This is a genomic window from Paraburkholderia sp. BR10936 (assembly GCF_040965735.1).
In the GTDB taxonomy this organism is placed as follows: domain Bacteria; phylum Pseudomonadota; class Gammaproteobacteria; order Burkholderiales; family Burkholderiaceae; genus Paraburkholderia; species Paraburkholderia nodosa_A.
On record NZ_JBFRCM010000021.1, the window covers coordinates 1 to 112,045 of the forward strand.

Annotated in this window: 105 protein-coding genes and 2 pseudogenes (1 of these 107 cut by a window edge); 38 read left to right on the forward strand and 69 right to left on the reverse strand. The window is 63.6% G+C overall.

Features of this window, described 5'->3' with window-relative positions; translation table 11 throughout:
- Positions 1–223: 223 nt before the first annotated feature.
- Positions 224–1,003, reverse strand: a complete 780-nt coding sequence (locus tag AB4Y36_RS33140) for an alpha/beta hydrolase (RefSeq protein ID WP_133179753.1) — start codon at positions 1,001–1,003, stop codon at positions 224–226.
- A gap of 344 nt (positions 1,004–1,347) precedes the next feature.
- On the opposite strand from AB4Y36_RS33140, the gene AB4Y36_RS33145 reads away from it, so the two are divergent.
- Complete coding sequence (locus AB4Y36_RS33145) at positions 1,348–1,701, forward strand: DUF4148 domain-containing protein (RefSeq protein ID WP_069269327.1); 354 nt, start codon at positions 1,348–1,350, stop codon at positions 1,699–1,701.
- Between the two features lie 30 nt (positions 1,702–1,731).
- On the opposite strand, the gene AB4Y36_RS33150 is transcribed toward AB4Y36_RS33145, so the two are convergent.
- From AB4Y36_RS33150 to AB4Y36_RS33175, 6 genes are all read right to left on the reverse strand, one after another.
- Entirely contained in the window at positions 1,732–3,315 is a 1,584-nt protein-coding gene (locus AB4Y36_RS33150) for a TolC family protein (protein ID WP_368685251.1), read from the reverse strand.
- The gene (locus tag AB4Y36_RS33155; RefSeq protein ID WP_368685252.1) at positions 3,302–5,338 is read right to left on the reverse strand and encodes an FUSC family protein; all 2,037 of its coding nucleotides are present in this window, start codon (positions 5,336–5,338) and stop codon (positions 3,302–3,304) included. The genes AB4Y36_RS33150 and AB4Y36_RS33155 overlap by 14 nt, the downstream gene beginning before the upstream one ends.
- Positions 5,319–6,371 carry a multidrug transporter subunit MdtN gene (mdtN, locus tag AB4Y36_RS33160; RefSeq protein ID WP_342947523.1) on the reverse strand — a complete coding sequence of 351 codons (1,053 nt, stop codon included), beginning with the start codon at positions 6,369–6,371 and terminating at the stop codon, positions 5,319–5,321. The genes AB4Y36_RS33155 and mdtN overlap by 20 nt, the downstream gene beginning before the upstream one ends.
- A 1-nt stretch (position 6,372) precedes the next feature.
- The gene (locus tag AB4Y36_RS33165; protein ID WP_069269323.1) at positions 6,373–6,660 is read right to left on the reverse strand and encodes a hypothetical protein; all 288 of its coding nucleotides are present in this window, start codon (positions 6,658–6,660) and stop codon (positions 6,373–6,375) included.
- Positions 6,661–6,821: 161 nt separating this feature from the next.
- Positions 6,822–8,228, reverse strand: coding sequence for a heavy metal sensor histidine kinase (locus tag AB4Y36_RS33170; RefSeq protein WP_368685253.1), 1,407 nt, complete (start codon positions 8,226–8,228; stop codon positions 6,822–6,824).
- Positions 8,225–8,902, reverse strand: coding sequence for a heavy metal response regulator transcription factor (locus tag AB4Y36_RS33175; protein ID WP_368605285.1), 678 nt, complete (start codon positions 8,900–8,902; stop codon positions 8,225–8,227). The genes AB4Y36_RS33170 and AB4Y36_RS33175 overlap by 4 nt, the downstream gene beginning before the upstream one ends.
- 357 nt (positions 8,903–9,259) lie before the next feature.
- Between AB4Y36_RS33175 and AB4Y36_RS33180 the strand changes: the two genes are divergently transcribed.
- Positions 9,260–10,936 (forward strand): alpha-keto acid decarboxylase family protein, encoded by a 1,677-nt coding sequence (locus tag AB4Y36_RS33180; RefSeq protein WP_368685254.1) that lies wholly within the window; start codon positions 9,260–9,262, stop codon positions 10,934–10,936.
- Positions 10,937–11,016: 80 nt separating this feature from the next.
- Here AB4Y36_RS33180 and denD read toward each other — a convergent pair whose 3' ends face one another.
- From denD to AB4Y36_RS33225, 9 genes are all read right to left on the reverse strand, one after another.
- On the reverse strand, positions 11,017–12,006 hold the full coding sequence (denD, locus tag AB4Y36_RS33185) for a D-erythronate dehydrogenase (RefSeq protein WP_368685255.1): 990 nt from the start codon (positions 12,004–12,006) through the stop codon (positions 11,017–11,019).
- 50 nt (positions 12,007–12,056) lie between these two features.
- Complete coding sequence (gene otnI, locus AB4Y36_RS33190; protein WP_368685256.1) at positions 12,057–12,845, reverse strand: 2-oxo-tetronate isomerase; 789 nt, start codon at positions 12,843–12,845, stop codon at positions 12,057–12,059.
- Positions 12,846–12,872: 27 nt separating this feature from the next.
- Positions 12,873–13,529 (reverse strand): aldolase, encoded by a 657-nt coding sequence (locus AB4Y36_RS33195; RefSeq protein WP_069269318.1) that lies wholly within the window; start codon positions 13,527–13,529, stop codon positions 12,873–12,875.
- Positions 13,526–14,839 (reverse strand): 3-oxo-tetronate kinase, encoded by a 1,314-nt coding sequence (gene otnK, locus AB4Y36_RS33200; protein WP_368685257.1) that lies wholly within the window; start codon positions 14,837–14,839, stop codon positions 13,526–13,528. Before otnK ends, AB4Y36_RS33195 begins: the two co-directional genes overlap by 4 nt.
- A gap of 28 nt (positions 14,840–14,867) precedes the next feature.
- On the reverse strand, positions 14,868–15,758 hold the full coding sequence (ltnD, locus tag AB4Y36_RS33205) for an L-threonate dehydrogenase (RefSeq protein WP_368605280.1): 891 nt from the start codon (positions 15,756–15,758) through the stop codon (positions 14,868–14,870).
- Between the two features lie 69 nt (positions 15,759–15,827).
- Positions 15,828–16,532: a FadR/GntR family transcriptional regulator gene (locus tag AB4Y36_RS33210; RefSeq protein ID WP_368605279.1), complete on the reverse strand. Its 705-nt coding sequence runs from the start codon at positions 16,530–16,532 to the stop codon at positions 15,828–15,830.
- Between the two features lie 127 nt (positions 16,533–16,659).
- Positions 16,660–16,974, reverse strand: a complete 315-nt coding sequence (locus AB4Y36_RS33215; protein ID WP_368685258.1) for a hypothetical protein — start codon at positions 16,972–16,974, stop codon at positions 16,660–16,662.
- Positions 16,961–18,334 (reverse strand): acyclic terpene utilization AtuA family protein, encoded by a 1,374-nt coding sequence (locus AB4Y36_RS33220; protein ID WP_368685259.1) that lies wholly within the window; start codon positions 18,332–18,334, stop codon positions 16,961–16,963. Before AB4Y36_RS33220 ends, AB4Y36_RS33215 begins: the two co-directional genes overlap by 14 nt.
- An 18-nt stretch (positions 18,335–18,352) precedes the next feature.
- Positions 18,353–19,657, reverse strand: a complete 1,305-nt coding sequence (locus AB4Y36_RS33225; RefSeq protein WP_368685260.1) for a CitMHS family transporter — start codon at positions 19,655–19,657, stop codon at positions 18,353–18,355.
- Between the two features lie 98 nt (positions 19,658–19,755).
- Here AB4Y36_RS33225 and AB4Y36_RS33230 point away from each other — a divergent pair, with 98 nt between their 5' ends.
- Positions 19,756–20,652, forward strand: a complete 897-nt coding sequence (locus AB4Y36_RS33230; protein ID WP_069269311.1) for a LysR family transcriptional regulator — start codon at positions 19,756–19,758, stop codon at positions 20,650–20,652.
- A 104-nt stretch (positions 20,653–20,756) separates the two neighbouring features.
- Here AB4Y36_RS33230 and AB4Y36_RS33235 read toward each other — a convergent pair whose 3' ends face one another.
- Positions 20,757–21,140, reverse strand: coding sequence for a BON domain-containing protein (locus AB4Y36_RS33235; RefSeq protein ID WP_368615719.1), 384 nt, complete (start codon positions 21,138–21,140; stop codon positions 20,757–20,759).
- 468 nt (positions 21,141–21,608) lie between these two features.
- Between AB4Y36_RS33235 and AB4Y36_RS33240 the strand changes: the two genes are divergently transcribed.
- Both AB4Y36_RS33240 and AB4Y36_RS33245 read left to right on the forward strand, forming a co-directional pair.
- Entirely contained in the window at positions 21,609–22,157 is a 549-nt protein-coding gene (locus tag AB4Y36_RS33240) for a carboxymuconolactone decarboxylase family protein (protein ID WP_069269221.1), read from the forward strand.
- A gap of 684 nt (positions 22,158–22,841) precedes the next feature.
- The gene (locus AB4Y36_RS33245) at positions 22,842–23,021 is read left to right on the forward strand and encodes a hypothetical protein (RefSeq protein WP_342947535.1); all 180 of its coding nucleotides are present in this window, start codon (positions 22,842–22,844) and stop codon (positions 23,019–23,021) included.
- Positions 23,022–23,187: 166 nt separating this feature from the next.
- Here AB4Y36_RS33245 and AB4Y36_RS33250 read toward each other — a convergent pair whose 3' ends face one another.
- Entirely contained in the window at positions 23,188–24,282 is a 1,095-nt protein-coding gene (locus AB4Y36_RS33250; protein WP_368685261.1) for a branched-chain amino acid aminotransferase, read from the reverse strand.
- 133 nt (positions 24,283–24,415) lie between these two features.
- Positions 24,416–25,554, reverse strand: a pseudogene (locus tag AB4Y36_RS33255) (2-isopropylmalate synthase); the annotation flags it as partial.
- Positions 25,555–26,071: 517 nt separating this feature from the next.
- Here AB4Y36_RS33255 and AB4Y36_RS33260 point away from each other — a divergent pair.
- Positions 26,072–26,320 carry a hypothetical protein gene (locus AB4Y36_RS33260; RefSeq protein ID WP_342920052.1) on the forward strand — a complete coding sequence of 83 codons (249 nt, stop codon included), beginning with the start codon at positions 26,072–26,074 and terminating at the stop codon, positions 26,318–26,320.
- A gap of 23 nt (positions 26,321–26,343) precedes the next feature.
- On the opposite strand, the gene AB4Y36_RS33265 is transcribed toward AB4Y36_RS33260, so the two are convergent.
- The 4 genes from AB4Y36_RS33265 to AB4Y36_RS33280 all read right to left on the reverse strand — a co-directional run bounded on the left by AB4Y36_RS33265 (position 26,344) and on the right by AB4Y36_RS33280 (position 29,839).
- On the reverse strand, positions 26,344–26,796 hold the full coding sequence (locus tag AB4Y36_RS33265; RefSeq protein WP_368605274.1) for a PA2169 family four-helix-bundle protein: 453 nt from the start codon (positions 26,794–26,796) through the stop codon (positions 26,344–26,346).
- Positions 26,797–26,945: 149 nt separating this feature from the next.
- Positions 26,946–27,950 (reverse strand): substrate-binding domain-containing protein, encoded by a 1,005-nt coding sequence (locus tag AB4Y36_RS33270; protein WP_069263872.1) that lies wholly within the window; start codon positions 27,948–27,950, stop codon positions 26,946–26,948.
- Positions 27,951–27,983: 33 nt separating this feature from the next.
- On the reverse strand, positions 27,984–29,021 hold the full coding sequence (locus tag AB4Y36_RS33275) for an ABC transporter permease (RefSeq protein WP_256094633.1): 1,038 nt from the start codon (positions 29,019–29,021) through the stop codon (positions 27,984–27,986).
- Positions 29,018–29,839, reverse strand: coding sequence for an ATP-binding cassette domain-containing protein (locus AB4Y36_RS33280; RefSeq protein WP_069263870.1), 822 nt, complete (start codon positions 29,837–29,839; stop codon positions 29,018–29,020). Before AB4Y36_RS33280 ends, AB4Y36_RS33275 begins: the two co-directional genes overlap by 4 nt.
- 387 nt (positions 29,840–30,226) lie before the next feature.
- On the opposite strand from AB4Y36_RS33280, the gene AB4Y36_RS33285 reads away from it, so the two are divergent.
- A complete protein-coding gene (locus AB4Y36_RS33285; protein WP_368685262.1) occupies positions 30,227–30,664 on the forward strand; it encodes a GNAT family N-acetyltransferase in 438 nt (145 codons plus the stop codon).
- Between the two features lie 8 nt (positions 30,665–30,672).
- Here AB4Y36_RS33285 and AB4Y36_RS33290 read toward each other — a convergent pair whose 3' ends face one another.
- The 4 genes from AB4Y36_RS33290 to AB4Y36_RS33305 form a co-directional block, all read right to left on the reverse strand.
- Positions 30,673–30,975 (reverse strand): hypothetical protein, encoded by a 303-nt coding sequence (locus AB4Y36_RS33290; protein ID WP_342947540.1) that lies wholly within the window; start codon positions 30,973–30,975, stop codon positions 30,673–30,675.
- A gap of 56 nt (positions 30,976–31,031) precedes the next feature.
- The gene (locus AB4Y36_RS33295) at positions 31,032–31,907 is read right to left on the reverse strand and encodes a phosphate/phosphite/phosphonate ABC transporter substrate-binding protein (protein ID WP_368685263.1); all 876 of its coding nucleotides are present in this window, start codon (positions 31,905–31,907) and stop codon (positions 31,032–31,034) included.
- A 16-nt stretch (positions 31,908–31,923) separates the two neighbouring features.
- Positions 31,924–33,042, reverse strand: coding sequence for an acyl-CoA dehydrogenase family protein (locus tag AB4Y36_RS33300; protein WP_069263862.1), 1,119 nt, complete (start codon positions 33,040–33,042; stop codon positions 31,924–31,926).
- 278 nt (positions 33,043–33,320) lie between these two features.
- Complete coding sequence (locus tag AB4Y36_RS33305) at positions 33,321–35,648, reverse strand: beta-glucosidase (protein WP_368685264.1); 2,328 nt, start codon at positions 35,646–35,648, stop codon at positions 33,321–33,323.
- A 273-nt stretch (positions 35,649–35,921) separates the two neighbouring features.
- Between AB4Y36_RS33305 and AB4Y36_RS33310 the strand changes: the two genes are divergently transcribed.
- Complete coding sequence (locus AB4Y36_RS33310; RefSeq protein WP_368685265.1) at positions 35,922–37,076, forward strand: helix-turn-helix domain-containing protein; 1,155 nt, start codon at positions 35,922–35,924, stop codon at positions 37,074–37,076.
- 180 nt (positions 37,077–37,256) lie between these two features.
- Here the strand turns inward: AB4Y36_RS33310 and AB4Y36_RS33315 are convergent, their stop codons facing one another.
- From AB4Y36_RS33315 to AB4Y36_RS33335, 5 genes are all read right to left on the reverse strand, one after another.
- Positions 37,257–37,469, reverse strand: a complete 213-nt coding sequence (locus AB4Y36_RS33315) for a hypothetical protein (RefSeq protein WP_368685266.1) — start codon at positions 37,467–37,469, stop codon at positions 37,257–37,259.
- 30 nt (positions 37,470–37,499) lie between these two features.
- Positions 37,500–37,718 carry a hypothetical protein gene (locus AB4Y36_RS33320; RefSeq protein WP_141710642.1) on the reverse strand — a complete coding sequence of 73 codons (219 nt, stop codon included), beginning with the start codon at positions 37,716–37,718 and terminating at the stop codon, positions 37,500–37,502.
- 168 nt (positions 37,719–37,886) lie between these two features.
- Positions 37,887–38,519: a response regulator gene (locus tag AB4Y36_RS33325; protein WP_368685267.1), complete on the reverse strand. Its 633-nt coding sequence runs from the start codon at positions 38,517–38,519 to the stop codon at positions 37,887–37,889.
- Positions 38,494–40,005, reverse strand: a complete 1,512-nt coding sequence (locus AB4Y36_RS33330; protein ID WP_368605294.1) for a histidine kinase — start codon at positions 40,003–40,005, stop codon at positions 38,494–38,496. Before AB4Y36_RS33330 ends, AB4Y36_RS33325 begins: the two co-directional genes overlap by 26 nt.
- A 144-nt stretch (positions 40,006–40,149) precedes the next feature.
- Positions 40,150–40,458: a hypothetical protein gene (locus AB4Y36_RS33335; protein ID WP_368685268.1), complete on the reverse strand. Its 309-nt coding sequence runs from the start codon at positions 40,456–40,458 to the stop codon at positions 40,150–40,152.
- Positions 40,459–40,747: 289 nt separating this feature from the next.
- Between AB4Y36_RS33335 and AB4Y36_RS33340 the strand changes: the two genes are divergently transcribed.
- Together AB4Y36_RS33340 and AB4Y36_RS33345 are read left to right on the forward strand one after the other, a co-directional pair.
- Positions 40,748–41,869 (forward strand): ABC transporter substrate-binding protein, encoded by a 1,122-nt coding sequence (locus tag AB4Y36_RS33340; RefSeq protein WP_368685269.1) that lies wholly within the window; start codon positions 40,748–40,750, stop codon positions 41,867–41,869.
- Positions 41,869–43,731, forward strand: coding sequence for a PAS domain S-box protein (locus AB4Y36_RS33345; protein WP_368685270.1), 1,863 nt, complete (start codon positions 41,869–41,871; stop codon positions 43,729–43,731). Before AB4Y36_RS33340 ends, AB4Y36_RS33345 begins: the two co-directional genes overlap by 1 nt.
- 76 nt (positions 43,732–43,807) lie before the next feature.
- Here the strand turns inward: AB4Y36_RS33345 and AB4Y36_RS33350 are convergent, their stop codons facing one another.
- Positions 43,808–44,431, reverse strand: a complete 624-nt coding sequence (locus tag AB4Y36_RS33350) for a hypothetical protein (RefSeq protein ID WP_368685271.1) — start codon at positions 44,429–44,431, stop codon at positions 43,808–43,810.
- Positions 44,432–44,675: 244 nt separating this feature from the next.
- On the opposite strand from AB4Y36_RS33350, the gene frmR reads away from it, so the two are divergent.
- From frmR to AB4Y36_RS33375, 5 genes are all read left to right on the forward strand, one after another.
- Positions 44,676–44,948: a formaldehyde-responsive transcriptional repressor FrmR gene (gene frmR / locus AB4Y36_RS33355; RefSeq protein WP_028203886.1), complete on the forward strand. Its 273-nt coding sequence runs from the start codon at positions 44,676–44,678 to the stop codon at positions 44,946–44,948.
- Positions 44,949–45,007: 59 nt separating this feature from the next.
- Positions 45,008–46,117 carry an S-(hydroxymethyl)glutathione dehydrogenase/class III alcohol dehydrogenase gene (locus AB4Y36_RS33360; protein WP_368685272.1) on the forward strand — a complete coding sequence of 370 codons (1,110 nt, stop codon included), beginning with the start codon at positions 45,008–45,010 and terminating at the stop codon, positions 46,115–46,117.
- A 22-nt stretch (positions 46,118–46,139) separates the two neighbouring features.
- The gene (locus tag AB4Y36_RS33365; protein WP_342947550.1) at positions 46,140–46,430 is read left to right on the forward strand and encodes a hypothetical protein; all 291 of its coding nucleotides are present in this window, start codon (positions 46,140–46,142) and stop codon (positions 46,428–46,430) included.
- A 7-nt stretch (positions 46,431–46,437) separates the two neighbouring features.
- The gene (fghA, locus tag AB4Y36_RS33370) at positions 46,438–47,268 is read left to right on the forward strand and encodes an S-formylglutathione hydrolase (protein WP_368685273.1); all 831 of its coding nucleotides are present in this window, start codon (positions 46,438–46,440) and stop codon (positions 47,266–47,268) included.
- Between the two features lie 197 nt (positions 47,269–47,465).
- Positions 47,466–48,698, forward strand: a complete 1,233-nt coding sequence (locus tag AB4Y36_RS33375) for a M24 family metallopeptidase (RefSeq protein ID WP_368685321.1) — start codon at positions 47,466–47,468, stop codon at positions 48,696–48,698.
- A gap of 83 nt (positions 48,699–48,781) precedes the next feature.
- Here AB4Y36_RS33375 and AB4Y36_RS33380 read toward each other — a convergent pair whose 3' ends face one another.
- The 12 genes from AB4Y36_RS33380 to AB4Y36_RS33435 form a co-directional block, all read right to left on the reverse strand.
- Positions 48,782–49,933 carry a porin gene (locus AB4Y36_RS33380; protein WP_368685274.1) on the reverse strand — a complete coding sequence of 384 codons (1,152 nt, stop codon included), beginning with the start codon at positions 49,931–49,933 and terminating at the stop codon, positions 48,782–48,784.
- 236 nt (positions 49,934–50,169) lie between these two features.
- A complete protein-coding gene (locus tag AB4Y36_RS33385; RefSeq protein WP_083245201.1) occupies positions 50,170–51,285 on the reverse strand; it encodes a GlxA family transcriptional regulator in 1,116 nt (371 codons plus the stop codon).
- Between the two features lie 76 nt (positions 51,286–51,361).
- Positions 51,362–52,363: a LysR substrate-binding domain-containing protein gene (locus AB4Y36_RS33390; RefSeq protein WP_368685275.1), complete on the reverse strand. Its 1,002-nt coding sequence runs from the start codon at positions 52,361–52,363 to the stop codon at positions 51,362–51,364.
- A 389-nt stretch (positions 52,364–52,752) separates the two neighbouring features.
- A complete protein-coding gene (locus AB4Y36_RS33395) occupies positions 52,753–54,246 on the reverse strand; it encodes an aldehyde dehydrogenase (protein WP_368685276.1) in 1,494 nt (497 codons plus the stop codon).
- A 17-nt stretch (positions 54,247–54,263) separates the two neighbouring features.
- The gene (locus AB4Y36_RS33400) at positions 54,264–55,595 is read right to left on the reverse strand and encodes an NAD(P)/FAD-dependent oxidoreductase (protein WP_368685277.1); all 1,332 of its coding nucleotides are present in this window, start codon (positions 55,593–55,595) and stop codon (positions 54,264–54,266) included.
- Between the two features lie 9 nt (positions 55,596–55,604).
- Entirely contained in the window at positions 55,605–56,492 is an 888-nt protein-coding gene (locus AB4Y36_RS33405) for a dihydrodipicolinate synthase family protein (RefSeq protein ID WP_069263831.1), read from the reverse strand.
- Positions 56,493–56,566: 74 nt separating this feature from the next.
- Positions 56,567–57,862 carry a serine hydroxymethyltransferase gene (glyA, locus tag AB4Y36_RS33410; protein ID WP_069263829.1) on the reverse strand — a complete coding sequence of 432 codons (1,296 nt, stop codon included), beginning with the start codon at positions 57,860–57,862 and terminating at the stop codon, positions 56,567–56,569.
- Positions 57,863–57,963: 101 nt separating this feature from the next.
- On the reverse strand, positions 57,964–58,845 hold the full coding sequence (locus tag AB4Y36_RS33415; protein ID WP_368685278.1) for a glycine betaine ABC transporter substrate-binding protein: 882 nt from the start codon (positions 58,843–58,845) through the stop codon (positions 57,964–57,966).
- Positions 58,846–58,925: 80 nt separating this feature from the next.
- Positions 58,926–59,807, reverse strand: a complete 882-nt coding sequence (locus AB4Y36_RS33420; protein WP_069263825.1) for a proline/glycine betaine ABC transporter permease — start codon at positions 59,805–59,807, stop codon at positions 58,926–58,928.
- The gene (locus AB4Y36_RS33425; protein ID WP_368685279.1) at positions 59,804–61,093 is read right to left on the reverse strand and encodes a glycine betaine/L-proline ABC transporter ATP-binding protein; all 1,290 of its coding nucleotides are present in this window, start codon (positions 61,091–61,093) and stop codon (positions 59,804–59,806) included. The genes AB4Y36_RS33420 and AB4Y36_RS33425 overlap by 4 nt, the downstream gene beginning before the upstream one ends.
- Positions 61,094–61,682: 589 nt before the next feature.
- A complete protein-coding gene (locus AB4Y36_RS33430; RefSeq protein WP_368685280.1) occupies positions 61,683–62,828 on the reverse strand; it encodes a 2Fe-2S iron-sulfur cluster-binding protein in 1,146 nt (381 codons plus the stop codon).
- A gap of 7 nt (positions 62,829–62,835) precedes the next feature.
- The gene (locus tag AB4Y36_RS33435) at positions 62,836–64,095 is read right to left on the reverse strand and encodes an SRPBCC family protein (RefSeq protein ID WP_069263819.1); all 1,260 of its coding nucleotides are present in this window, start codon (positions 64,093–64,095) and stop codon (positions 62,836–62,838) included.
- Between the two features lie 269 nt (positions 64,096–64,364).
- Here AB4Y36_RS33435 and AB4Y36_RS33440 point away from each other — a divergent pair, with 269 nt between their 5' ends.
- The gene (locus AB4Y36_RS33440; protein WP_368685281.1) at positions 64,365–65,291 is read left to right on the forward strand and encodes a LysR substrate-binding domain-containing protein; all 927 of its coding nucleotides are present in this window, start codon (positions 64,365–64,367) and stop codon (positions 65,289–65,291) included.
- A 37-nt stretch (positions 65,292–65,328) separates the two neighbouring features.
- Positions 65,329–65,919, forward strand: a complete 591-nt coding sequence (locus tag AB4Y36_RS33445; protein WP_069263815.1) for a dimethylsulfoniopropionate lyase — start codon at positions 65,329–65,331, stop codon at positions 65,917–65,919.
- Positions 65,920–65,947: 28 nt separating this feature from the next.
- On the opposite strand, the gene arcD is transcribed toward AB4Y36_RS33445, so the two are convergent.
- Positions 65,948–67,411, reverse strand: a complete 1,464-nt coding sequence (gene arcD / locus AB4Y36_RS33450) for an arginine-ornithine antiporter (protein ID WP_069263813.1) — start codon at positions 67,409–67,411, stop codon at positions 65,948–65,950.
- A gap of 197 nt (positions 67,412–67,608) precedes the next feature.
- On the opposite strand from arcD, the gene AB4Y36_RS33455 reads away from it, so the two are divergent.
- The 7 genes from AB4Y36_RS33455 to AB4Y36_RS33485 all read left to right on the forward strand — a co-directional run bounded on the left by AB4Y36_RS33455 (position 67,609) and on the right by AB4Y36_RS33485 (position 75,589).
- Complete coding sequence (locus AB4Y36_RS33455) at positions 67,609–68,076, forward strand: YaiI/YqxD family protein (RefSeq protein ID WP_069264168.1); 468 nt, start codon at positions 67,609–67,611, stop codon at positions 68,074–68,076.
- Positions 68,077–68,549: 473 nt separating this feature from the next.
- Positions 68,550–69,905 carry a lysine N(6)-hydroxylase/L-ornithine N(5)-oxygenase family protein gene (locus AB4Y36_RS33460; RefSeq protein ID WP_368685282.1) on the forward strand — a complete coding sequence of 452 codons (1,356 nt, stop codon included), beginning with the start codon at positions 68,550–68,552 and terminating at the stop codon, positions 69,903–69,905.
- Complete coding sequence (locus AB4Y36_RS33465) at positions 69,902–71,125, forward strand: MFS transporter (protein WP_368685283.1); 1,224 nt, start codon at positions 69,902–69,904, stop codon at positions 71,123–71,125. The genes AB4Y36_RS33460 and AB4Y36_RS33465 overlap by 4 nt, the downstream gene beginning before the upstream one ends.
- Positions 71,115–71,714: a GNAT family N-acetyltransferase gene (locus AB4Y36_RS33470; protein WP_368685284.1), complete on the forward strand. Its 600-nt coding sequence runs from the start codon at positions 71,115–71,117 to the stop codon at positions 71,712–71,714. The genes AB4Y36_RS33465 and AB4Y36_RS33470 overlap by 11 nt, the downstream gene beginning before the upstream one ends.
- A gap of 48 nt (positions 71,715–71,762) precedes the next feature.
- The gene (locus tag AB4Y36_RS33475) at positions 71,763–73,628 is read left to right on the forward strand and encodes an IucA/IucC family siderophore biosynthesis protein (RefSeq protein WP_368685322.1); all 1,866 of its coding nucleotides are present in this window, start codon (positions 71,763–71,765) and stop codon (positions 73,626–73,628) included.
- A gap of 2 nt (positions 73,629–73,630) precedes the next feature.
- Complete coding sequence (locus AB4Y36_RS33480) at positions 73,631–74,404, forward strand: siderophore ferric iron reductase (protein ID WP_368685285.1); 774 nt, start codon at positions 73,631–73,633, stop codon at positions 74,402–74,404.
- A 9-nt stretch (positions 74,405–74,413) separates the two neighbouring features.
- Positions 74,414–75,589 carry an aromatic ring-hydroxylating dioxygenase subunit alpha gene (locus AB4Y36_RS33485; protein ID WP_368685286.1) on the forward strand — a complete coding sequence of 392 codons (1,176 nt, stop codon included), beginning with the start codon at positions 74,414–74,416 and terminating at the stop codon, positions 75,587–75,589.
- 79 nt (positions 75,590–75,668) lie between these two features.
- On the opposite strand, the gene AB4Y36_RS33490 is transcribed toward AB4Y36_RS33485, so the two are convergent.
- On the reverse strand, positions 75,669–76,742 hold the full coding sequence (locus AB4Y36_RS33490; protein ID WP_368685287.1) for an alkene reductase: 1,074 nt from the start codon (positions 76,740–76,742) through the stop codon (positions 75,669–75,671).
- 103 nt (positions 76,743–76,845) lie between these two features.
- On the opposite strand from AB4Y36_RS33490, the gene AB4Y36_RS33495 reads away from it, so the two are divergent.
- Positions 76,846–77,718, forward strand: a complete 873-nt coding sequence (locus AB4Y36_RS33495) for a LysR family transcriptional regulator (protein WP_368685288.1) — start codon at positions 76,846–76,848, stop codon at positions 77,716–77,718.
- A gap of 83 nt (positions 77,719–77,801) precedes the next feature.
- Here the strand turns inward: AB4Y36_RS33495 and AB4Y36_RS33500 are convergent, their stop codons facing one another.
- The 3 genes from AB4Y36_RS33500 to AB4Y36_RS33510 all read right to left on the reverse strand — a co-directional run bounded on the left by AB4Y36_RS33500 (position 77,802) and on the right by AB4Y36_RS33510 (position 81,441).
- Positions 77,802–79,076 (reverse strand): DUF3443 family protein, encoded by a 1,275-nt coding sequence (locus AB4Y36_RS33500; protein WP_368605254.1) that lies wholly within the window; start codon positions 79,074–79,076, stop codon positions 77,802–77,804.
- On the reverse strand, positions 79,073–79,468 hold the full coding sequence (locus tag AB4Y36_RS33505; protein ID WP_368624635.1) for a DUF2844 domain-containing protein: 396 nt from the start codon (positions 79,466–79,468) through the stop codon (positions 79,073–79,075). Before AB4Y36_RS33505 ends, AB4Y36_RS33500 begins: the two co-directional genes overlap by 4 nt.
- A 1,073-nt stretch (positions 79,469–80,541) precedes the next feature.
- Complete coding sequence (locus AB4Y36_RS33510; RefSeq protein ID WP_368685289.1) at positions 80,542–81,441, reverse strand: DMT family transporter; 900 nt, start codon at positions 81,439–81,441, stop codon at positions 80,542–80,544.
- Positions 81,442–81,636: 195 nt separating this feature from the next.
- Here AB4Y36_RS33510 and AB4Y36_RS33515 point away from each other — a divergent pair, with 195 nt between their 5' ends.
- The 5 genes from AB4Y36_RS33515 (at position 81,637) to AB4Y36_RS33535 (ending at position 86,545) form a co-directional block, all read left to right on the forward strand.
- A complete protein-coding gene (locus AB4Y36_RS33515) occupies positions 81,637–82,554 on the forward strand; it encodes a helix-turn-helix domain-containing protein (protein ID WP_368685323.1) in 918 nt (305 codons plus the stop codon).
- 124 nt (positions 82,555–82,678) lie between these two features.
- Entirely contained in the window at positions 82,679–82,939 is a 261-nt protein-coding gene (locus tag AB4Y36_RS33520) for a hypothetical protein (RefSeq protein WP_368619883.1), read from the forward strand.
- A 106-nt stretch (positions 82,940–83,045) separates the two neighbouring features.
- Positions 83,046–83,522, forward strand: a complete 477-nt coding sequence (locus AB4Y36_RS33525) for a VOC family protein (protein WP_069263777.1) — start codon at positions 83,046–83,048, stop codon at positions 83,520–83,522.
- Between the two features lie 240 nt (positions 83,523–83,762).
- Positions 83,763–84,878: an OpgC domain-containing protein gene (locus AB4Y36_RS33530; protein WP_069263775.1), complete on the forward strand. Its 1,116-nt coding sequence runs from the start codon at positions 83,763–83,765 to the stop codon at positions 84,876–84,878.
- Positions 84,875–86,545, forward strand: a complete 1,671-nt coding sequence (locus AB4Y36_RS33535; RefSeq protein WP_368685290.1) for a tannase/feruloyl esterase family alpha/beta hydrolase — start codon at positions 84,875–84,877, stop codon at positions 86,543–86,545. The genes AB4Y36_RS33530 and AB4Y36_RS33535 overlap by 4 nt, the downstream gene beginning before the upstream one ends.
- 10 nt (positions 86,546–86,555) lie before the next feature.
- Here AB4Y36_RS33535 and AB4Y36_RS33540 read toward each other — a convergent pair whose 3' ends face one another.
- Positions 86,556–87,344 (reverse strand): hypothetical protein, encoded by a 789-nt coding sequence (locus tag AB4Y36_RS33540; protein WP_368685291.1) that lies wholly within the window; start codon positions 87,342–87,344, stop codon positions 86,556–86,558.
- 269 nt (positions 87,345–87,613) lie between these two features.
- Between AB4Y36_RS33540 and AB4Y36_RS33545 the strand changes: the two genes are divergently transcribed.
- Entirely contained in the window at positions 87,614–87,901 is a 288-nt protein-coding gene (locus tag AB4Y36_RS33545; RefSeq protein WP_368685292.1) for a hypothetical protein, read from the forward strand.
- A gap of 72 nt (positions 87,902–87,973) precedes the next feature.
- Here the strand turns inward: AB4Y36_RS33545 and AB4Y36_RS33550 are convergent, their stop codons facing one another.
- Entirely contained in the window at positions 87,974–88,234 is a 261-nt protein-coding gene (locus AB4Y36_RS33550) for a DUF2934 domain-containing protein (protein WP_069264161.1), read from the reverse strand.
- 156 nt (positions 88,235–88,390) lie between these two features.
- Between AB4Y36_RS33550 and AB4Y36_RS33555 the strand changes: the two genes are divergently transcribed.
- Positions 88,391–88,768: a VOC family protein gene (locus AB4Y36_RS33555; RefSeq protein WP_368685293.1), complete on the forward strand. Its 378-nt coding sequence runs from the start codon at positions 88,391–88,393 to the stop codon at positions 88,766–88,768.
- Positions 88,769–88,840: 72 nt separating this feature from the next.
- Here AB4Y36_RS33555 and AB4Y36_RS33560 read toward each other — a convergent pair whose 3' ends face one another.
- Positions 88,841–90,073, reverse strand: coding sequence for a phospholipase A (locus AB4Y36_RS33560; protein WP_368685324.1), 1,233 nt, complete (start codon positions 90,071–90,073; stop codon positions 88,841–88,843).
- A gap of 290 nt (positions 90,074–90,363) precedes the next feature.
- Here AB4Y36_RS33560 and AB4Y36_RS33565 point away from each other — a divergent pair, with 290 nt between their 5' ends.
- Together AB4Y36_RS33565 and AB4Y36_RS33570 are read left to right on the forward strand one after the other, a co-directional pair.
- A complete protein-coding gene (locus AB4Y36_RS33565) occupies positions 90,364–90,864 on the forward strand; it encodes a Spy/CpxP family protein refolding chaperone (RefSeq protein WP_256094627.1) in 501 nt (166 codons plus the stop codon).
- Between the two features lie 46 nt (positions 90,865–90,910).
- Positions 90,911–91,204, forward strand: a complete 294-nt coding sequence (locus AB4Y36_RS33570) for a hypothetical protein (protein ID WP_035512844.1) — start codon at positions 90,911–90,913, stop codon at positions 91,202–91,204.
- A gap of 80 nt (positions 91,205–91,284) precedes the next feature.
- On the opposite strand, the gene AB4Y36_RS33575 is transcribed toward AB4Y36_RS33570, so the two are convergent.
- The 7 genes from AB4Y36_RS33575 to AB4Y36_RS33605 all read right to left on the reverse strand — a co-directional run bounded on the left by AB4Y36_RS33575 (position 91,285) and on the right by AB4Y36_RS33605 (position 97,751).
- A complete protein-coding gene (locus AB4Y36_RS33575) occupies positions 91,285–93,399 on the reverse strand; it encodes a phosphocholine-specific phospholipase C (RefSeq protein WP_368685294.1) in 2,115 nt (704 codons plus the stop codon).
- An 89-nt stretch (positions 93,400–93,488) separates the two neighbouring features.
- Complete coding sequence (locus AB4Y36_RS33580) at positions 93,489–93,932, reverse strand: hypothetical protein (RefSeq protein WP_368618593.1); 444 nt, start codon at positions 93,930–93,932, stop codon at positions 93,489–93,491.
- A 163-nt stretch (positions 93,933–94,095) separates the two neighbouring features.
- Positions 94,096–94,497 carry a PPC domain-containing DNA-binding protein gene (locus tag AB4Y36_RS33585; RefSeq protein ID WP_342947570.1) on the reverse strand — a complete coding sequence of 134 codons (402 nt, stop codon included), beginning with the start codon at positions 94,495–94,497 and terminating at the stop codon, positions 94,096–94,098.
- A gap of 123 nt (positions 94,498–94,620) precedes the next feature.
- On the reverse strand, positions 94,621–94,941 hold the full coding sequence (locus AB4Y36_RS33590; protein WP_069263760.1) for a DUF4148 domain-containing protein: 321 nt from the start codon (positions 94,939–94,941) through the stop codon (positions 94,621–94,623).
- A 397-nt stretch (positions 94,942–95,338) separates the two neighbouring features.
- Positions 95,339–96,457, reverse strand: a complete 1,119-nt coding sequence (locus tag AB4Y36_RS33595) for an exo-alpha-sialidase (RefSeq protein ID WP_368685295.1) — start codon at positions 96,455–96,457, stop codon at positions 95,339–95,341.
- A 58-nt stretch (positions 96,458–96,515) separates the two neighbouring features.
- Complete coding sequence (locus tag AB4Y36_RS33600) at positions 96,516–96,785, reverse strand: MoaD/ThiS family protein (RefSeq protein WP_069263757.1); 270 nt, start codon at positions 96,783–96,785, stop codon at positions 96,516–96,518.
- 162 nt (positions 96,786–96,947) lie between these two features.
- Positions 96,948–97,751 carry a hypothetical protein gene (locus tag AB4Y36_RS33605; protein WP_368618595.1) on the reverse strand — a complete coding sequence of 268 codons (804 nt, stop codon included), beginning with the start codon at positions 97,749–97,751 and terminating at the stop codon, positions 96,948–96,950.
- A 178-nt stretch (positions 97,752–97,929) separates the two neighbouring features.
- On the opposite strand from AB4Y36_RS33605, the gene gcvA reads away from it, so the two are divergent.
- Positions 97,930–98,838: a transcriptional regulator GcvA gene (gene gcvA, locus AB4Y36_RS33610; RefSeq protein ID WP_069263753.1), complete on the forward strand. Its 909-nt coding sequence runs from the start codon at positions 97,930–97,932 to the stop codon at positions 98,836–98,838.
- A gap of 21 nt (positions 98,839–98,859) precedes the next feature.
- On the opposite strand, the gene AB4Y36_RS33615 is transcribed toward gcvA, so the two are convergent.
- Both AB4Y36_RS33615 and AB4Y36_RS33620 read right to left on the reverse strand, forming a co-directional pair.
- A complete protein-coding gene (locus AB4Y36_RS33615) occupies positions 98,860–99,666 on the reverse strand; it encodes a sulfite exporter TauE/SafE family protein (protein WP_368685296.1) in 807 nt (268 codons plus the stop codon).
- Between the two features lie 70 nt (positions 99,667–99,736).
- A pseudogene (locus tag AB4Y36_RS33620) lies at positions 99,737–100,870 on the reverse strand (cysteine desulfurase family protein); the annotation flags it as partial.
- Between the two features lie 316 nt (positions 100,871–101,186).
- On the opposite strand from AB4Y36_RS33620, the gene AB4Y36_RS33625 reads away from it, so the two are divergent.
- A complete protein-coding gene (locus tag AB4Y36_RS33625; protein WP_368685297.1) occupies positions 101,187–102,302 on the forward strand; it encodes a Kelch repeat-containing protein in 1,116 nt (371 codons plus the stop codon).
- Positions 102,303–102,338: 36 nt separating this feature from the next.
- On the opposite strand, the gene AB4Y36_RS33630 is transcribed toward AB4Y36_RS33625, so the two are convergent.
- Positions 102,339–102,602: a DUF6723 family protein gene (locus AB4Y36_RS33630; RefSeq protein ID WP_342947578.1), complete on the reverse strand. Its 264-nt coding sequence runs from the start codon at positions 102,600–102,602 to the stop codon at positions 102,339–102,341.
- 215 nt (positions 102,603–102,817) lie between these two features.
- On the opposite strand from AB4Y36_RS33630, the gene AB4Y36_RS33635 reads away from it, so the two are divergent.
- A complete protein-coding gene (locus AB4Y36_RS33635; protein ID WP_368685298.1) occupies positions 102,818–104,086 on the forward strand; it encodes a multidrug effflux MFS transporter in 1,269 nt (422 codons plus the stop codon).
- Between the two features lie 23 nt (positions 104,087–104,109).
- Here the strand turns inward: AB4Y36_RS33635 and AB4Y36_RS33640 are convergent, their stop codons facing one another.
- The 6 genes from AB4Y36_RS33640 to AB4Y36_RS33665 form a co-directional block, all read right to left on the reverse strand.
- Complete coding sequence (locus AB4Y36_RS33640) at positions 104,110–105,738, reverse strand: FGGY-family carbohydrate kinase (RefSeq protein ID WP_368685299.1); 1,629 nt, start codon at positions 105,736–105,738, stop codon at positions 104,110–104,112.
- Between the two features lie 45 nt (positions 105,739–105,783).
- On the reverse strand, positions 105,784–106,512 hold the full coding sequence (locus AB4Y36_RS33645; RefSeq protein ID WP_368685300.1) for an SDR family oxidoreductase: 729 nt from the start codon (positions 106,510–106,512) through the stop codon (positions 105,784–105,786).
- A gap of 34 nt (positions 106,513–106,546) precedes the next feature.
- Positions 106,547–107,842 (reverse strand): sugar ABC transporter permease, encoded by a 1,296-nt coding sequence (locus AB4Y36_RS33650; protein ID WP_368685301.1) that lies wholly within the window; start codon positions 107,840–107,842, stop codon positions 106,547–106,549.
- Positions 107,843–107,853: 11 nt separating this feature from the next.
- A complete protein-coding gene (locus AB4Y36_RS33655; RefSeq protein WP_368685302.1) occupies positions 107,854–108,699 on the reverse strand; it encodes an ATP-binding cassette domain-containing protein in 846 nt (281 codons plus the stop codon).
- A gap of 60 nt (positions 108,700–108,759) precedes the next feature.
- A complete protein-coding gene (locus AB4Y36_RS33660; RefSeq protein ID WP_368685303.1) occupies positions 108,760–109,818 on the reverse strand; it encodes a sugar ABC transporter substrate-binding protein in 1,059 nt (352 codons plus the stop codon).
- A 135-nt stretch (positions 109,819–109,953) separates the two neighbouring features.
- Complete coding sequence (locus AB4Y36_RS33665; RefSeq protein WP_342947584.1) at positions 109,954–110,922, reverse strand: AraC family transcriptional regulator; 969 nt, start codon at positions 110,920–110,922, stop codon at positions 109,954–109,956.
- A 469-nt stretch (positions 110,923–111,391) separates the two neighbouring features.
- On the opposite strand from AB4Y36_RS33665, the gene AB4Y36_RS33670 reads away from it, so the two are divergent.
- Positions 111,392–112,045: the start of an MFS transporter gene (locus AB4Y36_RS33670; RefSeq protein WP_368618599.1), read on the forward strand. It continues 753 nt past the right edge of the window; only the first 654 of its 1,407 coding nucleotides appear in the window; its start codon is at positions 111,392–111,394; its stop codon lies off the right edge, out of view.

A 112,045-nucleotide genomic window follows, 5' to 3' on the forward strand; every position in this document is an offset into this window, starting at 1 on the left:
CGGGAGGCTCGGTGCTAAAAACCCCCTCCAGATAGATATAAAGGACTGCAAAACAACCGCAGAACCAACCTCAGCCCCGACATCTGTATTTAGCCGGGACCCCGACATCTGAAAATGGCTTTGACATTTGATGTCACAGCTTTTTTGTAATGTCTGATTCTGGCTCATTAGATGGAATGGTCGCCTCCCGCCTTAACGGGCCGTCCGGCGCGCGCACGCCGACTCACTGCCCCTGTTGTTGAGCCGCCTGTTCGATCAACGCGGCCACTTCCTTCGGATGCGACTCATAAACCGAATGGCTGGCGCCATCGATTTCCACCGTCTGCGCATGAGCGCGCTTCGCGTACATGCGTTCGAGGTCCGGGTTGATGATCTTGTCCGCCTTCGCAACCAGATAGAACGTAGGCTTGATCTTCCATGCCGGATCCGGGATTTCCGACGCGAATACACCTGCCGCGGTCGGCATTTGCTCATGCGCCTCGAATTCAGCCTGCGCAATCGGAAGATCGGCTGCGAAATCGCGCGGATAGTCGGCGGGATTCAGGTACAGATAGTCGTCGGCTGTCTTCACGATGTCCTCATGGGGCGTCGCATTCGGATAACGCTTGCCATTCGAGACTTCAGTCTCGCCGACATCGAGCGCATGCGCGGCAATGTAGACGAGCGACTTCACATGTTCGTCGTTGCCCGCCTCCGTGATGATCGCGCCGCCGTAGCTATGGCCGACGAGCACGCACGGTCCATCCAGGCTATCGATGACGCGCTTCGTCGCCGTCACGTCGTCCTTGAATGACGTCAGCGGCTCTTGCACGAGCGTCACGTTGTAGCCGTCCTTCGTGAGAATGTCGTACACCGGACGCCATCCGGCGCCACCCACAAACGCGCCATGCACGAGGACGACGTTCTTGATGGGCGCGGCCTGCGCTGTCGTCGCGGCACCGGCAACCAGGCAAAGCGCCGCTGCAGCATGAGCAACGGCAGAACGGAAGGAAGGGAAAGACATGGCAGCTCCTTGGAATGACGCGGTGTGAACGAATCGATTGACAACACGGCCAGTCTAAAAAGCTGCCTCGAACGAGAGGGTTACCCGGTCATTACGAAATAATGACGTGCCCGCCCCGGGCCATCCAATCAAAGGGACGGATGATTCGTTATTTTCTTGTAATCACCGGGTAACCTTGGCGACCGAAGCGCCTACCTACACTGCAACCACGCAGTAACGCCTTGCCCCGCTTAGCCATGTTTCAAGTCGCTCGGTCCTAAGCCTGTCTTCGCGTCTATGCACAGTCGATGCTGCGGCTTTCCTTCCCGACTCATCCGCTCTGCGGATATATAGGAGTATTGATCATGTCCAGGCTTCTTCTCAGCATTCTCGTCGCGGCTTCTGCGGTCGCCGTCCCGGCATATAGCTTCGCGCAGTCCACTCAACCGCTGACCCGCGCTGAAGTGCGTGCGGATCTCGTACGTGTCGAGCAGGCCGGATACAGCCCGGGCCGCGGCGACGACATCGACTATCCGGCTGACATTCAGGCAGCCGAGGCCAAGGTCGCAGCGGCACAATACGCGCAAGCTTCGGTGCAACGCGACATGGGTGGCGTATCGATGGCGGGCAGTTCGGCCGCGGGTTCTCGTACGCATACGCCCGCACCGACCACCTGTGTGGGCCCGGCCAGCTTTTGCATGACGTATTTCGGCAGCTGAACCCCGGCGCAGCGTATTTAGTGGCTCTACCTACTGAGACGGCTCGCCTACCATGGACGGCGAGCCGATCTCGCCCGTTGCCAGCGCGAGTGTCGCCGCGGCAGAAAGCACGGCGCTGTAGCTGTCGGCATACGCGTTCTGCGCGGCGAGCAGCTGATTCTGCGTGAGGAGCGCGTCGGTGATGGTGCCGACGCCGTGCCGGTACGCGGTGAACGCCGCATCGTAGGTCGTCTGCGCGGCCTCGACCAGTGCCTTCGCGGCGTCGTTCGACGCGAGGCTCGTCGAAAGCCCGTTCTGCGCGGCAACGATCTGCCGGACGGCTTCTTGCCTCGTATGGGTCAACTGCGCGGACGCAGTGTCTGCATCGTTGCGCGCCTGCATCAGCACGGCGGAGCGCAAGCCGCCGTCGTATAGCGGAATCGTCACGCCGAGGAATATGCTGCCGCTGCGGCGGCTGCCGTTCAGGTTCACCGTCGCCGCCTGATCGCCGACCGGGGGAATCGCCGTGATCGACGTCGTGCCGGTGCCGTACGCGGCCGCGGCGGAGAGAAATATCCTCGGCATGAAGGCGGATTCGGCCGCGCGGATCTTCGCCTGGTTGGCCTGTTCCAGCGCATAGGCGCCCTGCACGTCCGGCCGCCGCGCAATCGCATCGGTCACGATTTCATCGACGCTCTGGTGCAGCGCCGGCGTGAGCATACGCGCCGGCAATGGGGCGATCAGCGGTTTCGACAACGGCGAGATGCCGAGCGCCGAGACGAGGCTCAGATAGCTGTCGCTCAACGCGCCGTCCGCCTGCACCTTCAGGAGATTGGCCTGGGCGCGGTTCTGCGTGGCCTGTGCAACCTCGACGACTGTGCCCACGCCCTGCTTTCGCCGTGCGCGCGCGGCGCTGAGAATGCCGTCCGCGTTGTCGAGCGCCTGCTGCGCGGTATGCTCCCGCGCGCTCGCGGCTGCGTACGCGTAGTACGCGATGCTCACGTCGTGGATCACGTGCTGGTGAACGGACGTGAAGGCGACGTTCGCCGCCACGGAAAGCTGTTTGGCCGCATCGACGCGCGCACGACGGCCGCCGAAGTCGAATAGTAGCCATTGCAGCGAGAGTACCGAAACCGTGCCGTGAATATTCGAGTTGGTCGATGTGGTGCCGAGCAGCGGCGTCGATGCGGCGCCGCTCGCCGCCTCGTATCCGCCCATGGCGGTCGCGGTGAGCTGCGGCAAGTAGGTGGTCTTCGCGATGCCCGCCGCGAGCGCCGCATTGCGCGCGTCGTTCCAGGCGATGCGCGTGAGCGGGTTCGTCGACTCCGCTAGATCGATCAGCTCGGGCAGCGTGTACGCGTGGTTCGCATCGAGCGCCGCCGCGGGTTCGATCGAAGCGAGCGCGGCGCTGCGCGGCAACGTGTAGCCCGCCTGCGTCGCCTCGCTGGCGCTGCGCGGCGCCCCGGGCACGATGTTGCCGCCGGCGTCCGTCTGCGGCTGCCAGGGGCGGTCCGGTGCAGCAGGCGCGAGATCGATCGACGACGTCGCACAGCCCTCGAGTCCCGAGATAGCCAATGCGGCAGCCAGCGTGGCGGCCAGTACCATGAGCCGGGGCGTCGGTTCAGGGGCGCGCATCGGTCGTCGTCTCCGTAGCCGAAGCTGGGCGCGTGATCTCGGCGATCTGTCCGAACCGCCTGGCGATGACGCTTTGGAGCGCATCGAGCGCGGGGTCGGCCGTGCGGTCCTCAACGGCCTCGGCACCTTGCGTCTGCATGTCGGCGGCATGCTGTGCAGCTTGCCCGTGCGTGTCGTCGCCGGCAGCGAGGCGCTCGGCGATCTCACCCAGCCGCGACGCGCCCGCGCGCCCTGCCGCCAGGACCAGCGGCGCCTCCAGCGCCTCGATTTCCGCAAGCGCACGCCGCCGGCTCGCCACCCACTCCGGCTCGGGACGCACCCACGAAGGCTCGTAATGGATCAGCCCGATATCCTGGCGCAGTCCGCCGTACTGGGCGAGCGCGCCTGCTGCGAGCGCGCTGCGCGTGCGGGCGTCCGCCGCACGCGCGATGCGGCTCCATTGCGCCACGAGCGCCTTGAACGTCGCGTCGATCCGGCTGGCGATGCTCACCGGCCAGACGCGCGTGAAGACCAGATAGATCACGACGTTGCCGATCAGGATGCCGATCACGCGGTCGCGCGCGAGCGTCAGGTCGAACGCGGGCGCCGCGCCCTGGATCACGCACAGGAAGAAGGCGAACGCGATCTGCATGCCCGCGTAGGCGATCCGGGCGGAACCCATCGCCACCCACGCGGCCAGCCAGGCGCCCGCGAACACCAGCGCCATCAGTTCGCCCACCGAGGTCAAACGCGGCGTGACGAACACGATCGCCGCCGTGCCGAGCAACGCGCCGACGAGACAGCCCGCAATGCGCAAGGTCAGCTTCTCGACGGTTTCGGCCGTGGTGCTGAGCGACACCATATAGCAGGTGATGAAGCACGTATGAATGCCCTGCCAGTCGAGTTGCTGGTACAGCACGTAGCAGAACATCGCCGCCGCGGTAGTCTTCAGCGCGTAACGGACGTGATCGGGGTTCGAGAAGGCATCGGCGTCGAAAAAGCCGCTGCGTGCAGGAGGCTCGGCGGTTTTTTCGGAAGCCGGAACAGGCGCGGCGGCGCCTTCCGCAGGCGGCACCGCGAAGCCCTCCAGCGCAGCGCGCAGGTCGGCAAGCACGAGCGCCGGTAGCGCGGCTCCCTCGGGCAGGTGCGGCATATCGAGCTTGACATCCACGGGATAGCCGCCCGCCTCCAGCATCGCGGCCATCTGCGTCATCGTTGCGGCAAGCTGTGCCGCACACGCGTCGGGCAGGCGCGCGCCGGACTCGCTCGCCGCAAAATCCGTCGCGACCAGGATCGCCGTGGTGGACGCCGCCGCCTGGCGCAGCGCCGCGCCGTCGGCCGGCGTCAACGTGCCTTCGAGCGTCGAGAGCTTCAGCCACGTGAGGATCTGGTGATCGCCCTCGCGCATGCACGCTTCGAACGCGGCGCGCTCCTCGTCGCTCGCCGTGCCCGTGAGGCGGTGCGCAGCGAGCCTCAGGCGCCGCGCAAGCTGCGCGGTAGCCAGCCGGCGCGGCGACGGTGCGATCACGAGGTTCACGACGATCGCCACGCCGATCGGAATCGCAACCATCAGCCATGCGTACATCAGGCCACGCGTCGCCGCTTCGCCAAGCGGCGCGAGGCCGAGTTCGTCGAGCCCGAAGCCGACGATCATCGCCAGGATCGCGCCGATCGGACGAAGCTTGCTTGCCGACGTGGCGAATAGCAGTCCGAACGACAGGAGCGCCATGCTCGCCACGCGCAGCGGCGGCTGGTCGATCGTGAAGATCGCGAAGATCATTACGATCCCGATGATCACGGTCACGAGCAGCATCAAGGCGAACGACATGACCACGCTCGTCATGCGGTCGGGCCGGTTCAGGAAGAACACGATATAGACGGCAGTTGCGGCACCGGGCGTGCCGTAGCCGACCGTCACGAGCGCCGTGAGCGCGCAGATCAGCGCAATGCGTGTAACGATCGCGGCGCGGCCGGGAAACGGCGCGAGCAGCCTGGCGATTTCCCGCGGACCGGGCCGCCTGATGTCACCGGCAAGACTGGCCATGCCGGACCTCGACGATCGCACTGGCGCCGATGCGCACCAGTCTGTTGACCGGCGCGTCGATGCGCACGCGAACCGGGAAGCGTTGCGCCACGCGCACCCAGTTCACCGACTGCTGCACGTAAGGCAGGCTGCGCGGCAAGTTCACGCGGTCCGTGTCCATGATGCCCGCGCCGATGCCGATCACCTTGCCGCTCATTGGCTGTCTGCGGTCGATCATCGAGTACACGGTGGCGCAGTCGCCCACCTCGATGGCGCCGAGCGCAGTCTCGCGGAAGTTCGCCACGGCAAACCATTCGCCCGAGTGAACCAGCGTGAAGATGGACTGGTTCGGCGCGACGGTCTCGCCCGCGAGGATCGTCAGTCCCGTCACGTAGCCGTCGAACGGCGCGCGTACGACCGTATCGTCGAGGCCGCGCTGCGCGATCGCCAGCGCGGCTTCGCGCGCATGCAGCGCCGCGATCGCGTCGGTGTCGTCGCCTATCGTCTGCGCAGAGGAACGCTGCTGCACCTTCGCCTGCGCGAGCGAGACGCTCGCGTCGCGCTGCGCCACGACCGCCTGGTCGAGTTGCTGCGCGGACACATAGCCTTGCGCCTCGAGCGGCCGCAGGCGCTCGACGCTGCGCGTCGCGAGGTCGTAGTTGTGCGTCGCACGACGAGTCTGGTCGGCCGCGATCGTCGCGTTCGACGTTTCGCCGATCAGCGTGCGGCGGCGCGTGGCGAGCGAGGCGCGCGCCAGCTCGACTTCGGCCTGCGCCTGCGCGACCGCGAGCCGGTACGGCACCGGATCGATTTCGAACAGCACGTCGCCTTTGGCGACATGCTGGTTCTCCTCCACGGGAACACGTATGATGCGGCCGCCCACCGGGGACGCGACGTGGACGACGTCAGCGTCGATGGACGCGTCGTCGGTGGACGGATAGCGCGACGAGCGGTCGTACGCGTACCAAAGCGCCGCGGCGCCGAGCAGCACGATCACGACGGCGATCGCGCGGCCCTTCCATGCATGTCGAGGATTCTGGCCGGCCATTTTCATGTCAGAGCTGCCCCGTTCCCCACAGCCAGACGAGCACCCCGGCGACGATGCCGATCGCGGTACAGACGGAAAGCTGGTACGGCACCACGCGAATCCAGCCAGTCGAGATGAACACGCGATGCGCGACGAGCGCACCCACGATGCCGATCATGGCGCTCACGAGCCAGTACGGAAAGTACGCACCGAAGAGCGACCAGGACGGCGCACCGCGGGCCACGCAACCCGCAAGCGGCATGAAAGCCACGAATGAACAAACGAGAGCGAGTCTGGGCCATGTACGTTGTTTCATCGTTTCTTCTACGCTTCATGACTGGGCTTCATGACTGGAATAGATGCTGAATTCCACTCGTACCGGCAACCCACGCGCGCATCGATGGGTTGCGTCCCGCATTCCCCAATTCACGGCAGCCCATCATAGCGCGGTTTGTCGCACCGCCGCCCCTGGGGCGCCTACTGGCTGCGCCGCTCGCGCTGCCGCGGGAACACGAGCGTAAAGCGCGTCACGCCGTTGCTGCTGGATGCTTGCCACGTGCCGCCGTGCAGCAACATGATGCTGCGCACGATCGAAAGCCCTAGCCCGCTGGACTCCGACGAGCGGTGCCGTGACGGATCGGCCCGATAGAAGCGGTCGAAGATCCGTTCGAGATGATGCGGCTCGATCGTCGGTCCGCGGTTTTCGACATGGAGCGTCGTGGTTTCCGGGCCTTGCTGCGCCACGGTCGAGATGGCCGTACCCGGCTCCGCATACCGCAAGGCATTCGCAAGCAGATTGCCCAGCGCACGGCGCAGCAGATCCGGATCCGCGCATACGTGGCCTTCGCCGCGCCATTCGAGGCTCACGTTGCGGTCCTCCGCGAGACCTTCGAAGTACTCCTGCATGCGCTCGAATTCCACCGCGAGCGGCACGTCCTTGCGCTCGATGGCGTTATCGGCCTGCTCGGTGCGCGCGAGGAACAGCATGTTGTCGATCATCTTCGACAGGCGTTGCAGCTCCTCGTAATTCGAACCGAGTAGCCGTTGGTAATACGCGATGTCGCGCGTCTGGCTCAAGCCGACTTCGGTCTGCCCGAGCAGATTGCCAATGGGCGTACGCAGGTCGTGCGCCATGTCGGCCGATACCTGTTTCAACTGGGTGAACCCGCGCTCGAGCCGGTCGAGCATGCCGTTGAATGCGGCGATCAGTGCGTCGAGTTCGGGCGGCGTGGCGCGCTGCTCGATGCGCGTCGAAAGCGTGCTGACGCCGATCGCCCCGGTTTGCGCCGCGAGAACACGCAACGGCTGCATGTTGCGGCGCGCGAGGACGAACGCGAGCAACGCGACGATAGTTGCGCCAGCGGAGGCAAATAGCAGTATCTGGTTGCGATATGCCCGCAGCAATTGCGTACGCTCGGTCAGCAAGCGGCCGGAGATGATCTGCAGGTCCTGTTTCCCGGCTACGTCGTGCGCCGCAGCGGCGACGTAGATGAACGGCGTCCCATCGGCCGCAACCGTATGCTGCACGGCGCCGAGTGTGAGCGGCATGTCGACCGGCACCGGCTTCATGTCCGGCACCGCCCTGTGACCGGGATTCACCGTAATGAGCGGCGCTTCACCCGGAAAACCCACGATCAGCAGCGATTCCGTATTGCCGAGCATGTTCGCGAAAAGATGGGGCTTGTCACGTATCAGCTCGCGCACGTCGACATCGTTCATCAGCGTGCGAAGCTGGTCCACACGCGTCACCAGCGCCGCGTCGTCGCGCACGATCAATTGCCGCTCCAACCCGCGATACAGCAAGGTGCCGAGCAACGCCATCGCGGTAAAAACGATGAGCGCGTATAACACCGCAAGGCGCGTGGTGAGCGAAAGCCGCTTCATGCTTCGTACTCGAAACGGTATCCCACGCCGTGAATCGTATGAATCAGACGAATCGGGAACGGGTCGTCGATCTTCTGCCGCAGCCGGCGCACCGCCACATCGACCACGTTGCTGTCGCTGTCGAAGTTCATGTCCCAGACGCGCGAAGCGATCAGGGCGCGCGACAGTACCTGACCTTGATGCTCCAGAAAGAACGCCAGCAGGTTGAATTCCTTGTTGGTGAGCGTGAGGCGCGCGCCGCCCCGGTCGACTCGCCGCTTCGGCACATCGACCCGCAGATCCCCGACTTCGAAGACCTGCTCCTCCTGCTTTTGTGGCTGGCCGCGCCGCAGTATGATGCGGATGCGCGCCAGCAACTCGGCAAACGAGAAAGGCTTGACGAGATAGTCGTCGGCGCCGAGATCGAGGCCCTTGAGCCGGTCTTCCAGCGTGCCCCGTGCGCTCAGGAACAACACTGGCGTCTTGATGCGGGCACCGAGCTTCTTCATGACGGTCCAGCCGTCCATCTCCGGCATCATCACGTCGAGCAGGATCAGGTCGTAAGCCATCTCCTGTGCGAGGTGCAGCCCGTCGATGCCGTTCGTGGCCACGTCCACCACGTAGCCGGCTTCCGTCAAGCCGTTCTGGATGTACTCGCTGGTCTTGGCTTCGTCTTCGATGACGAGGATTTTCATGGCGTCGATCCCTGCACTCTCATGCGCGTGTCACTGATTCTGTGCTCGTTTGCGCCCCTATACCAGCCGGGCGTGATAGCAGTCTAGGCAGTGCGTTCCAACAGGGCCGTTACTCAATCATTACAGAGAAATGACGAAGTGCAGCGTGTTCTCTCCCTGATATTTTTTTGTAATGACTCAGTCACGCTGCTGTTTTTGCCGCACGCCTAGACTGCGAATCCGTTGTACCGCAGACCGACTTGCGCAGCGCCGTTTCCGCGGAGTGCGATGGATCACCGGTACTGCACATTCCTCCAATGACCCACTAAGGAGTCCTCCATGGAAGCCAAGCAGAACACGGCAAAACTCACCCAACGCATGACGATTGGCGACTTCCTGTTGCGCCGCGTCGAGGAAGCCGGCATTCGTCATTTGTTTGGCGTCCCTGGCGACTACAATCTCGCGCTGTTGCAGCAACTCCACGATACCGGTGCGCTGGAATGGGTCGGCACCACGGGCGAGTTGACCTCCTCTTATGCCGCGGACGGTTATGCGCGGCTCAACGGCCTGGGCGCGCTGCTCGTCACGAACGGGGTCGGCGCGTTGAGCGCACTGAACGGCGTGGCCGGCGCCTACGCCGAGCACGTCCCCGTCATCTGCATCAGCGGTTCGATCCCGCTGCGCTCCATCGATCGCGGCCTCGGCATGCATCACACCATGGCCGACGGCAACTTCGACCACTTCCTGCGCGCCTATGCGCCGGTGACGGTCGCCCAGGCGAGGATCACGCCGCGCAACGCCGTCGTCGAGATCGACCGGCTGATCCTCACCGCCTGGCGGGAAAAGCTCCCGGTCTATATGGAGCTGCCTTCCGACATCGCCTACCTCGAGATCGAGGTGCCGGCCGCGCCGCTCGTTCTTGCCCACGTTCCGAGCGATCCGGAACGGTTGCAAACTTGCATCGCCGCGCTCGCCCAACAGTTTTCCGCAGCAACGGCACCGGCGATCCTCGTGGATACGGACGCCGACCGGTTCGGCGTCGCCCCCGAACTCGTGGCGCTCGCGGAAAAGCTGCAGGCCCCGGTCGCGGTGATCAACGCCGCCAAGGGCGTGATCGACGAATCGCACCCGCAGTATGTCGGCATCTACGCCGGCAACGGCAGCGAGCCTGGGGTACAAGAGACGATCGAGAGCAGCGACTGCCTGCTCGCCGTGGGCTACCGGCCGATCGAAGTGACGACGGGCGATTTCTCGGCAACGCTTCCGGCCCGCACGATCCACGCGCGTGCGCACGCCGTTGACATCGGCGAAGACAACTATCAGGCGGTGACGCTCAAGGAGGTGCTACGGGGCGTAATCGATGCCATCCCGCAGGTTGCGACGCGCGTGCAAGGCCCGGTCGACGCGCCGGCCGCCCGCATGCACGTCGAGGCTGCCACGAAGCTGACGCAAGCCGCCTACTGGCAGGCTGTCCAGGATTATCTGCGGCCCGGAGACGTCCTGTATGTCGACAACGGTACGTCGTTTTCCCTGCTCGGCCTGAAGTTGCCGCCGGGCTGCACATTCATCGGATCGATCAACTGGGGATCGATTGGCTACTCGGTCGGCGCCCTGCTCGGCGCGCTGACTGCGGCGCCCGAACGCCGCCACGTGTTGCTCATCGGCGATGGTTCGTTCCAGGTCACGGCGCAGGAGTTGTCGACCATTCTGCACCACGACCACAAGCCGGCAATCCTGCTGATCAACAATGGCGGCTACACCATCGAACGCGGCTACCTCGGCAAGACCGAGCCCTACAACGACATCGCGAACTGGGCCTACGCGGAGCTGCCGAAAGTGCTCCATCCGGGCGCCGCCGTGCAGTCGTTCGTGGCCAGGACTTGCGGGGATCTGCGAAACGCCCTCGCCGCGCCGAACGACAAACTGGTTTTCGTCGAATCGATCATGGACGCCTGCGATGCACCCGCGCCGATCACGCGCAGCAGCAATCTGGGCGCCGAACTCGACTACGGTCCGCGCGGCCCGCAGCACCGCGAAGGTCTCCAGCTGCGGTAAAACGAGAACGCCGCCTCGCAAAGACTCAGGTCTGCGATGGCGGCGCGTGTTGTTTCTCGCGCAAGAAGCCGGGCACGCAATCAATGCTGCGCAAGCTTCCCGCCGAGTTCATCGTCGACGAACGCGCGCACGATATCCTTGAACGACGCGTCGCCATGCAGGCCAAGCTGGGTCGCGCGTGCAATGTCCCACTGCGCGGGCCAGCTGCCGACGATCTTCTCCACACGCTCATCCGCCTTCCATTCGATCCGTGCCGCGACGGCATCGCCCGCCACGTCGCGCAGCGCGACGATCATCTCGTCGACCGTCACCGAGACGCCCGGCAGATTCACCGTGCGCCGGTTGCCGAGCGCGGCGCCGTCGACTTCGCATCCGGCAACGAGGCATTCGATGGCCTTGCGCGGCGAGAGCAGCCACAGCCGCGTCGAACCGCTCACCGGGCACACCGTCGGCTCACCGTTGAGCGGCTCGCGAATGATGCCGCTGGCAAACGAGGACGCCGCCGCGTTCGGCTTGCCTGGCCGCACGCTGATAGTCGGCAGCCGCAGCACGCGGCCATCGACGAAACCGCGCCGCGAGAAGTCATTGAGCAGCAACTCGGCGACGGCCTTTTGCGCGCCGTACGACGACTGCGGATTCAAGGCGGTGTCGTCGTGGACGACCTCGGGCAGATCGCCGCCATAGACGGCAACCGAACTCGTGAACACGACGCGCGGCCGATGCCCGCGCTCGCGGCACACGTCGAGCAGCAGCCTCGAGGCGTCGAGATTGATCCGCATGCCGAGATCGAAGTCCGCTTCCGCCTGGCCGCTGACGATCGCCGCGAGATGAAAAATCGCCGCCGTCTTCTCGTCGATGACGCGTTCAAGCACGCTGCGCTCGGCAATGTCGCCGACTTCCACACGCACGCGCTCGTCAGCCGGTCCCGGCGCCGCGACGACGTCGAGCAGCACCAGTTCGGTGATCGGCTCGCGCTGCCCGTCCGCGCCCTTCAGTTCGCCGCGTGCGAGCAGCTCGCGCGCGAGACGCTGGCCCAGAAATCCCGCACCGCCCGTGATCAGTACTTTCATGTCGCTGTGGTTCCTCAGTGTGTCCGTCGAATGCGCTCAGGTCTGTGCGCTCAGCTGCGCGCCTTCAGGTACGGCCTGATCCATCCAAGCCCTTCCGATGTGCCGGCGCGCGGCCGATATTCGCAACCGATCCAGCCGTCGTAGCCAAGTGCGTCGATCAGCGAGAACAGATACGGGTAGTTCACTTCGCCAAGATCCGGCTCGTGCCGCTCGGGCACGCCCGCAATCTGGATATGCCCGATGCCCTTGACGTCACGCTTGAGCTTGACGGCGAGATCGCCTTCGACAATCTGGCAGTGGTAGAGATCGAACTGCACTTTCAGGTTCGGCGCACCGACTTCCGCGCAGATCGCCTGCGCGTCGTCTTGCCGGTTCAGAAAGAAGCCGGGAATATCGCGTGTGTTGATCGGCTCGATGACGACGGTAATGCCGTCCGCCTGGGCGGCCTGCGCCGCATAGGCAAGGTTCTTCAGATACACCTCGCGATGCGCGGCGCGCGATTGCTCCGGTTTGATCAACCCGGCCATCACGTGCAGCTTGTCGTTGCCGAGTACACGCGCGTATTCGAGTGCGGTCTCGATACTGCGGCGAAACTCGTCCTCGCGGCCCGGCAGCGACGCGGTCCCGCGCTCGCCCGCCGCCCAGTCACCCGGCGGCGCATTGAACAGCGCTTGAGTGAGGCCGTTGTCGTCAAGACGCTGCTTGATGTCGGCGGCCGGAAACTCATAAGGGAACAGAAACTCCACAGCCTCGAAACCGTCGCGCGCGGCAGCAGCGAAGCGGTCGAGAAACGCGTGTTCGTTGTACATCATCGAAAGATTGGCGGCGAAGCGTGGCATCGAAGCGACTCCTTGAATACGGAAGCGTTACCAGCGCGCGCCGAACACCGTGCGCAACTCCTCGAGCGCGGTGTCGTCGAGCGGCGCGGGGCGCGGGTTCGTCATCAGCCACAAACGCGCCGTCTCTTCCAGTTCTTCGATTACGTACGAAGCCTGCGAAACGGAACGCTCCCACACGACCGGCCCGAGCCGCTCGAGCAGCACGCCGCGCACGCCATCGGCGAGCGAGGCGATCTGTTGCGCGACTTGCGGATCGCCAGGACGCCGGTAGCGGATCAGCGGAACGTGCCCGACCTTCATGACGTAGTACGGCGTGATGGGCGGCAACACGTCGGCGTCGCTCCAGACGCCTGCGAGCGTCAGCGCGACAAGGTGTGTCGAATGCGTGTGCACGATGCCGCGCGCTTCACGGTTGCGCTCGTAGACGCCGCGATGCAGCGCCAGCGTTTTCGACGGCTTGCCGCCCGAAACCGCATTGCCGTCGAGGTCGACCTTCGCGATCTCCGCGGGATCGAGCCGACCCAGGCAGGCATCCGTCGGCGTGATGAGCCAGCCGTCGTCGAGCCGCGCGCTGATGTTGCCCGCGCTGCCGACGGTGTAGCCGCGCTCGTAGAGGCTCGCGCCCGTCACGCAGATTTCTTCGCGGACTTTCGCTTCGCTGCTCGTGTGAATGGCCGCCGTCATTTCGCACCTCCGTCGAGCATATGCAGCGCCTTCGCGAAGAAGTCGACTGCGCCGAAGTTGCCGGACTTGAGCGCAAGCGCAAGCGGTTCGGCCGCGATCGTGGCGGTGGCGGGCACGCCTGGATCGATCTGCTTGCCGATGCGCAGCATGTCGACGCCCAGCGCCTGCACCACCGCGCCCGAGGTCTCGCCGCCCGCGACAACGAACTTGCGTACGCCGACATCGCGCAGCCCGCGCGCAATCGACGCGAGCGTGCGCTCGACCAGTTCGCCGGCTTGCGCCACACCGAGTTCGCGCTGTGTCGCCTTCACCTCGTCGGGCGATGCCGTCGCGTAGATCAGCACGGGTTGCTGTGCCGCGCGCATGTGCTCGCGCGCGAAGGCCAACGCTTGCTCGACGACGGGCTCGCCGCGCGCCGCCGCAAGCGGGTCGATGCGGAACGCGGGACGCGTTTCGCGCCATGCGGCCACCTGGGCATTCGTCGCCTTCGATGCACTGCCCGCCAGCACCGCCGACGCGCCGTCGATACACGGCAATTCGCCTGCATCGGCGGCATCGGCGAGCAAACCGGCGCGGCGGAAATTCGCGGGCAACCCGAGTGCGACGCCCGAGCCGCCCGTGATCAGCGGCAGGTCCGCGCACGCCTCGCCGAGCGTGTAGAGATCGGCATCCGAGACGGCATCGGCGATTGCCATGCGCACGCCGTCGGCCCGCAGCGCGCCGATCGAGGCGCGCACGGCTTGCGCGCCTCGCGCCACGGCGTCGTATCTCACGAGACCGACTTTCGAGCGCGTCTGACGTTGCAGCACGCGCACGAGGTTCGCGTCCGTCATCGGCGTGAGCGGATGATGCTCCATGCCCGACTCGTTCAGCAGCACGTCACCAACGAACAGATGCCCGCGATAAATCGTGCGGCCGTTTTCCGGAAACGCGGGACAGGCGATGGTGAACGGCACGTCGCCTTCGATGGTCGACAGCGCGTCGAGCAGCGCGTCGGCCACGGGCCCGATGTTGCCTTGATCGGTCGAATCGAAGGTCGAGCAGTACTTGAAGAAGAACTGGCGGCAACCTTGCGCGCGCAGCCATTCGAGTGCGGCAAGCGACTGCGCCACGGCGTCGGCAGCAGCGATCGTGCGCGACTTCAGCGCGACCACGAGCGCGTCGGCTTCGATGCGCGTGTCGGCGCCGGGCACGCCGATCGTCTGCACGGTGCGCATCCCGCCGCGCACCAGCATGTTCGCGAGATCGGTCGCGCCCGTGAAATCGTCGGCGATGCAGCCGAGCAGTGGCTTGCCCGCAGAGGCGTTCATGTTCGTCATGTCGTTGCACCCTTCCCGCTCAGCGCTTCGCGGGCACATCGATGCCCGGGAAAATCTTGATCACGGCCGAATCGTCTTCGCCGCCGTGACCTGCCGTCGAGGCCATCATGAACATCTGATGCGCAGCCGCCGACAACGGCAGCGGAAACTTCGAGCGTCGCGCGGTATCGAGCACGAGGCCGAGATCCTTGACGAAGATGTCGACGGCCGACAGCGGCGTGTAGTCGCCGTTGAGAATGTGCGGCACGCGGTTTTCGAACATCCACGAGTTGCCGGCGCTGTGCGTAATCACGTCGTAGAGCGCATCGGGATCGACGCCTTCGCGAAGACCGAGCGCCATCGCCTCGGCGGCGGCGGCGATGTGCACGCCCGCGAGCAACTGGTTGATGATCTTCACCTTCGAGCCCGCGCCATGCTGCTCGCCCAGCCGGTACACCTTGCCCGCCATCGCGGCGAGCACGTCCTCGCACGCGGCATACGCGGCGGCGGGCCCGGACGTCATCATCGTCATTTCGCCCGATGCCGCGCGCGCCGCGCCGCCCGATACGGGTGCATCGAGCAGTTGCAGGCCGGCCGCTTCCACACGGCGGCCGAGGTCGATCGCGAAGTCGGGCGCAACCGTCGCGCACGCAATCACGACGCCGCCCGGCTTCATCGAATGCACCGCACCTTTCTCGCCGAACAGCACCGTTTCCGTTTGCGCGGCATTGACGACGAGCGTGACGACCACGTCGCACCGCGCGCCAAGCTCGGCGGGACTCGCGCAGGCCGTGCCGCCGGCGGCCACGAACTGGTCGAGCACTTCGCGGCGCACGTCGCATGCATGGACGTTGAAACCGCCGCGCAGCAGCGAACGCGCGACACCCATGCCCATCGCGCCCAGACCGATCACTCCGACATTTCTCGACATACCTTTTCCTCTACGAACAGGGCCGCAGACAGTGCGCCGCGGATTGCGCGAGCGAATGCATCTGCGAACTCAGCCGATACCGGCTTCGGCCAGACGGCGCGCCGCGTTGTACATGTGGGTTTGCGCGGCATTGCGCGCGGCCATCGGGTCGCCTGCGCGGATCGCGGCGGCGATCGCGGCGTGTTCGTCGCGCACCTGCCGCGAGAAGTCCTCGCGCAGCGCCTCGTTGCGGCGCGTGATGACCGTGCCCGCTTCGAGGTATTGATTGAGAAACGTCAGCGTCTTCAGAAAGTACGGATTGCCCGTCACGCTGGCGATCGCGCGGTGAAACGCGACGTCTTCGGCAACGCCGTCGCGGCCCTCGGCGACGGCCTCATCGATCTTCTTGAGTGCGGCGTCGATCGCCATCATGTCGGCGTCGGTGCGGCGCATGGCGGCTTCCGCCGCGACTTCGGCTTCGATCGCGCGGCGCACCGCGAGGATCTGCAGCACCGATCCGCCTTCCATCGCTTCGGCGTAGTCAATGCGCAGCGGCCGGATCGCGCCATGCGCGGCCACGTACACGCCGCTGCCCTGACGCGGCTCGACCACGCCTTCGTTCTTCAGACGCGAAATGGCCTCGCGGATCACCGTGCGGCTGACGCCGAACTCCAGGGCGAGCACGGCTTCCGTCGGCAGCTTGCCGCCGCGCGCGAACGTGCCCTTGTCGATCTGTGCGAGCAGCTGTTGCGCGACCGTGTCGCTCAGCGCCCGGTTGGGAATCTTCTCGAACATATCAGCAGATTTGCCATGTCATAGGGTCATCATACAAATTTTAGGACATGGGTCTGCACTGGGGAGAACCCTTAAAGCTAACCCCGGGTGTCACACGGCGCATTTCGGAAAGCGCGCCGCCATGCGCTCATTCAGGAAGGTCGTCAATTTCGAGATCGAGGAGCGCCATGCTCATCGACTTGCCGTGCGCATCCAGCGCCAGCGAACGCGTCACGCCCCCACCCAGCGCGTTGCCGAGGACGAAATTGAACGCACCGAGAAGCGGCAGTTCGTAGCGCACGACCTCGCCTTTGACGACATCGGCGAGATGCGCCTTGACGCGCTCCGGCGTCAAGACGTTGCGCAGATGGGCGTAGTGCTTCGCGTCGTGGCAAATCACCGAAATATTCAGCGTATTGCCTTTGTCGCCAGTGCGGCCATGGGCCAGTTCACGCAGTTTCATCGCTTGCCTCGACAACCTGGAATACCGGATTTACCTGTTCGCGTGGCAGCAAGACAGACTGCACGGCGAGCACCTCCCGAGTCGATTTCGTGACGCCCCCGCCGCCCGCGGGTCCGTTGGTGTAGAGCGTTTCGACCTCGTTGCCGATGCGCGCCGCTTCCTTTGCGTTCGCCGCGCGCCCTGCCACGCGAACGCGCACTTCGTACGGCGCGTCGTGACGTGCCGCGAGGGCGTCGCCATAGAGCGCATTCACGCCGATCAGGTCAAAACGCAGTTCGCTCGTGTCGACGCCCGTGGTCGCGAGGCGCTCCCGGACGATGTCGAGCGCTAGTCGCGCACGTTCAACCGCGCCCGGTCCGCCGTAGGAAATCTGCCCCTCTCCGATATAGCCGTCGACATACGCGACCGATACCTTCAGTGTCCCCGTGCGTGTACTGCCGCGTCCGCCCGTCACGCGCACGCGGTCTTGCGCCTCTTCCACGACACGCACCCCGCTGAAGTCAGCGACGACATCGGGCTGAAAGTAGCGTTGCGGATCGTGAATCTCGTAGAGCAATTGTTCCTTGCATGTCGCCTCGGTCACGCGGCCGCCCGCATGCGACACCTTCGTCACGACGACGCTGCCATCGGCGCCGACTTCGCCGATCGGAAAGCCTAGCCGCGCGAGATCCGCTACGTCCTTGTAACCGGGATCGGCGAAATACCCGCCTGTCACCTGTCCCGCGCATTCGAGCAAATGACCGACGACGGTCGCCTGCCCGAGCGTATTCCAGTCGTCCATGCGCCAGCCGAACTCGTGAATGAGCGGCGCGGCGAACAACGACGGGTCCGCGACGCGACCCGTGAGCACGATATCCGCGCCCGCCGCGAGCGCCTCCACAATCGGCGCTGCGCCGAGATACGCATTTGCCGAAACGATGCGGTCCGTGTAGGCGCCGACATCGTCGCCGGACTCTTCGAAGCGCAGTTGGGAACGCAGGACGACATCGAGCACATCGTCACCGGTAACTGCGGCAATCTTCAGTCCGCTGAGTCCAAGTTCCTGCGCAATCCGCGCCGTCTTGATCGCCGCCGCGCGTGCATTGGCCGCGCCCATGTTCGAAATGATCCGTACGCGGTTGCGCACGGCGACCGGCAGTACGGCGCGCATGCGGGCTTCGAGCAGCGGATCGTAGCCGAGAGCGGCATCGTGACGGCGCGTTTGTTGGGCGATCGCGACCGTGCGTTCCGCGAGGCATTCGAATACGAGGTAGTCCAGCGCGCCATGCTCGGCGAGTTCGACAGCGGGTTCGATGCGGTCGCCCGAGTAGCCTGCACCCGCGCCTATCCGTACGCGCCTTGGTGATTCGGTCCGGTTCATGACTTCTGCCACTCCTCTTTACAGCGGAAACACGCCCAGCACGACGCACGCGATCGTCATGACGATCGACGCGCCGAACAGCAGCGGAAACGTGAACTTCTGATGATCCGCGAGATCGATTCCACACAGGCCGACGACGAGAAACGTCGCGGGCGTGAGCGGGCTCACGGGAAAACCGGTGGTCATCTGGCCGAGCAGCGCGGCCTGCCCGATGTGCACCGCCGGCACGCCGAGCTGCGACGCCACTTCGGCGATCACCGGCAGCACGCCGAAATAAAACGAATCGGGGTCGAAGAGCATCGAGAGCGGCATCGACAGCACGCCGAGCACGACCGGAATGTGCCCCGCAAACGCAGGCGGCACGAAACCGACCGCGGCCTGCGCCATCGCCTTGAGCATGCCGCTGCCCTGCATGATGCCGGTGAACACGCCCGCTGCGAGCAGAATACCCGCCATCATCAGCGCGGCGCGCGCGTGGGCGTCGATGCGCTTGCGCTGCATGTCGACGTTCGGGTAATTCACCATCAGCGCGACGCACAAGCCCACCATGAACATGATCGCGGGCGGAATTTTCTCGCCCATCACGACCATCGTGCCGAGCACGACGATCGTCAGCACGATGTTGAACCAGAAGTGCTTCGGGCGGCGCAGCGCCTGTTCCTCGGGTGTGAGCTCGCGTTTGGGTAGCGGAACTGTGCCGCTGGCGGAAGAATAGCCGAGGCGCTTTTCCTCGCGCCGGCCGAGCCACCAGGCCATGCTGAACACGAACACGAGGCCGATCGCCTGGACCGGAATCAACGGATTGAAAAGCGCCGAAATCGGCAGATGCAGCGACGCCGATGCGCGGATCATCGGCCCTGTCCACGGCAGGAAGTTGATGCCGGCCGCCATCGAAACGGCCGCCGCGAGCACGCGCTTGTCCATGTTCAGGCGCTCGTATAGCGGCAGCATGGCCGGGATGGTGACGAGAAAGCAGACCGCGCCCGAGCCGTCGAGGTGAATGAGCAGCGCGAGCAGCGTCGTGCCCACCACGATGCGCGTCGGCTTGGTGCCGACCGTGCGCAGGATGCGGTCGATGATCGGATCGAGCGTGCCCGCATCCGTGATCGTGCCGAAATAGAGAATCGCGAACACGAACATGCCGACGACGGGCGCGAGGCCTTTCAATCCGTCGATGACGAACTTGCTCGTCTGAAAGCCGAATCCGCCGATCAGGGACGCGACGATCGGCACGATGATGAGCGCGACGAGCGGCGACATACGTTTTGAAAGAATCGCGGCCAGCAGCACCACGATCGTCACGAGCCCCAGCAAAGGCAGCATGTTGTGTCTCCAGTCTTGTCTTTTAGTGCGGACCAGCGTAAGTTCGGCGCTTCAATAACGCAATTGAAATGAATTGATCGTAGCAATCACAGTTCGTTATGGATCTCAATCTACGCGACATTCGTGCTTTCGTGACCGTGGCGCACGCGGGCAACTTCACGCGCGCGGCGGCGCGGCTGCATTTGTCGCAGCCCGCGCTGACCGTGCAGATTCGACGCCTCGAGGAAACGGTGGGTGCGCGTTTGTTCGATCGCAACAGCCGCAGCGTTGCGCTGACCCAGACGGGCCGCGAATTGCTGCCTATCCTGACGCGATCGCTAAGCGATATGGAGCAGGCTCTTAGAGATGCGCGCGCGCTCGGCGACGGGTCGAGCGGCACGGTGCGACTCGCGTGCCTGCCGACCTTCGCCGCCAGCGCGCTGCCCGAGTTGATCCGGGCGTTTCGCCAGCGCGTGCCCCAGGCGCGGTTTCAGGTTCGCGATGTCGTCGCGAGCGCTGTCAACGCGCTCGTGCGCAATGAAGAGGTGGATATCGGTCTGACGGGCGGGCACAGCGTCGATGCGACGCTCGATGTCCTGCAGACGGGCGAAGACCGGCTGGTGATCGTGTGCCCGAAGACCCACCCGCTAGCCCGCAAGCGCAAGGTGACGGTCGACGACTTCGCTTCGATGCCGCTCGTGCTGACCGCGCCGGGAACGAGTGTGCGCGCTGTCGTAGACGCCGCGCTGGCGAACGCCCGTTGCACGCCCGATATCGCGTGCGAGCCGATGTACATGATGACCGCCGTTGCGATGGTGCGCGGCGGCCTCGGGATCTCGGTCCTTCCGGAGTCCGCGCGCGAAGTGCACGCGGAGCGAGGTCTCGTTATGCGGCCGATCGATGATCCGGCATTCGTGCGCCCGATTGCGCTTGTCAAGAAACGTGGACGGACGCTGCCTCGTGTGACGGAGGATTTTGTCGATACGGTCGATCTTGGGGGCAAGGCGGCGGGGTAACGCGGCCTACACGTAGCGGTCGGCCCTCTGCACTGTCGTTCCGAAAATGGCGAGCAGTCGTTCGCGCTTGTCTGGTATGGGTGTGCCGTCCCAATCGGTGCGGCTCAACGACCGCCGCCGCGCCCCGTTCGTACCGTTAAACGATTCGAAACCGCTCTGACGCCGCGAACTGATCTTGCCGCGATACTGGCCCGCTCGATCTGCGAGCGCTGTGGTACCCACCCAGTCAGCGTAACGATGCCACCGCGCACCTGTACGTGAATATTCATCGAGTTCACCCCAGGATTGCGCACGAGGGCCCGACGGACGTCGCCAGCCAGCATGGCATCGGACCTCCGTCGCGGCGCGGACGTCGCAACCGCCGCCGTTTGTGCGGACGTGTCGACAGCTGGACTTACGCTTGTTTGTGCGCTGGCACGGGGCACGCCGCCCGCGATGGCAAATGCCAGCGTGACACAAACGACTTGTCCTCCAAGGCGACTTCCCATGCTCCCCCCAGTGTCGACTTACGAACGGCACCTCGCGATGAATGTTCTCGCGCGAGCCCAACAGCGTGCGCAACGCCAGGACGGACACCCGGCGTGCTCATACGTGAATGTCGTCACTGCTCAATATAGCCTCTCGTCGCACACACGAGGGGCCGTTCGCCAGTAGGCGTACCGCAGGGAAGATTACATGCGACGTAATTGCTCGAAATCGTCGCGAATCGATCATTTCCGCTGTCCGGTCGAGCGCGATTGCACATCGATCGCAACGGACCGTTTGTTCTCATACATACGGAAAGACCATGAGGGGTGGATTGCTCCGCGGTTGGCGAGAGGTGCGAGGCACGCGTCCCGTGACTGATTCGCTTCGCTGATTACCAGCGATGTAATTGGCGAGGCTCGTTTCTCTCACTAATCTGTGCTTGTCGCCTGATCGATATCAGCGATACCTTCCACTTTCAAGGAAATACCGTGGCTCACTTCCCCATCTATACGCTCGAATCCGCACCTGAACAATCGAAGCCCGCGCTGAACGGGCTTGCCCAGGCCTTCGGCATGGTGCCAAATATCGCTGGCGCAATTGCCGGCTCGCCGAAGCTGATCAATGGCCTCGTCGGCCTGTTTCAGCAGGCGCATGGCGGCAACTTTTCCGAAGCACACGTCCAGACGCTGCTGCTCACCAATGCGGTGACCAATGGCGCCACCTGGCCGGTCGCATTCCACTCGTGCCTCAGTCTCAAGGAAGGCCTGAGCGAGGCCGACGTGCAGGCGATCCGCGAACGCCGCCTTCCGCAGGACCCGAAACTCGCGGCGCTCTCGCGTCTGGCACGCACGCTGATCGAAAAGCGCGGCCACGTCGACGATCACGACATCGCTGCGTTCACCGAAGCTGGCTTCGATCAGGCACTCGTGCTCGACGTCATCCTCGTGGTCGCCGCCTCGACGATCACGAACTACACCGCGAGCGTCACCCAGCCGCCCCTCGAAGAAATGTTCCAGCCCTACGCGTGGAAGGCGTGAAGCGAGTTTGAGCGGCGGGAGCACCACCCAAACCCGCCGCCGCAGAATGCCTCGTTCGAGCCCTTTCCCCGTCGGGAAAGGGTCTTCGATCCGGTTCCTCTAAACCAGGGTATCGACCGCCCAACCAGTTGCGCAGGCTCCTGGCACGTTGGTTGAAGACTGCGTGCGAATCGCAGGCGCGCACCCTATGCTTACACCCATGTCACAAAACGTTTTATTCGCACTCTTAATCATATATGGTTTTCCAGGGAGTTCGGCATCAAAACGCGCGCAGTTCGAGTCGCGGTCTCTTTCGCGATCCTGCAGCGGCGATCGTTGAAGGGCAGAGGCCAGTCATGAAGGACGTGAGCGCACCCACGGCAGCTTCGTTTCCCTACACACTCCTCGTTGCGTGCAATCGTGGCTGACTGAAAAAAACCGTATCGCGCGCCCGCCTCATCGAAGCGCCTCGATTACCCGTGAGGTAATTGAATTGCAGTCGCGCGATCAATATGATTCGCTTACGTTCTCGGGAAGAGGAAAAGGAACAGTACACCAGCCAGACAGGACGATCGGTCGATCATGGAAAGACGAAATCAGGTATGCGAAACATTTCAGCGAATCAGCGACAAAGTCGCCTTCGACATCAAGTGGGAAGGCGTTGCCCGGGTTGTCCGACCGTGGTCTATACGTTGGAGAATTCAAATGGATGAATTTCGTGATAAGGGGCTCTCTCATCCCCTGGTAGCAGGAGCCGCGATCTATCTCACCGAGGTCATGACGAGTGTCGATTCGAGTGTCGGTCGCGCATTGATCGTTGTGGCCGGCGGGCTAGCGCTTCAGCTCTATCGCAAGTTCACGCGATGCAATTGCCGCGTCGAGTAACTCCGCACCGGCTCAGCGCGGCGAGACGACAATTGCGACCCGGCGGTTTTGTGCTCGCACGATCGATCGTCGGTGTTAGGTGGATTGGATGGGTCCTGTCGTCGGCAAATGCGTCAAGCGGCGAGTGATGGTTTGTATGCCTGCACACGGATTCCAGGAAAATCGCTTAAGACGCCTTGTGGATCCAGCCGAATGGATCTGCAATCTTGCCGCGCTGAATACCGGTGAGCGTAGTGCGAATTCGTTGTGTGACAGGTCCTTCGCCACCCTCACCGATCTTGAATTCGCCCGCAGCGTGACGAACCTCTCCGATGGCCGTCACGACCGCCGCCGTACCGCAGGCGAAGGCCTCCTTGACGCGACCGCTGATCGCATCGGCTTGCCACGATGCGAATGCATAAGGCTCTTCGGAAACTGTGATGCCCTCCCGTTTGGCCAGCTCAATAATGGAAGCACGCGTAATACCGGGCAAGATGGTGCCCGAGAGCGGAGGTGTACGCAGGGTGCCGTCGTCCATCACGAAGAACACGTTCATGCCGCCCAGCTCTTCGATCCATTTGTGTTCCGCAGCGTCAAGGAACACGACCTGGTCGCAGCCTTTCGCGGCCGCCTCGGTTTGCGCAATCAGGCTGGCGGCATAATTTCCGCCGCACTTGGCCGCGCCTGTTCCACCTGGTGCCGCGCGGGTATATTGGTCGGAGACCCAAACAGTGACCGCCGTCTTGCCCGCCTTGAAATACGGCCCAACGGGCGAAGCGATAACACAGAACAGATATTCGTTGGCGGCGCGCACCCCGAGAAAACTCTCCGTTGCAAACATGAAAGGCCGCAGGTACAAACTGCCATCGCCGCCAGGAACCCAGTCCCGATCGATCTTCACGAGTGCATCCACTGCGCCGACAAAGAGTGCTTCGGGGAGTTCTGCCATGGACATGCGCGCTGCCGACGCGCGAAACCGCCTGGCATTCTCGTAAGGCCTGAAAAGCGAGATCGAGCCGTCGTCGCCGCGATAGGCTTTCATGCCTTCAAAAATCTCCTGCGCGTAGTGCAGGACAGCGCAGGCGGGGTCAATCTGAAACGGCCGACGCGGCTCAATCTTCGCGTCGTGCCAACCAAGGGCACTTGTCCATCGGACAGTCGCCATGTGATCGGTGAACACGCGACCAAATACCGGGTTGGCAATGCTCGCGGTGATCTCATCGTGTGCGGTCGGTGTCGTGCTGGGCGAAATAACAAACTGGGCAATCGTTTCAGTATTCATGGTTTCTTCGAGCTATGACGAAAATAACGCGGTCGCAGGGTTCCTGCTGTCCGGCGGTTTGCGATGTGAAAGCCTTGGTCGCTGACCGTCATGAATGCGCGCTGCCGCAATTCACGCCCTCGCCCTGACGTGCCAGGGCAACCAGCGCGCCATCGGAAACGATGGCCTCACGATCGGCGAGAGCCTTGAAGCGCGCGAACGCTGCATTCAATTCTGCATCGCTATCCATCATGACACCAAGCTCACTCAGGCGCTGTTTGAAGGCAGTTCGACCAGAAAGCTTCCCGAGCACGATCCTGTTTGCGCTCCAGCCTACATCTTCCGCGCGCATGATTTCGTAAGTATCGCGCGCTTTGAGCACACCGTCCTGGTGGATGCCGGACGCATGAGCGAACGCGTTAGCGCCGACTACCGCCTTGTTGGGCTGCACCGCAAATCCGGTAATCTCCGAGACCAACTGTGAAGCCGTGACAATCTGGCTCGTATCGACGCGCACGTCGAGGTCGAAGTGATCTCTCCGGGTCTTGACCGCCATGACGACTTCCTCGAGCGCCGTATTCCCTGCCCGTTCGCCAAGTCCGTTGATCGTGCACTCGATCTGCCTTGCGCCGCCCGATTTGACCGCGGCTAGTGAGTTCGCCACCGCGAGGCCAAGATCATCATGACAGTGCACCGAAAAAACCGCCCGGTCTGAATTTGGAATGCGCTCGCGTAGTTCGCGGATCAGTGCCGCATAACTTCCGGTATGGCATAGCCAACGGTATCGGGTACGTTGATCGTAGTTGCGCCTTCGGCAATCACACCCTCCAGCACCCGGCACAGAAAGTCCATATCTGAGCGACTGGCGTCTTCCGGCGAGAACTCGACGTCATCGGTGAAACTGCGCGCCTGACGCACTGCGCGGCGCGCCTGCTCGTACACCTGGTCGGGCGACATACGGAGTTTTTTCTCCATATGCAGCGGCGATGTCGCGAGAAAGGTATGGATGCGAAAACGTCTGGCTGGCCGCAGCGCTTCGGCCGCACGTGAAATGTCACGCTCGTTCGCGCGTGCGAGAGAACAGATCATGCTGTCTTTCACTTCGCTTGCGATAGCGCGCACTGCCTCGAAATCGCCATCAGAACTCGCTGCGAAGCCCGCCTCGATCACGTCGACCCGCATACGCTCGAGTTGCATCGCGATGCGGAGTTTTTCTTCTTTTGTCATCGACGCACCCGGCGACTGCTCTCCGTCCCGCAAGGTGGTATCGAAAATGATGAGTTGTTCTGCCATGCCAGTCTCCTGTAGGGATCGGCAACTGCATTGATCAGGGAATGGGGGGTAACCTTTCCCGCTTGCCGACGCTGGATCACAGCGCCCGACCGTTCGCGATTATAGCCAACGATATTTCAGGTGAACCTGGGGTCAACCCGCAACTTCAAAAGCCCGGTGGCGAGCTAATGGGCGGACCGGATGGGGACCTGCAGCACGACCGTCGCGTCGGGAAGCGGATGTGCGGGGCGAGATTGGGAAGCAACCCACGAGCGAGGCGAACTGTTCGCCTCGCGGATTTCATCCACGCGCTCGTGGCACGACGCCTTGTTCATTTAGATAAGTATTCTTATCACAAGGCATTCATTCAATGTGAAAACATTCCATATTGAAAACGCGTCACGCCTCCAGGGGGCCGCGCCGGAGCACCCAGGAATCAATTGAGGCAACCGCCTCCGGCACGCCCTCAACTGCGCACCGGGTCCAAAATATGCGCTGTTTCCATCAAGCGACAGCGCGCAAAACCGGGAGTGGTGTGATGAATCAGGAACGCAGAGCGAAGATCGAGGCGGTGGCGGGCAGGCTCATTCAGGAAGTGATGACGACCGGCCTCACATGGGATGAGGCGGTCGCTGTATTTGGCCTTGCCGCGAAGGCCACGGCACAAGCTGCAGTACGTCTCGGGGCCGGCACGCCCGCGGATTGCCTTACGGTGGCGCGCATTCGGTTCGAGGACGCCTTCGCGCAGGACGTGCGGGTGGTCGTTACGGAATCCGCCACCCAGTAGCGCCCACGTCGACCACGCTCGAGTCAGGGTTTCGTCTCGGCAAACTGGACTCGCAACTCGCGGATGCGATCGAGATCCTGCGCCACATCGCTATATAGCCGCGCCACCACGGCGTTCACATCAGCGGGCAAATTCCTTTCAAGCGCACTATGAAACCGCTTCTCCGCGGTATCTTCGCCCTTTTCGCAATCTGCAAGGATGGCGTCGTCGGTGCGGGTGCCAACCGCGGATTTCACATTGAGCCAGCCGCGATGCAACGCGCCCGCGACGCTGCCGCCGTTTTCCGGCTTGCCGCCAAGCTTCACGACGAGTTCCTGCAACTGGCGCGCGCCACGCGAGCAGTGCACGGCACTTTCGAGCAGCGCTTCGTTCACGCTTGCGTGCTGTGCCCCGTCGGCTGCTTTCGTGAATTCGTGCTCGCCGTCCTTTGAAGTTTCGATCAGCTCGTTCAGCATGGCAATGACAGTGGTCGTCATGGGTTCGCTCCCGTCGAATAAACGCGTGAAAAGCTCCATGTTTTCGCATACGCCATGCCCGAACCGTCCTGCCAGGGGTACGATCGCGCCCGGCGCAACCTATGAGAGTTTCACCGCGTCGTGCCCCCGTACCTTCATCCCATTCGTCCTTAGCGAATCCCGCGCTTGATGAGCGGAATGAGCGAGTCGATCGTCGCGGGTGTCTGCACACCGGCGCCGGTGTTGATGGTCAGTCCCGCGAAGTGATAAGCCGCCGAGAGCACGCACTGCGTAACCGGCAGAAAGCCCTGCAGATAAAGCTGCTGATCGAGCGTCGCGGTGATGAATTTGCTCTGCAGCCCGGAAATCGTGGCAGGCGCCAGATCGATGCCGCCCACGATGATTTGCCCCGGCTTCTTGCCGGCCTGCTGGAGCGCCTGCGGAATGAACCCGGTCACGCCGCCGTGCTGGGTGCCGATGGCCTTCAGATCAGGGTGCGCCTGGATAAAGGCGACCAGGATCGGCACGGCGAGCGATGAATCGGAATCCACCTGCGGCGAGATATTGAGCCGGGTCACCTTCACACCGGCCTTTTCCAGCGTCTCGGCAAGGCCGCGGTCGGACTGGCTGCGCACACTCTCGTTGAAGACGCCATACTCGAGCGCCTCGTCGCCCTTCTTGAGCCCGGCGCTCAGCATGGCCTGAGCGGTAATCTGGCCGCCAACGTAGAGTTCGACGCCGGCGTAGCCGAAGCCCTTCGCGTCGTAGAGCTTCTGGTTATCGGGCAGCGGCGTATTGCCGACGGTCACGATGATGCCCTGGTCGACCGCCTGCTTGATCAGCGGGGCGAAGGCCGGATCGCCCGGGTGGCCCATGATGCCGATACACGTCGGCTTTGCCGCCATCGCCTGGCGGAACTGCGCAAGCATCGTCTCCGGGCTCCAGGCCGAGAACTGCTCGATCACCTTGATGCCGAAGGCGTGTCCCGCATCGGCAGCCCCCGTCTGACGTGGCAATGTCGCGCCGTCGCCGGGGTTTCCGCCCATCTGCATATACATCGTCATACCGGCGCCGAGTTGCCCTGACGTGGTCGGATCGGTCGCGCCGGCGTTCATCGAAAGGCCGAACGCAAGCACGCCCGCCCCCAGGAGGAATCCCGTCATGATCTTGTTCATCTCTCTCTCCTATCTCCTGATTTAACGGCTTTATCACCTCCCAAGCCTGAATCTTTCGCGCAACGCGCGCAGCCTGGCGGGATTCTCGACCAACAGATGCAGGATCACGGCGACGATGAACACCACCCCTTCGATCGCCTGTACCCAGAAGCCGGCGATGCCTGTCGCAACGATGCCGGCCTCCAGCATGCCAATCACGAAGGTGCCGAAGAAAGTCCCTACGATCGTCGCCGTGCCGCCGAACACCGAAGTTCCGCCGATGAACACGCCGGCCAGCGCCGGCAGCAGGTAGCCTTGCCCCTGGGTCGAGAAATAGTTCAGGTTCTCGAGCGTGAGCAGAACCGTGGCGAAACCGGCCAGTACACCCATCAGCGTGAACAGCTTCACCGTCTCACGCAGCACATTGATGCCCACGACCTTCGCTACGTTGCGGTTGTCTCCGATGAACAGCACGTGCTCGCCAAAACGGTGGCGATTGAGGATGAACCACATGAATATTGCGAGCCCGAGCGCCCAGAGCGCTTGCATCGGGAGGACGCCGAACAACGTGCCCGTGAAGACTGCATAGGCTGAACCGCTGGCGAGCTGCTGTAGCGCATAGGAGAGCCCGCCGGAAAGAATCGAAGCAACACCTGCCCAGAGGAACTGCGTGCCGATCGTCACGATGATCGAGGGCATCCCGACCACCGCGACCAGCACCCCATTCACCACGCCGACCAGCGCGCCGCCTGCCAACGCCGCAACAATGGCTAGCCACGCGGATCCGGTGGTATTCACGCACCAGGCGAACAGAAAGCCCGAGAATGCCATCACCGAAGGGAAGGACAGATCGATCTCCCCCGCCGCAATCACCAGCGTCAGCCCGATCGCCAGCACCACGAGCGGCGGCACAGTGGTCAGGAAGGAGAAGTAGATTGGCCAGCCCAAAAACACGCGCGGTGCCGTTGCCATGAACAGGCCGACCACCAGCGCGAATACGACCAGGCTCGGCAAGCCCTCCATGCGGGCAAATCCCGGCAGACGCAAACCCACCGGGCGCACCGGCCGTTTTTCCTTGATCGGATCGCTCACGTCTTTGTCCCCGCAACCGGCGCCGGTCCGTGCCCGCTCTGCTGCAGCGAAATCAGATACCGCGTTAGATCCTCGAGGCTCATCTCGCCTGACTTGATATCCGCGACGATGCGGCCGCGATCGAGCACGACCAGCCGATCGGCTAGCTCGTGCACATGGGCGAGGTTATGTTCGATGTAAATGCAGGCGCGCCCGGACTCCTTAATGGAGCGCACGAAGTCGAGAACCTTGCGCACCTCGCTGATGGCAAGTGCCACCGTGGGTTCATCGAGAATGATCAGATCGCTGTCGAAATACATCGCCCGTCCGATCGCGATGCCCTGGCGCTCGCCACCGGAGAGTTTCGCAATCAACGAATCCGCGTCGATCCCCACGCCGCGAAAACCGAGCTGTTGCTTGAGAATATCGTTGGCAATGCGCCGTTCTTCGGCGACATTGATGAAGCCGAGCCGATTGGTGATCTGCCGGCCGACAAAAAAGTTACGCCACAGCGGTTGCTTCTCGCCGAGCGATTTCTCCTGATACACCGTCTCGAAGCGCAACCGGTGTGCCTCGCGCACGGAAAAGCGGCTCCAGTCGACCTCTTCGTCGCGAATGAACAGCTTGCCCGTGCTCGGCCGCACGACACCGGTCAACACCTTGATGAGCGTCGATTTGCCCGCGCCGTTATCGCCGATCAGGCCGACGATCTCGTTGCGGCCAATGGCGAGGTCGATGCCGGAAAGCGCGCGTATCTTGCCGTAGGACAGGCTGATGCCCTGCGCGCGCACGATATGCCGCCAGTCGCTCGCAGCGGGCGCGGCATCGCTCGCCGTCACGCTGCGCTCCGGCTCGAATGAACCACAGAGATGTTGTGTACGACGATAGCCATAAAACTTTCCCCTTTGCTTATCGCTCGCCGCCTCAACTTACCTGGAAAAGTCTCTGGAATATAGTAAGACTAACAGTCAAAGTCTAGTTCAAGAATCGCCTCGCGAGACCGCTTGTTTCATCGGGAAATTACTAGTCCTGGGCATCCGGATAACGGAATGTAAGGGACTTGGGCACGTCCACGATTGATAGCAAACTTCGCGCGCGTGACCTGACACGGTGGCCCGTGCAGGAGGCACGACAGCACCGTTCGCTACCACGGCGTCGAGGTCGACAACGTGCTTGAGATGGTCAACAATCACCGGGCCCGCCACTGCCAGTTTCGACCGCCACGAATGAATCCACCTGAATTCACACTTCGCGCAGCGACGCCCGCCGACGAGCCATTTCTGTTCGCTTTGCGCAAGGCAACGATGACCGAGCACCTGGAACGTGCTGGCGAATCCACCGACGAGCACACACATTGGGAGCGTCTTCGCTATCGCTACGGCGACGCTTATGTCATCTGTTGCGGGTCGGAAAAACTCGGACTCTTCAAGTTCTTTCGCGACGTCGATGAATGGACCATCGTACAAATCCAGATCCTGCCCGAACATCAGGGTCGCGGTATCGCGGCCCATCTGCTCGGTGAATTTCTAAGCCACGCAGACGACGCTCACGTCCCTGTCAAACTCAGTGTTCTGAAGGGCAACCGGGCCATTAGCCTTTACCAGCGCTTTGGGTTTCACGTGGTCGACGCGACTGACACGTCGTTGCTGATGAGGCGGCGGTAACGCCGCCGCTACATGAAATTGCGCGTATGCAGCGCCGCAAGCTGCTTCGCCTGGGCCGGCTCGAAGCCAAGGCGCACCAGCCTCGTGTAGCGGCTATCGGCCATTTCGCGCATCAAGGTTTGAACCTGCGCGTAGCCTCGCGCCACGGCCGCCGGCGTCAACTCGCCCGCGGCGATCAGGATCAGCGCGTCGAATACCTCTTCATTGAGACCCGCGGTGCCCTCCAGTGCGTCATGACGTTGCTCGACCGCGTGGGCCAGACGCGAACGCAGGCGCGGCTCGCTGTTGAGCCGGTAAAGCAGATGGGACATGCCCAGGGCGACATGGCGGGCCTCGTCACTGAGCGCCGGCGTCGAAACCCAGCGACTCAATATCGATAAGCGGGCTCGGCGATTCGGCCTTGGTCGTCATAGAAAGCCTCTTCCGTTACCGCACGCTCGAGCAATGCGTAGCCACTGGCGCGGCCGGGCAGCCACGACCTGAGACCCTCCAGTTCGAGCAACGGACGCGCCCGCGCGTCGTTCCAGTCCATCGAGCGCAGCAGGTCGCCAAAGCGCTGCGCCGCTTCCTGCGGCACGCCGGGGCTAACCGTCATGTTGCAGTGATCGAATGCGCCCGTCGTGGCGACGATGCGCGACGCGCCCGCCGGCAGCGTCCCTTCGTCGGCAAACGCCCGGAAGTTGCCTGCGATCATCCACGTGGCATCGATTTCGCCGCGCACGAGGGCGCTTGCCGCATCGCGTTCGCCGCCGATATGGTCGCCGTGCTTGCCGCCCAGCACATCGAAGCGGCGCGCGTGGTAGTCCTGGCCCGCGACGAGGCCGCCCTCGTGGCGCAGATGATCCAGCGGAATCAGCGTGGCCTGAGGCGAGTCGATCGCACCGAAGCCGATCGTGCCGCCGCGCAGGTCGGCGAGTGTCTGGACGCGACTGTCACGGCGAACCACGAGCACCGAATGCAGGTCGCGGTCCGTGTCGCGCATGGCGAGCGGCAGCACGGTCTCGCCGCGCGCCTGGGCGATGCGGCTCGCGCGTATCCAGGCAAGCGGGGAATTCCACGCGAACGCAATATCGCCTGCGAACTGGGCCTCGACCTGCGTTTCATAGTTCGAGTAAAGCAGATAGTCGATCGCGACTCCGCGTTCGGCAAACCATGCCTTGAAGCCCTCCCAGATCGTGACGACCTTGGGCGCATACGCAACGGCGCCGAGCATCAGGGGGGCATTTCGTGCGCTTGAGGACATGATGGGTGTCTCCTCATCAGGCGAGCGGCAGGCCGCACAGCACGCGGCCAACGAAGTCGTAAAGGACGTCCGAGGTCGGTCCCATGATGGAGGCGGCGCGCGCGTCGCGGAACAGTCGCTCGATGCCCACCTCTTTGCGAAAGGCCGCGCCGCCGCAAATACGCATCGCCGTATCGGTCACGGCGAGCGCGGCTTCCGCGGCTACCGCCTTCACTTCGAGTACGCGCAGCATCGCGTCGGGCCGGCCCGACGCCAGTGCGGCGAGCGTATCGTCGCGCAGCGCGCGCGCCTGATCGACGCGCAGCTGCGCGCGGGCGAGATAGGCGCGGATGGTCGGCAGGTCGGCAAGGGCACTGCCGCTCTCCGCGAAGCGGCTGCCGGTCACGTGAGGAATGGCGCGCGCCAGCGCGCCATCGGCGATGCCGATCGATGTCGACGCAACGAGGTTTGCAAACGCCGGCAATGCTTCGCCATTCATGATGTCGCCGCCGCCCCCGTCAGGGCCGAGCATCGCACTGGCCGGCACACGCAATCCTTCGGCCTGGATCGGCGCGGACGCGTTGCCGCGCAAGCCGAGGCCGTCGAAGGGCTGCGGACAGTGCAGCCCTTGCGCACGGCTGTCCACGAGCCACAGCGTACTGGCGCCATCCGCGGCCAGCGCCGGTCGCGACGACCAGACGTAGGAGTCGGCTTCGACGGCGGACGTCACCATGCTCTTGTTGCCGTTGAGCACGAAATCGTCGCCATCGGGATGCGCGGTGCCGACCGGCGCCCAGAAATGGCTGCGTGAGCCGGTCTCGGACCATGCCAGCGTGGTGAGGTGCCCGCCTTGCGCAATGGCGCGCCTCACTTCGATGGGGCCGTATTTATCGATGAGGATGGCGCCGGCGTAGTGCATGGTGACGACCATCGCGGTGGACGGGCAGTCCCGCGCGATGCGCTCGACCACCTGACACGCCTGCGCGACGCCCTGCCCCATGCCGCCGAGCTCTTCGGCGCTGACGAGTCCGAGCAGACGTGCCTCGCCTAGTGCGTCGAGGGCCGCGCGGGGAAAGCGCGCGAGCTGATCCGTTTGGGGAGCTTCGGGGGCAATAGCGGTGCGAACGAGCGGTTCCAGCACGTCGATCAAGGACATCGGAGTCTCCCGGACAGAGTTGGCGGAGACGGTCGTCCGGGTCTGTTCTGACGCCGCGCACGTGTTGCGCAGCCGAAAATGGAGGACGCGCGTGCGCCGCTCCGGTGCATCTGTCGCATGCAGACCTGCAACAACGACTCTCGCACTTGAAGGAGCCCGCAGCGCATCGCAGCGCCGCAGGCCGGCACATTATTGCATCTGCCGATTTTCTCTGGACGCTGGATGTACCGGCTCGTCCGCAAGGCCTGGGTGCGGGCTGCGCCCAGGCCTCAGACAGCTCAATGCATATCGCCAACGACAACGCGTGCCGACAACGCGTTCGTATCGCGCGACGACGACGCGGCGCGAATCTCGTAGCTTCCGCCATGCACCTGCCACGCGTGCGTCGTGACGTTCCACGTCGCGAGGCGCCGTGCCGGGATGACGACGGTCACCTGCTGCGACTGCCCAGGCCGCAAGGCGACCTTCGTCCATCCCACCAGGCGCTGCGGCGGCTCGCCGAGTCCCGGCGGCAGCGTCGCGTACACCTGGGCGACTTCGGCGCCGGCACGCGAGCCCGTGTTGGCAACGGTGAACGTCGCGATCACATTGCCGCCCTGATCGGTACGCGTCCGGAGCCCCGAGTACGAGTAAGTCGTATAGGAGAGGCCATAGCCAAACGGGAAGAGCGGATCGATGTTTTTCGCATCGAACCAGCGGTACCCCATCAGGAGTCCTTCGCTATAGACGACGTTCAGGTTGTTCGGGTCGATGATCGGCTGCGGCAAATCGGCTTCCTGGCGCGGGAACGTGATCGGCAGCTTGGCGGACGGGTTTACGTCGCCGAACAGGATGTCCGCGATCGCCTGACCGCCTTGCACACCGGGATACCACGCTTCCACTACACCGTGAACGCTGCCGAGCCACGGCATCGTGACGGGGCTGCCATTCTCCAGCACGACGATGATCCGTTTGGCCTTCGCAGCCACCGCGTTGATCAGCGCATTCTGGTCGTAAAGCTGATTGCTCGCGTCCGCCTTGTTGTCCGGCAAGGACAGGTTCGCCAGATCCGTGCCCTCGCTTTCCCACTGCGTGGCGAACACGATCGCGACATCGGCGCTGGCGGCTGCGCTAGCCGCGGCGGAGGCGTTCGTGCCGTCGAAATACGTCACCGTGGCCTGAGGCGCCTTGGCCTTGATCGCGTTGTACGGCGAGGACTTGTACCAGGTCGCGCAACTCGAAAGCAGCGGATTGCCGGACTGGCATCCCGACACCGCATTGCCGTCTGCCGCGGGCACGCCTCCCGACCCGCCTCCGGACATCACACCGACATCGGCATGGCCGCCGATCACGACGATCGAGTGCAGGCCGCCAGCGGCGAGCGGAAGGACCGGCTGGTTACTGCCGGATGCCGATCCATTCTTCAGTAGAACGATCGACTCGTGCGCGACCGCGAGAGCGTCACGGTTGCCTGCCGTCTGGTCGACCGAGCCGCCGGGGGTGGGCGGGTTGTCCATGACGCCGAGGGCGATCATGGTGCGCAGCTTGCGAAAGACCATGTCGTTGAGACGGGCGACCGGAACGGTACCGGCCTGGACCGCGGCCTTGAGCGCGCTGCTGAAATAAGACTGAATGCCAAAGCCCGCGCCGGCCGTGCCGAGATCGCCGGGCTGCTCTTCGTCGAGACCGGCCATCGCGGACGCGACAGTGCTATGGTTGGCCGTCCAGTCCGACTGAACCTTGCCCTTGAATCCCCACTCTTTCTTCAGGATGGTCGTGAGGAGTTCCGGGTTCTGGCAGGCATACACGCCATTGATCAGGTTGTACGAGCACATCACGTTGCCGGGATGCCCCTCGCGCACGGCGATCTCGAAGGCGAGCAGCTCCGTTTCCCGCATCGTCCTTTCGTCGACCACGGAATTGCTCGTCATCCGGTTGGTTTCCTGGTCGTTCATCGCGTAGTGCTTCACCGTTGCGATCACGTCCTGAGACTGCGTCCCCATGGTGCGCGCCGCACTCATCGTGCCGGTCAGGACGGGATCTTCGCCCATGTACTCGAACGTGCGGCCGTCGCGCGGTTCACGCGCCAGATTGAGCCCGCCACCCAGCCCTTCCGCGTAGCCGAGCACGCGCAGCTCACGGGCAATACGCGAGCCGTAGGCCCCCGCGAGCGCCACATCCCAGCTCGAGGCGAGCCCGATCGGTGCGGGAAAAGCCGTGGCATGCGCGTTCTGCACGTTCACGCCGCCAGCCGAATCCGCGGTGGCCAACGGGGGAATGCCCAGGCGACTGATACCGGGGATATAACCGGCGCCCTGCACCCAAGATGGAAACGGGCCACCCAGACCGACGGTGGGAATGCCCGTGCCGTGCACCAGCTGGATCTTTTCGTCGAGCGTCAATTGCGATACCAGCACTGCCGCGCGCCTGTCGGCCTGGTCGCCCTTCGCTTTCCAGTCAAAGGCCGGCTGCTGTGACGCACCCGAAGCCTGGGAAAAGAACTGCGCCACAATCGAAAATGGGCTGTTGCCCCATGTATTGCCGGTGGCAGCTTGATCCGCGTACGCCACAGAGCCGGCACACAATACGCCGGCGACGGCAATCGCTATTTTCTTCGCATTCCTCACGGTGTCTCTCCTGTTTTGCCGATTGCATGAGCGATGACCCGCAGGATTGCGGGACCGTAATCGGACTACATTTTTCTTCTAGTTTTATGTTGAATTGCCCTACGTAGCGAGATGACGATAGCACCGGAGAAACGTTGGCGCTTATCGTGCCGTCGCAGAACTTAACTTTGCGTCGCAGTATCAGGGTTTGCCTTAACCCTGCTCCGTTTGCCATTCCGTCGCTACCTTACAGGCAGTTTTCGAGTCTGCGCACCCGCTCACAGCGCCCGCGCAGTGGTTCATGCGGATTCGATATCTCGCCCCATCGGGCCGTTTGAGGATTGCAGCAAGGATGCTAAAGTCACCAGCTACCAGCGGTTAGCCGAGGCGACGTTTCTCCGTTCCATGGTGTCTCCCATGACGACCGATCAAAAGACCGTTTCGAACGTCCTTGCCCAACTCTCGCTCAAGTCCGCCGTCGAGCACGGCATGTCACCGCACGATTTCACGCGCCTCACCGGCATCACCGAGGCGGAACTCGTCCATCCGGACGGGCGCATCCCCGCACACAAGCACATTGCCATGCTCAATCTGCTGGAGCCGGGCTACCAGGCTTCGGAGCGGCTCGAAATCTTTTCCAGTTATTCGTTTCGCGCCCCGATCAGCACCTTATTGGCCATCGTCACGAACAGCCCGACGTTGACGAAGGCCTTTGACCAGTTTCTGCGCTACCGGGTGTTGATCGGAAATGTCGATACCGTGAAGGTCAAGCGGGCAGGCCAGACATTCGAATTCGAATACGTTCTGGACGGCGCGGGCAGAAGTTCATCGAGCGCTTTCTATAATTTTCTGCTGCTCATTCGACTCGCCGAACAGTACAACGACGACGAGCCCTATCCCACCCAGATCGAGTTGACCGGAGAGGCGTTTGCGCCCGTCTCCCAGCTCTCGCACCTGTGTGGCGCGACGGTGAAATTCAGGCAAAGCCGCAACTGCATGCTGATGAAAACCGGAGCGGCAGACCTGCCGTATTGCAGGTACAACGAGATCACCGAAAACATTCTCTGCGGGCAGGCCGATGCCGATATCAGACGCTTCGTTGTGGGCCATTCGTTTTCTTCGAGAATCGAAGATTTCGTGACGAAGATGATTCGTGAGGCGCATGCCGGTCTGCCATTTGCGAACCCCATGGAAGAAGTCTGCGGCCGCCTTGGCATTTCACGCTCGACGCTGCACCGGCGCCTGCAGATTGAAGGGACGAACTTCCAGGCTATCCTGTCTCATGCGCGCCTCGAGGAGGCACGGCGGTTGCTGCCGTTGGCCGATTATTCGGTTGCCGCGGTGAGCGATCTTCTCGGCTTTTCTTCTCCCTGCGCGTTCTCGCGTTTCTTTCTCGAGAACAGCGGCAAGTCTCCTTCGCGCTACAAGTTCGAAAACTGCAGGCTCTAGTGAGCCTTCTGGGCAAACCGCGCCTGCGCTGTACACGATCGAATATTCGGGACCAGAAAGAAAGCGAACACGCGCGTCGAAATCACGATGATGTCGATGAACAGAGCGCACTACGCAACACACGTGGAAGATCAGATCGAGGCCGCATGAGCGCTCGACGCGCCGTCACGAAGGCGCAGGTCAGTGCGCCGGCCCGAAGAAGGCCTGCGCACCTTCCGATGGCGTCAGTCCGGCGGCGAAATAGCCTTCGAGGCGCTCGGCCTTGGCGTCGTCGAGCAAAAACGGCGGACACACGAGCCCTTGCGCGATGGCGTGGTCGTACCACCGGCTCATCCACTCGCGCAGCTTCGTTTCATAGGGTGACGGCAATTCGTCTGGCGCGATCTCTTCCATGCGCAATCTCCGCTCGCGGCCTGACTGCCGCTATATGCTTGTCGCGACACGTGCTGCGCCCATCGAAGGACGCAGGATATCGGGTGGAAACACCTGCCATCCACGGTCGGGATGGCGGAAGAAAAACAGCGCGCGCGGTCCGTCCGCTGTCTGCGCCTCGATGAACACGCTCGCGATCCGCCCGGACGGCGCACGATGCACCGTCACGACCCGCACTGTCTGCCTGCTGGTGGGGTTCAGCCACTTCACGACTGCTGCCCCTAACGACTGCCGCACCGCCATCGCCGCCCCCCACGCTTTAGGTGGAATCATCGTAGACAGCCGTTAAACCGGCCGCCATCGGGACGGGTAGATAGTTCCCTCGGGATTGTCCGGTTCGTTTGTCAGGATTTCCTTCTCGCCGCGCACGACCGAGCGTTACTCGCCCACCAGCCCATGCCGGATCGCATAGCGGATCACCTCCGCGTTATTGCCCAGCCCGAGTTTTTGCATCAGCCGCATCTTGTGGGTGCTGATCGTCTTGGCGCTGAGCGCGCACGCATCGGCGATATCGTTGATGCTCTTGCCCGACGCGAGCATCTGCAGCACCTGGAACTCGCGGTCCGATAGCACTTCGTGCGGGGGCACATCGCCCGAATGCTTCTCGAACACCATGGCGTCGACGAGTTTCGGGTCGATAAAGCGCCCGCCGTCCGCGAGCTTGCGAATCGCGGCCAGCAGCACTTCGGGATCGCTGTCCTTCGTCACGTAGCCTGTCGCGCCGGCCCGCAGCGCGCGCGACGCGACCTGGGCTTCGTTGTGGATGCTGAGCACGAGCACCGGCAACGCAGGTTCCTCGGCGCGCACGCGGCGGATGAGATCGACGCCGCTGATGCCCGGCATCGTCATATCCAGCAGCAGCAGGTCGACTTCGCAGGTCCGCAGCTTTTCCATCACCTCCGAGCCCTGCCCGGCCTCCGCCGTCACGACCATGTCGGCAGTCGTCGCGAGGATCTGCTTGAGTCCGCCACGCACGATGGCATGGTCATCGGCGATGAGTATTCTGATCATGGGGGTCTTCGAGCGGAACGTGGATCGAAATCGTGGTGCCAGACGCAATGCCGATGGTCAGGTCTTTGCAGGGCTGACTGTCGATGCTCAACGTACCACCAATCAGCCTCGCGCGCTCTGTCATGCCAAGCAGACCGTATGCGTACCTTGCATACGCGGCGGCCACGTCGAAGCCGCGGCCGTCGTCGCGCACACGCAAGTCGAGCGAGCCGGGCCCGGTGCTGAGCGTGAGCTCGACGCGCTGCGCCGCCGCGTGGCGCGCGACGTTCGTCAGCGCCGCCTCGACGATCCGGAAGAGCGCCGTGGCCTGCATGTCCGACAAGGCCGGCTCGCCGCTTGCCATGTGCAGTTCGCACGGGATGGCGTTGTGCCGGCTCCATTGACTGGTGAGCCATTCGAGCGCCGAAACGAGGCCGAAGTTGAGCGCCGCAGGCCGCAGGTGGCTTGCCACGTTGCGGACCATCCAGATCGTGCCTTCGACCAGTTCGCGCATGTCGTCGGCCCGGCCGACGGCCTCCGGATCGTCGGTGAGCCGCATCCGCAGCAGCGAGACGTCCATTTTCAGCGCCGTCAGCAACTGGCCGAGTTCGTCCTGAATCTCCAGCGCGCTGCGCTTGCGCTCGTCTTCGCGCATTCCCTCCAGATAAGCCGACAGGGCCCGCTGCTGCTCGCGCGAGCGCACGAGTTCGTCTTCCACGCGCTTGCGGCCGGAAATGTCGTGCAGGCCGACGTAAATGGCCGGTGCGCCATCGTAGTTCGACAGCCGTGCCGTCGCCATGGCCCAGAACTGCGTCCCGTCCGGCCGACGCAGATTCACCTCCGCGTCGCTGAAGCTGCCTTGGGCCGCGAGACAGCGCACGAGTCTTTCGCGCTCCAGCGGATCGACGTAGAAGTCGACGATATTGACGTTCGCGCGCGCCGCTTCATCGAGGCGCAGCAGTTCGCGAAACCGCGCGTTGGCATAGAGCAGTTGGCCGTCGGGCATCGAGGTGATGCCCATGGCCACCGGGCCCGATTCGACGATCGCGCGAAAGCGCGTTTCGCACGCGTTGAGCCCGCGCTGCTGCATGGCGAGTTGCCGGTGGGCCGACCGCAACGCGATGTGCGTGCGGACCCTGGCCACCAGCTCCTCGACGAGCACGGGCTTGCGCACATGGTCGGCTGCGCCGGCGCTGAGGCCATCGGCGAGATTTCGATGATGGCCTGCCGGCATCATGAGCACCACGGGAATATCGCGCGTGCGCGCATCCGACTTCAGGCTGCGGCAGGTGGCGAGGGCGCCCACACTGGCGGCCTCTGAATCGAGCAGAATCAGTTCGGGCTGGGAAACGTACGAACGCTCCAGCACCTCGAGGCCGCTGTTCGCGGCGAGCACCTCGAAGCCCTCCCATACGAGGTGGTCGGCGATCAAGCGGGTCTCGTTCGGCGTACCGCCCGCGACCAGTATCGTGCAGGGGTTCGTTGTCGTGGCCTGCGAGTCAGTCATCTTGCCCACGGTTGCTCCGGCCCTGGTTACTTTGTTTTGTCCTCGTCGCCAAAGCCATGGCCCTTCGGCAACCCTTTATCACGTATGCAGGTAATACGGATTGCACGCCCCGTTAGCCCGTTAGCCCTCTATGTTCCAGGTGCCTTACGTAGCGAACGAATGCCTCGCGGAAATTTCCGCACGGTCGATCAGTTCGTCGAGACTGCGTGTGAGTTCGCCAAGCGCCGATAACGCATACAAATCGAGCTTGTCCGCATGGTTGCGGCGCAGGTCTTTCATGCTTTCCTGCAAGCGCCGTATCGTGCCCGCGCGGCTGTCCGGCAGCGGCCAGCAGTGCATCAAATAAGCCAGCGGCATGAGATTGCGGGATTCGCACCACGTATCGAACAGGCGCATGCAGATCGAGTTCACGTCCTGCACGCGCGCCTTACGGTCGCCCCACTCGGAAATCATCGCGCGTCGCCTCTGCCAAGCTTCGAATTTTGCTGACCTCATGATGAACCCGCCAATGATCGCGTGCAGTCGTCTTCGACTGCAAACGGTAAAGGGGAACCCTGAATCTTGTGTCGGGAAATCCTGAATGGCGGACTTCGAGGCGCAATCGCACCCTTGAATGTCTGCCGGGAATTTCCGTCCTGGCCCGAAGTAAAGCGGATTGTCGGCGAGATTACGTCGCGTTATGCTGCGCGCGACTGACCGTTCGGTTCCACCCAATGCCGCGCATGGCATACGCTGATTTCGTATGAACAGAAGACAGATGATCGCGCAATGCGTCGGTATTGGCGCGAGCCTGATAACGATGCGGGCGACCATGGCGTTGCCGGTCAGCCGTGGGCCAGCAAGCGTCGTATTCCTGAATCCGGGCGAAAGCGTGGAACACGATACGGGCCAGCACTGGCAACTCGTCTCGCGCTTCATGGCCGCGACTGCAAAACACTTTGGCATGCAGCTGGAAGTGCTCTACGCGGAGCGCGATCATCTGCTGATGCTTCGCCAGGCCGAATCCGTAGCGGCACGTACAGCGGCGCCCGACTATGTGGTGATCGTCAACGAAAAGATGGCCGCGCCGCAGATGCTGCAAACGCTGGCACGCTCGAGCGCCAAAGTGCTGTTGATCCACAACGATCTGACCGAAGCCCAGCGTGCCCAGACCGGCAACGAGCGCGAACGGATCGCGAACTGGATCGGCACCGTCACCGCCGATGCCGGACGCGGCAGCTTTCGCCTCATGGATTGCCTGATCCGTTCGAACGGCAGCGGCCCCGCCCGCGTGATCGGCATTACCGGCGACCCTGCCACGCCGGTCTCTGCCGAGCGCGCCGCCGGGGTGCAGGCCGCGCTGGCGCGCCGGCCGCAGGACCGCATCGATCAGCTCGTCTATGGGGACTGGAGTTTTTCCGACGGCCGCGACAAGGCGCGCGTGCTGCTCTCGCGCTACCCGGATGCCAATATCCTTTGGGCTGCCAACGATTCGATGACGCTTGGTGCATTGAGTGCGGTGCAGGAGCGGCATCTGTCCACCATCGTCGGCGGGCTCGGTGCGCTGCCCGAAGCCGTGGCTTCGGTCATTCGCGGCGACCTGGCCGCGATCGTTGCAGGCGACCAGTTCATCGGCGCATGCGCGCTGGTCCTCATTCACGACTACCACTACGGCGCGGACTTTGCGCAAGTGGGCGGACCGCGCCAGCGGCTCGACTATCTGAAGGTGCTCGACAGCAGCGACGCCAGGCGTTACGCCGAGATTGCCTTTCAAGGCCGCACGTCTCCCGACTTCAGCCGTTTCTCGCGCGTGCAAAGCCGGCGTGTGGGCGCCTACACGTTCGATCTCGACACCCTGCTCGATTCCGCTTCAAAGGCCGCGTAATGCTGCAAACCCTGTTGCGTGCCCGCTTCCCACGCAGCCTGCATGCGCAGCTCATGCTCTCGCTGCTGGTGCTCTGTACGCTGGTGGCGGGCACGTCGGCGTTCTTCCTGCTCGAGCATGCGCGCGAAGGCCGGATCGCGGAACTCGACGAACGTGCGAACCGCATTGCCGATCTCCTCAGCCAGTCGCTCGCGCAGCCGCTCTGGAATGTCGATCGCGACGCGATCACACGGCAACTGAATGTGCTCAAACCGAATCCGGAGGTGGTGAGCTTCACCGTGACCGCGACCAACTATGGCGTGCTGGCCGACGCGAGCAATGCGCCGATGCCCGACCCGCAGGCGCGCGTGGTTCGCGTGCGGCCGATAGAATTCACGCCACCCGGCAATGCGCCGCCCGAAAAGATCGGCGAGGTCCGCGTGGTCCTGACGCGGGCCGCCGCCGACCGGGGTTTCGAGGCCGCGCGCGCGGCGGTGCTGGGAACGCTCGCGCTCGTGCTCGCCGTGGTGTACGTCACGACCTTTCTGCTCCTCAAACACCTCGTGCGCGAGCCCATCCGGCGCCTGGAAGAAATGGTCGACCGCATCGCGTCAGGCGATCTGGACAGCCGCTGCGCCATCGAATCCAGTGTCGAACTGGGCCGGCTGGCCGCGCGTGTCAACGTGATGGCGGAGCGGCTGCGCGACTCGACGGCATCGCTCAGGGAGAGCGAGCGCAAGTACCGGAGCATCATCGAGAATTCACTCGAAGGATTCTTCGTGCTCGATCGCAATGGCAAACTCTGCGACGCCAATCCCGCGATGGCCCAGTTGCTCGGCTACCGCGACGTGCAAGGCATGATCACGGCGCCACGCGACGACGCGAGCGCAGTTCATGCCAAGCCCCAGCCGTTTTCCAGCGGGAAAACGGCCCAACTCTTCGCGATGCTGCAATTGACCGGCAAGATCGCGGGCCTGGAAATCGAGCTGACTCGCGCCGACGGCACCGCGGTCTGGTGTCAGCTCAATGCCCGCGGCATACGCTACGACGGCGCGGCCCCCCAATGCCTCGAAGGACAGTTGACCGATATCTCGGGCCGCAAGCAGGCGATGGAGATCCTCACGCGCCATCGCGATCAGCTCGAGGAAGAAGTGCGCGAGCGCACGCGAACCGAGCAGCTGCTTCGCCATTCGCGCGAACAGTTGCGCCAGCTTTCGTCCCACCAGGAGTCGATCCGCGAAGAGGAGCGGCGGCAGATCGCCATGACGATCCACGACGAACTGGGCCAGTTGCTCACCGCGATCAAGATCAATGTCTCCTTGCTCAAGCTTGCGCTGAGCCAGGGCGCCGAGTGGCAACAAAAGGTAGGCGACATCGGCGGGCTGGCTGAACGCACCATCGACATCGTGCGCAACGTCGCGAGTCACCTGCGACCGGCCGCGCTGAATTTCGGGCTCCTGTCGGCACTCGAATGGCTCGTTCAGGACTTCACCCGACACAACGCAACGGTCTGCACGTTCCTGCTCGAAGGCCGCGAACCTTCATTGAGCGACGACCGCGCGACGGCGGTGTTCCGCATCGTCCAGGAGGCGCTCACCAATGTCAGCCGCCACGCGCAGGCCTCGCATGCCGAGGTCGTCCTGCGTTGCATCCATAACCACTTCGAACTCGAGGTCCATGACGACGGCAACGGGTTCGACGTGGCGAAGGCGATCCGTGGGGATTCGTATGGACTGCAAGGCATGCAGGAGCGCGCACGGATGATCGGCGCGCAGTTTCATATCGAAAGCCGGGACGGGCCGGGATCGACGGTTCGCATCGTGTTCAACGAGACGACGGAACACGTCAGTCGAGCGCTGCCCGCCGATAACGAACTCCGCTAGTCATGCCTCGTCCGCCTGGCGCTTTTCGCTAGATGCGAAATCCTGATGGTCGTTTCCCTGATTTGCCAACCTGGCCTCATGTCCCGGCGCCCGGCGTCGCCTGTGCGAGCCGCCACGCGAGATTGGCGCGTGCCGCGGCCTCGCAATGCGAATGAAAGTAATCGGTCAGGTAGATGCGCGGGCGCGCGAGCAGCGTCTCCAGCATCCGCCGCTCGTGCATGGCGTAGGCGTGGTCGTCCAGGTCCGGGCGTTCGGCTCTCAGGCGCATGCCGTTGTCCTGAAACTGGCGGCGCGGTGCGCCCAGTGACGCGAGATCGATGTCGCACGCGAAGCGCGCATCCAGTTCATCCGGCGCGCGGGTATGCCGGGTCGCGAGAATCGCTTCGCAAATGCGCTCGCAAGCCGCGATGCGATCGTCTGCGCAGCGCCGCAGCCACTGCGCGCTGCGCTCCTCATTGTCCTGAGCGCCCGGAACATAGATCACGTCGTGGCACCACAGCGCAAGCTCCACGAGATTGCCATGCGCAATCGCCTCGCGCGCCCGGTCGAAATCGCGCAGGCAGCGGTGCACGTGGCGCAGCGTGTGGTAGTGCCGCCCCGCCTCGCCATAACGGCGCGCGAGATCGGCATAGACGGCCTCGGCGCGCGCGCCCCCGCTGCACGACCATAATTCGACGAAGCGTCCCTGCGTGCGGTTCACCCCTGCTCCTTTGCGCGCAGCGCAATGCTCGGAGAAAATTCCTCACGAATGTCGATGGTCGCAGATACAGCAGGTAAGGCACGAGGTCCTCGAAACTGCGCATCACGGGCTCATTATGCGCCGCATGCCCTGTGGGAACAGCCCCGATATTCACCTGGCATCACGTTGGCAACATCGATGCAAACGTATACTCCCTGCCAGTATTCGCCTATACTGCCCCACAGTATCTTCAATCGATGCCGTCATGCCCCATTCCCCCGAAGAAAAGAAGCGCGTGCTCACGCGCGTGCGCAAGGTTCGCGGCCAGCTGGACGCGCTCGAGCGCGCGCTGGAGGAAGGCGCCGATTGCGCGCCGGTGCTCCAGCAACTGGCGGCGATTCGCGGCGCGATCAACGGCGTGATGGCCGGTGTGCTCGAAAGCCACTTGCGCGAAGAATTTACCCACCTTGCGGGATCAGCGGAGTCCCCGGGATCGATCGACGATGTCGTGACCCTCGTTCGAACCTATTTACGCTAGCTCACCGCGGGATTTTTCCCGCGCCGATTCGGCCGACCTTCTTTTTTTACAGGACTACTATGAAATCGCGTGCTGCAGTTGCGTTTGGGCCGGGCAAGCCCCTCGAGATCGTCGAGATCGACGTTGAACCGCCCCGCAAGGGCGAGGTGCTGGTCAAGATCACGCATACCGGCGTTTGTCATACCGATGCCTTCACGCTCTCCGGCGACGACCCGGAAGGCCTCTTCCCCGTCGTGCTCGGCCACGAGGGCGCCGGGATCGTCGTGGAAGTGGGTGAGGGCGTGACCAGCGTGAAGCCCGGCGATCACGTCATCCCGCTCTACACCGCCGAATGCGGCGAGTGTCTGTTCTGCAAGAGCGGCAAGACCAATCTGTGCGTGTCCGTGCGCGCGACCCAGGGCAAGGGCGTGATGCCCGATGGCACAAGCCGTTTCAGCTACAACGGCCAGCCGCTCTATCACTACATGGGCTGCTCCACGTTCAGCGAGTACACCGTGGTGGCCGAAGTCTCTCTCGCCAAAATCAACTCGCAAGCCAATCCCGAGCAGGTGTGCCTGCTGGGCTGCGGCGTGACCACGGGTCTGGGCGCGGTGAAGAACACCGCCAAGGTGCAGGAAGGCGATACCGTCGCCGTGTTCGGCCTGGGCGGCATCGGACTTGCTGTGATCCAGGGCGCGAAGCTCGCCAAGGCCGGCCGCATCATCGCCATCGACACCAATCCGGGCAAGTTCGATCTGGCGCGCGCCTTTGGCGCCACCGACTGCGTAAACCCCAAGGATCACGAGAAGCCCATCCAGCAGGTGATCGTCGACATGACGGGCTGGGGCGTGGATCACAGTTTCGAATGTATCGGCAACGTCAACGTGATGCGCGCGGCGCTCGAATGCGCGCATCGTGGCTGGGGCCAGTCGGTCGTCATCGGCGTGGCCGGCGCGGGTCAGGAAATCTCCACGCGCCCGTTCCAGCTCGTGACCGGCCGCCGCTGGCTCGGCACGGCATTCGGCGGCGTGAAAGGACGCTCGCAACTGCCGGGCATGGTCGAAGACGCGATGGCGGGCAAGATCCAGCTCGCGCCGTTCGTCACCCACACGAAGCCGCTCTCGGGCATCAACGAAGCGTTCGACTTGATGCACGAGGGCAAATCGATCCGGACCGTCGTGCACTACTGACACGCAAGGAAGGAGACAGACCATGGCCTCGGCCATTCACCCCACGGTTGACCGCGGCATCCAGAAAGGCGCCGAAAGCTTCGCGGGCGGCACGCTGCGCTGCCCGTCGAAAGACGCGGGCTGGGACGGCCCCGGCTTCGCAGCCTTCGTGTCCTCGATCATCGAGAGCGGCACACCGCCTTCGGCCATGGCCAACGTGCGCCAGACGCTGCGCGACAAGGGCCTCGAGCCGTACGGTTGTCTGAGCCCCGCGCTCATGGACATTCTCTCCACTCAGGCTGCGAAAGCCAAAGGCACTTACCGGGAGGCCTGAAACGCTTATGGAGCGCATTGAACGACACGTCAGCCACGGCGGCAGCCAGGAGGTCTGGAAGCACGCCTCGTCCACCGTTGGCGGCGACATGAAGTTTGGCATCTATCTGCCCGAGGCTGCCATGCGCGGGCAGAAATGTCCCGTGTTGTACTGGCTTTCGGGCCTGACCTGCACGGAACAGAATTTCATCACCAAGGCGGGCGTGCAACGCTACGCGGCGGAGCACAGGATCATCGTCGTCGCGCCGGACACCAGTCCGCGTGGCAGCGATGTGCCCGATTCGCCCGACTACGATCTCGGCCAGGGCGCGGGCTTCTACGTGAACGCCACGCGGGAACCGTGGGCGAAGCATTTCCGCATGTACGACTACGTGGTCTCCGAATTGCCCGCCCTCGTCGAGGCGGGTTTTGCGGCGAGCGAGGCGCGCTCGATCAGCGGGCATTCGATGGGCGGGCACGGCGCGCTGGTGGTTGCACTGCGCAATCCGGGCCGCTATCGCAGCGTATCCGCATTCTCGCCGATCGTCGCGCCGAGCCAGGTGCCGTGGGGCGAAAAAGCGCTCACCGCCTACCTCGGCGATGACCGCGAGGCGTGGAAGCAGTATGACGCCGTGGCGTTGGTCGGCAGCGCGCGCGAACGCTTGCCGCTACTCGTCGAACAAGGCGGCGGCGACGAATTCCTCAATGCGCAGCTACGGCCGGAATTGCTGCAGGCTGCCTGCGCAAAGGCGGGACAACCGTTGACGCTCAACGTTCGTGAAGGCTACGACCATAGCTATTACTTCATCGCCAGCTTTATCGGCGAGCATATGGCCTTTCACGCCAAAGCGCTGGCTTGAAACGCGTTGCGCGCCCGTTCGCTGGTTTCGGCGGACGGGCGCGTTCTCTATGGTCATCCAAAGGCAAGGCGCCGAGGCCGCCGCTACGTATAACCCAAAGTCATGCGGCCAGGAAAATAAAGCGCATTGACGCTGTACCCCCCATCCTCCAATACTCAAAGGCAACACGCTATCAATGCCAGGCCAGGAGAAAGAGGATGACGAGCGCCCCGCTTTTGGATGCGGCACGCAGCACGATCGAACCGACCCGCAAAGACGCGATCTTGCGTGACGTCCGGGCCTGGCGGCTCGAGCGCGTGCAGGAGCAATTACGCAAGCACAACGTGCCCGCCATCCTGCTCTATGACCCGGTGAACATTCGCTACGCGACCGACACTTCCAACATGCAGGTATGGGCCGGCCGCAATCCCGCGCGTTACGTCATGGTCTTCGCAGACGGTCATGTCGTCGCCTGGGAATTTCACAGCAGCGAGCATGTCTGGGACGGGCTGGACCTCGATGTGGAATTGCGCGGCGCGCTCAGCTGGACATTCTTCAACGCGGGCCACGAGGCGGAGCGCCGCGCGCAGGTCTGGGGTGCCGAGATCGTCGACGTATTGCGCCAGCACGCACCTGGCGAACATGTGCTGGCAGTCGACCGGCTCGATCCGTTCGGCGCAGCCTACCTGGAAAAGCACGGCATCTCGCTGCTCGACGGACAAGCCCTGATGGAAACGGCGCGATTGATCAAGTCGTCCAGTGAACTCGTGTTGATCGGCGAATCGTTGCGCACCTGCGAGGCGAGCATCGAGCGCATGAAACGCGAGCTTCGCCCCGGCATGACCGAGAACGACCTGTGGGCGTATCTCCATTACGAAAATATCCGGCACGGCGGCGAGTGGATCGAGACCCGGCTTCTCGCCTCCGGCGACCGCACGAACCCGTGGATGCACGAATGTTCGTCGCGCGTTCTACAGAAAGGCGACCTGCTGGTCTTCGACACGGATATGGTGGGACCGAACGGCTACTGTTCGGACATCTCCCGTACGTGGCTCGTTGGTGACGGCCGTCCTTCTGACGAGCAGCGCAAGCTCTACGAGTATGCGTTTGCACAGGTCCATTTCAATATGGAGCTTCTTCAGCCGGGCATGACGTTTCGAGAGTTCTCGGAAAAGGCGTGGAAGATTCCGGAGCCGTTCGTCAAGAACCGTTACTGCTGCCTTGCCCACGGTATCGGCATGGTCGACGAATATCCTTCGATTGCCCACCAGGTCGATTGGGACAGCGCGGGCTACGACGGTCGCTTCGAAGTGGGCATGACGGTGTGCATCGAGAGCTATATCGGTGCGGAAGGCGGTACGCAGGGCGTCAAGCTCGAGCAGCAAGTCGTGCTCACCGAGAACGGCTGCGCCTCTTTGACCGGTTGCGCCTTCGAGACTGACTGGCTGTGACATGTGGCGTGCGGCGTTCAGGGACGCACTTCGCGCTCGTTACGGCGTGCCCGCCAGCACGCCGTCCGCGATTGCGCGGGTGATTAGAACTTGTGACGGATTGCAGCGCGAATCACGAGCTGATTCGAGTTAGACGAAACGTCCGCGGCACCCGGAACATAAGCGACGTCGAGTACCGTTTGGGTCTTGTCGCCGCCAACGTGCTGATACGCACCCTGCAGATAGAGATCCGTGCGCTTCGACAGATTGTAGTCCGCCATCAGACCGATGGTCTGATAGTTCGGATGCAGCTTGCCGGTGGTCGCATTGAAATCCGCGCGCGTGTAGGTGTACATCGCACCCACGAAGAAGGCCGGGGTGAACTGATATTTCCCGTTCACTTCGAAGTTCTGGAAGCGCAGCGACGACAGATTCGATCCGGCGGGAGGCGTGATCGCGCCAATATAGCCGTTGCTGACCGGTTGGGTGACGTCGGTGTTCGTGTATGCAAAGCCCAGCGTTGCCGAACCGATCGTATAGTTGATCCCCGCGCCGAAGATACGCAGGCGTTGCGCCAGGAAGTTTTCGTCGCCGCCGTTGTTGATCGCGCCAGTGGCCGTCGAAGATGGGTTGTTGGCCTGCAGATATGACGCCGCGATCAAAAGCGAACCGTTCGTGTACTGGGCGCCGACGCTGTACTGTCGGTTGTTGGCAAAATTCGTGTCGTTGCTGAAGCTATACGTGCCGCCGAACTGGAAACCTGTGAGCGACGGGCTCGTATATTTCGCCGTGTTGTTCACGCGAAACGTGTTGTCCGTGTTGTCGTTGTCATACGGGTGCGAAAAGAGATAGCCGGCCCAGTTTCCATTCGCCGTAGTCTGTGCGAGAAAATCGACCAACGAGTCGTACTGGCGCCCCAGGGTGACCGTACCATACGTGTCGCTCGCCACGCCAACAAAGGCCTGCCGGCCAAACATCAAGCCGCCCTGCCCGAGTTTCCCGTTATTGACGTTGAAGCCGTTTTCAAGCTGGAACACGGCTTTCAGACCACCGCCGAGATCCTCCGCGCCCTTCATGCCCCAACGGCTGCCTTGAACATAGCCGCTCTGCAGTTCATACAGCTTGCTGCCGCCTGCATTGTTGGTGAAGTCGAAGCCTTCGTCGATCACGCCATAGAGCGTTACCGAGCTTTGAGCCATCGCGGGAGCGGCAAATGCCGCCAATATCGATGCCGCGATTACACTGCGTCCTTTCATCGAAGTTCTCCAAACCTGGTTGTCATTCGAGAACGAATGATCGTATGTACGTTTTCTGATTGATTAAATATATAGCTTACCTAAGTATTCTTGTCTGTGATTGTCTCCTTTCATTGTCATCAATCTATGGCACGACGAGGAACCGGTGCGCGGAGTATTGAAGCAACGCCGCAGGCTTTCAACGTGATTTATTTTCCTTTTCGGATGACTTTAAATTAAGTGATCTCTCGGCACTGCTACCGCAATCTATTCGATTCACCTTGCAGTTGCCGAGCCGGTGCCTCGACATATTCCTCAGGCAACGGGGTATCCGGCTCCGGCGTGCCCAGCAGCGCCTCATGAGCGTTCGGCAGCCGCGTCGTGCGATATTCGTTGGGCGACTCGCCAAATTCCTTGCGAAACTCACGGCCGAGATGCGAGGCGTCGGAAAAGCCGCATGACGACGCGATATCCGCAACCGTGCGGTCCGAACTCGTCAACAGCCATGACGCCATGCGTATGCGGATCTGCCTCGCGTACGCGCCCGGCGATTTGCCGGTTTCCGTCGTGAAAAGGCGTTCGAGCTGGCGCACCGAAACATCGAGCCTGTGCGCCAGGTCCGGCAGACTCAGCGGCTGGCCAACGTGTTGCTCCATTAGCAGAATCGCGCGCCTGACCTTGGGATGCGTGGCAGGCGCGAGGCCCGGAGGATGCGGTTGCGGCGCGTTGCCTTTCTGCGCGTCGTCCACGAGCAGAATACGCAGCGCCTTGCGCACGATCGTGGCCTCGACATGGCGCAGCAGAATCGCCGCGGCCACGTCGATCGACGCACGGCCGCCGGAACACGTAATGCGCCTTCTGTCGATCACGAAGAGCCGGTCCGCAACGAGGTCGCGCTCATCGGCTTGCGGAAAACGCTCGACGAAATCCCAGTAGTGGAACCAGCTCACGCAAATTCGATAGCCGTTCATCACGCCGGCCCGGGCGAGTGCGAACGCCCCCGTACAGAGTCCCACGAGCGTGGCCGGCGTTTCGGCCATCGCGCGAATGAAGGAGAGCGTTGCGTCGCTGGCCGGCGGTCCCGAATGCAGCAGCCCGCCTACGATCACGACATAGTCGAACGCCTCGTCCGCATCGAAGGTCGTCCACGGTGTGATCTGGATTCCGCAACTGGCGCGAACCGGAACGAGGTTTTCTCCGACGATGGTCCATGCGCACCGCACCGGCCGGCTCATGTCGCCTTCGTCGCTGGCGAGCCTGAGCAAATCGACGAAGCCGGAGAACGCAGTCAACGTGAAGTTGGGCAATAGCACGATCCCGAAACGCAGCCGCCTCGCCGCCGTGGCTTCGCTGTCAATCGCGTGGTGAACCATGAGGACCGCCTCTGTCAATGCATTCCAGACAATCGATACGGTCGAAATCCGTTGCCCGTTGATTAGCCTGTGATAATTAGCCGGTGACCGCAACACCGGCATCGAGCCAGTCGCGCATCATCGCACCGGCTTCTTCGCTGAGCCAGTTCCGAAACTGCAGATACTCGGTGCGAGGCCGCGCATTCCGGTGCGTAATCAGATAGTGGTAGCGGTCTCTAAAGACAAGCGCATCCGGAACAGGCCGTATCAGGCGTCCCTGCTCGACCTGAAGATGGAGCAGATGATGCCAGCCCAGCAGCGTCCCTTCGCCGGCTTCCGCCTGCGCGACGAGAAGCCGGTAGTCGTTGCTCTCAAGGTTGCGGTTTTCAGCCAGCATGTCCGTGCCGTCGCCCTGCTGGAACCAGTTGCGCCACACTCGCCAATCCACGTGTTCGCACACCTGGGCGCGCCCGAGCAACGAGAGATTCAACGTGGGTTCGGAAAGCAGGTCGAGCGGCTTGAGTTTCTTGCCGCGAAAATACCGGTCGTAAAACGTCGGGCTGCAAACCGGATAAACGACATCATGAAACAGCGGCTCGACCTCATACTCCGGCTCACGCGGCGGATTCTTCGTGATGATGATGTCGGTCTCCATGAGTTCGTCCAGCTCCATGAAGTGCTCGGTGACCATTACGTGCAGCCGGATATCCGGAAAGCGCGCACGAAACGCCGGGAGGCGCTGCGACAACCAGAGGGCCGAAAACGTATGCGAGACGCAAATCGTCAATGCGTGCCGATCCGTGCGCCGCACCGCCTCCGCCGCTTCGGCGATATTCATGATCGAGAGGTACGACGCGTTGTACAGAATGCGTCCTGCGTCGGTCAACGCGATATGCCTCCCGGTGCGCTCGAACAGCGCGACATCGAGCGAGTCTTCGAGCTCCTTGATTTGTCTGCTGATTGCGGCCTGCGTCACGCAGAGGACCTCCGCCGCCTGGGTAAAGCTTTCGTATCTCGCCGCCGTCACGAAGCAACGGAGAGCACGGAGCGACGGCATCTGGGCGAGGAGTCTGTCTGCGAATAGCTGCTTCTTTAACATGGCTTGCGCTCTTTAAACGGGTGCTCGCATGGCGCATTCAAGCTCGCCACGAACGATAAAGGGATCCGGATGAGAATAGTGTGCGAGTCCGTTTGCCCCGTGGCAAGTGAGGCGTTCCATAATATGGGTCTTATAAATGATGCAGCATCGCCCTTCTACTGTGGTGCCGCCAGTTCGCCAGCCGTTTGTTCGCCGCGCGGAGAAAAGTGTGATCCGCTCGAATGACAGGCCCGAGCGCAGCAGCCCGGTCACCACGGCCTTTGTGATTGCACCCGTTCCAACGAATCCGATGCGCATTAGCATGCAAGTCCTGTTCAGCTGTGGCGCAAGCGCGCCACGGAAGGCGAGCGGGGCCTGACGGCCCGCTCGCGCGCGTTACCGCTGCCAGTTCAGGCGAGCTTCAACCAGGTCGTCTTCAGCTCGCAATACTGGTCGTGTGCGTAGACCGACTTGTCGCGGCCGCCGAAGCCCGATTGCTTGAAGCCGCCGAATGGCGTCGAGAGGTCCCCCTCGCCGAAGCAGTTTACCGTGACCGTGCCCGCACGGATCCGCGCCGCAACCTTATGCGCACTGTTCACGTTGTCGGTCCACAACGAAGCCGCCAGTCCATAGCAGGTGTCGTTCGCGATGCGAATGGCGTCTTCCACGTCCTCGTATTCGATAAAACACACGACCGGCCCGAACACTTCTTCGCGCGCGATGGCCATATCCGGCGTGACCTGATCGAAGATCGTCGGCTCGACGAACCATCCGCCGGTCTCGGTCAGCACGGCACGTCCGCCGCAAACCACGCGTGCGCCCTGCTCCTTCGCTTTCTCGATGTGCGTCAGCACCTTCTCGTAGTGCTTTTGCTCGATCAGCGCGCCGAGCTTGGTGTCCGGGTCGAGCGGGTCACCCGTCCTCCAGCGCGCGAGAACAGCCTGAACTTTCTCGATCAGTTCCGCCCGATTGCTCGATGGAACGAGAATGCGCGAACCGGCGCTGCAGTTCTCTCCCATATTCCAGAACGCGGCGGCGACGGCCTGTTCGGCGACCGCATCGAGATTCGCGACATCGGGAAGAATCACCTGCGGATTCTTGCCGCCGCATTCGAGCACCACACGCTTGAGGTTGGTATCCGCGGAATAGTGCAAAAAGCGCTTTCCGGTCGCGGTCGAGCCCGTGAACGCGACGAGGTCGACATCGGGATGGCGGCCCAGCGCCTGCCCCGCGCTATCGCCGAAACCCGTGACGACGCTGAACACGCCCGCGGGCACGCCGGCCTCGAGCGCGAGATCCGCGATGCGCAGAGTCGAGAGCGACGTTTGCTCCGCAGGCTTCACGACCACGCTATTGCCAACCGACAAAGCGGGACCGATCTTCCAGGCCAGCATCAGCGCGGGGAAATTCCAGGGCAGGACCGCGCCCACCACGCCAATCGGCTCACGCGTGATCATGCTAACGACATCCGCGCCCGAAGGCGAGAGCGCGTCGTAACGCTTGTCAGTCACTTCGGCATGCCAACGAATGCAGGCTGCCGACTCGGGAATATCCAGCGCGAGGCATTCGCTGATCGGCTTGCCCGCCTCCAGCGCTTCGAGAAGCGCCAGCTCGTCCACATGCTCGTCGATCAGTTGCGCGAGGCGAAGCAGCACCGCCTTGCGATGGGCCGGCGCGGCCCTTGACCATACGCCAGTTTCGAATGCATTGCGGGCAGCGGCGACCGCGTGATCCACATCCTTTTCACCGCATTTCGCCACTTCCGCAAGCACCTTGCCCGATGCCGGATTGAGCGTAGCGAAGGATTCTCCCGCTGCCGAATCACACCGCTCTCCGGCGATGAGTGCCCGGCCGTCGAGTGCCAGCTCCGCGGCTTTCTGCTTCCATTCCTGATGCGTCGTCATCTCGTGTCCTTGGTTGATTAAAGCTCGGCGCCCGCCGACATTTCCTTTGCCCAGATCGTCGCCGACACGGCCATGTCCACGATGGGCCGAACCGGCAGCGAACGCGGGTGGGGTTGATTCAGAAGCTGATGGACAAGCTCGCTGCTTTGGCCAAGCGCGTATTCGGCAATCAGCTTGCCCGACGACGATCCTCGGCTCAGCCCGAGCCCGTTGCAGCCCACCGCTTCGAGAATGCCATCGTCGCGGCGGCCGAACAGCGCGCCGTTGTTCGCGGAGAGACACAGTGGACCGCCCCACGTGTACTCGAGCTCGACGCCCTCGAGCATGGGGAATCGGCGGTCGAACGAGCGCTGATGCAGCGTTTTCGCCTTCGCGAGATCGGCTTCGGACACCTGCAGTCCCGGCCTGAACGCAAAATGGTTACGCACGCAAATACGGTCCGTGGCAAGACGGCGCACGGTCGTGCCCATGGGGTCAGCCGGGATCAGCGCCCACGACCGCGTTCCGCCCAGCTTCTCGACCTCGCCCGCATTCATGACGCGCGTCATCGATGCAAAGGTGTAGACGGGCAGCAAGCCATTGGGGTGGATGCCGAACGTCGCAGCATAAGCGTTCGTGCAGAGAATCACCTGTTTGGCGACGATCTTTCCCTTGGCGAAATGCAGGACTTTCTCGTTGCCGCGATGCTCGATTTCGGTGACTGCGCTCAGCTCGAATACCGTGACGTTCTCCGGCTGCGTGGCCGCGAGGCCGCGCATGAGCGCCGCAGGCTGCACCGTGCTGCAGCCCGGCGTAAATAGCGCCCCCTGATAGAAGTCCGTGCCCGTTACCTTGCGGATGGCTGCCTGATCGAGCCATTCAAAAGCTTCGTCGATGCGCGTCAGACCCCGCGCAAAGTGCAAAAGCGCGTCGAGCCCCTTCTTGTTGACCGAGGCGTGGAATTTCCCCTCGTCGCGCCAATCGCAATCGATATTGTGTTGCCGTACGATCGAGCGCACGTAGGCGATGCCGTGCCGCTGGAACCGCACGTCGGCCTTGTCCTCTGCCACGCTGCGCGAATAGCTTTCACTGCTGATGTCGTGCGGCAAATCGACGAAGAATCCGGAATTGCGGCCGGCCGTCGTGCGCCCAATGCGATCGGCCTCGACTAGCGCGATCGATGCATCGGGCGCCAGTTCGGCAAGCCGGCGAGCCGCGCAAAGCCCGGTGATGCCGCCGCCCACAACGACCCAATCGTATCGATGCTCCGACGACACGCTTCTGGCAGGCCCCGCCGGCGGGAGACTCTCCCACCAGCCGTTGACGCCATCTGGCGCAGGAAACCGCGCGAATTCCAGGTTCGAGACCATTTTCGGTTATTACTGGGCGTTGCGAATAAGCGGTTGCACAAGCTGCGCAAACGCGCTGCGCTCCTCTTGCGTGAGCGAGCCGAGCGGTGCACGCGCCACACCAACCGGCAGCCCCACCAGTTCGCAACCGTAGCGCACGTACTGGATGAATTTGCCGCTGCGCTCGAGCAGTTCGAGCACCGGCAGCAATTGCGTCATCAGTTTGCGGCCCAGAACGAAATCGTTCTGCTTGACGCAAGCATCGAACAGCGCCGTGTGTGCTTCCGGCAGGAAGTTGGAGGCGCCGCCTACCCAGCTCTTCGCGCCCCACGCGAAAAATTCGAGGGCCTGGTCGTCCATGCCGCAGCTGAGCACCAGCCGGTCCTTGAAGTGCGTGACGAGATGATGCAGATGCGAAATATCGCCGGTGCTCTCCTTCATGGCGATAAAGTTCGGGCGCTCGAGCAGCGTTGCCAGCACGCCATCGCTGATCTCCGTGCCCGTGCGGGCCGGAAAGTTGTACAGCATGATCGGCATGTCGAGCGCGTCGTCGACCTTCAGCATGTGGCTGAGCAGTTCTTCCTGCGTGGGCTGCGCGTAGTACGGCGCGGCCACCAGCAGCGACGACAGACCTGCACGCTTCGCTTCGAGACCCAGTCGAATCACTTCCTTCGTCGTGGTCGCGTTGATGCCCGCGGTCAGATAGGTTTTTCCACCCGCCGCCTCGGCAACGGTGTTGAAGGTCTTGACGCGTTCCTCGAAGCTCAACGCGTAGTATTCGCCCGTGGTGCCGCCGATCCCGAGTCCCGATACGCGGCCCGCGAGATTCGCTGCGTGCTTGCCGAGCAAGGCATGGTCGATTTCACCGTCTTCCTTGAACGGTGTGACCAGCGGAGTATGTACGCCCTCGAAGCTCATTTCGATTCCTTTGTTCAGTAGTCTTCAAACAGATAAACGGGTCTTCACTGCATTTGCGCGCTGAGTGCCTGGGCTTATGCCAGCGCGTCGGCGTGCGAATAAATCGGATACTGGTTGCACAGATCCCGTACGCGGCTGCGCACGGCGCGCTCGACGTGGTCGTCGCCGCCCGGCTCGCGCTCGACGCCCGCCAGCACTTCGAGAATCATTTCGCCAATCTGCTCGAATTGAGCCGTGCCGAATCCGCGCGTCGTACCGGCCGGCGTGCCAAGCCGGATGCCGGAAGTCACTGTCGGGTTTTCCGTATCAAACGGAATGCCGTTCTTGTTGCAAGTGATGCCCGCGCGCTCGAGGGCTTTTTCAGCCTGCGTGCCCGTAATGCGTTTGGAACGAAGATCGACGAGCAGCAGATGGTTATCGGTGCCGCCCGTGACGAGCGAGAGCCCGCCCGATTGCAGCACGTTGCCGAGCGCCTCGGCATTGCGCAGCACGCGGTCGATATAGCCCGCGAACTCAGGACGCAACGCTTCGCCGAACGCCACCGCCTTGCCCGCGATGACATGCATGAGCGGACCGCCCTGCAAGCCGGGGAACACGGCGGAATTGATCTTCCTGGCGAGGTCGCCGTTGTTGGTCAGGATGAAGCCGCCACGCGGGCCGCGCAGCGTTTTGTGCGTGGTCGACGTCACGACGTCCGCGTACTTGATCGGATTTGCATGGCGGCCGGCCGCGACGATGCCGGCGATATGCGCCATATCGACCATCAGCAGGGCCCCGACGCTATCCGCGATTTCACGGAAAGCCGCAAAGTCGAGCGCGCGCGGATAGGCCGAATAGCCCGCGATAATGAGCTTTGGCCGGTGCTCCTGCGCGAGCCGCCGCACGGCGTCGTAGTCGATGCGACAAGTCTGCGGGCTCACGCCATACTGCACGGCATTGAACCACTTGCCGGAAAGCGCTGGCCGCGCGCCATGCGTGAGGTGGCCGCCGGCGTCCAGCGACATGCCCATCACCGTGTCGCCCGGCTTGACCAGCGCGAGCATGACTGCGCCGTTTGCCTGCGCGCCGGAATGCGGCTGCACGTTGGCATATTCGGCGTCGAACAGGGCCTTCACGCGGTCGATCGCGAGCGCCTCGATGCGGTCCACATGCTCGCAGCCGCCGTAATAGCGCTTCGACGGATAGCCCTCGGCATACTTGTTGGTCAGCACCGTCCCTTGCGCTTCCATCACCGCCGCCGAAACAATGTTCTCGGAAGCGATCAATTCGATCTGCGTTTGTTGCCGGCGCAATTCGAGCGCGATCTCCGATGCGATGACCGGGTCACGGCTCTGGAGCGTTTCAGAAAAGAAGCACGAGTATTCGCTCACAGGTCACTCCAGGAAGTAATCGTGTCAAGCAGGCCCTGGGAGAACATGAAAATCGCTGGGGCAGCGGGCCCTTCCTGCCCCGGTAAATGCAGACCTTCTGGTTACTGCTGCAGCCAGGCATTCACCTTGTCCGGGTGCGCATCGACGAACTTCTTCGCGGCGCTCGCGTAGTCGTTCGTCGCGTTGCCTTCGAGTTCGATGGCTTCGACGTCAGCCAGCGTCAGCTTGAAATGCTTGAAGAACACGTCGGCGCGGGGAAACCTGGTGGCGAACTGTTTGGATGCGAACGCGTGGACCTGTTCTTCGCCGCCCAGCGTGCCCTTGGGGTCCTTCAGGTAGCGCATCTGCCATTTCTGCCAGAGCCAGTGCGGGCTCCAGACCGTGGCCACGACCCACTGCTTCGTTTGATACGCACGCGACACGGCAGCGAGCATCCCGGCTTCGCTCGACGACTGCAGGTTGTAGCCATTCAGGTCGTAGGCCTGAACCGACTTCTGGGAGGCCTGCATGAGGCCCGAGCCCGGACCAATGCCCTGGATCGTGCCGTCGAGCTTGCTCTTGACGTCCGGCTTGTTCAGGTCCGAAATCGACGACACTTCGGACTCCGGCACATAGGCGGGCACGGCCCAGCCGTTGCGGCCGCCCGTGTAGATCACGCCGACATCGTCCATATCGTTCTTGTACTTCGCGTAGTATACGGCGTGCGTCACCGGCAGCCAGCCGCCCACCATGATGTCGAGGTCGCCGCGCGCCACGCCCTGGAACTGAATGCCGATGTCCGCATTGACGAACTTGACCGGCTGATTCAGTTTCGTTTCGAGCACGTACTTGGCGACGTTGGCCGTGGCGAGCACGTCGGCCCAGTCGGTGATCGCCAGCTTGATCGGCTCCGCCGCCACGGCAGACCCGACACCGACACTCATGGCGACGACCGTCGATAGCGCCAGCTTCGTCACGAGTGATTTGAAAGTATCGCTAATCATGTTAGTACTCCGGATTTATATTGAAATTACCGATTCGTCACGGATGACCTGCCTATGATGTCAGCCAGGCATCCGGCTAGTCAGCTATGCGCCGCTTCGGTGGTGCCAGCTTTGCCCACCTTCGCGACGGGTCTCCTCTTCTTCGATTTCACGCCGAACGTCTCCGTCAGGCGGTCCAGCACGATGGCCAGCAGCACGACGCCGAGGCCACCTTCGAAGCCGATGCCGATGTCAAGCCGCTGGATGCCGCTCAACACATATTCGCCGAGGCCGCCTGCGCCGATCATCGAGGCGATCACGACCATCGAAAGCGACATCATGATGGTCTGGTTCACGCCGGCCATGATGGACGGCAATGCATTCGGTAGCTGGATTTTCCAGAGCAATTGCGCGTCGGTGCTGCCGAACGAGCGGCCTGCTTCCAGCAATTCCTCGCGAACCTGGCGGATGCCGAGCGTCGTGAGGCGCACCACAGGGGGCATGGCGAACACGACGGTGGCGATCACGGCAGGCACGCGGCCGAGGCCAAACAGGATCACGGCGGGAATCAGATAGACGAACGCCGGCATGGTCTGCATGAAATCGAGCAGCGAGCGCAGAATCAGTTCCACCCGCTTGTTGCGCGCGCCCCAGATGCCGAGCGGCACGCCGACGATGAGGCTGAAAACCGTCGCGGCAACGACAAGGGCCAGCGTAGCGACCGTTTGCGGCCACAGCCCCATGTAGTGAATGAGCAGCAGCGCGATGCCGACGAACACGGCGAAGGCGATCCCACGGCGCCACAACGCGAACGCCACGAGAAAGACGAGCATCGCGACGAAGGGAATCGCCCCAAGGCCGTCTTCGAGCAGCTTGACGACTGCGCCCAACGCCGCGGAAAACGCGTTGAATCCGCCCTGGAAGTGATTGAACAGAAAATTGACGGCGTTCTCTGCGAACTTGCCGATGACTGACGAATTCATGCTGCCCTCCGCTCCATAACCTGTTTGAGTATCGTTCGGCACGACACGACTCCCGCGAGCTTGCCTGCCGCGTCCGTCACCGGCACGTCGTGTTGCTGGCTCAGTGCGATCGCGGAGAGTTCGTGCAGGTCGGTGTCCAGCGAGACCGTGCTCAAGTCCTTGAGCAACGCTTCGCGCAGGGGTTGGGCACCCGCCCTGTGCAGCGAAGCGGGCGTGACGCAGCCCTGGTAGCGGCCGGCTTGATCGCACACGTAACCGCACTCGGCACCGCTATCGATCAGTTGATTGAGGTAACGTTCAGCGGGCGCGCCGACGTCGCCGGAAATCAGTCCGCGCTCGACGCGGGTCATCAGGCTCTCGGCCTTGAGGAAACGCGAAACGTCGACGTGACGGAAGAAGTCCCGTACGTAGTCGTCCGCAGGAGACTGGATCAGTTCGGCGGGCGTGCCGACCTGAATCAAACAGCCGTCTTTCATGATGCCGATACGGCCGCCAATCTTGATGGCCTCTTCGATATCATGCGAAATGAAGACGATGGTTCGCTGCTCCTCCTTCTGGAGCCGCAGCAGTTCGCTTTGCATTTCGAAGCGGATCAGCGGATCGAGTGCGGAGAAGGCTTCATCCATCAGCAGCACAGCAGGATTGACGGCCAGGGCGCGCGCGAGACCGACGCGCTGCTGCATGCCGCCCGAGAGTTCGCTGGGCAGCAGCTTTTCGTACGAGCCGAGTCCCACGCGCTTGAGCGCAGCGCGTGCGATTTCATAGCGCTCGGACTTCTTCATGCCCGCGACTTCCAGGCCATACGAGATGTTGTCGAGCACCGAGCGGTTCGGCAGCAGCGCAAACGACTGGAACACCATCGCCATCTTCTTGCGGCGCACTTCACGCAGTTCGGGCGTGGACATCGGCGCAATGTCGCGGCCTTCGAGAACGACCTGGCCGGACGTCGGCTCGATCAGGCGATTGAGCAGACGCACGAGCGTCGACTTTCCGGAACCGGAGAGTCCCATGATGACGAAGATCTCGCCGGCCTTCACGTTGAGGCTGACGTCGTTGACCGCCACCATGTTGCCGGTGCGCTTGAAGACCTCATCGCGTCCCAGGCCCTGCTTGACCAGTTGCGCAGCAACCTCGGGCTTCGGGCCGAAGATCTTCGACAGGTTCTTGACCGTCAGGATGTCGGTTCCTGATATGGCAATGGGCCGGGCCACCGAAGGCGTACCCGCTGTGTTGATTGCGCCTGGCGGCAATGTGTCGCCCGGTGCGAACGTCAGATGAGGGGCCATTTGTCATTCCAGCTGGCTGGTTCAAAGAATTGACGCTGGCGAACTCCGGTACGACCTGAAGTGCTAGCGTGGCGATTCAGCTGGCATCCCGGCTTCGAATCCAATACTTCGGCGGTTTCGGTTCTGGCGCGGCCGTTGATGCAGTGATTGCAGCGTAGCAATCCAATTTGTCCCCTCCAGCTACATTTTTTCGGCCCTTTCCCATACCTTTGGTAATGCGTGCGAGGCGCCAGGTGAGCAATGAAACGTTTAGCGAAAAGGCGAACAGCGCGCAGATCCTATACAGGTTGGGGCTTTGCGGGCAATTGAGTGGTGGGAATGGCCGCGTTTGGCCAATCTTCGGGAAGCGGCGCGCGCCGCATAGGACAAGGGAAAGTCCTGGGGGCATTCAGTCAGGGAAAATACCAGGAAAATGCGAGAAAACTGCGAGTAAATGGGAGAAACGGCGGGGAATTGGGCGAAAGTCCAGACGACAAAAAAGAATTGCCCCGGCGCGCCCCGCAACGCATTGCGGGCCACGACGGGGCATCGGTGCATTTCCACTCAGGCTGAACGGCTTGCCGAAGCCATTCAGACCATAGTCGCCCTGCTACAAATCGAGTACCAGGTTCGAAGTCGGGCGGCTGCAGCACATTAACCGCATCCCTTTCTCGATTTCGCGCGGACGGATGCCGCCGTTGTGCTTCATGTCCACGGAACCTTCGAGCACCTTCGTCTTGCAGGTCCCGCAGATGCCCTGGCTGCATGACGACGGCAAGGGCACGCCGGCCTTGCGCGCGGCGACGAGCACGGTCTGCGAGGCGTCCATCGTGAACGAGCGGCCCGAGCGCGCCAGTTGCACCGTAAAGCCGGCCTGCGCAGCCGGCTCGGCGCTGGCCTCGGCGACTGGCCCTTCGGCGCACTCCACGGTCTCCGCGAAGTTGAAGCTTTCCTGATGATAGTGGGCGGGGTCATGGCCGCCATCCGCCAGCATCTTTCTGGAAGCGTCCATATAACCACCCGGTCCGCAGATGAACACTTCGCGCTCGCGGTAGTCCGGCACATGCTCCATCAACAGATCCAGGCTGAGTCGCCCCACGGGCCCCGACCAGTCCGGTTCGCTCCCGAGCGCCTCGCAGACGTGAACCACACGCAGTTTGTCCGAGAGCGCGCACAAGTTCGAAAGCTCGTTGCGGAAAATGATGTCTTCCGGCGTTCTTGCGCTATGAATGAACACGATGTCGCGGTTCAGCCCCAGGTCGAGCGCCGCGCGCGTCATCGACATCAACGGCGTCACGCCCGATCCCGCCGAAAGATAGAGACTCTTGGCAGCCGGTCCCGAAGACGGCGTAAACACCCCCGACGGCCCGAAGGCCTTCAACTCGACGCCCTCTCGCATGTTCTCGTGCAGCCAGTTCGACATGACGCCGCCCGGCGTGCGCTTGACCGTAATGGAAAGCGTATAGGGACGCGTGGGCGGCGAGGAGATCGTGTAGCAGCGGCTGACCTCCTTGCCGTCGATTTCGGCGGACACAGTAATAAACTGGCCCGGCTCGAAACTGAAATGGCCCTCCCGCGTGCTGAACACGAAAGTCCGCACGTCGTGCGTCTCGGCACACACGCGCATGCACGTCAGCGTGCGCTGCTCGTGACTCGGCCACTGTGCATCAGCGCGTTCCCACGTGCTCGCACTGCAAAAGCGATCAAGCATGTCCTGACCCTGCCCGATGAAACATGAATCCGCGGCTACGTTCATGGCGACCTCAAACTCCGTGCGCCTTCAGCTTCGCGTCGTACCAGCGCGAAAACTGGTCGAGCGCTGCCTCAGTAAAGTTCGAGAAAGGACCGGGAATATAGGCCGGATCCTGCGTTCCCGCATGCGTGTTGCCGACGAGCTCCGCGTCCTGCGTCGTGGTTGCGACCCACACTTCCGTGAGCCGCTTCAGGTCGTAGTCCACGCCTTCCACCGCATCTGCATGGACCAGCCAGAGCGTGCGCACGAGCGTCTTGTCCGGCGCGAGGGGCAGGCTATAGGCGATCACGGCATGGTCGCTCATCACGTGAGTCCACGAATGGTGGCCCCACATGTGGACGTCGCCGAGGTCGCGCCGACCGACTCCGCCCAGCAGCTTCGTGCAGGCCACTTTCGTGTCCAGCGTCTGCGATTCGTTTGCACCCGAGATGACGAGGCGCTGAGTGCGGAAGTTGGTATCCACGCTTTCGTCGAGCGCTTCAACCGTGCCGCAGACATAACCGTCTTTTTCCCAGTTCTCCTGGCATGCCGCGTTGCGCTTCAGGTAATCGTCGTAGGCCTGCAGCGACTCTTCGCTCTGGCCGTCCGGACAAAAGCCGAAGTCTTCCGCGAGAAACGAATTCGTCAGCTCCGGATGCGTACCCGCGCAGTGGTAGCACTCGCGGTTGTTTTCCATCACGAGCTTCCAGTTGCCGTTCTCGACGATCTCCATTTCATAGGCGATCTTCGTACGGGCCAGGTCGTACGGCGCGAAGCGCGGCGCCATCACGGCCTCGAGCTTCTCGAAGTCCGCGGGCGGTTCGTCGGCGAGGCACACGAAAATATGCGCGCCCACCGTCTTCACATGGACCGGAATCAGGCTGTGGCAGCTTGCGTCGAAGTCCTTGCCCATATGCGTCGAATGCTTAAGGCTGCCGTCCAGGTCGTACGTCCACTGATGGTACGGACACACGAGCATCCCGACGCTTGCCTTGCCCGCCTTCTTCATGATTCGCGAGCCACGATGACGGCAAACGTTGCGATACGCCCGCACGTTCTCGTCGTCGTCGCGCACGATGATGATCGATGCACGGCCGATATCCACCGTGTGGACATCGCCCGGTTCCGGCACGTCGGCCGTCACACCAACGAGAATCCAGAGCTTGTGAAAAAACACTTCGACATCCGTTTCGAAGACGTCCTGACGCCCGAACAATTCACCGGGCATGCCGTGTCCTTTCTTGCGGCTATCGACGAGTTCGCGGTGCGTTTGAATTTGAACCTCAGACATGGTGAGCCTCTGGATGAGAACGTTGCGTAGCGTTCGGGACACTGATATGGCGTGAAGTATTGGACCTTCAAAACGCACCGTCAACGCGCTTTATAAGCTGCTTCACATTCGTTTAAATCATGCGAAAATGCGCCCGAAATGCGGCGCACGAAATGGGCCTCCCGGGTCGACTAGCAGGGAATTCCAGATCAGGGCTTCCCCGGAAGAGATGGCCGTCAATGCAGGCAACAACCCCCACTCGCCTTACCCGTCGACAGATTGGAAAGCGGATGAAAACCACCAAAGCAACGAAAGGCTATCGTCGGATCGTTCCCTCGCTGACCGCCCTTGTCGAGTTCGAGGCCGTGGCACGCCTTGGGAGTTTCACCTATGCGGCAAGCGAACTGGGTGTCACGCAGTCCGCCGTGAGCCGACAGGTGCGGTTCCTCGAAGAAACGCTCGGCGTGCAACTCTTTCACCGCCTGCACCGGTCGATTGATCTGACGAGTGAAGGCGAAGCGCTTTACCTGGTGGTCGCGGAGTCCATGCAGAAGATCGCCGGCGTCTTCGATCGACTGGTGACCGGAACCGAGCAACGAGAACTGGTGCTGGCTTCGACGGCTGCGTTTTCGCAGTTCCGGCTCTTGCCGCGGCTCGCGAAGCTGAAGAAGCTCGATCCGCCCTTGCAGCTGCGTTTGTCGACCGACATGTTTACGGCGGACCTTCGGCATGTGGAAGTGGATGTCGCCGTGCGCTATGGGGACGGCAACTGGCCGGACGGAACTTCGACCTTGCTGTTCGACGTTGAAGTCTTTCCCGTCTGCTCGCGGGAGTCCCTCGAGGAATACGGCACGCCGCGCTCGCTCGACGACCTCGCGAAGATGGCGCTCGTGGAGTCGGATGCCACGTCCGAAGGATGGATGGGCTGGAACGAATGGTTTCGCGCTGTCGGGTACCGGCCCGCGCGCCTGAACAAGGTGCTACGGTGCAGCCTCTACACCGACGCCATTCAAGCCGTGCGATACGGACAGGGAATAGCACTCGGGTGGAACAGACTGGTCGATGACCTGCTGCAAACAGGCGACCTGGTTCGCATCTGCCTCGCAACTGTCCGCCCCACCGACGCTTATTTCGTCGTGGTGCCTCACGGCCGGGCCATTACCCCCGTCATCACGCAGCTTATCGAGTGGCTGCGAGGGGATCCGGCGCGGCGCTGACTGCAGGAGTCCTATCAACACAATTACCGGAGCCCCCATGTATCAACGACATGAGAACCTCGAGCATTTCATTCGCGTAGCCCGAGCGCTGTTTCAGGCGCCAGCGCTGCCGGAGGCTGGCCGCCAGATGGCCATGAAAGTATTCGAGCGACTCGAACAGCCATCGGACGACGGCAAGCGCAACCTCGCACGCTATCCCGCCTGCGACCTCCTCGATTCGGCACTGAGGCCGTTGCTTGACGAAACAAGCAGTCTCGGCGATACGGCCCGCGCCATCAAAACGCTCGAACCCGCTATCGGCTGGCAGCGGCGAACGTCCGGATCGAACGGAAGCAAGGACTATGTCGAGAAGCACGTGAACGGCATGATTTGCGGTCCCGGCGGCATGGAAAGCCGATACGACGTGCAGCTAGGGTTTTCGCTGCTCGCGCCGAACACGCGATACCCCGATCATCGACATCCCCCTGAGGAAGCCTATGTGCTCCTCAGTGCCGGGGAATTTCGCCAGCGTGACGGCGACTGGTTCGATCCAGGCATCGGCGGTGGCCTCCGCAATCCGCCCAACAGCCTGCACGCCATGCGCTCGGGCGCCACTCCGCTCCTCGCGCTATGGTGTCTGCTGGTATAAGCGTCCCTTTCGACTATCGGCGGCCCAATCAAAGGTTCAGCAGCCCGCGATACAAGCCGTAGCCTGCCACGATCGCGGCAACGAGCACGGCCGCGAATACGAACTTCTCCAGATGCGTAAACACGTTTTCCCCGGCCTCGCGCCGCGCCTTGGCGAACAAGACGACGCTCGGCGCATAAAGCAGCGACGAAAGGAGAAGGTATTTCACGCCGCCCGCATAAAGCAGCCAGACAGCGTAGAGCACGGAAACCGCAGCAATCACCAAATCCCTGCGGCGTTCCGGTTGCGACAACTCGTAAGTCTCGCCGCGAATGGCAAGCAGCAGCGCGTACGTCGCCGACCAGAAGTAAGGCACGAGAATCATCGAGGTGGCGAGATAGATGAGCGAGAGATACGTGCCCTTCGACACCAGCGTGATGAGCAGAAACAGCTGCACCATGCCGTTGGTCAGCCATAACGCGTTGGCCGGCACCTGTCTCGCGTTTTCCTTGCGCAGGAACGCGGGCATCGTGCGGTCGCGCGCGGCCGAGAACAGAATCTCCGCACACAGCATGACCCACGAAAGCAGCGCGCCGGCCAACGAAATGGCAAGCCCCACGCTCACCAGCACCACGCCCCAATGTCCGATAACGTGTTCAAGCACGCCTGCCATCGAGGGATTCTTCAGCCCCGCGAGTTGACGCTGCGTCATGATGCCGAGCGCCAGCACATTGACGAGCACCAGCACGAGAAGCACGACGAAAAATCCGATCACCGTTGCCTTGCCGACGCTCTTGCGATCCGCGGCACGTGCCGAGAAAACGGTCGCCCCCTCGATGCCGACGAACACCCAGACCGTGACGAGCATCATGTTTCGGACCTGATCCAGCACACCGCCCAGCGCCGGATTCGAGCGCGCCCAGATATCTGCCGAGAAGACATCCAGCCGAAACGCGAGGAGGCAGATCAGAATGAACAGGACGAGTGGAACGATCTTCGCAATCGTCGTGAACTGATTGATGAAACTCGCTTCCTTGATGCCCCGCAGCACCAGAAAATGCACGCTCCACAGCAGCACCGAGGAGCAGGCGATTGCGGGTAACGTATTGCCTTCGCCGAATACAGGGAAGAAATACCCGAGCGTACTGAATAACAGCACGTAGTACCCGACGTTGCCGAGCCACGCGCTGATCCAGTAGCCCCAGGCCGAGGCGAAGCCCATGTAATTGCCGAATCCGGCCTTGGCGTATGCGTAGACGCCGCCATCGAGATTCGGCTTGCGGTTGGCGAGTGTCTGAAATACGAGCGCGAGGGCCAGCATGCCGAAGGCCGTAATGACCCAGCCAATCAGTACGGCGCCCACACCCGCGGAAGCGGCCATATTCTGCGGCAACGAAAAGATGCCGCCGCCGATCATCGAGCCCACGACGAGGGCAACGAGCGCACCCAGTCGCAGCCCGTTTGTCTCCCTGTGTTCCCCAGCGGCATCGAACCCGTGGGTGGCGTCGCTCATATCCGCTCCGTCTTCGCAGTGTCAGGTCGGCGTATCCGGCTCCATTGCGAAATCAATGTTGGCAGGTATGCAGGCAAATGCAAGGAAAACGCGGTGCATTCGGAATGCGACAGGAAACGACAGGAAACGTCGGGCAATGCACGGCGCATCGCCGGCATTGCGATATGATCGCGCTTTACTGTGCCGGGATTCCCTACATGCAAGTGCTGGTCGACGCTGACGCCTGCCCCGCCGTCATCAAGGACATGTTGTTTCGGGCCGCGCGGCGTGCCGAAGTCCTGGTGACGCTGGTGGCAAACCAATATCTGCGCACACCGCCGTCGCCCTTTATCAAGTCGATTCAGGTGCCGGCGGGTTTCGACGCGGCTGACGCCCGTATCGTCGAACTGGTCGAGGCGGGCGACCTCGTGATTACCGCCGACATACCGCTTGCCGCAGCGGTGCTCGAAAAGAACGCGCAAGCGCTCGATCCGCGCGGCAACTGGTTTACGCGCGAAAACATTCAGGAACGGCTGACGATGCGCGACGTGATGGATCAACTGCGCAATGCAGGCATCGAAACGGGCGGTCCGGCGCCGTTCAGCGCGCGTGACAGCAAGGCGTTCGCCGGCCAGCTCGATCGATTTCTCGCGCGGCATAGCCCGCCGCCGCGCAAGACTGAGTGAGCGCAGAAGGCGCGAGACGTTTGGGATCGTCGTGGTCCCGCACACGCGAATCGCGCGCGATTAGAGCCGAAATATTTCCTGCGCGCCGCTAACCCCTGCAAAGCGCAGGGTTTTTGTCAGGTGATTTGACGCCAAAAATGAGGCGGCGCGACCGCGAACCCCGCTGCCTCCCGAAACAAGCCGATCCCCCGCCCGCCCCAGCCTAGCCGGACTTTGCCGCGGATCGCCCCTGCCAGGCTCGATGCGTATTGGGCAGACACGATAGTTCGTCATCCTCAACGCTGTGCGTTTCGCTCTTGCCATTGGGCGGCGTCTTTCCTATGATCATCAAACGCGAATCACTCTTATTCGCATCGAAACGCCACGCGCCGCGCAAACGGTTGCGCGTTGCGCCTCGTTAGCCTTCTCGCCGTCTTGGTCCTTCGATGAGGTAACCCGACATGGTCCTTTCCGCTCCAGGTGAAAGTTCAATCATGAGTACAACTAATGTCAAACCAGGTCCAACCTCGCCCGTGCTCGACTTCGTGGCGATCGGCCTCGGGCCGTTCAATCTGAGTCTCGCCTGCCTCGCCGATCCGATCCGCGATCTGCGCGGCCTCTTCCTCGAACGCAACGAGGACTTCGACTGGCACCCGGGCATGCTGATCGACGACACGACGCTGCAAAACCCATTTCTCGCCGATCTCGTCAGCCTCGCGGATCCCAAAAGCAAGTTCAGCTTCCTCAACTACTGCAAGCAGGAAGGCAAGCTCTATGCGTATTACATTCGCGAGCGCTTTTATCTAAGCCGCGCCGAATATAACCGCTACTGCAAATGGGCTATCAGCCAACTGTCGAGCATCGCATTCGGCTCGAGCGTGGAGCACGTTGAATACGACGCGCAGCAAGGCCATTACCTGGTGCGCGGGCGGCACGTGCGCACCGGCCAGCCGTTCATGCATCGCGCCGCGCGCCTCGTGATCGGCGTGGGTTCCGTGCCGCAATTGCCGCCGTGCTGCGGCGAGCTGCGCGAGCGCTGCATCCATAGCGCGCATTACGTGGCGTGCAAAGCCGAGCTGCAGCAAAAGCGCTCGATTGCCGTGATCGGCAGCGGCCAGAGTGCAGCCGAGATTTTCTACGACCTGCTCAAGGAAAGCGACGAGCACGACTACACGCTCACGTGGATCACGCGTTCGCCGCGTTTCTTCCAGATGGAAAATACGAAGCTCACGCTGGAAATGATCTCGCCCGACTATATCGACTACTTCTACAACCTGCCGGACGGCGTGCGCGAAAACATCATTGCCAAGCAGGACAGTCTCTACAAAGGCGTGAACGCCTCGCTCATCAACCAGATTTATGACCTGCTCGACGACCGCCGCAGCCGCGGCTGCAACAGCGCGCGCCTCATCACCAATTCCGAGTTGAGCGCCTGTCGTCACGACCGTATCGAAGACCGCTTTCACCTGCGCTTCGTGCAACGCGACGAGGGCGTGCAATACACCCACGTGACGGACGGCGCGATCTTCGCGACCGGCTATGGGCAGAACGTGCCCGGCTTCATCGAGGGCATTCGCGCACGCATCCGCTGGGACGACAAGGGGCGCTACAGGCTCTCGCGCAACTATGCAATCGACGTAAGCGGGCGCGAGATCTTCGTGCAGAACGCAGGGCTCTACAGCCACGGCCTGACCAACCCCGACCTCGGCATGAGCTGCTATCGCAACTCCTGCATTCTGCGCGAGCTGACCGGTGTGGAGCACTACAAGATCGAGCGGCGCATCGCGCTGCAGGACTTCTCGGTGCCGGACACGGAAGCGTTCGTGAAGATGCCGCTGGAGGCGCAATGAAGCTGCGCAGCACGATCATCCTGATGACGACCTTCGCCGTCATCAGCGATGCGATCCTGATTCCCTTCTACCCGCAGTTCTTCGCCGCGCGCTATGGCGTGACGAGCCCCGTGCATGCGGGCGCTTACGTGGCGTTCATCTCCATTGTCGTGATGCTCACGCTGCCGCTCTGGGCGCGCATTGCGAAGCGCCTCGACGCCATGCATCTGCTCGTTTATACGCAGTGCGCCGCGGGCGTGCTTTCGGTCGCGAGCTATTTCGCGGCGACGGTGCCGCTCTTCTGGGTACTCTCGCTCGCGATGTTCATGTGCAAAAGCAGCTACCTGCTGATGTACCCGTACATGATGCGCCTCGAAGCGAAAGAATTGCATGCGCATACCATCGGCGTGCTTTCGGTGGTGGTGCACTTCGGCGCGATTGCGGGCGCGGTGGCGGGCGGCTTCGTCATGCAGGTCTGGGACGCGCATCACTGCATCTTCGCGATGGCCGCCGGCGACTTCGTGCAGATGGCGATCTGCCTTGCGCTGATCCGCACCCACCGCATTGCGCGGCGCTGCCGGTATGCGGACTCTGCCGACGAAGCACCGGTCAAGGCGGGGCTGCGTGCGCGCATGCCGATCCTGCGTCTCGCACTGCTCATGCTCGCGTTCGACTTCTGCGTGTATCTCATCCGGCCGTTCATGGCGTCGTACTGGCAAGCCGTCACTCATGCGCCCGGCGAACTGGTTCCGGGGCTCGTGTTCGCCATTCCCGGCATGGTCGCGCTCGTCGCGCTGCGCCTGAACAAGCGCCTCGCCACCCAGGGCAAGCGCGTGCCCGACCACATGCTCGCGAACCTGCTGCTGTGCACCGCCGGCATGCTGCTGCAAGGCGTGGAGGCGCCGCTGTGGATCGTCGTGGGCCGCGTGATGTTCGGCTGGGCGCTGTTCCAGATCGTCGTGAAGCTCGACGTGACGATGTTCGCACTGAGCACGCCCGCCTCGTATGCCGCCGACTACAGCGTCATCAACTTCTTCCAGAACCTCGGCGTGCTGCTGGCCTCGTTCGCGGCCGGCGCGATCGTCGACGAAGCCGGCTTGCGTGCGCCGTTCTTCGTGGCGTCCGTGGGCCTCGTTGTCACGGCGCTCGCGAGCGTCTGGCTGCTCGCCCGGCCGCGCGCCCAGGACTCGGCCCTTTCCAACCCGATTGCCGAAACAGGAGTCACCGCCCGTGCGAACTGAAATCGCTGCCGACGAAATCGCGCTGTGTCATGTCCCGGCTGCACGCATGGCCATGCCCGAGGCCTTTCACATCCGCCCGCTCGACGCGCAACGCGACGCGCCCACGCTGCACCGCTGGTTCATCGAAGAACGCGCCGCGTTCTGGAACATGCGCGACAAGAGCGTGACGGAGGTGGCCGCGTTCTATCAGGCTATCGAGGACTCGGGGCACGCGCGCGCCTGGCTCGGTTCGCAGGATGGCGTACCCGCCTTCCTGTTCGAAACCTACGACCCGGCTCACGAAGAGATCGGCGATCACTACGACGTGTGCGAAGGCGACCTCGGCATGCATCTGTTCGTCGGCCCCGCGGCCCGGCGCACATCGGGCTACACGCGCCACGTCTTCGAAACCCTCATGGCGTTCCTGTTCGAGCGCCTTGGCGCGCAGCGCGTCGTCGTCGAGCCGGATGCGCGCAACGCACGCATCCACGCCCTGAATCGCGCGATGGGCTTCGTGTATACGAAGGACGTCGCGTTTCGCGAGAAGACCGCCTCGCTCGCTTTCTGCACGCGATCCGCTTTTTACGCCGCCATTACGCAGGATCACTAAATTCCATAAGGACATCGCAACATGAATCACGTCGCAACCCAGGCTTCCATGCAACATGTGCTCCTCACGCCCCATGAGGCTACCGCCCACCTCACACCCGAGGTGTGGCAGCACGCAAACCGCATGTTGGTGCGCAAGGCCATTGCCGAGTATGCGCACGAGCTGATCGTCGAGCCACAGCGTGTGAGCGATGCGCCCGGCGAGCACTACGCGCGCTATACGCTCGAATCCGACGACGGTACCCGCGTCTACACCTTCGACGCGCGCCTGCTCGCACTGCGCCACTGGAGCATTCGCCCCGAGACCATCGTGTGCTCGCAGGACGGCGCGCCGCAACCGCTCGACGCCCTCGCCTTCATCCTCGACGTGAAAGCGCGGCTTGGCATCAAGGAGGAGATGCTGCCCATCTACCTCGATGAAATCAGCAGCACGCTGTATGGCGCAGCCTACAAAGCGGTAAAAGATGGCCCGGACACAGCCGAACTCCTCGATGCCGATTTCCAGTCGATCGAAACCGCAATGAGCGAGGGCCATCCAGGCTTCGTCGCCAACAACGGCAGGCTCGGCTTCGACGCGGGCGACTATCGCGCGTTCGCGCCCGAGGCAGGCTCGCCGATTCAAATCGTCTGGCTCGCCGTGCACAAGGAGAACGCCGCGTTCCACAGCTCAGCCGACCTCGACTACGAACAGCTCATGGCAGAAGAACTGGGCGTGGAGACCATCGCGCGCTTTCGCTCGATCGTCGAAGCGCGCGGCGTGGACTTCGCCGACTATCGGTTGATGCCGGCGCACCCGTGGCAGTGGTTCAACAAACTCTCGATCGCGTTTGCGAGTTATGTCGCGACCAACCGCATCGTTTGCCTTGGCTTCGGCGCGGACCGTTATCAGGCCCAGCAATCGATCCGCACGTTCTTCAATCTCTCGGACCGTTCGAAACGCTATGTGAAGACGTCGCTCTCGATTCTCAACATGGGCTTCATGCGCGGACTCTCGCCGTACTACATGTCGGGCACGCCCGCCATCAACGACTTCATCAAAGGCCTCGTGGCGAGCGACGCGTATCTGCAAGGCAAAGGGTTCACCATCCTGCGCGAAGTCGCGTCCATCGGCTTTCGCAATCGCTATTACGAAGCGGCCGTCCAGGTGGACAGCCCCTACAAGAAGATGTTTTCGTCGCTCTGGCGCGAGAATCCGCTCAGTCTCGCGGGAGACGGCCAGCGGCTCATGACCATGGCCGCGCTGCTGCATACGGACCGCCATGGCGCAGCGCTGCTGCCGGCGCTGATCGAGGCTTCGGGGCTCACGGCGCAAGCCTGGCTCGAGCACTACATGGAGGCATATCTCGCGCCCCTCGTCCATTGCTTCTACGCACACGATCTCGTGTTCATGCCGCACGGCGAAAATCTCATCCTCGTGCTTGAAAACCATGTGCCCGTGCGCGCGATCATGAAGGACATTGCGGAAGAATCCGCCATCCTCAACAAGGATGCGCAGCTTCCGGAAAACGTCAAGCGCCTCGCCGTGGACGTGCCCGAGCGCGTCAAGCTGCTCGCGATCTTCATCGACGTGTTCGATGGCTTCTTCCGCTACATGAATCAGGTACTCGTCGAGCACGGCTGCTGCACGGAAGACGTCTTCTGGGACACGGTGGCGCGCTGCGTTGCACGCTATCAGGACGAGCACCCGCAACTCGCGCGCAAATACGCCGAATACGACCTCTTCGCGCCCGAGTTCCTGCACTCGTGCCTGAACCGTCTGCAGCTCGGCAACAACCTGCAGATGGTCAATCTCGCCGATCCCGCGGGCAATCTGAAGATGGCGGGCAATCTGCAGAACCCGCTGGCGGGCAGGCGCGGTGCGCCGCGAGACGCCGCGCAAGCGAATGGCATGAGCGCCGAAGCGGTCGCGGCATAAGCATGGCGGCAAACCGCGCGCTCGACGACATGCTGCAGCTCGCCGCGCGGCTCGTACCGGGATTGCGGGGCGTGGTAGCCGCGCGCCCCGCGCAAGGCATCGTGCATACGCGCCCGGCGCCGCCTGGCGGGGACGCCAACCGCGCTGCGCTCGATGCGCTCCTTGCCTTCTGGTCGCGCACCTACCCGGAAGCGGGCCGCCTGTACTGGTCGTCGCGCTGCTGGGGCATCCTGATATGGCAACCGCTCTACTTGAGCGTGATCGGAGTGCATGCGGCAGGCGTGTCGCTCTCGCTTGCGGACATCGCGCAACCCATCGCCGAGGGCTGGACCCGCGAGGTCCGCACACGCGATCACGAACCGGCGCAGGGCGACACGCACGCATTGATCGCGCACGCCGCACGCGAGATCGTCTCTTGCTGCGAGCAGATGCACGACGAGTTGATGCCGGTGATTCGCCTGAATCCGGCAGCAGCGCGCGGCACGCAAGCCGACGTAGTGCTCGCCGCACTACTTGCGGCACGCAAGGCGCGTCCCGAATGGAGCGACGCACAGGTCGAGGCGCATGGCCGGCAGTGGCTCGCAGCGCTCGGCGTGCAAGGCTGCTCAGGCTATTTCCCGTTTTCGCGCACGGACGGCGCAAACGCACTCGCGCTGGAGCGGCGCACCTGCTGTTACCACTATCGCCGCCGCGACGGCGAACTCTGCAGCACCTGCCCGCGGCTCGCAAAGCATGAACGCATCGTGCGCCTGAACGCGCAACACGAAACAGGATGAAACCGACCGATGAACGATATCAGTGACCTCGCGCATCTCGCGCTGCCGACCGATACGGAGGAGGTGCATGCGCAATTGCCCGCGAGCGCCTATTTCGACGAGACGCTGTTCGAGCGCGAGATGGCGCGTATCTTCGCGCACTCGGCGCTATACGTGGGCCACGAACAGTCGGTGCCGGAGCGCGGCGACTGGCGGCACCTGCCGCAGGACGAAGGCGGCCGCGTGCTGGTGCGCGGCGAACACGGCGTGCAATTGCTCTCGAACGTCTGCCGTCATCGCCAGTCGCTCATGCTGGGCGGCAAGGCCGGCAACGTCGCTGAGAGCGGCGGCCCGCCTGCGCAAGGCAATCTCGCCGCGAGCGGCGGCAACATCGTATGTCCTTTGCATCGCTGGACGTACGCGCCTGGCGGCGAGTTGATCGGCGCGCCCGAGTTCGAGCGCAAGCCGTGCCGCAATCTCGAACGTTTCGAGCTGCGAAATTGTCATGGGATGCTCTATGAGGGACCCCGCGAGCCCGCGCGCGACATGGCGCGCGTGTTCATGCGCCCCGAGTTCGACTTCTCCGGGTACGTGCTCGATCACGTCGAAACGCATACTTGCCGGTACAACTGGAAAACCTTTATCGAAGTCTATCTGGAGGATTATCACGTCGCGCCATTCCACCCAGGCCTCGGGCGCTTCGTGACCTGCGACACGCTCGACTGGGAATTCGCCGAAACGTACAGCATGCAGCGCGTGGGCGTACACGCCGCGCTTGCGCAGCCCGGTTCGGAAATCTATCGCGCGTGGCACGATCGATTGCTCGATTATCGCGGCGGCGAGGCGCCCGAGTTCGGCGCCATCTGGCTCGCGTATTTCCCCACGCAGATGATCGAGCTCTACCCGCACGTGCTCGTGGTCTCGACGCTGTATCCGAAGAGCCCGCAGGAAACGCTCAACGTGGTCGAGTTCTACTACCCCGAAGAAATCGCGGCATTCGAACGCGAATTCATCGAAGCTCAACGCGCGGCGTATCTGGAGACGATGATCGAGGACGACGAGATCGCCGAGCGTATGGATGCGGGACGACTGCGGCTCCACCGGCGCGGCATCAGCGACGCCGGGCCGTATCAGTCGCCGCTCGAAGACGGCATGCGCCATTTCCATGCGTGGTATCGGCGCGCCCTCGCGGGACCGCTCGAATGAGCCATTGCGTAACCGCGCAAGGCAGGCGGTTTGCATTGGCGCGGCGAATGCAACGCACGCCCCGCGCCTTCTCGTTACGTCAGGCGTTAGCCACTTCGCTCAAGCTCGGGTAGTCCGTATAGCCTTGCGCGGCGCCCCCAAAGAAGCCGTTGCGATCCGCCGCGTTCATCGCCGCATTGCGCTGCAGGCGGGTGACGAAATCGGGATTCGCGAGCACCATCTGACCGTAGGATTCCAGATCCGCCAGCCCCGTGGCCACGTCTGCGCCAATCTGTTCGCGCGGGCGGCCAGCCCGGTTCACGATCAACGCGCCCTTCCACAGCTTGCGAATGTCACCCAGCAGCGCCTCGTCGCCCTGATGCGCGATGTGCAGATAGGCGAGCCCCAGTTTGTCGAGTTCGGCCACCAGATAGTGATAAAGATCGGGGCCTTGGGCGCCTTCGTCGATGCCCCACAGCGTCGTGCCCGGTGAAAGGCGGATAGCCGTGCGGTCCGCGCCGATTTCGCCGGCAATGGCGGCCGCGACTTCGAGCGCAAAACGTGCGCGGTTTTCGATCGGGCCACCGTATTCGTCCGTGCGCGTATTGGCGCTCGGCGCGAAGAACTGCTGAACCAGATAGGCATTCGCGCCGTGGATTTCGACACCGTGCGCGCCGGCATCAACGGCGTGGCGGGCGGCGGTACGGAAATCGTCGACGGTGCGGCGGATTTCTTCGATGGTCAAGGCACGCGGCACGGGAATGTCCTGCATGCCGCTGGCCGTGAACATGGCCGTACCCGGCGCAATGGCGGAAGGCGCGACGCCCACGCGGTGGTGCCGCGTATTGTCGGGATGCGACATGCGGCCGGCGTGCATGAGCTGGATGAAGAGATGGCCGCCTCTCGCATGCACGGCCGAGGTGACTTTTTTCCATCCGGCGACATGCGCGTCGCTATAAATGCCCGGGGTCGTCATGTAGCCCTGGCCCTCATCCGAAGGCTGCGTGCCTTCGGTGACGATCAAGCCAACGCTCGCACGCTGGGCGTAATACTCGGCGGCCAGTTCGCCGGGCGTGCCGTCGGCCAGCGCGCGCGAACGCGTCATGGGCGCCATGACCAGACGGTTTGGCAGCGTGTAACGTCCGACGCGTACGGATTCGAAAAGCTTGCTCATGATGATCACCTCGACTGGTTTGGATGGTGCATCATCGCCTGCTTCACGATTGGGATAAATATGGTAATTTGGATATCATTGATCCATTGATGGAGCAGTCAAGGTGGAACTACTGAACGACATGGCCTTGTTCGTGGAAGTCGTCAAAGCCAAGGGGTTTCGCAGTGCCGCCGACGCGACAGGCATGCCGAATTCCACCCTTTCACGCCGCATCAGCGGCCTGGAAAAGGCGATCGGACTGCGCCTGCTCCATCGCACGACGCGCAAGATCGAGTTGACCGAAGCGGGTCAGGTCTACTTCGAGCGCTGCAAGCGCATCGTCGATGAAGCCCGCCTCGCGCACGAGCAGCTAGGCGACATGGTCGCGCAGCCCAGCGGCGTGCTGCGGGCCTCGTTTCCGGTCGATTTCGCCGTCACCTACCTCGCGCCCCTGATCGCCGAATTCGCCAGTCTCTACCCAGCCATCTCCTTCGATTTCGAACTGAATCCGCGGCGTGTCGATCTGGTGAGCGATCCGTTCGACGTGGCGATCCGCATGGGCGAGTCCGAAAGCTCGCAACTCATTGCGCGTCCGCTGGCGTCGCTCACACCATATCTTTATGCGTCGCCGGGCTATCTCCGGCGCGCGGGCGAGCCAGGCAAGCCGGCTGACCTGGAACGGCACGAATGCCTGGTCATCCTGAGGGCTGACACGTGGACCTTGCACGACGCAAAGCACACGAGCATGGTGAAGGTGGGCGGACGCTTTACGCTCAACAGCGTCGGCATGATCCGCCGCCTCGCTACGCTCGACATGGGCATCGTGCTGCTGCCGGAGGAAATCGTGGCCGACGAGGTGGCCTGCGGCGCGTTGCGGCGGATTTTGCCGCAATGGCATGGCACGCCCACGCCGGTCTACGCGATTACGGAAACGCGTCTGCTGCCGGCGAAGACGCAGCGGTTTATTGAGTTTTTGCGGGCGCGGCTGGCGCGGTAGCGCACCCAAAAAAAAAGGCGATCACGCATCAGCAGAGTGATCGCCCTTTTGCCGCGTCGGGCCTGCACGCGGTCAATCAGCCATTAGAACGCGACGTAAGGCGCGGTCCCGCCGGGTGCCGTCCTGCCCGCAATCGCGAAGTAGACATTGCGCCCGAAGAAGAATGGCAATCCCCAGTCGAACGTCGCGCTGGTTGCGGTCCCCGCGAGATTGTTGAAAGCCGAGGCGCGCGTACTCGCAAGTATGTTTGCGTTGGCGACCATGAAGGACATGCTCACAGGCGTCGTGGCTCCCGCGTTGCCAAAGGCTGTCGCCGTCAACGCCTGGGTGGCCGTCGGGCAGTACCACCCGGTCCCGCCGGCGCACTGGGTTATCGAACTGTCGGCGAAAAACAGGCCATTGGATCCGCTGTCGACATATGACTCGGCCAGCACCTGCCCGTTGTACTGGGTTGAGATGAACAGGCTCGCGTCATAGCCCAGCACCGAAGTCGCACCGAACGTGTTGTTCGATTGCGTTCCTATCCCGAACACGAGCGAACCATCGACGGACGCCTGTCCCGCAGCCGAAATGGCGGGCAACTCGACGATGACGCCGTTGTTGTCCTGCGGGAGAACTGCCACCGGGTTCTGAATCTGGGCCGAGGCGGCCACTGCCGTCGACGTGCAAGTTCCAGTCGTCGTGTTACAGGAATAGTAAATGTCCTTCGACGCATTGCTCGTGCAGCTCGGGCAATCCTCCACGAGATTCGCTACGCCCAGAATCCCGTTGGCGCCAATGACTGACGGCGTATCCGCGAGGGTGACGCCACAGGCACTGGGTGCGGCAGGAAATCCGCCGGGCGTGCCGTCGATCATCATCGGCACGTTGCTGGCAACTTCGCCAGCCAGCTTGATATCGGCGGTAGCCACCGGCCCCCAGAAATACCGGCCGTCCGCGAACGGGTAGCACTCGCCAAGCACATTGCCGCTGCTGTCCTTTTGCTGGGGCAGCGCACTCGCCAGGGCACCGAGCGCCGAGGACGTGAGACGCAGCCCGACCGAACCGGTGTCCACGATAACGTCACTCACGATCGTACATTGCGTGGTGCCATGGAGGCACACCGTCACCGTGGCTACCGGGAGATTGGGCGAATAGCCGCTACCTGAAGGCGCCAATGAGTTGTCCACCCTGATCGGCAGGACGTTACCGGTGCCCAGAGTAGGGTCGATCGAGTTCCCACCGTTGCTCGTGCCCGAACCCGGTGTGCTCGATTGCGCGGTCTGGCCGCCGTTACCGCTGCTGCCACCACCGCCGCCGCAAGCGGCCAGTACGGCACAGAGCCCCATTGCCCAAAACGCGTTGCGAGTCGAGTTCATTTCAGGTCCTCCGGCGTGACACCCGCAGGAACCGCAGCCGGCAACCAGGCCGTGCCTCGCATGTTGTTCATCCGTCCGCCTCCCACATAGCGCATCTGCGCCGACTCGACCGCTACGTGTCGATGCAGGTCAGCGTGGGTCGGCGTCTGCAGCGCGGCCTTGTATTCGGAGAAGTAAGTCCCGAACAATTGCGAAAGATCCGGCGGGCGCGGCCCGCTCCAGGACACGGCGAAAACTTGCCCTGCCGCATTTGCGTATTCGCGTACCGTCGTGCCCGTGGGCAGCGTGATGACCTGGGTGGTGTAGGTCGAGGTCGAGGTAGATGCCGTCGAGGACAACTGCCCCCTGAGCGCGGACGCTTCGATCTGAAGTGAGTCGATCTTCCCGCCCAAGGCGGCCTGTGCAGAAGACTGGCAAATTGCAAATGAAGCGACGCCTGCCAGTGCAGCAATTAGCAAAGCGCGTTTTCCCCGGAATTGATAAGGACGTACTCTCATGTTTTTCTCGTCTTTACTCTCTTTTTAATCGAGGCCACCCGCACAGGAAGTGGATATAGCCTCATGTTGGCACAGCATTTATTCGGTGATTATCTCAGTCGCCCTCAGTTAATTTCAGTCATTGAGCTTTTGTTTGCTGAGGCGCGCATCCCCTCGGCTATCCTGGGCGCTATCTTCGATCTGGTATACGCGCGTTCGCACCACGGGAAGCTCGGGCGGTTCCTGTGCGATTCCCCATGCGCTCAACAAGCCGTCAAACGATGCGCCGGCCGGCGATGTCCGTGGCTCGGGCAGAGGTACGCCAGTCGAGCGGTAACGCGCGGATCCTCGCGCACTCGCGCCCTTATTGACGCGTTCGGCGGCGCCGTTGCGCATGGCGTAGCGAACGACATCCGAGGCTTCGCGCGAACTCATCAATCCCGACGCAGTAATTTCGCTGACTGAGGCGCTTTCACGTTGCGCCAACCAGTGCAGCAGCGTGAGCGCACTAGCGTGAACCTTCATTACTGCCCTCTCCCGTCTTTGTCGTGTGCCTGTCCCCGGCGCAGATCACGCTCGCGGCGTAAGGACGGCGCTCGCCAGGAGGGGGTGAATAGCTCGCCAGGCGCGGGCTTACGCAGTAACCCCGGAGCGGCCGTCAATCCCCGTGTTTGCACTCATCTTTATCTGCACATCAGAGGGTATCGGCAACCGTCAGACGAATCTTTAGCGCATACGATCAACTTATGGCGGTCAGCTCGTTTTGTAATAAAAATGAAGGAATTCGAAATTCAATTGAATCAGCCACCGAGAACCTCAGTGCGCCATCCCGCTCACTCGCACCCCATATCCCGTCACAATCGACGCGGCGGCCAGGCCGCCGACACATGATGCAAAACACATAAACTCCGGACTGACGCTTCCAGACGACCGCAAATCACAACGCTATGCCAACACCCTGAAGGCGAGCCTGGCGCGCTGAAGCCCGCTCACGCTGCCGGCGCGCGGCGCGCGAACAGGCGCCGCGTCAGATCGAACGCTACGAGGTTGCCCGAGACGACCAGCAAAAGCCCGATAACCGCAAGCAAGGACCACCGGTAGCCCTCGTAGACCGTCGAAACGGCCAGCGCGACGATCGGGAACAAGACCGTGCAATACGCCGCGCGCTCGGGCCCGATCCGGCCAACGAGCGTCAGATAGGCCGTAAAACCGATCGCTGACCCTGCTACGACGAGCCAGGCCAGCGCGCCGAGATAGCGCGCATCCATTTCGAGCCTGAACGGCAATCCGGCCGCGGCGCTGCCGGCCACGAGCACAGCGGTGCCGATCAGCATGGCCCAGCCGTTCGTGACGAGCGGATTGAGCCCCATCGACTGCATGCGGCTGGATAGCAGATTGCCCGTGGAAAAGCACAGCGTGCCGAGGAAGGCCACGGCGAGGCCGAGCCACGCGGTCTGATCGCCGATATGGCCGGCCATCTGCTGCAGGAAAAGACAAACGATCCCGATCAGGCCCAGTACGGCGCCGCCCACGGCGGAGGGTTGCAGCGGCCGCCCCATGAAAATGCGTCCGTTGATCGAATTCAAGAGCGGCGCGGTCGAAAACACCACGGCCACGAGCCCGCTCGGCACGATGTTCTCGGCATAGTAAAAGCACAGGAAATTGAGGCAGAACAGCGCCAGCCCCTGGGCGACGAGATAGCGCCACGCCGCGCGCGGCGGCCAGATCGGGCGGCGCATCACGCCCAGCAGCGCAAACACCAGAAGTGCCGCGAGCCCGAAACGCCAGGCGATCGAAACGGGCGCGGGCACGACGCCAAGCTGCCACTTGATAGCGATCCAGGTGGTGCCCCAGATCAGGACGGTGAGCACGTAGAGTAAGAGATTCATCGCGGGAAAGGACCTCGAGTCGATGCCCCTACTATGGCGCACGGGGCCGGCGCGGACTTGTCCAGGATTGCGCATTTCTTGCCTGCGCCCGGCCACGGCCAGCAACGGCGGGGGCGCGAGCGTATACTTTCAAAAGCCGCTCTGACTACCCGCTTTGTGGACCCCATCATCGCCTTGCAGCACGCCGCCCCGACCATGAACGCCCAGGTGCCGCTTCCCGCACCCGCCCTCGCCAATACGCCCTTTGGGCTGCATTCGGTGTGCCGCACGCTGAGCGAGGCCAATGCGACGCTGGAGCGCTTTGCGTGGCTCGGCGACCAGTTCGCGGCCGCCGTGTGGACGCGCGTCACGCGCGAGGCCGAAACCGTCTATGACCGGCCGGGCCATCACACGCTGTCGTGCTATCTCGACGGCGGCTACCGCACGGAGCGGCAGAAACTGCCTGGCGTGTACGGCGCGCCAAGCCGCCTCTGCGCGCTGCCCGGCGACCATGAATCGCGCTGGTGGGTGCGCGGCCACATGCATTTCATGCACCTGTATTTCCTGCCCGAGCACTTCACGCAGCGCGCGGTGCGCGAGCTCGACCAGGAACCGCGCGAACTCACTCTCGCTGACCGCACGTATTTCGAAGACGAACGCATTGCCGTGCTCTGCCAGGCGCTGGCCAACGAGAACTGGGCCGATCCAGATGGACTTTTACGCAGCAACGAAACGGCGCACGACGTGCTGAGCCTGCTGCTGCGCAGCCAGGGCGTGCGGCGCGCGGGCGCGGCCCTCAAGGGCGGCCTCGCCGTATCGACACGGCGGCGGCTGCGCGACTATATCGACGCCCACCTGGGCGAGACGCTGACGCTCGGCGCACTGGCCGATGTCGCGTGCCTTTCCGAGTACCATCTCGCGCGTATGTTTCGCACCTCGTTCGGGCGGCCGCCGCATGCGTGGATCGCCGCCCAGCGTCTGGAGCGCGCCCGCCTGCTGTTGCGCACGACTGCTCTGCCGCTCGCGCAGATTGCCGCAGAGTGCGGGTACGCGAACGCGAGCCACTTCAGCCATCGCTTCCGCGATGCATTCGGCGCCGCGCCGAATGTCTATCGTCAAGCATTCCTGAAGTAGTCGTATGTCCCTCGATCCCGCGGTGCGTGGCTCCATGTTTTGCCGCGCGGCTGGGTCTTGTCGCGACTGCCGGGCCTGCCTATCGTGACGTCATGCCCTAGACGTTCACCGCAAAGAGCCCGTCATGTTCCGAACCATCGTCGAACACACTTCGCGTTTTAGCGCCGTTTTCCCCTTATCGCCCGCTCTGCGCACGACCTTGCGCGGCGGCGCTATTGTCCTTGCGGCAGTCATGGCATTCACGCTTGCGCTCACGTTCGCGCCACACAGCACTCGCGCTAATCTTGCGCTGTGTGTTGCATCGTACTCCGAATCATTTTCGGAACACGACAGGATAGATGCACACAACGCCCAGTCCCTCGCGATCGAACGCTGCATCGACTAGCCGCGGTACTCCATCAGCAAAAATCAAAAATCCCCCATAACGTCGAGGCTTTGTCACAATGTGCGCTACGCGTCGGCAATGAGACGCCTTGTCAAAGGAGATCGTGATGGCGGAACTTGTGACTTGCCTGTGGTTCGATGAAGGTAGAGCACGCGAAGCGGCGGAGTTCTACGCCGCGACGTTTCCGGACAGCCATGTCGGGGCTGGCCATGTATCCCCGATACCAGGCATCGGTGCGGGGGCGGAACTGGTGGTCGAATTCACGGTGCTCGGCCGGCGCTTCGTGGGCCTGAACGGCGGCCCCAACTTCCAGGCGAACCAGGCCGTGAGCTTCATGGTCGAGACCCACAGCCAGGAAGAGACCGACCGCTACTGGAACGCCATCGTCGGCAACGGCGGCGAGGAATCGGATTGCGGCTGGTGCAAGGATCGCTGGGGTTTTTCGTGGCAGATCACGCCAAAGCGCCTGCTCGAATGCGTCTTCGGCACTGATCGCGAAGCCGGCAAGCGCGCGATGGAAGCGATGATGACTATGCGCAAGATCGACATCGCCGGAATCGAACGCGCCGCCGCAGCGAAGTAGGCAACACGCCGCCGGACACCGCAATCGCCACATAGCTGGCATGCAGATGGCGCCGACATGGCGCGCGTGTCATATCAGGCGCATAAAGCGCCAACCACGCCGCGAGCAGGGAACGATACCTGCGAGATGCCCTCGTACGCACAAGGGCGACGCTCACGATAAGTGAGCCGCCGCCCTGACATTCATCGAGCGGTCGACGCCGGCCTGAGCTGGCGCCGCCGCGATGCTTGCGAGGGCACCATGGAGTCTCGCCAGAGGCGTTCGATCGAAGTCGACTTTTTCCGCGGCGTCGTGCTGATTGTGATCGTGCTCGATCACATACCGGGCAGCGCCTTGGCGCAGCTGACGCTGCACGCTTACGCGCTGTGCGACTCCGCCGAAGTGTTCGTGTTTCTCGGCGGGTACGCGTCGGCCGCGGCCTTTATGGCCGTGCGCGCGCACCGTGGCATGAGCGCCGCGCAAGCGCGCTTCCTGCGCCGCAGCTGGGAGATCTACCGCGCCTATCTGCTGACCGCCCTCCTCACGCTGCTTTCTGGCGCGATGCTCGCGCTCCTGAACCTCAATCCTGCCGCCGCCGACCTGAGCGGCTGGGCGTCGTTTGCCACGCATCCGCTGCGCGAGACCCTCCACGTCGTCTTGCTCGCCCGCCAGCCGTATCTGTCCAGCGTGCTGCCGATGTATGTCATATTTGCGCTGTGCGTGCCCGCAGCCGTCCCCTTCGCCCGCCGCGCGCCGCTCGCCACGCTGATCTGCAGCCTGCTGCTCTGGGCCTTCGCGCCGCTGCTGGCTGCGCTCATCGGCGCGAGCACGCTCGCGAACTGGCCGTTCAACCCATTCGCGTGGCAGTTGATGTTCGTATTCGGCATGCTCTGCCGGCTGCACCCGCTTCCGCCCGGCTTCAAGACCTCGGAAACCGCGCGCTGGCTGGTACGATGCGCGTTCGCCGCGGTGGTGCTGTTCGCGGCGGTTAAATGGTTCCTCCTGATTCAACCCATGCCTGGGGCAATGAAACAGCATCTGGCCTTCGCGCGCGTCGTCAACTTCATCGGCATTGCCATGGTGGCGGCGTATTTCGTCCATCGCGGCACGATCGCGCGGATCGCCGCGCGCGTGCCCGCCGTCGTGACCGTTGGCCGCACGGGACTCGTGTGTTTCGTCGGCGGCACGCTGATCTCGGTGATCGTCGACACCGCCACGCCACACGCGCTGCACGGCGCGGCGGCGTTCGCGGCAGCGCTGGCTGGCGACATCGTCGCGATCGGCGCGACGCTCATGCTCGCCAGGGCGTGGCGCGGCACCCTCGGGCGCCAGAAGGAGAAGGCCCGGGCGAGCGTCAACGGAGCCGGCTGCGGATGATACGACGGGGCAAGCGCGCACTCGGATCCCTCAAGGCGATCGCCATCGCCACGCTCACGCTCATCGCTAGCGGCCCCGTTTTCGCCCAGCCCACGCCTTCGCTGCCGCTGCATTGCACCGACCTTGCCGGCGCGCTGCTGCCGCCCACGAGCATCGGCCTGCCGACCAACGGTGCGCTCGTGCAGAGCGCCGCGATGATCTCCGCGACCGCCACAGGCAATCTCAACGGCGACTTCTGCCGCTTGACCGGCGTGATCCGCGCCCGGAGCGCCGGGACGCCGGACATCCGCTTCGAAGTCAATCTGCCGAGCCGCTGGAACGGCCGTGCGCTACAATTCGGCGGTGGCGGCTACAGCGGCGTCGTGGTGACGGGAACCGGCCCGATGCCCTTCTCGCCCGACCGCGCGCCGCTCGCGCGCGGCTATGCGACCTTCGGCGACGACTCCGGCCACAATGGTACCTCGTCCGAGGCCAACTTCGGACTGCTCGAAGAAGCCGTGACCAACTTCGGCTACGCGCATTTGAAGAAAGCGCATGACGTTGCGCTCGCACTGATCACGCTCGGCTATGGCAAGCCGCCGGAGCACGTGTATTTCGCGGGCGGCTCGACAGGCGGCCGCGAAGGCTATACCGTGATCCAGCGCTATCCCGATGACTACGACGGCGTGATCGCGAATTCGCCCGCGCTGAACTTCTCGGGCGTGCGCTTGACGGGCGTCGTGGTGGGCCAGCACGAATACCGCACGCCGGGCGGCTATCTGTCGCCGCAACTGCTGGAGCGCGTGTACGAGCGCGTGATGCAAGTATGCGATACGCTCGACGGCGCGGCGGACGGCCTGATCAGCGACGTCGAAGCCTGCCGCGCGAAAGAGCCCGAGATCATCGACTCGCTGCGTTGCTCCTCACAGGATCAGACGGATCGCCAGCACGCCCCCGACGACTGCCTGACGCCACCGCAACTGGCCACGCTGGAAAGCCTGCGAGACGGCCTGCGCCTGCCCTACGCGCTCGCCTGGAATGCGGACACCTATCGCGGCTACAACGTCTTCCAGGGCACGCGCTTCACGAGCATGCTGGGCCTCGCGCATGCGCCGCAGCGGCTGACTCAACTGGGGTTCGTCGCCAATGGCTACCTGTACGCGCAGGGCGATGCGTACCTCAAATACTTCATCACGCACGACCCGACTTTCGATTCGACGAACTTCGACGTAATGCATCCCGGCCGTCACCGCGAGCGCCTGTTTACGCTGTCGACGACGATCGGCGCGATGAATCCGGACGTGTCGCGCTATATCGCGCGAGGCGGCAAGCTCATCACTTTGCAAGGACTCGCCGATGAGGTCATCAGCCCAAACCAGACCATCGCCTATTACCAGGGGCTGGTGGGGCGCTACGGCGAAGAGCGCGTGGACAGCTTCATGCGGCTCTACATGGTGCCGGGATACCAGCACGGCAACGGCGTGTTCATTCCGTCCGTCGATCTGCTGGGCGCGCTCGACGACTGGGTCACGCATGACAGCGCGCCGGAAACCTTGTTCGCGACCGACATTGCCCAGTCCACGAACGGCCGCACGCGTCCGCTGTGCCGCTACCCGGCGTTTCCGCGCTATCTGGGCAAGGGTAATCTGAACCGCGCGACCAGTTTCACGTGCGTGATGCCGCAATGACCGATGCGCGCTACGCGTCGCGCACCCGGCGAGCGGCACGCTGAGGCAGCACCACGATGCAGCCGACGATGAAGATCATCAGCAGCGCCGATGCATAAAAGCGGCTGAAGTGCAGGCCGCCGTCAGCGACGGGCTTGTCGAGCAGATCGCCCAGCGTCGCGCCGAGCGGACGCGTGAGCACGAACGCGAACCAGAAAAGCGCCGTGCGTGAAACGCGCGGCCACAACCACAGCAGCGCGACGACGACGAGGCCTGCGCCGAAGATCGCAGCGCCATATTCGTAGCCTACGCCAAGGCCGCCGCGGTCTTCGCCCGCCACCCAGTCGCCCAGCGCGGTGCCGAGCGTCTGCGAAAACAGGATCGTAATCCAGTAAAACCACTCGACGCGCGGCGTCGCGACGCTCTCGATCGACACCGTGCCTTCTACGCGGTACCAGATCGCGAGACTGGCCACGAGCAACAGCAGAATGATCGATACGCCGCCGGGATAGCCTACGCCGAGCGAACGGTCGCAAAAGTCGGCGAGCGTCGTGCCGAGCGTGGTCGTGGCGACGAGCGTCGCCCAATAAAGCCACGGGTAGAAGCGCTGTGCGCGGATCTGCGCCCCCACCAGCACGACGAAGCATGCGAGAAAAATGAGGGTGCCAACCAGATAGCCCAGATTCAGTGACATCGTCACCCAGTCACCGCCGGTTTCGCCGAGCGTGGTGCAAGCAATCTTGATGATCCAGAAGCCGAGCGTCACGGCGGGGACCTTGCTGACCGTATCTTCGATGAGACTTCGTGTGGTGGTGGACATGAACACTCCTTGCGCCGCATGACGGGCGGAACGAAACAGCTTGGGACTATATGCCGCCGTTGCTTAACTAAACCTTAACCACGGCCGAATATGCACTAGATGCGCATCGTTGCCTGCGCATAAGCAAACTCTAAGGTTGGCTGCGTAGCCTGTGGACATACGTCGCGGTGATCGGACGTCGCGATGTTGAATGCGGTTGCAAAACGGTTTTGCGATCCGTACATTTTTTCAGTAATCCGAAGTAACTTTCGTTACATGGAGTCTGTATCATGAAACTTATACTTGCTACTGCTATTGTCTCGCTTGCCGTCGCGTTGCCCGCCGCCGCCTTCGCACAGGACACTGAACCTGCGGCACAAACCAGGCAGATGCAGATGCAGATGCAGATGCAGATGCAGCAACCGGCAAACCCGCAGCGCGCCAGCACGCAACGCACCGACGATTCCGGCTACGGCATGGAAAGCTCGGGCACCTCGAATGCGTCGGTTGCGCAAGTGTCGCGCCACGACGCACTCATGTCACACGAGGGCCGCAACGACCTGTTCGCGCATCATTGATGTGCGAACAGGTCGCGCCGGCTGGCGTGACGATGGCCTGAAGCGCGGCACATGCGCGATCAACGCGTGAGTTCACCCGCCACCGCGCCGCTTGTCGCGCGCCAGTTCACTCGGCGGCATGGCGTCGCTTTCCTGCAGGGGTTCACCGGCAAACCGGCGCTTGCCGGCCTGATCGCTGGCGATGCTCGACGCTTCTCCTTCTGCGTCATATTCGGCGGCAACCTGTTTTTCGGCGCGGCTCCAATATTCGTCCGCCCGACCTTCCGGCGCGCCGTCGTCTTCCCAGAGTTGATAAGCGCGTCGCCGGATGCGCTCTTCCCGTTGCTCATTCATGGTCATTCCTCCGATGGTGCGCGTGTGAGCAGCGCGGCAACCGGCTAGCCGCGACTGCGGATGGCGCACTGCATGTACAGCGAGCAAACACGGTGCCCGATGCGTGCGTCATACTTACGCCACCCCCAATCGAATCCCTGTCGAAGAAGATCGCTCATGACCGACACGAACACGCTACGTCCCTTCGCTTTCGTCCTTGCCGTCCAGGACCTCGAACGCAACGCGGCATACTTTCGCGACGTGCTTGGCTTTCGGGTAGATTGGGCCGATTCGACCGACTGGCGAATCGTCGAGAGGGGCGGCGTGCGGATCATGCTCGGCCATTGCCCCGATGCGTTGTCCCCGGCGGCGACGGGCGATCACAGCTACTTCGGCTATCTGGAAGTCGAGGACGTTCAAGCGTTTCACGATGAAATCGCGCAACGAGGTGCAATTGTCCTGCAGCCTCCGCTCGATCGCCCGTACGGCATGCGCGAATGCACCGTGGCCACACCGGATGGCCACCGGTTCGTAGTGGGTCAAAGCATTACGTGACCCACGCCTGGTGTCTCTCTACGATACCCGCCGCACGAGTGACGTTTCCCAACATTCGCACGCCAAAGTCAGTCAGCGCGAAACGGCGAAACCGATGCGCGCAGCCCAGCGGTGCTGGTTGTAATCGAGAAGATCTTCGGCGTAGCCGTTGAAGTAGTTGAGGAACAGATACCCGCCCCATGCATTGCCGAATAGCTTGGCAAGCGGGTATGTAAATTGCACATCGACGCTTCCATAGGTCGATCTCGTGCCTTTTCTCAGCGTCGTTGCGAGTTGCCAGCCATCAGGGCTGCCGTATTTGAACAGCAGATCGACATAGCCGCGATAGTGGGCTATATCCCCATTCGTCTCCTGGATGTGCTCATACGCGTAGATTTTCGGCTCGATGGTCAGGTGGTTCGCGTTGAGGTCGCCGAAATCCCAGATCGGCTTCACGTACACGATGTCGACGCCGCGTGAACCCGGACCCGGCGTCCCGTTCGATTCGTGCTCGTAGCCGGTCTCGATACCCATCCGGGTGAACCAGCTGGACCTCCAACCGGTGTCCTCGAGGTAGTAGAAAAGCGCGGGCATGTAGCTCGTATCGTGGAACGGCGACTCGTCCCCGCGGACATCCCAAAGCGAAGTCTGCGTATAAGCAAAATAGAGGTTGTCGAGGAAACCGCGTGAGCGCGGATCGTCCGGCAAGATGAAGCGGAATTTGATACTGATCTGGAATCTTGCGAGATCCGCGTCGCTCGATGACCAGCCGTCCGCGAAATAGTTTGGCTGGTAGAACGAAAGACGGCCCGCGAGGAAAGTGCCAATATCGGGCACCAGCGAATTCGAGGGCTTTACGGTGGAAGGCGGCATTTGCGCCGCAAGTGAAGCATTGCCCGCCATGGGTCCTTCGGCTGGCGCCGTGGCGACCGGTTCCGATGCGGACGCAACCGTTACCGCTGGCACCAAAGGCGCGGAGGCAGGCGCCGCGGCGTTCGCCGTTGCCGAAGCCGGCATGCGCGTGAGCAGGACCACGGAAGGCGAAACGTCCACGCCCGGCACGTCCACTCTCAAAGCGCCGCGCGCCCACTTGGGCCATGCCGCGCTATAGCTCACGGCCTTCATCTCTCCGGCGGCGAGCCGCAAATGCCCAGGTGCGCCGGGTTCGCGCGCGAGCAGCACGGCCTTCGGCAACGCCTCTCCATTGGTCAGCGTGATGCTCAGATCGCGCGGGACGTCGATCGAAGTGCCGGTCGGCGCATCGCCGGTATACACGATCGTCACGACGAGCGGTTCGTCCGATCTCGCCTCGCGCGGCGGGCGCATGATGGACACGGCGGCGCGGCTCGCAGGCACATAGCCCGCCAAAGTTGCCACGGCCAGCGTGGCGCACGCCAGTCTTCCCCACGCTAACCGGGCGACGGGAGCGGAATGCGAATGGGATGCCCTCTGAAATGCCAATCGAATCGCCACGTTGCCTCCTTGTATCGTCAGAATGCCTCGCTGCCGGGCGAGCCAAGCCGATTTTCTGCGTGAGTGAAGCGTGGTGCTTTGCGGGAATCGTGCCCTATTCCCTCTTTTCCCTGTTATTCGCTGTTACATAGAGGATGCCGAATTTGGTTGCCGCCGCTGCTATGATCAAAATGGTTCGTTCCGACTTGCCGGCCATTGCCGGCGAACGCTTTTCGCGAGGGCTGACAATGAAACCTGTCCTGCTTGCGCTAGCCCTGCTCGGCACTTCCACGTGCTGGGCGCAGGCCAGCGCTCCGGCTGCGTCGTCGCATCAGCATCACGTCGAAACTGTCGACGACCGCGTGAAAGAACTGCATGCCGAACTGAAGATTACTCCCGCCGAAGAGGATCAGTGGGCGAAAGTGGCCGACGTCATGCGCAATAACGCGAAAACGGTGGATGATCTGATCCAGCAGCGGCACGATAATGCCCAGCAGCAAACCGCGGTGGAGAACCTTCAATCGTGGAACGAAATCGCCCAGGCGAATGCCGACGGCAGCAAGGCGATGCTCGATGCCTTCTCGGCGCTTTACGCGACCATGCCCGACTCGCAGAAGAAGCTTGCGGACGCCGCTTTCCGGCCCGCTGAAGCGCACACGAAATAACCAGCCGCGAGCGTCCGCAACGCGCGCTCGCGACGGAGGATCGGCGATGAAACTCCGTGTGTTGAAGTTTGCATTCCTCTGTATCGCGACGACGCTGTGCGCGATGCAAACCGCACAGGCGCGCGTGAACGTCAATGTCGGCGTGGGCATCGGGATTCCTGGGGCGTTCTACGCGCCGCCGCCGCCCGTATTCTTCATGCATCCCGCCGCGCCGATGTGGCCGCCTCCCGTTGTGTATTCGCGGCACGGCTTTTCTCCGTGGCACCGCCCTCCGCATTTCATGGGTCCGCGACACGTCCGGCATCCCGGCTGGGGACCGCCGCCACCACGCTGGCGCTAGAGGCGCCGTGATCCACTACGCGGTAAACAAAAAAAGCCACGGCTCGCAAAAGCCGCGGCTCATCTCACTCCTCAGCGGTATCAGGCGCCGAGCGCGGGATCGCTATAGCTCGCGTGGCCCGTTTCGACATGCCCCGCAATGCGGCGCACGAACGTCGCATCGCTATCGACCGTGATCGTCAGGTCGTACCAGCCGTACGCGTTGCGCAGGTCGAGATAAAGCTGCTCGGTGTCGCCGCCGGGCACCGTGCGCTGGATCTTCGTGCCCGGGTCGTACGCGTTGACGATCGTGAACTGGCAGCGCGCGCCGCCCTTGTTCTCGAGGCGCAGTTGCAGGTTGCCGTTCGCCACGTCGTAGCCCTCGGCCACCTCGGGGCGCGCCGTTTCGTTGCCGCCGAACCAGTCCGACTTGACCTGCGTGCCCGCGAAACGGCGCAGAAACCCGTTCGGTCCATGCACGCTGAAGTCGTATGCGCCGCTCGCGCCAATCGCGAGCTTGTCCTGCAGATGCTTGCCGGCTTCGACCGTATAGGTGCGCGGCGCATCGGTGCTGCCCGCCGTGTAGACGAGGAACACCGCACCGGCGCGGCCCGAATTGACGAAGCGCGTGGAAACGTCGCCCGAGCTGGCGTTCGAATCGAAGCGCACGAACAGCTCGTACGGCAGCGCCCGCGCGTTGCGCACGCCCGCTTCCTGCTTCGGCACGCTGCCCACGACCGGCGGCACCGGCACGTAGTCGGGGTGACGCAGCTTGTCGGGCGGCGCATAGCCCGTCGTGGAAGGCAGCGCGGGAATCGCCGCGTTAGGCGTGGCGAAGTTGAATGCCGACGTGAGGTCGCCGCACACGGCGCGGCGCCATGGCGTGATGTTCGGCTCGCGCAGGTCGTGATGCAGACCGAAGCGCTTCTCGATGAAGCGGATCACGGAAGTATGGTCGAACGTCTCCGAGCACACCCAACCGCCGCGCGACCACGGCGAGACCACGAGCATCGGCACGCGCGGTCCGAGGCCGTACGGGCCCGCCGCGTACTTGCTGTTGCCCGGGAAAATTTCGTTCGTCGTATCGACGGTCGAAAGGCCGTTCGCGCTCGAAGCCGGCGGGAACGGGGGCGCCAGGTGATCGAAGAAGCCGTCGTTCTCGTCGTAGTTCACGAGCAGCACGGTCTTGCTCCACAGGTCCGGGTTCGACGTGAGGATCTGCAGCACCTGGTCGACGTACCACGCGCCATAGTTGGCGGGCCAGTTCGGATGCTCCGAATACGCCTCGGGCGCGACGATCCACGAGACCTGCGGCAGCGCATTGTTCGCCACGTCCTGCTTGAGCAAGTCGAAATAGCCGCCGCCCGCCAGCACGTTCGTGCCCGTGCGTGCGCGGTCATACAGCGGATTGCCGGGCTGCGCGTTCTGGTATTGATGGAAATACAGGAGCGAGTTGTCGCCGTAATTGCCGATGTACGGGTTGTCGCCCGTCCAGCCCCACGAGCCCTTGGCATCCAGGCCTTCGCCCGCGTCCTGATAGATCTTCCACGTAATACCCGCGCTCTGCAGGACTTCGGGATACGTGGACCAGCCATAGCCCGCTTCCGCGTTGTCGATCACCGGGCCGCCGCCGCTGCCGTCGTTGCCCACCCAGCCCGTCCACATGTAGTAGCGGTTCGGGTCGGTCGCGGTCATCGTCGAGCAGTGGTACGCGTCGCAAATCGTGAACGCGTCGGCGAGCTGGTAGTGGAACGGAATGTCGTCGCGCGTGAGGTAGGCCATCGTGGTCGTGCCCTTGGCGGGCACCCACTGGTCGTAGCGGCCGCCGTTCCAGGCAGCGTGCGTCGTGGTCCAGTCGTGCGGCAGGTCCTGGATGAACTGCAGGCCCAGGTTGGACGCCGTGGGATGAAACGGCAGCACTTCGCCCGCGCCGGCCGCGAGCGGCTGGTTCCACACCGGCTTGCCGGTGGGCAGCGTGATCGCGCGTGTGTCGCCGAAGCCGCGCACGCCGCGCAGCGTGCCGAAGTAATGATCGAACGAGCGGTTCTCCTGCATGAGGATCACGATGTGTTCGACATCGCGGATGCTCCCCGTGCGATTGTTCGCGGGAATCGCGAGCGCATTGCGGATGCCCTGCGGCAGCATCGTCAGGGCGGTGGCCGAACCGGCGCTCATCGCGGCGGTGCGGAGAAAGTCACGGCGGCTTCTCGAGGTCATCTTGTGGTTTCCATCTTCAGGTTGAGAAAGGCACGCACGGCACGCCGCCTTGACGGGCGGCAGGCGGCCAGGCCGCGCGGCCGGGTACGTCAGTCAGCGGTGTGGATAACGGGTGTGACAAGCGGTTCGATCTGCGCGGCTTGTGTGTCTTGCGCGCTCCCGCCGGCGGGTGGCTTCGCCGGCGAGCGCACGGCGTTCGCGGGCAAGGCGACGCCGGCGTTCACCATGCCGTTCGCACTATCTGGGAGATTCGATGCGCCCGCATCCGACGCCAGCGTGAATGCGTTGGCGAGCGCCGGGCGCTGTGGATTGGTACCTGGCTGCGCTTGCGCGAGTTCGCGTGCCGCGTTCGTGGTGAGCGCGACGCGCGCGTCGCTATCACGTGCGCTGCACGCGCCCAGCGTACACAGCGCGGCTGCGCATGCAAACAGCATGGCGGGCGCACGCATCGTTTTGAATGCAGCGGGCAGGCACAAACGTCTGCGCGACGCGCGTTGCCATGGCAAGCGCGCCGGCGCGGATTCGACCGTCATCGAAGTCTCCGTCCAGATAGAGGCACAACAACGGCTCGAGGAGCGGCCCGAGCGGGGCCTCGCGCGCAGCACGGACAGCGGCGAGGCAACGCCGAAGCATAGCGATGCCGCTTTTAAATTTTGTGACGGTGCGTGGGGTCGCGCGAATGGCGGCGCAGGCGGATCAGCCTGGCGCGTTGCGGATCTGCAGTTCCGCGTATCCGGTCGCGGAATCGAGCTCGCGTGAGAAACGATGGCCAGGCAGCAGCACCAGCAGCAGCTCCGCCGTGGTGCGCACGGTGCAGCCGCGCGCGACGTGGCCGCCCATCACGCGGCCTTGCGCGTCGGACACGGACATGTGCAAATGGGCGCCATCGGGCGACACCGAGCCCGCGAGCGTGAGGATTTCGAGGTCGCCGCGCAATGCGGTCGGCGTTTCGGCGCCGGCGAAGCGCAACTGCGCGACGCTCAGGCTGCCGATGCCCTGAATGACGAACGCCGCATGCGAGGCTTGCTGGCCCAGCAAGCTTTCGACGGTGGCGCGCAGATCGTCGCCGGGAGACAGCCGTACGGGATGGATTTGCATGCTGGCCTCGGGGTCGTCGTATCCGGCACAGGTTAGGCCGGGACGAAGCACGAGGCAAGTCGCGACATGAACAACGGCCCGCTCGAAGCGGGCCGCTCTTGCACTCGCACCTTCACGCACCGATCATTGGTGCGCGTAGATCGAACCCAGGCCGGGAATGTCGTGCGACGCCGAAGCCGTAACCGCGCCCGCTGCCGACGACCCATTCGCCACGCCGCCGAACGCGGACGCCACCGCGCCGTTCTGCGCACTCACCTTCGCTTCGGCGGCCTCGATGTGCTGCGGATAGTCGTTGTAGTCGGCCGCCGGGTTGTAGCCGGCCTGTTGGAGCTGCACCAGTTCGGCGCGGACCTGGGCACGGGTGAGCGGCTCGGCCGACTGGGCGAAAGAGACGACGGGAACGGCGACAACAGCGGCAACGATCAGCGACTTGATGAGTTTCATGGTATCCACCTGTAAGCAATGAGTTGGTTCGGACCACGATGGCGTGGCTCGCGCGTCCAGTCTTTTTCGATGTCTCTTGTGCGACGTCGCTGACTGGCATGGGTGTATTTGAACTCCCGCACGTATCCCGCTTGTTTCCACGAACCCCTGCTTTTGCAAGCCTCTTTGTCCATTGCCACGGCGGATACACAACGATACAAAACCCCTCGCTACTCCCGCATTTCGCTCGATACCCGCCGCGCGAGACAGATTGCGGCGAAGATCTGCATCTTGACCGAGCTGAGCGCGATCCGCACGCCGCCTCCCGCTGCGCGAGATGCGCGTACGTGCTGCGCGCCGGCTCCGCGAGCGCGCACATGCCGCGACCATAGCCGCGCGGCGGGCTGGAAGGCCGCCATCACCCGAAGCGCACGCAATACACCGGCGGCAAGTGCGCCGAAACGAGCCGCCAGTTTTCGCCGCCATCGTCCGAGGTCCAGAGCGCGCCCGTGGTCGAGCCCATGGCGAGGCGCGTGCCGGTACCGTCGATGTCGAGACCGTGGCGGTACACGAGGTCGTATGCCGGTGCGGCCGGCAAGCCGTTCGAGAAGCGCTCGAATGTACGCCCGCCGTCGCGCGTACGCGTGACGACGAACCGGCCGTCCACAGGAACGCGGTACTGGTCTTTTTGGGCCGGCACGAACCACGCGGTGTCCGGCTCGCGCGGATGCACCACGACCGCGAAACCGAAGCTCGACGGCTGCGCTTCGATGCGGCGCCAGTGGGCCGCGCCATCGGTCGAGCGGAAGATCGCGCAGTGATGCTGGGTCCACAGCACATCCGGATTCGCCGCGCATTGCACCACGCGGTGCGGGTCTTGCGCATTGGGTTCGCCGCGCCGCTCGGGCGGCATGTAGTCGGCCTCCATACCCTCGGCGGTGAGGCGCCAGCTCGCGCCGCCGTCGCCGGTCTGCCACACGCCGCCGCACGACACGCCCACTGTCACGTGCCGGCTGTCGCGCGGATCGACCATCACCGAGTGAATGCCCGGCGCGTCGTAGCCGCCGCCCGCCCATTCGCGGCGCTCCGGGCGGTCCCACAGCGGGCGGTTGAGTTCCCAGCTGTCGCCGCCGTCGCCGGAGCGAAACAGGCCGCCAGGTATCGTGCCCGCCCACAGCACGCCCGGCTCGTCCGCGCCGCCCGGTTCGAGCGACCAGATCTGCTGGAGCGACCACGGCGCAGGCAGGCGGCCCAATGCATCCGGTTCGCTGGCCTGAATCTCCTCGGCAAGCTGTGGCGGATAGACGGGCACCGCGCATTCTTCCCAGTGCGCCATGCCCGCGCGCCGGCGATGCAGCTTCACGCCGAAGTGGCCCAGGTTGAGCGCGGCATAGAGCGAGCCGTCGCGCGTATCGGGCATCACCATGCTCACCGGCTCGCCGACGAATTCAGGTTCGCCGATTGTCCAGCCGCCCTCTCCATCGCCTTGCAGAACGAACAGCCCCTTGCGGGTTGCGACCAGCAGTCGATCGCTCATCTCGCGTACCCTCCTGTCGATCCAGAGTCAGCGCTCCGATCCCACGCAAAGTGGTGACTCATCCGCCGGACAGCGCCTGCACGACGTACACCCGGCTCTCATCGCCGAGCGCGTCGCTCAAATGTTCCCGATCGCGCAGGCGAACGCCGTCCACGAATACCGCCAGATGCTTACGCAATGCGCCCTGATCGTCGAGGATATAGCCGCGCAAACGCGGCTGCTCGGCAAACACGGCATCGAACGCTTCGCGAAGCGTGCGCGCGTCGATCTCGCGCTCGGGCGTCGCGACGTGCCGCTGAATCGAAGCTGCGAAGAAGAGGTGCGCCATGGCGGGCCGGCGATGCGGAAACGGCCGCGTCCGCCGGATCTGTAGTTTAGGCCATTCGCCGTGGGCGTCGAGGCGTTGGCGCGCCCCGAAGCCGAAGTCCTGCGATGCACCGCAGCAAGCGCGGCGCCGTCAGCCCAGACCCGCCAGACGCAAAGCCAGCGGTTAAGGCGTGCTGCCTTCGGCCTTGGCCTTGCCGTGCAGGCAAGGTGTCGGCAGACGCATGCGGTACAGGGAAATCGCCTGAATCGTGAGCACGCAGATTATCGCTGTTCCGTAGGCAGCCAGTAGATTCCAGTGCGTGAGCGTGAGGCTCAGCACGAAGAAGAACGACGCAAATCCCAGCAGTCCCGTGGTCATGCCGCGCATCAGTTGCTGCGCCGCTTCGTGGCCGATCAGGCGGTGCGCGAACACGGCGAGGATGATCGCCATGAACGGGAACGATGCGAGCACGCCGCTCGCCTCGGGTCCGACGTAAGGTGCGATCAGCGTCACGCTCACCACAAGGCCGGCGATGAGCGCCATGCGCGACGGCAAATCCCACCACGGCGGCGAGAGGCGCACCGTTCTTGCCGGCTTGTTCGGAATCAGGTTGAGCGCAAGAGCAATGGCCAGAATGGCGAAGAGATAAAGACCATGCGTAGGCAGCGCGCCCCATTGCAGCACGAGGGCCACCAGGGCGAACGTGGCGCCTGCGCCTGCCAGCGCCACCTTCCACCCACGCGCCGCGAGGCGGCAATAGACGACGCAAAACGCCGCCTGCGCAGCCGTTGCGACAAGCGAACCCGCAGTCGCTTGCGCGGCGAACGCCGGTCCGTGCTCCAGCGCGAGAAAAACCGAGACCGGCCCCGAAGTAAGCGGCAGTCCCACGAGCAGCCCGCCGACCGCTTCGCCCCAGCGGCGAGCGGCGAGACTGGCGGCCAACAGCAACAACGGCGTAAAGACGAGCTTGAAAAGCAGAAGATCCATGATGGGCGACGCAATGCGGAGAATGCCAACTGTCAGGAATGCGCGGCGGGCGTCGCACTGGTTACGTTACGTCCCGCGGCTTTATGCCCATATTGAAGCCGGTCGATGTGGCTGACAAACCATTTGTCGTCATATAATGCGTGAGCAAAACTCACACGTCACGTACACCCCCGGCTCCATGTTCGACCGCCTTCCCCCGCTGCAAACCCTGCGCGCCTTCGAAGCCACCGGGCGGCTCCTCAGCATGACGCTGGCGGCGCAGGAACTGCACGTCACGCATGGCGCCGTGAGCCGGCACATCAAGACGCTCGAAAGCCATTTGGGCGTGGCGCTGTTCCAGCGCCTCACGCGTCGCATCGTCCTGACCGAAGCGGGCGCCGAGTTCCTGCTGGCCGTGAACCGCGCGCTCGCTGAATTGACCAAGGAGTCCGAGCGCCTGCGCACGCACGACAGCGTCACGCGCCTGAAGATCAACGCCAGCGTGTCCTTTGCGAACCGCTGGCTCGCGCCGCGCCTGCATCGCCTCAAGGCTCGCCATCCGGAACTCGACGTCCACCTCGACGTGACCGACAAATACGTCGATCTCAACGACTCGGATGTCGATGTGGCGATTCGCTACGGCAGCGGACGCTATCCGCGCGTGCTGGCCGAGCGCATTCTCGACGAAACCGTGACGCCGGTTTGCAGTGCTGACTATCGGGCGAAGATGGGCGGCATGGCATCGGTCGAGAGCCTCGCGCGCTGCACCTTGCTGCATGAGGGCGGCATGCTTGCGAACTGGGAGCAATGGCTGGCGCTGGCGGGATTGAGCGGCGTGCGCAGCGATCGCGGCACGGCATACAGCCATGGGAGCCTCGCGATCGAGGCGGCGATTCGAGGGGAAGGCGTCGCGCTTGGGCGCAGCGTGATCGTGGCGGACGACATCGCGGCCGGCCGGCTCGTTGCGCCGTTCCCGGAACTGCGTCTCGAGTCCGAGCGCGGCCATGATCTCGTCTATCGGATTGGCAGCCGCGACGACCCCAAGGTGCGTGCCGTGCGCGACTGGCTCGCCGACGAAATCCGCGTCTTTCTCGCCCCGGCCGGTTAAGCGCGAATCAAGCGCAAGGTCTCAGTAACCGAGCGCCACCTTGGCGAGCATGCCGCACGCCACGCACACCAGAATGACAGCGAAGCCCATCTGCGTATGCCGCGAGGAAACGCGGTGCGAAACGTGGCGCCCCAGCATCATGCCGACGACGGTCGCGACGCTGAACCACAGCGTGAGGTCGAGCCGCAGCGGCACGCCGTGCAGCACCGTCGCCACCACGCCGCCGGAGCCCACGAGCGCGATGACCATCAACGACGTCGCGACGATGCCGTGCATAGAGATGTTCGTGAGCTTGCGCAGCATGGGCACGATGATGAAGCCGCCGCCCACGCCGAGCAGGCCGGTCATCAGTCCCGTCAACGCGCCGGTCGAGGCCAGCGCGAGCGCCGTCGCTTTCGACCACACGAGGCGGCCGGTGTCGGGATTGACGCGGCCCACGCAAAGCGGCGACGCTTCGGGCAGCGCGCGCTTTTTCCCGATGGTCTGACGTAGCAGCCGCACCGCCACGAACAGCATCACGCCGGCAAAGAGCGCGAGGAGCAGGCGTTGCGGCATGGCTTGAGCGAGGCGCACGCCGAGCCACGTGGTCGGCACGCCCGCGAGCGCCATGCAGAACGCCGCGCGATAGCGCACGAGACGCTTGCGGAAGGCTTCGAGCGCGCCGATCCCCGCGCTGCTCGCCACCGCGATCAAGGCGACCGGTGTGGCCTGTTGCATGGGCCAGCCCATTCCCACCACGATGGCGGGCACGGCGAGAATGCCGCCGCCCGCGCCCGTGAGTCCCAGCATCGCGCCGATCATGGCGCCCAGTACGAGTGAAACGATCATCGGGTTTCGATGTTCATCGTGACCTTGACCGACGAAATCAGGCGGGCACAGCCGCCGGCAGACACGGCGCCACAACGCGACGAATGCAGTCCACCGCGAAATCGACGTCTTCCGGCTTCGTGAAGCGCCCGAGGCTCAGGCGCACCGTGCGGTTTGCCGCCTCTTCGCCAACCCCGATGGCAGTGAGCACGTGCGAAGGCGTGCCCGCCGCCGAGTTGCAGGCCGAAGTCGACGAGATCGCGAGGTCCCCGGTCAGCAGGAACGGGAAGAAGCCCGGCAGATCGATCGTGAGGCTCAGCGTATGGGGAATGCGCTGCGCGCGCGCGGCGTTGAGCGTGACGCCCGGCAACGCGAGCACCTCGGCCAGCAGGCGCTCGCCCAGCCGCGCAATGCGCTCGCTGTCCGCTTGCAGCGCCTCGCGCGCAATCACGCACGCCACGCCCATGCCGACGATCTGATGCGTGGCCAGCGTGCCCGAACGCAGCCCACGCTCGTGACCGCCGCCATGCATTTGCGGCGCAATGCGCTCGAACGCCTCGCGGTTCACGTAGATCGCACCGATGCCCTTCGGCCCGTACACCTTGTGCGCCGACATCGAAAGGAGGTCGATGCCCATCGCTTTCACGTCGATGGGCGTCTTGCCGAGCGCCTGCGCCGCGTCGACGTGCAGCAGCGCGCCGGCGGCATGCACCACGCTCGCAATCGACGCGACATCGGTGAGCGTGCCCAGTTCGTTGTTGACCAGCATGAGCGAGACGAGACCGGTGTCGGGCGTGAGCGCGGCGGCCACGGCCGCTGCCGTGATTTCGCCCTGCGCGTCCGGTGCGAGCCGCGTGACGGTCATGCCGCGCGCTTCGAGGCTCGTCATCGTATCGAGAATGGCCTTGTGCTCGAGCTGGCTCGTGATGAGATGGCGCTTTTGCGTCGCGCGGTCCGCATAGCCCTTGAGCGCGAGATTGTTCGACTCGGTCGCGCCGGACGTCCAGACGATCTCCTCGGCATCGGCGCCGATGAGCGCCGCCACGTCCTTGCGCGCCTGCTCGACGAGCCTGCGCGCCCGCTGGCCCGCGCCGTGCGAGCTGGAGGCCGGGTTGCCGAAATCGCCTTCCATGCCCAGACAGCCGAACATCGCCTCGATCACCCGCGGGTCCGCCGGGGTGGTCGCGGCATAGTCAAAGTAACGCAAATCGCCCTTCTCGCTCATCTTCGTTTCTCGCACAACGGAATGTCGAAAATGCTACGCCCCGGGCACTAAAAAATGGTTCCAAAATTAAGTGGATTCTCCAGATGACGGAGTATTCGATTCTCTTCCGCCGACGTAACTTGAAATTAAATTCTCAAGACGGTCGACCAGGCAGCCTGGCGGCGCGAAACCGATCGCGCCCTGGATCGGCGCGTAGTAACACAAAGTGGGCGACAACGTTCCCGTGTACCGTATCCACTGCGCGCTGTGCGAGCGAGAAAAACGCCCCGGGAAAAGCGCGTCCGATGCCGTCCCCTCCACCTCCGCGAGGTTCGCCATGCCGCTTTCCCGTCGCCGCTTCCTCGAACTGAGCCTCGCCGCGAGCAGCACCGCCTGGTGCACGCAGCGCGAAGCGATGGCTGCGGACATGCAGCCCATGCCCGAAGAAGACCCGCAAGCGATGCAAAAGGCCCAGCGTGGCGGCCTCTACGCGAGCCTGCGCGACCCCAACGCCACGCAGCTGCCACCCGAAGCGTTCATGCAGCGCTTCTTCTATTCGAGCGCTCCGCGCGCCACGCCGCAAGGCGTGTGGACCACGGCCGCGCCCTTGCCGCTGCCGCGCAGCGAAATGGCGTGGGCGACGAGCGAGGGCGAGCGCATGCATGTGATCGGCGGCTACGGCGCGGGCCAGGTCGCGCGGCCCTATCACCATGTATTCGATGCGGCGCGCGGCGCCTGGCGCAACGCCGCGCCCGTTCCGCGCGGCGCGAATCATATCGGCGTGGCGGCACTCGACGGCGTGGTCTATGCGATGGGTGGGTTCGTCGAGCAGAACCGCATTGCCGTGCCCGACTGCTACGCCTATGTCGTGGCCGACGACCGCTGGCACGCGATTCACCCGCTTTCGCGCGGCTCGCGCGGCGCGATTTCCGTCGTGGCGCACGAGGGCATGCTGCACGCGATCGGCGGCCGCGACACGCGCTCGGTGGACTGGCACGAGGCATACGACCCGCAGAGCGACAGCTGGAAAACGCTCGCGCCCATTCCCGGTCCGCGCGACCACACGGCGGCCGTCTCGCTTGGGGGCTGGATACTCGTGGCCGGCGGCCGCATGGATACGTTCGACTTCAACACCGGCATGCACGTGGCCTACGACGCGAAGCGCGACGCCTGGGAAGAACGCGCGCCCATGCCCACGCCGCGCTCCGGTCACGGCGGCGCGGCGTGGCGGGGACGCTTCTTCTGCATGGGCGGGGAAGGCACGCGGCGCGTCTTCGGGCAGAACGAGGGCTACGATCCGGCGACCGATTCATGGCAGGCCTATGCGCCCATGCTCACGCCGCGTCATGGCATGGGCGCGGCAGTCGTGGGCGATGCAATTCATGTGGCGGGCGGCGGCCCGATGAATGGCGGCGTGATTCAGACTTCGGTGCACGAAGTGTTTTCCCTTTGAGCTGGGCAGGCTCCCCCTTCGGCGCGCAGGGTCTGCTCACCCTTCGGGCGTGGCAATGTCCGCGCGAATCAGCTCATCCGCGAGCGTGAGTGCCTGTTGCCTTGCCAGCGGACCCGTCGCGCACGGCCCCGGACGCGGACAGCCGTCGAACGGATAGATGAGCCGCCCATCGGTCTTGCGGCGAATCCGCAGCAATCCGTAGTAGCGGCCCGCGCCGTCGATCTGCTCGCCGCAGAAGACTTCATAGTCTTCCGCGGTGGTCGGACGTCGCACGGCCTCTTTCGGCCTTTTCTCTGGCATTTCGGCACTCCGGGACTATCCTGGGCGAGATAAGCGGAAGCTCAGCAAGCGCCGCGCCTGAGAGGGGCGTCGCACGGAAGTCGGCGATAACGGGCACAATACGCGCCTGCGCCGCCGCGCCGGACGCCGTGTTCGTGATCCGAACGTGCTTTCCGAACAGCTGCCCCAACGCCCCCCAGCGCCGCCGCACCGGAACCCGCCCTTTTCACGCTGTCATGACTCACGATCTGCCCGAACGTCCCGCCACCGCCGCACGCCAGGCGAACTCGCCGCGCTTCCTGCTGTTCCTGATCTGCCTGTTCGCCTCGGCCGGACAGCTCGCCATCGACATCTACGTGCCCGCACTGCCGGCCATGGCGCGCTACTTCGCGACGTCGCCACAGGCGATCCAGTCGAGCGTGTCCGTTTATCTCGCCGCCTACGCGTTCGGCCAACTCATCTTCGGACCGATTTCCGACGCGCTCGGGCGCAAGCGCGTGCTGGCTTTCGGCCTCGTGATCTATACGCTCGGCTGTCTGCTCTCGCTCGCCGCGCCGAATCTGGAAACCTTCGTGCTGGCGCGCTGCCTGCAGGGCTTCGGCATCGCCGCGACCAACCTGCTCGCGAAGGCCATCATCACGGATTCGTTCGTTGGCACCGCGCTCATGCACGCGTTCACCTACATGTCGATTACGTGGGGGCTCGCGCCGATCATCGCGCCGGTGATCGGCGCGCATCTGCAGGAGCTGTTCGGCTGGAAGGCCTGCCTCGTGTTCCTGCTCGTCTATTCGCTGGTGATGTGGGCGCTGCTTTGGCGCTTTCGCGAGACCTTGCGGCAACCGGTGCGGCTGGAGCCGCGCACGCTCATCGCGAACGCGGGCAAGGTGCTCGCGAGCCCCGTGTTCCAGAGCTGCTTTCTCGCCCAGGGGCTGTGCTACAGCATCCTGCTCGTCTTCAACGTCGTCGGGCCGTTCATGGTGCAGAACACGCTGCACAGGCCGCCCACCTACTTCGGCTATCTCGCGCTCGGCATCGGCCTGATGTATTTCCTGGGCGGCCTCTCGAACCGGCTCCACGGCCCGCGCCTGCCTACCCCGGAACAACGTCTGCGCGTGGGCGCGCGCGTGATGGCGGGCGCGGCCCTCGCCATGCTCGTGCTCGCGCTCACGGTGGGCCTGCGCGTGTGGACACTCGCCGTTCCGGTACTCGTGATGGGTCTGTGCGCGGGTGCGATGTATCCCACGCTGATGGCCAAGGGCAATTCGCTGTTTCCGCATATCGCGGGTTTGACGAGCGCGATTCTCGGCTGCGCGCTGCTGCTCGTTTCCTCGGCGATGATGGGGCTGGCCGGTTTCGTCTCCGTGCACGTGCTCACGCCGCTAGCGGTGTTCTTCGTACTGCTCGCGCTCACCGTCGTCGTGATGGTGACGAAGCTGCTGCGCCACCTCGCGCAAAGTCAGGCTGCTGCCGCCGCGCTCGCGCAGCGCAGCGGCGAGGCGGCGTGAGCCGCTAGCTCCCGGTCAAGCCGTTATCGGATCGCGCGCGCCACGTCCTGCAACTGCGTGAAGGCGCGGTAACGCGCTTCGTGCAGCGCCGCGATCTGGCCCGTGGCCGGTGCGTAGACCTTGCTGATCCGGGACATCGCGGCCATCGCGTCGCGCACGTTATCGTATAGGCTGCCAGCCACGGCGCCCAGCATGGCCGCGCCCAGCAGGACCGGCTCCTCGGCGTGGGTGGCCAGCACGGGCTTGCCCGTTGCGTCCGCCAGCAGCTGGCGCACGAGGTCGAGCCTGCCCGCACCGCCGCTGATCACGACCTGCTCGATCGGCGCGCCCGCCTGGGCCTGCACCTCGACGATCTGCCGCAGCCCATAGCCGATGCTGCCGATGCCCGCGACATAGAGCGCGACGAGGCTCTCCATGTCCGTCTCCATGCCGAGTCCCGCGATGACGGCCCGCGCGTGCGGATCGGCAAATGGCGCGCGGTTGCCGAGGAATTCGGGCACGACATGCAGGCCCTGATCGTGCGCGAGGCGCACCGCGCCCGATTCGCTCTGCGCAGCCTGGACCGCCAGTCCGGCAAGCATCGTCGGCAGCGACTGGCCTTCGCTCGCCGCGCGGCTCGCGGCTTCTGCAGCGAGCGGATGCATCGCGAGCAAGCGCTCAATTGCCGCGCCCGCCACCGACTGCCCGCCTTCGTTGAGCCAGGCACCGGGCACCATCGCCGCGTAGTACGGCCCCCACACGCCCGGTACGAACACGGGGTCGCGCGTGGTCGTCATCGTGCACGACGAGGTGCCGAACACATACGCGAGGCACGCCTCGGGCTGCCCCTGCGCGCCGACCGTGCCGATGCCGCCCGCGTGCGCGTCGATCACACCCGCCGCGACGGCGGTGCCCGCGCGCAGGCCGAGCTGCGCGGCGGCCTCGGGCGTGAGCCCGCTGCCAAGCGGCGTACCCGGCTCGACGATCATGCGGCCGATGCGCGCAAAGCCTTCATCGGCAAGCACGCCCAGACCCACGTTGCGGAAGTAGCTCTCGTCCCAGCGCTGCTCGTGCGCGAGATAGGTCCACTTGCAGGTCACGGTGCAGGTGGAGCGCGAAAGATCGCCCGTGGCGCGCCATGTGAGGAAGTCGGTCAGGTCGAAGAACTGCCAGGCCGCGGCGAACACCTCGGGCCGGTTTTCCAGCAGCCACAGCAGCTTGGGCGTTTCCATCTCCGGAGAGATCTTGCCGCCCACGAAGCGCAGCACGTCGTGGCCCGTGGCGTTGATGCGCTCGGCCTGCTCCACGGCGCGATGGTCCATCCACACGATGATGTCGCGCTCGGCCACTTCGGAGGGGCCAACGGGCAACGGCGTGCCGCCCTCGCCCAGCACGACGAGCGAACAGGTGGCGTCGAAGCCGATGCCGGCGATCTGCTCCGGCGAGATCGCGGCCTGCGCGAGCGCTTCCTTCACGGCCTGGCACACGGCGTTCCAGATCTGCGTGCTCGATTGCTCGACGATGGCGCCGCTCTCATGAAACACGCTGATGTCGTGTTTCGCCGACGCAAGCATGCGACCGGCGGAATCGAAAATGCCGGCGCGGGCGCTGCCCGTGCCCACATCGACACCGACGGTATGGCGTTCGCCGCCGGCCTGGTTAATTGAGGTCATGGCTCGTTGATTGTGGTTAGGGCCTGTTCACGCTGATAACAGGCCCTAAAGATCGACACTGTTCGGCAGGATCACGAGGTCGCGAATGGTGACGTTGCGCGGCCGCGTGAGCATGAATACCACGGAATCGGCCACTTCCTTCGGCTGCATGAGACTGCCCTGGGCCAGCGCTTCATCCATCTTCGCCTGGGGCCAGTCGTCGAGCAAGGCCGTGACCACAGGGCCCGGCAGCACCGCGCCCACGCGCACGCCGTGCTTCGCGACCTGGCGGCGCACGGTGTGCACAAACGCCTGCACCGCGAACTTCGAGGCCGTGTAAATGGGCTCCCACACCACCGGCACGACGCCCGCCACCGAACTCGTGAAAACGATGTCGCCCGACTTCTGCGCGATCATGTGCGGCAGCACCGCATGCACCGAGCGGAACGCGGCGTTGACGTTCAGGTTGAGCATGCGATCCCATTCGTCGGGGTTGCCGTTCGCCACTTCGCCGCCGATATACGCGCCCGCGTTGGCGTGGAAGATGTCGAGCTCGCCCGCGAGATCGAGGATCCTGGGCAGCATCGTCGCATAGTCCGCCGCGTTGAGCAGGTCCATGGCGAGGGGCAGCGCGTTGGGCCCCAGCTCCGCGCAACATTTCGCGAGCCGGTCCTCTGCGCGGTCGATCAGCACGACTTTCGCGCCTTCGTCCACGAACGCACGCGCGCACGCGAAGCCGATGCCGGACGCCGCGCCGGTAATGGCGGCGACCTTACCCTTGATCGATTCAGACATGGGTGACTTTCTCCTTGAATCAGGTGCCGACGCCTCAGGCGCGGCCATGCGAAACACGCGACTGGCGGGCGAGCGAATCGACGATCACGGCAATGGCCAGCACGGCGCCGGTGATCATGAAGCGCAGCGACGACGACAGGTTCAGCAGCGTCAGGCCGCTCGCAATCGACTGGATCACGATGATGCCGAGCACGGCCGACCATGCGCTGCCGCGCCCGCCGAAAAGGCTCGTGCCGCCGATCACGGCCGCCGCGATCGCGTTGAGGTTGACGTCTCCGGTGCCGGCCTGCTGGCTCGCCGAAGCGAGTCGCGCCGCGGTCAGCACGCCGCCGATTGCGGCCAGGCTCGCGCACAGCACGAAGGCGCTCGTATAGATCGCGCCGACCTTGATACCCGCGCGCCGCGCGGCTTCGTGATTGCCGCCCACGGCGTGCATCGAGCGGCCCCAGCGCGTGCGCGTGAGCGCGTACTGCATGACGACGGCGAGACCCAGAAAGAGGCCGAACATCAGCGGCACGCCACGCCCGCGGTTGAGATAGGCCACGACGATTTCGAGGAACACGGTCAGCGCCGCCGCGCGCCCGAGCAGGCCTGCGACCGAAGGCGCCGAAAGCCTTGCCGCATGGCGGCGCGTGCGCGTACGCATGCCGAGCAGCAGGAGCACGATACCGGGCAGCAGCGCGATCACGTGCGAGACGATCGGCGGAATCACCATCAGTTGTCCGAAGTTCACCATCGCCGAGCCGTAGGGCAAATTGATAGAGCCCGTGGAGCCGAGCACGTAGAGCTGCATGCCGAGGATGGCGAGCAGGCCCGCGAGCGTCGAGACGAAACTTGGCATGCCTATCCAGTTGAGCAGCAGCGCATACAGTGCGCCGATCAACGCGCCCACCGCAATGGCCGCGACGATGGCGAGCAGCACGGGCCAGCCGTCGTTGACCCACAGCGTGCCGACGAGCGCCGAGGCGAAGCCGCTCATGGAGCCCACGGAGAGATCGATCTGCCCGAGCAGCAGCACGCAGACAATGCCAAGCGAAATGACGCCGACCGTCGAGCAGTCGAACAGCATGTTCACGAGGTTGTCGGCGGAGAGAAACACGGGGTTCAGGCTCGTGAATACCGTCCAGATGATGACGAGCCCCGCGATGACCGGGAGCGAACCCAGGTCGCCCGAGCGCACGCGGTCGACGAATGCCGACACGCTCTCGCCGATTCCGCTCGCATGCTTCACGCGCACGTCGCTGCGGTCGAGCAGCGTGGATGGTTTCGCATCGGGCTTTGAGGCATCCGGGTTTTCAGGCTGCGCAGCGCCATGGATAGTCTTGCTCACGATCGTTCCTTTCACTGGACATCCTGTTGCGCCTGGCGGCGGCCCGCGCGGCGCGACACCGCGTTTTCCGTCGCGCCGGTGATCGCCGCCACGAGTTCGGCGTTGGAGGAGTCGGGATAGAAAATCCCGTTGTTACGGCCAAGGCGCAGCACGACGATGCGGTCGGCGACGGCGCGCACGTCTTCCATGTTGTGGCTGATCATGATGACGGCGTGCCCGCGGTCGCGCACGCGCTCGATCAGGTTCAGCACCTCGGCGGTCTGGGCCACGCCGAGCGCGGCGGTCGGTTCGTCGAGCATGATGAGCTTCGGGTCGAGCAGCAGTGAGCGCGCGATCGCCACGGTCTGGCGCTGGCCGCCCGAGAGCGAGGCGACCACGTCGCGCACGCTGGGAATACGCGCCGAAAGCTCGTTGAGGAGCGTCCAGGCCTTCACTTCCATCGTGACCTCGTCGAGCCGGTAAGGGCTCAATTCGCGGCCGAGGAAGATGTTCGCCACGACGTCGAGGTTTTCGCAAAGCGCGAGGTCCTGGAACACCGTCGCGATCCCCAGGTCGAGCGCCGTGCCCGGATCGGACAGGTTCACCGGCTGGCCGCGAAACGTGATGGTCCCGGCGCTCGGCTGGTGCACGCCCGCAAGAATCTTCACGAGCGTCGATTTGCCCGCGCCGTTGTCGCCGACGAGGGCGACCACCTCGCCCGCATGCACATCGAGTTCGATATCCGTGAGGGCCGAAACCGCGCCGAAGTGCTTCGAGATGCCGCGCAGGCTCAGCACCAGCTCGCCGGGCGCGCCGTCGCTTGTCGTGGCTCGGTCCGTGGCACGGTCCGTGGCGCGGTTCGTTGGTTCGTCAGTCATGAAATGGGTACCTCTTCGTTGCTCTCAGGGCCCGGCGCGCGCCGGGCCCAGCCATGCGTATCAGCCGCCAATGCCGAGCTTCTTGCAGCCATCGGCGTAACGGCCCGTGCACAGATCCGACGCTTTCGCGAAGCCCTTGTCCACCACTTCCGCCTTGATGTTCTTCTGCGTGATGACGGCCGGCTTGAAGAGCTGCGTGGGCGTCTTGAAGAGCGTCGTTTCGCCCTTCACGGGCTTGCCGTCGAGGAAGCCCACGGCCACCTTCGCCGCCGCGCCCGCCACGATCTCGCTCGGCTTGAGGATCGTGTTGTACTGGTCGCCCGCGATGATCAGTTGCAGGCCCGCGGTGGTCGCATCGTTACCCGTGACCGCCGGAACCGGATTGAGTCCCGCCGCCTTGAAGGCCGCGATGGTACCGCCCGCCGTGCCGTCGTTGGCGGCCACGACGCCCACGATCTGCGGTCCGAAACGCGTGATCTGCCCGCTCACCCATTGCTGCGCCTTGGGCGGCGCCCACTCCGGCGTGTCGTACTCGGAGAGCGTCTTGTAGCCGCTGCCCTGCAGCCCTTCGTGAATGCCCTTCTTGATGAGCCCGGCGGCGGCGTCGGTCGGCGAGCCGTTCACTTCGAGCACGCCGCCCTTGCTCCCGGCCACGCCCGACTCCTTCAGATGCTGCACGAGCGATTGGGCGATGGACTTGCCGATTTCCTCGTTGTCGAACGAGACGTAGTAGTCGGCAGGCGTGGACGGCACCGGCCGGTCATACGCAATGACCTTGATGCCCTGGCTCTGCGCCATATGCACGAGCGAAGCCGCGGCCGTGGAGTCCACCGGGTCGAGCACGATGACCTTCGCGCCCTGGGCGATCACCGAATTGAATTGTTGCTGCTGCTGCGAGGCATCGGCATTCGCGTTCTGGTAGAGCACCTTGCAGTCGGGGCAGAGCTTGCCTATTTCGGCCTTGAAACCGGGGAAGTCGTGCTGCTCGTAGCGCGTGGAGGCCTGATCGGGCATCAGGAATGCGACCGTGCCGCTCGGCGCTGCGTAAGCCGACGTGATGCCCGCGAGGGCGAGACTGAGCGCGGCGGCGCGAATCAGTTGGGTGTGAAGTCGGGTCATTGGGTGTCTCCGTTTTTTGGTTGAATGCCTGGTAGGGTGGCCGGTGCTGTCGTGCTGCCTTGTAAACGTGTGAGTTCGTCCTGCGCAATGCCTGAAATGCGCACTGCGCTTGAACCTCTTTTGCTGGGCGATCCGCTAGCCGATCGCGGGCGCGCCGTACACGGCTTCGCTCTTGCTGGCCGCGCTCGCGGCGTTGAGCCGCTGATAGGATCGCCAGCGCGACGGCGACATTTCCTTGATCAACAGGAACTGGCGGTTGAAATTCGAGAGGTTGTTGAAGCCCACCTGATAACAGATGTCCGTGATGTTCAGTTCGCCCGACATCAGCAGCTGGCACGCCAGATTGATGCGCAGCTGGTTCACGTAACGCACGAACGACACGCCCGTATGGCGGCGAAAATAGCGCGAGAATGCGCTCACGCTCTGCCCGGCCAGTTCCGCCAGCTCCGTTTCGCGCAACTCCTGCGAGAGATTCTTGCCGATGAAGGCGAGCACGTGATTGATGCGCGTACCCGCATAGCGGGCCGGGTCGGCGCGATATGCCTCGCTTGCGAGCGCCGCGGGCTCCTCGCTTTGCACGAGCAGATCGAGCAGGTCGATGAAGAGCGTGACACGTCGCATGCCCTGTGCGCCCAGCATCTCGCGCAGGATCGGCTCGGCGGCCGCGCCCGTTTCCGGCGTGAACAGCAGCCCCCAGCGCGACGCGTCGAGCAGCGCCTCCACGCGCCTGAATTCGGGAAACGCATCGATCGCGCGGGCAATGAAAGCCGCGTCGAACTGGAGGACGAGACAACGTTCGTCCACCGCCTCGCCGTGCGGCACGCTGCTCACCCAGTTGTGCGGCAGGTTCGGGCCGATCATCACGAGATTGCCGGGCGTGAAGCTGCCGATGAAATCGCCCACGAAATACTTGCCCGTGGTCGAGGTGATGAGGTGGATCTCGTACTCGGGATGGAAGTGCCAGCGCACCGTCCGATAGGGGTAGCCGTGCGACCAGACCTTGAACGACTCGTCGCGCGGCACGGCGACCAGTTCGAGGTCAGGCTGGGAATGCGTGGCGCCGGGCGCGTTCGTGCGCGCCGCGGGTGCCCCAATGGTTTGCATCTCGACTCCTCCTGCACAGTTTTTTCTTGTTCTGCGACGGCTACTTGCGCATACGCTCGACCTGTCTTCGGACCGCGCGCCGCCATGCCTGAAAATTACCCGCCGCGGCACGCCTGCACCACTGAAAATCAGACCGCAGACTGATACTTTCTTGCATTCGGGTTAGTCCTGGGCCGATTCCAGTGTGCCGGAAGTCAATTTTTGTGCATCGCAACAGTTGCCACTAGCGAACCGCGAGACAGCCCAACCACCAGAAAAACGGCAAATGTTGCTGCCGCTCGCTCGAGGGCGAATCCCGAAGAGCGGTCAAAAGTCGCCACCGCACCCGCTCGACAGGGACGCGCGATGCGCAGGCAGGGAAAGTCCCGATGCGAAATCGTCCTATGACATCGGAAACAGAAATTGACGGGACTAACTTGATTGCTCAAGCGCGCCATTCGGGCCGCGGTTCCTGACAAGAGGACGTCTTATGCGATTCGCCGAAACTTGGCATTCCCCCACGCCGGGCCGGTCCCTATGGGACGATACGTCGACTCCCGACCACGACCAGCACGCCGCCCCCACCGGCAGCGCGCACACGCTGCCACGCCGCGCCATTACCGCCGCCGCGCTCGGCAACGCAACCGAGTGGTTCGACTACGGGATCTACGCCTATGGGCTCGCGTATATCTCCGCGGCGCTGTTTCCGGGCAGCACGGCAAGCGCCACGCTGTTCGCGCTCGGCACCTTCGCCATTTCATTTCTGATTCGCCCGCTCGGCGGCCTGTTCTGGGGGCCGCTCGGCGACCGCTTCGGGCGCAAGAAAGTGCTCGCGCTGACCGTGCTGCTGATGTCGGGCGCCACGCTGCTCGTGGGCCTGCTGCCGACCTATGCGAAAGCCGGCTGGATCGCTCCGGCCGCGCTCATCGTTTTGCGCATGATCCAGGGCTTCTCCACCGGCGGTGAATATGGCGGTGCAGCCACCTTCATGGCCGAATATGCGCCCGACGCGCGGCGCGGCTTCTGCGGGAGTTTCCTCGAGTTCGCCACGCTGGCCGGCTTTTCGCTGGGCGCCTTGCTGATGCTCGCGGCATCGCTCGCGCTCGGCAACGATGCGATGCATGCGTGGGGCTGGCGTCTGCCG

Excerpts from the sequence above, each read along its gene's own strand:
- AB4Y36_RS33140 (WP_133179753.1), bottom strand. The coding sequence starts at position 1,003 with ATGTCTTTCCCTTCCTTCCGTTCTGCCGTTGCTCATGCTGCAGCGGCG.
- AB4Y36_RS33145 (WP_069269327.1), top strand. The coding sequence starts at position 1,348 with ATGTCCAGGCTTCTTCTCAGCATTCTCGTCGCGGCTTCTGCGGTCGCC.
- AB4Y36_RS33150 (WP_368685251.1), bottom strand. The coding sequence starts at position 3,315 with ATGCGCGCCCCTGAACCGACGCCCCGGCTCATGGTACTGGCCGCCACG.
- AB4Y36_RS33155 (WP_368685252.1), bottom strand. The coding sequence starts at position 5,338 with ATGGCCAGTCTTGCCGGTGACATCAGGCGGCCCGGTCCGCGGGAAATC.
- mdtN (WP_342947523.1), bottom strand. The coding sequence starts at position 6,371 with ATGAAAATGGCCGGCCAGAATCCTCGACATGCATGGAAGGGCCGCGCG.
- AB4Y36_RS33165 (WP_069269323.1), bottom strand. The coding sequence starts at position 6,660 with ATGAAACAACGTACATGGCCCAGACTCGCTCTCGTTTGTTCATTCGTG.
- AB4Y36_RS33170 (WP_368685253.1), bottom strand. The coding sequence starts at position 8,228 with ATGAAGCGGCTTTCGCTCACCACGCGCCTTGCGGTGTTATACGCGCTC.
- AB4Y36_RS33175 (WP_368605285.1), bottom strand. The coding sequence starts at position 8,902 with ATGAAAATCCTCGTCATCGAAGACGAAGCCAAGACCAGCGAGTACATC.
- AB4Y36_RS33180 (WP_368685254.1), top strand. The coding sequence starts at position 9,260 with ATGACGATTGGCGACTTCCTGTTGCGCCGCGTCGAGGAAGCCGGCATT.
- denD (WP_368685255.1), bottom strand. The coding sequence starts at position 12,006 with ATGAAAGTACTGATCACGGGCGGTGCGGGATTTCTGGGCCAGCGTCTC.
- otnI (WP_368685256.1), bottom strand. The coding sequence starts at position 12,845 with ATGCCACGCTTCGCCGCCAATCTTTCGATGATGTACAACGAACACGCG.
- AB4Y36_RS33195 (WP_069269318.1), bottom strand. The coding sequence starts at position 13,529 with ATGACGGCGGCCATTCACACGAGCAGCGAAGCGAAAGTCCGCGAAGAA.
- otnK (WP_368685257.1), bottom strand. The coding sequence starts at position 14,839 with ATGAACGCCTCTGCGGGCAAGCCACTGCTCGGCTGCATCGCCGACGAT.
- ltnD (WP_368605280.1), bottom strand. The coding sequence starts at position 15,758 with ATGTCGAGAAATGTCGGAGTGATCGGTCTGGGCGCGATGGGCATGGGT.
- AB4Y36_RS33210 (WP_368605279.1), bottom strand. The coding sequence starts at position 16,532 with ATGTTCGAGAAGATTCCCAACCGGGCGCTGAGCGACACGGTCGCGCAA.
- AB4Y36_RS33215 (WP_368685258.1), bottom strand. The coding sequence starts at position 16,974 with ATGAAACTGCGTGAACTGGCCCATGGCCGCACTGGCGACAAAGGCAAT.
- AB4Y36_RS33220 (WP_368685259.1), bottom strand. The coding sequence starts at position 18,334 with ATGAACCGGACCGAATCACCAAGGCGCGTACGGATAGGCGCGGGTGCA.
- AB4Y36_RS33225 (WP_368685260.1), bottom strand. The coding sequence starts at position 19,657 with ATGCTGCCTTTGCTGGGGCTCGTGACGATCGTGGTGCTGCTGGCCGCG.
- AB4Y36_RS33230 (WP_069269311.1), top strand. The coding sequence starts at position 19,756 with ATGGATCTCAATCTACGCGACATTCGTGCTTTCGTGACCGTGGCGCAC.
- AB4Y36_RS33235 (WP_368615719.1), bottom strand. The coding sequence starts at position 21,140 with ATGGGAAGTCGCCTTGGAGGACAAGTCGTTTGTGTCACGCTGGCATTT.
- AB4Y36_RS33245 (WP_342947535.1), top strand. The coding sequence starts at position 22,842 with ATGGATGAATTTCGTGATAAGGGGCTCTCTCATCCCCTGGTAGCAGGA.
- AB4Y36_RS33250 (WP_368685261.1), bottom strand. The coding sequence starts at position 24,282 with ATGAATACTGAAACGATTGCCCAGTTTGTTATTTCGCCCAGCACGACA.
- AB4Y36_RS33260 (WP_342920052.1), top strand. The coding sequence starts at position 26,072 with ATGAATCAGGAACGCAGAGCGAAGATCGAGGCGGTGGCGGGCAGGCTC.
- AB4Y36_RS33265 (WP_368605274.1), bottom strand. The coding sequence starts at position 26,796 with ATGACGACCACTGTCATTGCCATGCTGAACGAGCTGATCGAAACTTCA.
- AB4Y36_RS33270 (WP_069263872.1), bottom strand. The coding sequence starts at position 27,950 with ATGAACAAGATCATGACGGGATTCCTCCTGGGGGCGGGCGTGCTTGCG.
- AB4Y36_RS33285 (WP_368685262.1), top strand. The coding sequence starts at position 30,227 with ATGAATCCACCTGAATTCACACTTCGCGCAGCGACGCCCGCCGACGAG.
- AB4Y36_RS33290 (WP_342947540.1), bottom strand. The coding sequence starts at position 30,975 with ATGTCCCATCTGCTTTACCGGCTCAACAGCGAGCCGCGCCTGCGTTCG.
- AB4Y36_RS33295 (WP_368685263.1), bottom strand. The coding sequence starts at position 31,907 with ATGTCCTCAAGCGCACGAAATGCCCCCCTGATGCTCGGCGCCGTTGCG.
- AB4Y36_RS33300 (WP_069263862.1), bottom strand. The coding sequence starts at position 33,042 with ATGTCCTTGATCGACGTGCTGGAACCGCTCGTTCGCACCGCTATTGCC.
- AB4Y36_RS33315 (WP_368685266.1), bottom strand. The coding sequence starts at position 37,469 with ATGGAAGAGATCGCGCCAGACGAATTGCCGTCACCCTATGAAACGAAG.
- AB4Y36_RS33325 (WP_368685267.1), bottom strand. The coding sequence starts at position 38,519 with ATGATCAGAATACTCATCGCCGATGACCATGCCATCGTGCGTGGCGGA.
- AB4Y36_RS33330 (WP_368605294.1), bottom strand. The coding sequence starts at position 40,005 with ATGACTGACTCGCAGGCCACGACAACGAACCCCTGCACGATACTGGTC.
- AB4Y36_RS33335 (WP_368685268.1), bottom strand. The coding sequence starts at position 40,458 with ATGATTTCCGAGTGGGGCGACCGTAAGGCGCGCGTGCAGGACGTGAAC.
- AB4Y36_RS33340 (WP_368685269.1), top strand. The coding sequence starts at position 40,748 with ATGAACAGAAGACAGATGATCGCGCAATGCGTCGGTATTGGCGCGAGC.
- AB4Y36_RS33345 (WP_368685270.1), top strand. The coding sequence starts at position 41,869 with ATGCTGCAAACCCTGTTGCGTGCCCGCTTCCCACGCAGCCTGCATGCG.
- frmR (WP_028203886.1), top strand. The coding sequence starts at position 44,676 with ATGCCCCATTCCCCCGAAGAAAAGAAGCGCGTGCTCACGCGCGTGCGC.
- AB4Y36_RS33360 (WP_368685272.1), top strand. The coding sequence starts at position 45,008 with ATGAAATCGCGTGCTGCAGTTGCGTTTGGGCCGGGCAAGCCCCTCGAG.
- AB4Y36_RS33365 (WP_342947550.1), top strand. The coding sequence starts at position 46,140 with ATGGCCTCGGCCATTCACCCCACGGTTGACCGCGGCATCCAGAAAGGC.
- fghA (WP_368685273.1), top strand. The coding sequence starts at position 46,438 with ATGGAGCGCATTGAACGACACGTCAGCCACGGCGGCAGCCAGGAGGTC.
- AB4Y36_RS33375 (WP_368685321.1), top strand. The coding sequence starts at position 47,466 with ATGACGAGCGCCCCGCTTTTGGATGCGGCACGCAGCACGATCGAACCG.
- AB4Y36_RS33380 (WP_368685274.1), bottom strand. The coding sequence starts at position 49,933 with ATGAAAGGACGCAGTGTAATCGCGGCATCGATATTGGCGGCATTTGCC.
- AB4Y36_RS33385 (WP_083245201.1), bottom strand. The coding sequence starts at position 51,285 with ATGGTTCACCACGCGATTGACAGCGAAGCCACGGCGGCGAGGCGGCTG.
- AB4Y36_RS33390 (WP_368685275.1), bottom strand. The coding sequence starts at position 52,363 with ATGTTAAAGAAGCAGCTATTCGCAGACAGACTCCTCGCCCAGATGCCG.
- AB4Y36_RS33395 (WP_368685276.1), bottom strand. The coding sequence starts at position 54,246 with ATGACGACGCATCAGGAATGGAAGCAGAAAGCCGCGGAGCTGGCACTC.
- AB4Y36_RS33400 (WP_368685277.1), bottom strand. The coding sequence starts at position 55,595 with ATGGTCTCGAACCTGGAATTCGCGCGGTTTCCTGCGCCAGATGGCGTC.
- AB4Y36_RS33405 (WP_069263831.1), bottom strand. The coding sequence starts at position 56,492 with ATGAGCTTCGAGGGCGTACATACTCCGCTGGTCACACCGTTCAAGGAA.
- AB4Y36_RS33415 (WP_368685278.1), bottom strand. The coding sequence starts at position 58,845 with ATGATTAGCGATACTTTCAAATCACTCGTGACGAAGCTGGCGCTATCG.
- AB4Y36_RS33420 (WP_069263825.1), bottom strand. The coding sequence starts at position 59,807 with ATGAATTCGTCAGTCATCGGCAAGTTCGCAGAGAACGCCGTCAATTTT.
- AB4Y36_RS33425 (WP_368685279.1), bottom strand. The coding sequence starts at position 61,093 with ATGGCCCCTCATCTGACGTTCGCACCGGGCGACACATTGCCGCCAGGC.
- AB4Y36_RS33430 (WP_368685280.1), bottom strand. The coding sequence starts at position 62,828 with ATGAACGTAGCCGCGGATTCATGTTTCATCGGGCAGGGTCAGGACATG.
- AB4Y36_RS33435 (WP_069263819.1), bottom strand. The coding sequence starts at position 64,095 with ATGTCTGAGGTTCAAATTCAAACGCACCGCGAACTCGTCGATAGCCGC.
- AB4Y36_RS33440 (WP_368685281.1), top strand. The coding sequence starts at position 64,365 with ATGAAAACCACCAAAGCAACGAAAGGCTATCGTCGGATCGTTCCCTCG.
- AB4Y36_RS33445 (WP_069263815.1), top strand. The coding sequence starts at position 65,329 with ATGTATCAACGACATGAGAACCTCGAGCATTTCATTCGCGTAGCCCGA.
- arcD (WP_069263813.1), bottom strand. The coding sequence starts at position 67,411 with ATGAGCGACGCCACCCACGGGTTCGATGCCGCTGGGGAACACAGGGAG.
- AB4Y36_RS33455 (WP_069264168.1), top strand. The coding sequence starts at position 67,609 with ATGCAAGTGCTGGTCGACGCTGACGCCTGCCCCGCCGTCATCAAGGAC.
- AB4Y36_RS33460 (WP_368685282.1), top strand. The coding sequence starts at position 68,550 with ATGAGTACAACTAATGTCAAACCAGGTCCAACCTCGCCCGTGCTCGAC.
- AB4Y36_RS33465 (WP_368685283.1), top strand. The coding sequence starts at position 69,902 with ATGAAGCTGCGCAGCACGATCATCCTGATGACGACCTTCGCCGTCATC.
- AB4Y36_RS33475 (WP_368685322.1), top strand. The coding sequence starts at position 71,763 with ATGCAACATGTGCTCCTCACGCCCCATGAGGCTACCGCCCACCTCACA.
- AB4Y36_RS33480 (WP_368685285.1), top strand. The coding sequence starts at position 73,631 with ATGGCGGCAAACCGCGCGCTCGACGACATGCTGCAGCTCGCCGCGCGG.
- AB4Y36_RS33485 (WP_368685286.1), top strand. The coding sequence starts at position 74,414 with ATGAACGATATCAGTGACCTCGCGCATCTCGCGCTGCCGACCGATACG.
- AB4Y36_RS33490 (WP_368685287.1), bottom strand. The coding sequence starts at position 76,742 with ATGAGCAAGCTTTTCGAATCCGTACGCGTCGGACGTTACACGCTGCCA.
- AB4Y36_RS33500 (WP_368605254.1), bottom strand. The coding sequence starts at position 79,076 with ATGAACTCGACTCGCAACGCGTTTTGGGCAATGGGGCTCTGTGCCGTA.
- AB4Y36_RS33510 (WP_368685289.1), bottom strand. The coding sequence starts at position 81,441 with ATGAATCTCTTACTCTACGTGCTCACCGTCCTGATCTGGGGCACCACC.
- AB4Y36_RS33515 (WP_368685323.1), top strand. The coding sequence starts at position 81,637 with ATGAACGCCCAGGTGCCGCTTCCCGCACCCGCCCTCGCCAATACGCCC.
- AB4Y36_RS33520 (WP_368619883.1), top strand. The coding sequence starts at position 82,679 with ATGTTCCGAACCATCGTCGAACACACTTCGCGTTTTAGCGCCGTTTTC.
- AB4Y36_RS33525 (WP_069263777.1), top strand. The coding sequence starts at position 83,046 with ATGGCGGAACTTGTGACTTGCCTGTGGTTCGATGAAGGTAGAGCACGC.
- AB4Y36_RS33530 (WP_069263775.1), top strand. The coding sequence starts at position 83,763 with ATGGAGTCTCGCCAGAGGCGTTCGATCGAAGTCGACTTTTTCCGCGGC.
- AB4Y36_RS33535 (WP_368685290.1), top strand. The coding sequence starts at position 84,875 with ATGATACGACGGGGCAAGCGCGCACTCGGATCCCTCAAGGCGATCGCC.
- AB4Y36_RS33540 (WP_368685291.1), bottom strand. The coding sequence starts at position 87,344 with ATGTCCACCACCACACGAAGTCTCATCGAAGATACGGTCAGCAAGGTC.
- AB4Y36_RS33545 (WP_368685292.1), top strand. The coding sequence starts at position 87,614 with ATGAAACTTATACTTGCTACTGCTATTGTCTCGCTTGCCGTCGCGTTG.
- AB4Y36_RS33550 (WP_069264161.1), bottom strand. The coding sequence starts at position 88,234 with ATGAATGAGCAACGGGAAGAGCGCATCCGGCGACGCGCTTATCAACTC.
- AB4Y36_RS33555 (WP_368685293.1), top strand. The coding sequence starts at position 88,391 with ATGACCGACACGAACACGCTACGTCCCTTCGCTTTCGTCCTTGCCGTC.
- AB4Y36_RS33560 (WP_368685324.1), bottom strand. The coding sequence starts at position 90,073 with ATGCGCCCGCCGCGCGAGGCGAGATCGGACGAACCGCTCGTCGTGACG.
- AB4Y36_RS33570 (WP_035512844.1), top strand. The coding sequence starts at position 90,911 with ATGAAACTCCGTGTGTTGAAGTTTGCATTCCTCTGTATCGCGACGACG.
- AB4Y36_RS33575 (WP_368685294.1), bottom strand. The coding sequence starts at position 93,399 with ATGACCTCGAGAAGCCGCCGTGACTTTCTCCGCACCGCCGCGATGAGC.
- AB4Y36_RS33580 (WP_368618593.1), bottom strand. The coding sequence starts at position 93,932 with ATGACGGTCGAATCCGCGCCGGCGCGCTTGCCATGGCAACGCGCGTCG.
- AB4Y36_RS33585 (WP_342947570.1), bottom strand. The coding sequence starts at position 94,497 with ATGCAAATCCATCCCGTACGGCTGTCTCCCGGCGACGATCTGCGCGCC.
- AB4Y36_RS33590 (WP_069263760.1), bottom strand. The coding sequence starts at position 94,941 with ATGAAACTCATCAAGTCGCTGATCGTTGCCGCTGTTGTCGCCGTTCCC.
- AB4Y36_RS33595 (WP_368685295.1), bottom strand. The coding sequence starts at position 96,457 with ATGAGCGATCGACTGCTGGTCGCAACCCGCAAGGGGCTGTTCGTTCTG.
- AB4Y36_RS33600 (WP_069263757.1), bottom strand. The coding sequence starts at position 96,785 with ATGGCGCACCTCTTCTTCGCAGCTTCGATTCAGCGGCACGTCGCGACG.
- AB4Y36_RS33605 (WP_368618595.1), bottom strand. The coding sequence starts at position 97,751 with ATGGATCTTCTGCTTTTCAAGCTCGTCTTTACGCCGTTGTTGCTGTTG.
- gcvA (WP_069263753.1), top strand. The coding sequence starts at position 97,930 with ATGTTCGACCGCCTTCCCCCGCTGCAAACCCTGCGCGCCTTCGAAGCC.
- AB4Y36_RS33615 (WP_368685296.1), bottom strand. The coding sequence starts at position 99,666 with ATGATCGTTTCACTCGTACTGGGCGCCATGATCGGCGCGATGCTGGGA.
- AB4Y36_RS33625 (WP_368685297.1), top strand. The coding sequence starts at position 101,187 with ATGCCGCTTTCCCGTCGCCGCTTCCTCGAACTGAGCCTCGCCGCGAGC.
- AB4Y36_RS33630 (WP_342947578.1), bottom strand. The coding sequence starts at position 102,602 with ATGCCAGAGAAAAGGCCGAAAGAGGCCGTGCGACGTCCGACCACCGCG.
- AB4Y36_RS33635 (WP_368685298.1), top strand. The coding sequence starts at position 102,818 with ATGACTCACGATCTGCCCGAACGTCCCGCCACCGCCGCACGCCAGGCG.
- AB4Y36_RS33640 (WP_368685299.1), bottom strand. The coding sequence starts at position 105,738 with ATGACCTCAATTAACCAGGCCGGCGGCGAACGCCATACCGTCGGTGTC.
- AB4Y36_RS33645 (WP_368685300.1), bottom strand. The coding sequence starts at position 106,512 with ATGTCTGAATCGATCAAGGGTAAGGTCGCCGCCATTACCGGCGCGGCG.
- AB4Y36_RS33655 (WP_368685302.1), bottom strand. The coding sequence starts at position 108,699 with ATGACTGACGAACCAACGAACCGCGCCACGGACCGTGCCACGGACCGA.
- AB4Y36_RS33660 (WP_368685303.1), bottom strand. The coding sequence starts at position 109,818 with ATGACCCGACTTCACACCCAACTGATTCGCGCCGCCGCGCTCAGTCTC.
- AB4Y36_RS33665 (WP_342947584.1), bottom strand. The coding sequence starts at position 110,922 with ATGCAAACCATTGGGGCACCCGCGGCGCGCACGAACGCGCCCGGCGCC.